Annotated in this window: 114 protein-coding genes, 1 other RNA gene, 1 pseudogene and 2 other annotated features (2 of these 118 only partly in view); of the genes and pseudogenes, 102 read left to right on the forward strand and 14 right to left on the reverse strand. The window is 55.3% G+C overall.

Annotation, left to right across the window (positions count from 1 at the left end):
* The 16 genes from hemC to RGB73_RS10340 form a co-directional block, all read left to right on the forward strand.
* On the forward strand, positions 1–925 hold the 3' portion of the coding sequence (gene hemC / locus RGB73_RS10265; protein ID WP_310771555.1) for a hydroxymethylbilane synthase. It extends 5 nt beyond the left edge of the window; the window shows 925 of its 930 coding nt (coding positions 6–930); its start codon lies beyond the left edge, outside the window; the stop codon is at positions 923–925.
* Positions 922–1,746 (forward strand): uroporphyrinogen-III synthase, encoded by an 825-nt coding sequence (locus RGB73_RS10270; RefSeq protein ID WP_310771557.1) that lies wholly within the window; start codon positions 922–924, stop codon positions 1,744–1,746. The genes hemC and RGB73_RS10270 overlap by 4 nt, the downstream gene beginning before the upstream one ends.
* A complete protein-coding gene (gene hemB, locus RGB73_RS10275) occupies positions 1,730–2,707 on the forward strand; it encodes a porphobilinogen synthase (protein ID WP_310771560.1) in 978 nt (325 codons plus the stop codon). Before RGB73_RS10270 ends, hemB begins: the two co-directional genes overlap by 17 nt.
* Before the next feature lie 3 nt (positions 2,708–2,710).
* Positions 2,711–3,994 (forward strand): glutamate-1-semialdehyde 2,1-aminomutase, encoded by a 1,284-nt coding sequence (gene hemL / locus RGB73_RS10280; protein WP_310771563.1) that lies wholly within the window; start codon positions 2,711–2,713, stop codon positions 3,992–3,994.
* A 152-nt stretch (positions 3,995–4,146) separates the two neighbouring features.
* Entirely contained in the window at positions 4,147–4,623 is a 477-nt protein-coding gene (locus tag RGB73_RS10285; protein ID WP_310771565.1) for a GyrI-like domain-containing protein, read from the forward strand.
* A 172-nt stretch (positions 4,624–4,795) separates the two neighbouring features.
* Positions 4,796–5,590: an alpha/beta fold hydrolase gene (locus tag RGB73_RS10290; protein WP_310771567.1), complete on the forward strand. Its 795-nt coding sequence runs from the start codon at positions 4,796–4,798 to the stop codon at positions 5,588–5,590.
* 87 nt (positions 5,591–5,677) lie between these two features.
* Complete coding sequence (locus RGB73_RS10295; RefSeq protein WP_310771569.1) at positions 5,678–7,552, forward strand: bifunctional metallophosphatase/5'-nucleotidase; 1,875 nt, start codon at positions 5,678–5,680, stop codon at positions 7,550–7,552.
* Between the two features lie 114 nt (positions 7,553–7,666).
* On the forward strand, positions 7,667–7,996 hold the full coding sequence (locus RGB73_RS10300; RefSeq protein ID WP_310771571.1) for a PadR family transcriptional regulator: 330 nt from the start codon (positions 7,667–7,669) through the stop codon (positions 7,994–7,996).
* Positions 7,983–8,534 carry an HAAS signaling domain-containing protein gene (locus RGB73_RS10305; RefSeq protein ID WP_310771573.1) on the forward strand — a complete coding sequence of 184 codons (552 nt, stop codon included), beginning with the start codon at positions 7,983–7,985 and terminating at the stop codon, positions 8,532–8,534. The genes RGB73_RS10300 and RGB73_RS10305 overlap by 14 nt, the downstream gene beginning before the upstream one ends.
* A gap of 1 nt (position 8,535) precedes the next feature.
* On the forward strand, positions 8,536–9,378 hold the full coding sequence (locus RGB73_RS10310; protein WP_310771575.1) for a DUF4097 family beta strand repeat-containing protein: 843 nt from the start codon (positions 8,536–8,538) through the stop codon (positions 9,376–9,378).
* A gap of 141 nt (positions 9,379–9,519) precedes the next feature.
* Positions 9,520–10,557, forward strand: a complete 1,038-nt coding sequence (hemE, locus tag RGB73_RS10315) for a uroporphyrinogen decarboxylase (protein ID WP_310771577.1) — start codon at positions 9,520–9,522, stop codon at positions 10,555–10,557.
* Between the two features lie 20 nt (positions 10,558–10,577).
* A complete protein-coding gene (gene hemH / locus RGB73_RS10320; protein WP_310771579.1) occupies positions 10,578–11,510 on the forward strand; it encodes a ferrochelatase in 933 nt (310 codons plus the stop codon).
* 12 nt (positions 11,511–11,522) lie between these two features.
* Positions 11,523–12,935 (forward strand): protoporphyrinogen oxidase, encoded by a 1,413-nt coding sequence (gene hemY / locus RGB73_RS10325; protein ID WP_310771581.1) that lies wholly within the window; start codon positions 11,523–11,525, stop codon positions 12,933–12,935.
* Positions 12,936–13,049: 114 nt separating this feature from the next.
* Positions 13,050–14,798: a LysM peptidoglycan-binding domain-containing protein gene (locus tag RGB73_RS10330; protein WP_310771583.1), complete on the forward strand. Its 1,749-nt coding sequence runs from the start codon at positions 13,050–13,052 to the stop codon at positions 14,796–14,798.
* A 13-nt stretch (positions 14,799–14,811) separates the two neighbouring features.
* Positions 14,812–15,810: a phosphotransferase gene (locus RGB73_RS10335; RefSeq protein WP_310771585.1), complete on the forward strand. Its 999-nt coding sequence runs from the start codon at positions 14,812–14,814 to the stop codon at positions 15,808–15,810.
* Positions 15,797–16,792 carry a hypothetical protein gene (locus RGB73_RS10340; protein WP_310771587.1) on the forward strand — a complete coding sequence of 332 codons (996 nt, stop codon included), beginning with the start codon at positions 15,797–15,799 and terminating at the stop codon, positions 16,790–16,792. Before RGB73_RS10335 ends, RGB73_RS10340 begins: the two co-directional genes overlap by 14 nt.
* 44 nt (positions 16,793–16,836) lie before the next feature.
* Here the strand turns inward: RGB73_RS10340 and RGB73_RS10345 are convergent, their stop codons facing one another.
* Entirely contained in the window at positions 16,837–17,019 is a 183-nt protein-coding gene (locus tag RGB73_RS10345; protein ID WP_310771589.1) for a hypothetical protein, read from the reverse strand.
* Between the two features lie 179 nt (positions 17,020–17,198).
* On the opposite strand from RGB73_RS10345, the gene RGB73_RS10350 reads away from it, so the two are divergent.
* The 31 genes from RGB73_RS10350 to RGB73_RS10500 all read left to right on the forward strand — a co-directional run bounded on the left by RGB73_RS10350 (position 17,199) and on the right by RGB73_RS10500 (position 48,538).
* Positions 17,199–18,572: a PP2C family protein-serine/threonine phosphatase gene (locus RGB73_RS10350; protein ID WP_310771591.1), complete on the forward strand. Its 1,374-nt coding sequence runs from the start codon at positions 17,199–17,201 to the stop codon at positions 18,570–18,572.
* Positions 18,559–19,809: an ATP-binding protein gene (locus RGB73_RS10355; protein ID WP_310771593.1), complete on the forward strand. Its 1,251-nt coding sequence runs from the start codon at positions 18,559–18,561 to the stop codon at positions 19,807–19,809. The genes RGB73_RS10350 and RGB73_RS10355 overlap by 14 nt, the downstream gene beginning before the upstream one ends.
* Before the next feature lie 95 nt (positions 19,810–19,904).
* Positions 19,905–20,255: an STAS domain-containing protein gene (locus tag RGB73_RS10360; protein WP_310771595.1), complete on the forward strand. Its 351-nt coding sequence runs from the start codon at positions 19,905–19,907 to the stop codon at positions 20,253–20,255.
* A gap of 33 nt (positions 20,256–20,288) precedes the next feature.
* Positions 20,289–20,535, forward strand: a binding site (T-box leader).
* An 83-nt stretch (positions 20,536–20,618) separates the two neighbouring features.
* Positions 20,619–23,291 carry a valine--tRNA ligase gene (locus RGB73_RS10365; protein ID WP_310771597.1) on the forward strand — a complete coding sequence of 891 codons (2,673 nt, stop codon included), beginning with the start codon at positions 20,619–20,621 and terminating at the stop codon, positions 23,289–23,291.
* A 44-nt stretch (positions 23,292–23,335) separates the two neighbouring features.
* Positions 23,336–24,712, forward strand: a complete 1,377-nt coding sequence (locus tag RGB73_RS10370; RefSeq protein ID WP_310771600.1) for a bifunctional folylpolyglutamate synthase/dihydrofolate synthase — start codon at positions 23,336–23,338, stop codon at positions 24,710–24,712.
* A 1-nt stretch (position 24,713) separates the two neighbouring features.
* Positions 24,714–26,096, forward strand: coding sequence for a UDP-N-acetylmuramate--L-alanine ligase (murC, locus tag RGB73_RS10375; protein WP_310771603.1), 1,383 nt, complete (start codon positions 24,714–24,716; stop codon positions 26,094–26,096).
* Between the two features lie 193 nt (positions 26,097–26,289).
* Entirely contained in the window at positions 26,290–27,294 is a 1,005-nt protein-coding gene (locus tag RGB73_RS10380; RefSeq protein WP_310771605.1) for a ketoacyl-ACP synthase III, read from the forward strand.
* A gap of 119 nt (positions 27,295–27,413) precedes the next feature.
* Positions 27,414–27,878 carry a prepilin peptidase gene (locus RGB73_RS10385; protein ID WP_310771607.1) on the forward strand — a complete coding sequence of 155 codons (465 nt, stop codon included), beginning with the start codon at positions 27,414–27,416 and terminating at the stop codon, positions 27,876–27,878.
* 56 nt (positions 27,879–27,934) lie between these two features.
* On the forward strand, positions 27,935–29,191 hold the full coding sequence (locus tag RGB73_RS10390) for a hypothetical protein (RefSeq protein WP_310771609.1): 1,257 nt from the start codon (positions 27,935–27,937) through the stop codon (positions 29,189–29,191).
* 162 nt (positions 29,192–29,353) lie between these two features.
* Complete coding sequence (locus RGB73_RS10395; protein ID WP_310771611.1) at positions 29,354–29,593, forward strand: DUF4321 domain-containing protein; 240 nt, start codon at positions 29,354–29,356, stop codon at positions 29,591–29,593.
* Between the two features lie 11 nt (positions 29,594–29,604).
* Positions 29,605–30,189 carry a Maf family protein gene (locus tag RGB73_RS10400; protein WP_310771613.1) on the forward strand — a complete coding sequence of 195 codons (585 nt, stop codon included), beginning with the start codon at positions 29,605–29,607 and terminating at the stop codon, positions 30,187–30,189.
* Between the two features lie 101 nt (positions 30,190–30,290).
* A complete protein-coding gene (radC, locus tag RGB73_RS10405) occupies positions 30,291–30,989 on the forward strand; it encodes a RadC family protein (protein WP_310771615.1) in 699 nt (232 codons plus the stop codon).
* Between the two features lie 49 nt (positions 30,990–31,038).
* On the forward strand, positions 31,039–32,082 hold the full coding sequence (locus tag RGB73_RS10410) for a rod shape-determining protein (RefSeq protein WP_310771617.1): 1,044 nt from the start codon (positions 31,039–31,041) through the stop codon (positions 32,080–32,082).
* A 14-nt stretch (positions 32,083–32,096) separates the two neighbouring features.
* Positions 32,097–33,086 carry a rod shape-determining protein MreC gene (gene mreC, locus RGB73_RS10415; protein WP_310771619.1) on the forward strand — a complete coding sequence of 330 codons (990 nt, stop codon included), beginning with the start codon at positions 32,097–32,099 and terminating at the stop codon, positions 33,084–33,086.
* Positions 33,086–33,613 carry a rod shape-determining protein MreD gene (gene mreD / locus RGB73_RS10420; protein WP_310771621.1) on the forward strand — a complete coding sequence of 176 codons (528 nt, stop codon included), beginning with the start codon at positions 33,086–33,088 and terminating at the stop codon, positions 33,611–33,613. Before mreC ends, mreD begins: the two co-directional genes overlap by 1 nt.
* 36 nt (positions 33,614–33,649) lie before the next feature.
* Positions 33,650–36,088: a peptidoglycan D,D-transpeptidase FtsI family protein gene (locus RGB73_RS10425; protein WP_310771623.1), complete on the forward strand. Its 2,439-nt coding sequence runs from the start codon at positions 33,650–33,652 to the stop codon at positions 36,086–36,088.
* A 78-nt stretch (positions 36,089–36,166) separates the two neighbouring features.
* A complete protein-coding gene (gene minC / locus RGB73_RS10430; protein ID WP_310774239.1) occupies positions 36,167–36,862 on the forward strand; it encodes a septum site-determining protein MinC in 696 nt (231 codons plus the stop codon).
* A gap of 25 nt (positions 36,863–36,887) precedes the next feature.
* Entirely contained in the window at positions 36,888–37,682 is a 795-nt protein-coding gene (gene minD, locus RGB73_RS10435; protein ID WP_310771625.1) for a septum site-determining protein MinD, read from the forward strand.
* 56 nt (positions 37,683–37,738) lie between these two features.
* Complete coding sequence (locus tag RGB73_RS10440) at positions 37,739–38,869, forward strand: FtsW/RodA/SpoVE family cell cycle protein (protein WP_310771627.1); 1,131 nt, start codon at positions 37,739–37,741, stop codon at positions 38,867–38,869.
* A gap of 234 nt (positions 38,870–39,103) precedes the next feature.
* Positions 39,104–39,304 carry a cold-shock protein gene (locus RGB73_RS10445; protein ID WP_005832370.1) on the forward strand — a complete coding sequence of 67 codons (201 nt, stop codon included), beginning with the start codon at positions 39,104–39,106 and terminating at the stop codon, positions 39,302–39,304.
* A gap of 181 nt (positions 39,305–39,485) precedes the next feature.
* Positions 39,486–40,265: a peptidoglycan DD-metalloendopeptidase family protein gene (locus RGB73_RS10450; protein WP_310771645.1), complete on the forward strand. Its 780-nt coding sequence runs from the start codon at positions 39,486–39,488 to the stop codon at positions 40,263–40,265.
* Complete coding sequence (locus RGB73_RS10455; RefSeq protein WP_310771647.1) at positions 40,258–41,094, forward strand: M50 family metallopeptidase; 837 nt, start codon at positions 40,258–40,260, stop codon at positions 41,092–41,094. The genes RGB73_RS10450 and RGB73_RS10455 overlap by 8 nt, the downstream gene beginning before the upstream one ends.
* Before the next feature lie 231 nt (positions 41,095–41,325).
* Positions 41,326–42,816, forward strand: a complete 1,491-nt coding sequence (locus RGB73_RS10460; protein WP_310771649.1) for an Rne/Rng family ribonuclease — start codon at positions 41,326–41,328, stop codon at positions 42,814–42,816.
* A gap of 49 nt (positions 42,817–42,865) precedes the next feature.
* Positions 42,866–42,942 (forward strand) — a sequence feature (ribosomal protein L21 leader region).
* Positions 42,943–42,952: 10 nt separating this feature from the next.
* The gene (gene rplU / locus RGB73_RS10465) at positions 42,953–43,264 is read left to right on the forward strand and encodes a 50S ribosomal protein L21 (RefSeq protein ID WP_310771651.1); all 312 of its coding nucleotides are present in this window, start codon (positions 42,953–42,955) and stop codon (positions 43,262–43,264) included.
* A 12-nt stretch (positions 43,265–43,276) separates the two neighbouring features.
* Positions 43,277–43,630 carry a ribosomal-processing cysteine protease Prp gene (locus RGB73_RS10470; RefSeq protein WP_310771653.1) on the forward strand — a complete coding sequence of 118 codons (354 nt, stop codon included), beginning with the start codon at positions 43,277–43,279 and terminating at the stop codon, positions 43,628–43,630.
* A gap of 1 nt (position 43,631) precedes the next feature.
* Positions 43,632–43,931, forward strand: coding sequence for a 50S ribosomal protein L27 (rpmA, locus tag RGB73_RS10475; RefSeq protein ID WP_055743112.1), 300 nt, complete (start codon positions 43,632–43,634; stop codon positions 43,929–43,931).
* Positions 43,932–44,042: 111 nt separating this feature from the next.
* Positions 44,043–44,624, forward strand: a complete 582-nt coding sequence (locus RGB73_RS10480; RefSeq protein WP_310771655.1) for a Spo0B C-terminal domain-containing protein — start codon at positions 44,043–44,045, stop codon at positions 44,622–44,624.
* A 16-nt stretch (positions 44,625–44,640) separates the two neighbouring features.
* On the forward strand, positions 44,641–45,918 hold the full coding sequence (gene obgE / locus RGB73_RS10485) for a GTPase ObgE (RefSeq protein ID WP_310771657.1): 1,278 nt from the start codon (positions 44,641–44,643) through the stop codon (positions 45,916–45,918).
* A gap of 8 nt (positions 45,919–45,926) precedes the next feature.
* Positions 45,927–46,592, forward strand: coding sequence for a PilZ domain-containing protein (locus RGB73_RS10490; protein WP_310771659.1), 666 nt, complete (start codon positions 45,927–45,929; stop codon positions 46,590–46,592).
* A gap of 290 nt (positions 46,593–46,882) precedes the next feature.
* On the forward strand, positions 46,883–47,323 hold the full coding sequence (locus RGB73_RS10495) for a DUF1641 domain-containing protein (RefSeq protein WP_310771661.1): 441 nt from the start codon (positions 46,883–46,885) through the stop codon (positions 47,321–47,323).
* 36 nt (positions 47,324–47,359) lie between these two features.
* Positions 47,360–48,538: an NAD(P)/FAD-dependent oxidoreductase gene (locus RGB73_RS10500; RefSeq protein WP_310771663.1), complete on the forward strand. Its 1,179-nt coding sequence runs from the start codon at positions 47,360–47,362 to the stop codon at positions 48,536–48,538.
* Positions 48,539–48,702: 164 nt separating this feature from the next.
* Here the strand turns inward: RGB73_RS10500 and RGB73_RS10505 are convergent, their stop codons facing one another.
* The gene (locus RGB73_RS10505) at positions 48,703–48,855 is read right to left on the reverse strand and encodes a hypothetical protein (RefSeq protein WP_310771665.1); all 153 of its coding nucleotides are present in this window, start codon (positions 48,853–48,855) and stop codon (positions 48,703–48,705) included.
* A 186-nt stretch (positions 48,856–49,041) separates the two neighbouring features.
* Between RGB73_RS10505 and RGB73_RS10510 the strand changes: the two genes are divergently transcribed.
* The 6 genes and pseudogenes from RGB73_RS10510 to RGB73_RS10535 form a co-directional block, all read left to right on the forward strand.
* Complete coding sequence (locus RGB73_RS10510; protein WP_310771667.1) at positions 49,042–49,485, forward strand: ACT domain-containing protein; 444 nt, start codon at positions 49,042–49,044, stop codon at positions 49,483–49,485.
* A gap of 21 nt (positions 49,486–49,506) precedes the next feature.
* The gene (locus RGB73_RS10515; RefSeq protein ID WP_310771669.1) at positions 49,507–50,811 is read left to right on the forward strand and encodes a homoserine dehydrogenase; all 1,305 of its coding nucleotides are present in this window, start codon (positions 49,507–49,509) and stop codon (positions 50,809–50,811) included.
* Entirely contained in the window at positions 50,808–51,890 is a 1,083-nt protein-coding gene (gene thrC / locus RGB73_RS10520) for a threonine synthase (protein ID WP_310771671.1), read from the forward strand. Before RGB73_RS10515 ends, thrC begins: the two co-directional genes overlap by 4 nt.
* Positions 51,887–52,816 (forward strand): homoserine kinase, encoded by a 930-nt coding sequence (gene thrB, locus RGB73_RS10525; protein WP_310771673.1) that lies wholly within the window; start codon positions 51,887–51,889, stop codon positions 52,814–52,816. The genes thrC and thrB overlap by 4 nt, the downstream gene beginning before the upstream one ends.
* Before the next feature lie 24 nt (positions 52,817–52,840).
* Positions 52,841–53,704, forward strand: coding sequence for a prephenate dehydratase (gene pheA / locus RGB73_RS10530; protein ID WP_310771675.1), 864 nt, complete (start codon positions 52,841–52,843; stop codon positions 53,702–53,704).
* Positions 53,705–53,815: 111 nt separating this feature from the next.
* Positions 53,816–53,869 (forward strand): annotated as a pseudogene (locus tag RGB73_RS10535) (LysM peptidoglycan-binding domain-containing protein); the annotation flags it as partial.
* A gap of 29 nt (positions 53,870–53,898) precedes the next feature.
* On the opposite strand, the gene RGB73_RS10540 reads toward RGB73_RS10535, so the two are convergent.
* Positions 53,899–54,324: a hypothetical protein gene (locus tag RGB73_RS10540; RefSeq protein WP_310774618.1), complete on the reverse strand. Its 426-nt coding sequence runs from the start codon at positions 54,322–54,324 to the stop codon at positions 53,899–53,901.
* Between the two features lie 210 nt (positions 54,325–54,534).
* Positions 54,535–55,191, reverse strand: coding sequence for a hypothetical protein (locus RGB73_RS10545; RefSeq protein ID WP_310774619.1), 657 nt, complete (start codon positions 55,189–55,191; stop codon positions 54,535–54,537).
* Positions 55,192–55,407: 216 nt separating this feature from the next.
* Here RGB73_RS10545 and RGB73_RS10550 point away from each other — a divergent pair, with 216 nt between their 5' ends.
* A complete protein-coding gene (locus tag RGB73_RS10550; RefSeq protein ID WP_310771677.1) occupies positions 55,408–56,436 on the forward strand; it encodes a phosphotransferase in 1,029 nt (342 codons plus the stop codon).
* Between the two features lie 138 nt (positions 56,437–56,574).
* Here the strand turns inward: RGB73_RS10550 and RGB73_RS10555 are convergent, their stop codons facing one another.
* Positions 56,575–58,563: a bifunctional 2',3'-cyclic-nucleotide 2'-phosphodiesterase/3'-nucleotidase gene (locus tag RGB73_RS10555; RefSeq protein ID WP_310771679.1), complete on the reverse strand. Its 1,989-nt coding sequence runs from the start codon at positions 58,561–58,563 to the stop codon at positions 56,575–56,577.
* A 186-nt stretch (positions 58,564–58,749) separates the two neighbouring features.
* On the opposite strand from RGB73_RS10555, the gene RGB73_RS10560 reads away from it, so the two are divergent.
* Entirely contained in the window at positions 58,750–59,325 is a 576-nt protein-coding gene (locus RGB73_RS10560; RefSeq protein ID WP_310771681.1) for a BofC C-terminal domain-containing protein, read from the forward strand.
* A gap of 44 nt (positions 59,326–59,369) precedes the next feature.
* Here the strand turns inward: RGB73_RS10560 and RGB73_RS10565 are convergent, their stop codons facing one another.
* Complete coding sequence (locus RGB73_RS10565) at positions 59,370–60,458, reverse strand: hypothetical protein (RefSeq protein ID WP_310771683.1); 1,089 nt, start codon at positions 60,456–60,458, stop codon at positions 59,370–59,372.
* 133 nt (positions 60,459–60,591) lie between these two features.
* Here RGB73_RS10565 and RGB73_RS10570 point away from each other — a divergent pair, with 133 nt between their 5' ends.
* From RGB73_RS10570 to yajC, 9 genes are all read left to right on the forward strand, one after another.
* Positions 60,592–60,783 (forward strand): hypothetical protein, encoded by a 192-nt coding sequence (locus RGB73_RS10570; protein ID WP_310771685.1) that lies wholly within the window; start codon positions 60,592–60,594, stop codon positions 60,781–60,783.
* Between the two features lie 132 nt (positions 60,784–60,915).
* Positions 60,916–61,416: a crossover junction endodeoxyribonuclease RuvC gene (gene ruvC, locus RGB73_RS10575; protein ID WP_310771686.1), complete on the forward strand. Its 501-nt coding sequence runs from the start codon at positions 60,916–60,918 to the stop codon at positions 61,414–61,416.
* Positions 61,413–62,030, forward strand: coding sequence for a Holliday junction branch migration protein RuvA (ruvA, locus tag RGB73_RS10580; RefSeq protein ID WP_310771688.1), 618 nt, complete (start codon positions 61,413–61,415; stop codon positions 62,028–62,030). The genes ruvC and ruvA overlap by 4 nt, the downstream gene beginning before the upstream one ends.
* Before the next feature lie 4 nt (positions 62,031–62,034).
* On the forward strand, positions 62,035–63,033 hold the full coding sequence (gene ruvB, locus RGB73_RS10585) for a Holliday junction branch migration DNA helicase RuvB (protein WP_310771690.1): 999 nt from the start codon (positions 62,035–62,037) through the stop codon (positions 63,031–63,033).
* Positions 63,030–63,248 (forward strand): DUF2905 domain-containing protein, encoded by a 219-nt coding sequence (locus RGB73_RS10590; protein WP_310771692.1) that lies wholly within the window; start codon positions 63,030–63,032, stop codon positions 63,246–63,248. The genes ruvB and RGB73_RS10590 overlap by 4 nt, the downstream gene beginning before the upstream one ends.
* A gap of 177 nt (positions 63,249–63,425) precedes the next feature.
* Positions 63,426–65,507 (forward strand): SpoIID/LytB domain-containing protein, encoded by a 2,082-nt coding sequence (locus RGB73_RS10595; protein WP_310771694.1) that lies wholly within the window; start codon positions 63,426–63,428, stop codon positions 65,505–65,507.
* 42 nt (positions 65,508–65,549) lie between these two features.
* Complete coding sequence (queA, locus tag RGB73_RS10600; RefSeq protein WP_310771696.1) at positions 65,550–66,578, forward strand: tRNA preQ1(34) S-adenosylmethionine ribosyltransferase-isomerase QueA; 1,029 nt, start codon at positions 65,550–65,552, stop codon at positions 66,576–66,578.
* Between the two features lie 117 nt (positions 66,579–66,695).
* Positions 66,696–67,826, forward strand: coding sequence for a tRNA guanosine(34) transglycosylase Tgt (gene tgt, locus RGB73_RS10605; protein ID WP_310771697.1), 1,131 nt, complete (start codon positions 66,696–66,698; stop codon positions 67,824–67,826).
* Positions 67,827–67,841: 15 nt separating this feature from the next.
* The gene (gene yajC / locus RGB73_RS10610; RefSeq protein ID WP_310771699.1) at positions 67,842–68,180 is read left to right on the forward strand and encodes a preprotein translocase subunit YajC; all 339 of its coding nucleotides are present in this window, start codon (positions 67,842–67,844) and stop codon (positions 68,178–68,180) included.
* Positions 68,181–68,262: 82 nt separating this feature from the next.
* Here the strand turns inward: yajC and RGB73_RS10615 are convergent, their stop codons facing one another.
* Positions 68,263–68,664 (reverse strand): TIGR04086 family membrane protein, encoded by a 402-nt coding sequence (locus RGB73_RS10615; protein WP_310771701.1) that lies wholly within the window; start codon positions 68,662–68,664, stop codon positions 68,263–68,265.
* A gap of 132 nt (positions 68,665–68,796) precedes the next feature.
* Between RGB73_RS10615 and corA the strand changes: the two genes are divergently transcribed.
* Positions 68,797–69,774, forward strand: a complete 978-nt coding sequence (gene corA, locus RGB73_RS10620; RefSeq protein WP_310771703.1) for a magnesium/cobalt transporter CorA — start codon at positions 68,797–68,799, stop codon at positions 69,772–69,774.
* 31 nt (positions 69,775–69,805) lie between these two features.
* The gene (locus tag RGB73_RS10625; RefSeq protein WP_396136184.1) at positions 69,806–70,558 is read left to right on the forward strand and encodes a DUF421 domain-containing protein; all 753 of its coding nucleotides are present in this window, start codon (positions 69,806–69,808) and stop codon (positions 70,556–70,558) included.
* Positions 70,559–70,560: 2 nt separating this feature from the next.
* Here RGB73_RS10625 and spoVB read toward each other — a convergent pair whose 3' ends face one another.
* Positions 70,561–72,147: a stage V sporulation protein B gene (gene spoVB, locus RGB73_RS10630; protein ID WP_310771707.1), complete on the reverse strand. Its 1,587-nt coding sequence runs from the start codon at positions 72,145–72,147 to the stop codon at positions 70,561–70,563.
* An 87-nt stretch (positions 72,148–72,234) separates the two neighbouring features.
* On the opposite strand from spoVB, the gene RGB73_RS10635 reads away from it, so the two are divergent.
* From RGB73_RS10635 to RGB73_RS10675, 9 genes are all read left to right on the forward strand, one after another.
* Positions 72,235–72,471, forward strand: a complete 237-nt coding sequence (locus tag RGB73_RS10635; RefSeq protein ID WP_310771708.1) for a post-transcriptional regulator — start codon at positions 72,235–72,237, stop codon at positions 72,469–72,471.
* A gap of 176 nt (positions 72,472–72,647) precedes the next feature.
* Positions 72,648–73,886, forward strand: a complete 1,239-nt coding sequence (gene secD / locus RGB73_RS10640) for a protein translocase subunit SecD (RefSeq protein ID WP_310771710.1) — start codon at positions 72,648–72,650, stop codon at positions 73,884–73,886.
* The gene (secF, locus tag RGB73_RS10645) at positions 73,876–74,787 is read left to right on the forward strand and encodes a protein translocase subunit SecF (RefSeq protein ID WP_310771711.1); all 912 of its coding nucleotides are present in this window, start codon (positions 73,876–73,878) and stop codon (positions 74,785–74,787) included. Before secD ends, secF begins: the two co-directional genes overlap by 11 nt.
* Before the next feature lie 232 nt (positions 74,788–75,019).
* Positions 75,020–75,925: a cation diffusion facilitator family transporter gene (locus RGB73_RS10650; protein ID WP_310771713.1), complete on the forward strand. Its 906-nt coding sequence runs from the start codon at positions 75,020–75,022 to the stop codon at positions 75,923–75,925.
* A gap of 133 nt (positions 75,926–76,058) precedes the next feature.
* Positions 76,059–78,413 carry a single-stranded-DNA-specific exonuclease RecJ gene (recJ, locus tag RGB73_RS10655; RefSeq protein WP_310771715.1) on the forward strand — a complete coding sequence of 785 codons (2,355 nt, stop codon included), beginning with the start codon at positions 76,059–76,061 and terminating at the stop codon, positions 78,411–78,413.
* A 12-nt stretch (positions 78,414–78,425) separates the two neighbouring features.
* On the forward strand, positions 78,426–78,938 hold the full coding sequence (locus RGB73_RS10660; protein WP_310771717.1) for an adenine phosphoribosyltransferase: 513 nt from the start codon (positions 78,426–78,428) through the stop codon (positions 78,936–78,938).
* A gap of 558 nt (positions 78,939–79,496) precedes the next feature.
* Positions 79,497–81,668 carry a RelA/SpoT family protein gene (locus tag RGB73_RS10665; protein WP_310771719.1) on the forward strand — a complete coding sequence of 724 codons (2,172 nt, stop codon included), beginning with the start codon at positions 79,497–79,499 and terminating at the stop codon, positions 81,666–81,668.
* A gap of 63 nt (positions 81,669–81,731) precedes the next feature.
* Positions 81,732–82,169 carry a D-aminoacyl-tRNA deacylase gene (gene dtd, locus RGB73_RS10670; protein WP_310771721.1) on the forward strand — a complete coding sequence of 146 codons (438 nt, stop codon included), beginning with the start codon at positions 81,732–81,734 and terminating at the stop codon, positions 82,167–82,169.
* Between the two features lie 23 nt (positions 82,170–82,192).
* Positions 82,193–82,744 (forward strand): short-chain dehydrogenase, encoded by a 552-nt coding sequence (locus tag RGB73_RS10675; RefSeq protein WP_310771723.1) that lies wholly within the window; start codon positions 82,193–82,195, stop codon positions 82,742–82,744.
* 62 nt (positions 82,745–82,806) lie between these two features.
* Here the strand turns inward: RGB73_RS10675 and RGB73_RS10680 are convergent, their stop codons facing one another.
* Entirely contained in the window at positions 82,807–84,690 is a 1,884-nt protein-coding gene (locus RGB73_RS10680) for an N-acetylmuramoyl-L-alanine amidase family protein (RefSeq protein ID WP_396136207.1), read from the reverse strand.
* 195 nt (positions 84,691–84,885) lie between these two features.
* On the opposite strand from RGB73_RS10680, the gene RGB73_RS10685 reads away from it, so the two are divergent.
* The 7 genes from RGB73_RS10685 to RGB73_RS10715 all read left to right on the forward strand — a co-directional run bounded on the left by RGB73_RS10685 (position 84,886) and on the right by RGB73_RS10715 (position 92,614).
* Entirely contained in the window at positions 84,886–85,056 is a 171-nt protein-coding gene (locus RGB73_RS10685) for a hypothetical protein (protein WP_310771726.1), read from the forward strand.
* 100 nt (positions 85,057–85,156) lie between these two features.
* A complete protein-coding gene (locus tag RGB73_RS10690; RefSeq protein ID WP_310771727.1) occupies positions 85,157–86,671 on the forward strand; it encodes a coproporphyrinogen III oxidase in 1,515 nt (504 codons plus the stop codon).
* Positions 86,672–87,096: 425 nt separating this feature from the next.
* A complete protein-coding gene (gene hisS / locus RGB73_RS10695; protein WP_310771729.1) occupies positions 87,097–88,377 on the forward strand; it encodes a histidine--tRNA ligase in 1,281 nt (426 codons plus the stop codon).
* A gap of 23 nt (positions 88,378–88,400) precedes the next feature.
* Entirely contained in the window at positions 88,401–90,191 is a 1,791-nt protein-coding gene (gene aspS, locus RGB73_RS10700; protein ID WP_310771731.1) for an aspartate--tRNA ligase, read from the forward strand.
* Positions 90,192–90,239: 48 nt separating this feature from the next.
* Positions 90,240–90,422, forward strand: a non-coding RNA gene (gene ssrS, locus RGB73_RS10705) — 6S RNA.
* A 68-nt stretch (positions 90,423–90,490) separates the two neighbouring features.
* Positions 90,491–91,246: a tRNA threonylcarbamoyladenosine dehydratase gene (locus RGB73_RS10710; RefSeq protein ID WP_310771732.1), complete on the forward strand. Its 756-nt coding sequence runs from the start codon at positions 90,491–90,493 to the stop codon at positions 91,244–91,246.
* A 6-nt stretch (positions 91,247–91,252) separates the two neighbouring features.
* Positions 91,253–92,614 carry an AAA family ATPase gene (locus tag RGB73_RS10715; RefSeq protein WP_310771734.1) on the forward strand — a complete coding sequence of 454 codons (1,362 nt, stop codon included), beginning with the start codon at positions 91,253–91,255 and terminating at the stop codon, positions 92,612–92,614.
* 15 nt (positions 92,615–92,629) lie between these two features.
* Here the strand turns inward: RGB73_RS10715 and RGB73_RS10720 are convergent, their stop codons facing one another.
* The gene (locus RGB73_RS10720; protein WP_310771736.1) at positions 92,630–92,803 is read right to left on the reverse strand and encodes a hypothetical protein; all 174 of its coding nucleotides are present in this window, start codon (positions 92,801–92,803) and stop codon (positions 92,630–92,632) included.
* Between the two features lie 97 nt (positions 92,804–92,900).
* Here RGB73_RS10720 and cymR point away from each other — a divergent pair, with 97 nt between their 5' ends.
* The 6 genes from cymR to RGB73_RS10750 all read left to right on the forward strand — a co-directional run bounded on the left by cymR (position 92,901) and on the right by RGB73_RS10750 (position 98,199).
* Positions 92,901–93,320 (forward strand): cysteine metabolism transcriptional regulator CymR, encoded by a 420-nt coding sequence (cymR, locus tag RGB73_RS10725; RefSeq protein ID WP_203356448.1) that lies wholly within the window; start codon positions 92,901–92,903, stop codon positions 93,318–93,320.
* Between the two features lie 104 nt (positions 93,321–93,424).
* Complete coding sequence (locus RGB73_RS10730; protein WP_310771738.1) at positions 93,425–94,567, forward strand: cysteine desulfurase family protein; 1,143 nt, start codon at positions 93,425–93,427, stop codon at positions 94,565–94,567.
* 337 nt (positions 94,568–94,904) lie between these two features.
* Positions 94,905–97,166 (forward strand): SF1B family DNA helicase RecD2, encoded by a 2,262-nt coding sequence (recD2, locus tag RGB73_RS10735; RefSeq protein WP_310771740.1) that lies wholly within the window; start codon positions 94,905–94,907, stop codon positions 97,164–97,166.
* An 80-nt stretch (positions 97,167–97,246) separates the two neighbouring features.
* Positions 97,247–97,726 (forward strand): PRC-barrel domain-containing protein, encoded by a 480-nt coding sequence (locus RGB73_RS10740; RefSeq protein ID WP_310771742.1) that lies wholly within the window; start codon positions 97,247–97,249, stop codon positions 97,724–97,726.
* A gap of 35 nt (positions 97,727–97,761) precedes the next feature.
* Positions 97,762–97,968, forward strand: coding sequence for a hypothetical protein (locus RGB73_RS10745; protein ID WP_310771743.1), 207 nt, complete (start codon positions 97,762–97,764; stop codon positions 97,966–97,968).
* Positions 97,969–98,004: 36 nt separating this feature from the next.
* Entirely contained in the window at positions 98,005–98,199 is a 195-nt protein-coding gene (locus RGB73_RS10750; RefSeq protein WP_396136208.1) for a hypothetical protein, read from the forward strand.
* Between the two features lie 185 nt (positions 98,200–98,384).
* Here RGB73_RS10750 and RGB73_RS10755 read toward each other — a convergent pair whose 3' ends face one another.
* Positions 98,385–99,071 (reverse strand): TerC family protein, encoded by a 687-nt coding sequence (locus tag RGB73_RS10755; protein ID WP_310771746.1) that lies wholly within the window; start codon positions 99,069–99,071, stop codon positions 98,385–98,387.
* A 366-nt stretch (positions 99,072–99,437) separates the two neighbouring features.
* On the opposite strand from RGB73_RS10755, the gene RGB73_RS10760 reads away from it, so the two are divergent.
* The 9 genes from RGB73_RS10760 (at position 99,438) to RGB73_RS10800 (ending at position 109,559) form a co-directional block, all read left to right on the forward strand.
* Positions 99,438–100,502, forward strand: coding sequence for an AI-2E family transporter (locus RGB73_RS10760; RefSeq protein ID WP_310771748.1), 1,065 nt, complete (start codon positions 99,438–99,440; stop codon positions 100,500–100,502).
* A gap of 336 nt (positions 100,503–100,838) precedes the next feature.
* Positions 100,839–103,487 carry an alanine--tRNA ligase gene (alaS, locus tag RGB73_RS10765; RefSeq protein WP_310771750.1) on the forward strand — a complete coding sequence of 883 codons (2,649 nt, stop codon included), beginning with the start codon at positions 100,839–100,841 and terminating at the stop codon, positions 103,485–103,487.
* Between the two features lie 117 nt (positions 103,488–103,604).
* Complete coding sequence (locus RGB73_RS10770; protein WP_007727936.1) at positions 103,605–103,865, forward strand: IreB family regulatory phosphoprotein; 261 nt, start codon at positions 103,605–103,607, stop codon at positions 103,863–103,865.
* Between the two features lie 10 nt (positions 103,866–103,875).
* Positions 103,876–104,292 carry a Holliday junction resolvase RuvX gene (gene ruvX, locus RGB73_RS10775; protein ID WP_310771752.1) on the forward strand — a complete coding sequence of 139 codons (417 nt, stop codon included), beginning with the start codon at positions 103,876–103,878 and terminating at the stop codon, positions 104,290–104,292.
* A 6-nt stretch (positions 104,293–104,298) separates the two neighbouring features.
* Positions 104,299–104,589, forward strand: coding sequence for a DUF1292 domain-containing protein (locus RGB73_RS10780; RefSeq protein ID WP_310771754.1), 291 nt, complete (start codon positions 104,299–104,301; stop codon positions 104,587–104,589).
* Between the two features lie 528 nt (positions 104,590–105,117).
* The gene (mltG, locus tag RGB73_RS10785; protein ID WP_310771756.1) at positions 105,118–106,218 is read left to right on the forward strand and encodes an endolytic transglycosylase MltG; all 1,101 of its coding nucleotides are present in this window, start codon (positions 105,118–105,120) and stop codon (positions 106,216–106,218) included.
* A 70-nt stretch (positions 106,219–106,288) separates the two neighbouring features.
* The gene (locus RGB73_RS10790; protein ID WP_310771757.1) at positions 106,289–106,942 is read left to right on the forward strand and encodes an O-methyltransferase; all 654 of its coding nucleotides are present in this window, start codon (positions 106,289–106,291) and stop codon (positions 106,940–106,942) included.
* Positions 106,943–106,993: 51 nt separating this feature from the next.
* On the forward strand, positions 106,994–107,635 hold the full coding sequence (udk, locus tag RGB73_RS10795; RefSeq protein ID WP_310771758.1) for a uridine kinase: 642 nt from the start codon (positions 106,994–106,996) through the stop codon (positions 107,633–107,635).
* Between the two features lie 97 nt (positions 107,636–107,732).
* Positions 107,733–109,559, forward strand: coding sequence for a peptidoglycan D,D-transpeptidase FtsI family protein (locus RGB73_RS10800; RefSeq protein ID WP_310771759.1), 1,827 nt, complete (start codon positions 107,733–107,735; stop codon positions 109,557–109,559).
* Here RGB73_RS10800 and RGB73_RS10805 read toward each other — a convergent pair.
* The gene (locus tag RGB73_RS10805; RefSeq protein WP_310771761.1) at positions 109,471–109,962 is read right to left on the reverse strand and encodes a Mov34/MPN/PAD-1 family protein; all 492 of its coding nucleotides are present in this window, start codon (positions 109,960–109,962) and stop codon (positions 109,471–109,473) included. The genes RGB73_RS10800 and RGB73_RS10805 overlap by 89 nt on opposite strands.
* A gap of 216 nt (positions 109,963–110,178) precedes the next feature.
* On the opposite strand from RGB73_RS10805, the gene RGB73_RS10810 reads away from it, so the two are divergent.
* Positions 110,179–111,195, forward strand: coding sequence for an HD-GYP domain-containing protein (locus RGB73_RS10810; RefSeq protein ID WP_310771763.1), 1,017 nt, complete (start codon positions 110,179–110,181; stop codon positions 111,193–111,195).
* A 221-nt stretch (positions 111,196–111,416) separates the two neighbouring features.
* Positions 111,417–111,983 (forward strand): GNAT family N-acetyltransferase, encoded by a 567-nt coding sequence (locus tag RGB73_RS10815; RefSeq protein ID WP_310771765.1) that lies wholly within the window; start codon positions 111,417–111,419, stop codon positions 111,981–111,983.
* Positions 111,984–112,053: 70 nt separating this feature from the next.
* Here RGB73_RS10815 and RGB73_RS10820 read toward each other — a convergent pair whose 3' ends face one another.
* Complete coding sequence (locus RGB73_RS10820) at positions 112,054–112,272, reverse strand: hypothetical protein (protein ID WP_310771767.1); 219 nt, start codon at positions 112,270–112,272, stop codon at positions 112,054–112,056.
* Positions 112,273–112,483: 211 nt separating this feature from the next.
* On the opposite strand from RGB73_RS10820, the gene RGB73_RS10825 reads away from it, so the two are divergent.
* The gene (locus RGB73_RS10825) at positions 112,484–112,726 is read left to right on the forward strand and encodes a hypothetical protein (RefSeq protein ID WP_310771769.1); all 243 of its coding nucleotides are present in this window, start codon (positions 112,484–112,486) and stop codon (positions 112,724–112,726) included.
* A 20-nt stretch (positions 112,727–112,746) separates the two neighbouring features.
* Here RGB73_RS10825 and RGB73_RS10830 read toward each other — a convergent pair whose 3' ends face one another.
* Positions 112,747–113,247, reverse strand: a complete 501-nt coding sequence (locus tag RGB73_RS10830; RefSeq protein ID WP_310771771.1) for a hypothetical protein — start codon at positions 113,245–113,247, stop codon at positions 112,747–112,749.
* Between the two features lie 271 nt (positions 113,248–113,518).
* On the opposite strand from RGB73_RS10830, the gene sigK reads away from it, so the two are divergent.
* Both sigK and RGB73_RS10840 read left to right on the forward strand, forming a co-directional pair.
* Entirely contained in the window at positions 113,519–114,229 is a 711-nt protein-coding gene (gene sigK / locus RGB73_RS10835) for an RNA polymerase sporulation sigma factor SigK (RefSeq protein ID WP_310771773.1), read from the forward strand.
* A 361-nt stretch (positions 114,230–114,590) separates the two neighbouring features.
* Positions 114,591–115,343 carry the 5' portion of a COG1470 family protein gene (locus RGB73_RS10840; RefSeq protein WP_310771774.1) on the forward strand. Its footprint extends 378 nt past the window's final position, so 753 of the gene's 1,131 nt are visible here — the first part of the coding sequence; the start codon lies at positions 114,591–114,593; its stop codon lies beyond the right edge, outside the window.

The raw sequence follows: 115,343 nt of genomic DNA on the forward strand, positions 1-115,343 counted from the left end.
AAAATGGAACGTGGGTACGCGCCGCAGCAATCTGGCGCTCACTCAGACAAAATGGGTCGTCGACCGTTTGCAAGAGATCGCTCCCGAAGCGCAGTTCGAGCTGCATGAGATCGTCACGAAGGGGGATCGGATCCTCGATGTGACGCTGTCCAAGGTCGGGGGCAAAGGATTGTTCGTCAAGGAAATCGAGCAGTCGCTGTTCGATCGGGAAACGGATTTCGCCGTGCACAGCCTGAAGGACATGCCGGCGGAATTGCCGGAAGGACTGGTCATCGGGGCGATCCCGAAGCGGGTAGATGCCCGTGATGTCCTGCTTTCCAAAGACGGGAAAACATTGGACGAGTTGCCAGAGGGAGCGTTGGTCGGAACGAGCAGCCTGCGCAGATCCGCACAGCTCCTGGCTTACCGCCCCGACCTGCAGATCGAATCGCTGCGCGGCAATATCGACACGCGGATGCGCAAGATGGAGGAAGGCAATTTTGATGCGATCATTCTGGCTGCAGCCGGATTGGAGCGCGTCCAGTTTGCAGGCAGCATCTCGCAGTACTTGCCGGTGGAAATCAGCCTCCCTGCAGTCGGGCAAGGGGCTTTGGCGATCGAATGCCGTTCGGATGACGAAGAGACCCTGGCCCTGCTTCGCAAGCTGGATCATCAGCCCACGCGGCTGGCGGTGACGGCCGAGCGCAGCTTCCTGCACAAGCTGCAAGGCGGCTGCCAGGTGCCGATCGGCGCTTATGCCACAGTGGGAGAAGGGGATCTGGTGACAGTGACCGGCATGGTCGGTTCCCCGGACGGCAAGCAGCTGTTCAGAGAGACAGCGAGCGGGCATGATCCGGTTGCCCTCGGCATACAAGTAGCGGAGGCGCTGCTCGCGCAAGGTGCTGGCGAGGTGCTGGCTGCGGTGCTTCGGGAGAACGAACAATGACGACGCCGGAAGCCCAGGGACAATCCCTGGGTCCGCTCGCCGGCAAGCGCATCATGGTGACGAGGGCAAAAAGCCAGGTGCGGGAGCTGGTGGAAAAGATCGAAGCCTTCGGAGGGGAGGCGTACGCCTTTCCGCTCCTGAAAATGGTTCCCCCGGATGACAAAAGCCTGTTGGACGAGGCGATCTTCCGGCTTGGGACGTACGACTGGATCATCTTTACCAGCGTGAATGGCGTGGGCTTTTTTTTGGAGCGCATGCGGGAGGTAGGCGTGGGCATCCAGGCCATCACGGGACAGGTAGCGGCCGTCGGGCCCAAGACTGCTGCCGCCTTGGAGAAGGAAGGACTGACTGTTGCGGCGATTCCTTCCGATTACGTGGCGGAGGGGCTGCTCGCCAGCCTTCACGACCTTCTGAAAGCAGGGCAGCGGGTGCTGCTGCCACGCGCTGACATCGCCCGCAAAGCGCTGCCGCACGAGCTTGCCCGTCTGGGACTTGACGTGACGGAAGTGGATGTGTACCACACTGTCATCGACGGCCAGCTCGCTCCGGAAGCTGCCGGGCGCCTGCAGCGCAAAGAAATTGACGGAATCCTGTTCACCAGCTCGTCCACCGTGAGCCATTTCGTTCAGGCGATGGCCCCTTTTGCACAAGAGGGCTGGCTCGATCGGGTGTGCATCGCCTGCATCGGACCGATCACTGCGGAAACGGCGAGACAGAGTGGTCTGCACGTCGATGTGGTGGCAGCCGAGTACACCGTGGATGGGCTTTTGGATGCTTTGATAGAAAACCTGGGAGGGATAGACAATGGCACAAACATTTGACCGCCATCGCCGCCTGCGTAGAAGTGCGGCCATGCGCAATCTGGTTCGGGAAAATCACGTTCGGATGGAAGATCTGATTTATCCGCTGTTCGTCGTGGAAGGCAGCAACGTGAAGAACGAAATCCCGTCGATGCCCGGGGTATACCAATTTTCCTTGGACCAGTTGGCCATCGAGATGGAGGAAATCGTCGCGGCAGGCATCCAGTCTGTCATCATGTTCGGAGTGCCGGAGCACAAGGATGCCTGCGGAACCGGGGCGTACGATGACAATGCCGTCACTCAGCAGGCCATTCGCCAGATCAAGGAAGCCCACCCGGAAATGGTCGTCATCGCAGACACATGCCTGTGCGAGTACACCGACCACGGCCATTGCGGCGTGCTGCACGACGGTGACGTAGACAATGACGAGTCACTCAAACTCTTGGCGCAGACGGCTGTTTCGCAGGCGAAGGCGGGAGCGGACATCATCGCGCCTTCCAACATGATGGACGGCTTCGTGATCGCGATCCGCGAAGCGCTGGACGAGGCAGGCTTCTCCCATATTCCGATCATGTCCTACGCGGTCAAATACGCGTCGGCGTTTTACGGACCGTTCCGCGACGCAGCCAATTCGGCACCGCAATTCGGCGACCGCAAGACCTACCAGATGGATCCGGCCAACTCCCGCGAAGGGCTGCGTGAAGCGGCTTCCGACGTGAAGGAAGGAGCGGACTTCCTGATCGTGAAGCCGGGCATTGCCTTCATGGACATGGTTGTGCGACTGCGGGAAAACTTCGATTTGCCGATCGTGGCATACAACGTCAGCGGCGAGTACTCCATGGTCAAAGCGGCGGCCGCCAACGGCTGGATCGACGAAGAGCGGATTGTAATGGAAACGTTGGTCGGCTTCAAGCGTGCCGGTGCCGATCTGATCATTACGTACCATGCGAAAGACGTTGCAAAATGGCTGCGAGGTGAATAAAGGATGAACAAAGAAAAATCGGCGAAGTACTTTGCAGAAGCGCAGCACTACATTCCCGGCGGTGTAAACAGCCCCGTGCGCGCCTTCAAGAGCGTCGGTGGAAATCCGGTGTACATCGAGAGAGGAGCAGGCTCCCGGATCTACGATGTGGATGGCAACAGCTACATCGATTACATCGGCTCGTGGGGTCCCTTGATTCTCGGCCACGCGCATCCACGCGTCCTGTCGGCGATTACCGAAGTCGCCGCCTTGGGTACGAGCTTTGGCGCTCCGACCGAACGCGAAACACAGATGGCGAAGCTGGTTTGTGAGCTGGTCCCGTCCGTGGAAGTCGTGCGGATGGTCAATTCCGGTACGGAAGCGACGATGAGCGCTCTGCGTCTGGCGCGAGGGTATACGAAGCGGAACAAGATCATGAAGTTCGAGGGCTGTTACCACGGCCATGCAGACAGCCTGCTGATCAAGGCCGGTTCCGGCGTGGCGACGCTCGGCCTGCCTGACAGCCCCGGCGTGCCGGAGGGGACGGCAGCGAATACCATTACTGTGCCTTACAACGACCTGGAGAGCGTGAAGCTCGCCTTCTCCACATATGGAGATGATCTGGCGGCGGTCATCGTCGAACCGGTCGGCGGAAACATGGGCGTCGTGCCGCCTCTTCCGGGCTTCCTGGAAGGCCTGCGGGAAATTACGAAGCAACACGGTACGCTGCTCATTTTCGACGAAGTGATGACCGGGTTCCGTGTCGCTCGCGGCGGTGCCCAGGAGCTGTTCGGGATTACGCCGGACCTGACTACGATGGGCAAGGTCATCGGCGGCGGCTTGCCGGTCGGAGCATACGGCGGCAAGCGCGAAATCATGCAGCAAATTGCTCCGGCTGGACCGATCTACCAGGCGGGGACGCTCTCCGGCAACCCGCTTGCGATGGCAGCCGGACTTACGACTCTGGAAGAGCTGAGCAAGCCTGGCGTGTACGAGCGTCTGGAAAAACTGTCCGCACGTCTGGCGGAGGGTCTGGCGGACAATGCCAGCAAGCTTGGCATCCCGCACACGCTCAATCGCGTCGGCTCGATGGTCTGCCTGTTCTTTACCGATACGCCGGTGATCAACTACGAGACGGCAAAAACGTCCGATCTCGAGCGCTTCTCAGCCTACTTCAGCCACTTGCTGGAGGAGGGCATCATGATTCCGCCTTCGCAATTCGAAGGCATGTTCGTCTCCCTGGCTCACTCGGAGGAGGATATCGAGAAAACCATCGAGGCAAGCTATCAGGCGATGAAAAAACTGTAAAAGGATTTCGGCACCCTCTCTATGGATCAAACCCAGGAGAGGGTGTCTTTTTTTTATACGGGAAACTGCGACTCCGCCAAAAAGCCTGGCTGAGTCACGTTGTCTCCTATGGTAAAATGATAGATAAATCTGGAAAACGCGGAGGATGGAAAATGAGCGGGAGGATCTCAGTAGTACCATCGAAAAATGTGATTGCCGTCAGTTTTTCCGGCACGTTTCCGGCTTTGGTCAAGGAAATGCCGGGCGTCTGGGAGGCGTTTTTGCAGCGTCAGTCCGAAATACCGCATGTCGTCTCTCCGCATGTCCGCTTCGACATCAGCAGCGAGAACCGATCCTACCAACTGTACACCGAGTACATAGGAGTGGAGGTCGAGCGGTTCGAACGAATTCCGGCTGGAATGGTCGGTCTGACCCTGCCGGAGAGGACCTATGCCTGCTTTACCCATTCAGGGCCGATGGATCAGGTCCAAGAGACGTACCGGAACGCGTTCCGGTGGCTGGGCGAAGAAGGCTATCGCGTGGACGAATCGGCCCTTCGCTTCGAAAGGTACGATGAACGCTACACCCCCGGATTTCATAATCGGGAGCGGAAGGAAAATGCGTACGACATCTTCATCCCTCTGCTGTGATCGGAGCGCGTAACCCCATATTTTCTACCCCGCCATGAACGTTTGAACGAGCATTCTCTTTTCCGAGGAAGCCCATATTGTATTCGATCACAGGGGAAACTGACGGGGGCAAGCATTCTTTTCTTTCGCTTGGGGTACCATTTTGAAAAAAAGACCAGAAAGGAAGATTCATATGACAAAACAAGTGCAGCTGGCAAACGGGCTTGACGTTTCGTACCGCGACGAGGGAAGCGGAGGGGAGACGATCATTCTTTTGCATGGTTTTTGCGGAAGCTCGTCTTATTGGGAAAAAATCATTCCGCTTCTGTCACCGGCTTTTCGCGTGCTGGCGATCGACTTGCGGGGGCACGGCGGCAGCTCGGCACCCGACGAGCCTTACACAATGGAGCGATTCGCCGAAGACCTCGCTTCTTTTCTGGACAAGCTTGATCTGTCCGCTGTCCATCTGTTCGGGCATTCGCTGGGAGGCTATGTGACCCTCGCGTTTGCGGAAAAGCATGCGGACCGCCTGAAGAGCTTCGGTTTGATCCATTCCACGGGTTTTCCCGACGACGAAGCGGCCAAGGCCAACCGGGACAAGGGAGCCGAAAATATCCGTGCGAACGGCATGGAGCCGTTTATCAAGGCGCTGGTACCGAAGCTGTTCGCGCCGGCGCATCTCGCGTCGATGCCGGACGAAGTGAAGGCGGCAAAGGAAATCGGACTTGCGACTCAGCCGATCGGAGCGATCCAGACCTTGAAAGGCATGCGAGACCGGCAGGACCGCAGCCGCGTCCTCGAGTCGACAAAGCTGCCTGTGCTGTTGGTCGCAGGTACGGAAGACCAGATCATTCCTTCCGAAAAAACCTTCACGGCGAGCGGGCCGAATGTGGAGCAGGTACTGCTCTCCAAAGCCGGGCACATGGGGATGCTAGAGGCGCCGAAAGAATTGGCGGATGCGATCGTCCGATTCTTGTCGAAAAATTAGAGAATTCCCACCATTGACCTAGTAACTTTTGCTATAATGGACGAGGAAATCCTATCCATACAGATACAGATGAGAGGGGAATTACAAATGAAAAAAGCACGCCGCATTACCATGACGGCATTTGCGTCCGTCGTCTTCGCATCGCTGATGGCGACTTCCGCATTTGCCGCGCCGCTCCACCCTGTTCAGCATGCGGACTGGATGGTCAAAAAATCGATCATTTCCGCCGGCCAAAACGGCGACCTGGCATTGGACCGCAATGTCACCCTGGCTGAAGCGACTGTCGTCTTCGCCAAGCTCAAGGGCTCCAAAATCGCAGCGCCGACAAAAGGCGAGACGTGGGCAACCCCTTATCTGGCCTGGGCAAAAAATCAAGGCGCTTTGACCCAAGACGACTTCAAAAAGCCAGGTCAAGTGCTGACCTCTGCCAAGCTGGTGGACGTGGCGAAAAAGCTGGGCTACACCCTCAAGCTGGAAAATAAAGCGACCGTGACGCGCGGCGAATTCTTCCAGGCGCTGGGTGATGCAGCTACAGTGCATATCACGCTCGCCCATACAAATGACACGCACGGACATATCCAGGAAGACAAAGGACAAAAAGAATACGGCTTCGCCAAAATCGCAACGTTGCTGAAAGAATGGCGCGCTGAAAATCCGAACTTCCTGCTTCTGGATGCAGGCGATACATTCCAAGGCACGATTTTCGTCAACCAGTTCAAAGGCGAGTCCATCCTGCCGATCCTGAATTCCCTGAACTACACCCTCATGACCGCCGGAAACCACGAGTTCGACTTCGGGTACGAGCAGCTGCTGAAACTGCGCGATTCCCTGGATTATCCGGTCATCAACGCGAACGTATTTACGGCAGACGGCAAAAACTTGCTGGTGCCGACCTTCAAAGCCGAAATCGGCGGCAAAAAGTTTGCATTCGTAGGCTTTGTGGCTGAGGACACGCCTGTCCTGACCCACCCGAACAACGTCAAAGGCCTGACCTTCAAGAGCCCGGTAGATGTGGCGAAAACAATCGTGCCTGAGCTGAAGAAAGAGGCGGACCATGTGGTGGTCGTTTCCCATATCGGCGTGGACGTCGACCGCGAAATCGCGAAGAACGTTCCGGGCATCGACCTGATCGTAGGCGGTCACTCCCATACACCGCTGAAAGAACCTGAGCTGGTCAACGGCACCTACATCGTGCAAGACTGGGAGTACGGCAAATCGCTCGGACGGGCAGACCTGTACTATCTGGGCGAAGAGCTGGTTGCCTTCAGCGGCGGCCTGAAAGAGTACGACGAAACCGTGCAGCCTGATCCGGAAGTAGATAAACTGGTGCAAGAGGTCGTCAAGCAAGTCGACAGCGTCATGAACGTCGTCATCGCGAAATCGGAGGTTCCGCTCGACGGCGACCGCACGCTGGTCCGTGCGAAAGAGACCAACGTGGGCAACCTGATCACCGACATCATGCTGGAGCGCACCCAGTCGATCAAGGGCCATGAAGCTGACGTAGCTCTGGCGAACGGCGGGGGGATCCGCACGCAGTTGAATGCCGGCGACATCACCAAGAAAGACCTGTACACCCTGCTTCCGTTTGAGAACAACACCCTGGCCGTCGTCGAAGTGACTGGCGAGGAATTGAAGCAAGCGCTGGAAAACGGCGTGAGCCAAGTAGGCACAGGAGCTGGCCGCTTCCCGCAAATCAGCGGCATGAGCTTCACGTACAACCCAACCAAGCCGGTGGGCGAGCGCGTCCTCGAGGTAAAAGTAAAAGGCCAGCCGCTCGACCTGACCAAGACATACAAAGTAGCGACCATCGACTTCCTGGCTTCGGGCGGTGACGGCTACGAGTCCTTCAAAAAGCCGTTCTTCAACACGGGTCTGTCGATGTACAGCGTAGTGGAGGAGGCGCTGATCAAGCGCGAGGTCGTCAATCCGAAAGTGGAAGGCCGCATTGTAGAAGTGAAATAAGGTGTGTGCTTGTTTACGAGACAGGGAGATCGAGGTCTTCCTGTCTTTTCACATCACAAAGTACCTTGCAATATATAGTAGTCATTTGGTAAGCTTTTACATGGGTGATGGGCATTGAATGTGCAGTTTAAAAAAGGCGTATTGGAGCTTTGTGTGCTGGTGCTGACGGCTGGGCGCGACCGATATGGCTACGAGCTCGTTGCCAGCATCTCGGAGAAGTTTCACATCGCCGAAGGATCCGTCTATCCCTTGCTGCGTCGCTTGACACAGGAAGGCTTTTTTACCACGTACTTGATGGAATCTCAGGAAGGACCGCCGCGAAAATACTATCATTTGACGGAGCAAGGGCGTCAATATATGAACGATCTTGTTTTGGAATGGCGCATATTCAACCGCGGAGTCAACCAGATCATAGGGGAGGGACTCGGTTATGACAAGGCGTGAGTTCATGGATGAACTCGGCTCGCTGCTTGATGAATTGCCGGACAAGGAGCGTCTGGATATTCTGGCAGACTACACGGAGCATTTCTTGATGGGCGTGAAAGAAGGAAAAAGCGAGCACGAAATCGCAGAAGCGCTGGGAAGCCCAAAGGCGCTGGCTAGAGAGCTGCTGGCAGGGTACCGGATCCACGAGGCCGAGTCCAATGCTTCCGTCGGGAATATGACCCGGGCGATCATTGCGACTGTCAGCCTCGGGTTTTTCAATCTCGTTTTTGTGCTGGGGCCGTTCATGGCGCTGATCGGCGTGTTGATTGCCTGCTTTGGCGTCGCAGTGGCGCTCTTGCTTGCGCCGGTCGGGATGTACGCCCAGTACGGATTCTCCGCTGTATCCCAGGAAAGGCTCCTGCTCTTGTTTGGCAGCATGGCTTCCATCGGGCTGGGCGGCATGATGGCCGTCGGATTGGTCGGTCTTACGAGGTGGCTGTACCGGCTATTTTTGCGCTACCTCCAGTTCAACGTGCAAATGATCAGGGGGAAATGAAATGGGAAGTTGGGGAAAAAGACTGTTCGGAATCAGTTTGCTGCTATTTGTCGTAGGCGTGTCCGGACTTGTTTGGCTCTTTTCCAAGCAGGAGATGTTTGCCGTTTCCTTGAAGCCGGTAGATGAGCAGCGGACGATCACAGAGACGGTCAAGTCGCTGGATTTGGCTACGGATACGGTCGACGTGCTGATCGAGCGCAGCAGTCAGCCTTCCGTCAGTGTCCGGCTTGTCGGGGAAGTCGATGAACGGCAGCGGTACCAGTTGACGAGCGACATCAGTCCGGACGGGAAGCTGACCGTTGCGGTTACAGAGCAAATGCACATCAATATGTTCTTTTGGGGAAATGGGCACTTGCAGCTGCACGTCCTGCTTCCGGATGCAGCATACGACCAGATCGCGCTGAAGACAGAGACGGGAGATATCCGGAGCATGGCGCTCCAGTCCCGGCAAGCGCGGATCCGGACGAGCACGGGAGACATCGATCTGGACGGGTTCTCCGGAGAAAGGCTGGAGGTCCAGACGGAGACGGGCGACATGCGGATGCAGGGCATAAAGGCGCAGGTATCTGTCGAAAGCAGCACAGGCGACGTAAACAAGCTGGAGTTGACGGAACTGGTCCACGACGCGGACATTCGCACCGATACGGGAGACGTGCGCATTTCGGTGGAGAAAAAACCGTCTGCGGCTCGGCTGGAGCTTGCGTCTGATACCGGCGATGTACAGGCCGATTGGCCGAATTTGACCTACGAGCGTCGCGAGGAGCAGCATGTGACGGCGACTGTGGGCACAGGCGGACCCGCCCTTTCCGTGAGATCTTCCACCGGAGATATTCGCATTCAATAGGGGAAGAATGGAAAGACTGATGGAAGAGCTTGGGAAAAGCGAGAACCGAAAAGATTTTGACACAAAAGAGCCCTACCATGTCGAATGCCCAATGGTATCATAATGAAGGGGAAGATTATTCGTGCAAAGAGAGGTTTATTCATGACCGCAAAACCATTTAATGATACGTTTTTGAGAGCATGTCGAAAGGAAGCGACGGACCATGTGCCAGTCTGGTACATGCGTCAAGCTGGTCGTTACCAGCCTGAGTACCGCGCGATTCGGGATAAGCATAGCTTCTTTGAAATGAATTACATACCGGAAGTTTGCGCAGAAGTGACGCGCCTGCCTGTGGAACAGCTGGGCGTGGACGCTGCGATTTTGTTTGCCGACATCATGACGCCGCTCAAACCGATCGGGGTCGATGTCAATATCGAATCCGGAATCGGGCCGGTGATCGCCAATCCGATCCAGTCGCTTGCGGATGTCCAGCGCCTGCACGAGTTGGAGCCGGAGACGCACCTGCCGTACATTTTGGAAGCGATTAAAATTTTGCGCCAGCAGCTTTCCGTGCCGCTGATCGGCTTTGCCGGCGCGCCGTTTACCCTCGCCAGCTACTTGATCGAGGGCGGCCCTTCCAAGCATTACCACAAGACGAAAGCGTTCATGTACACCGAACCGGCTGCCTGGCAGGCGCTCATGGAGAAGCTGGGCGACTTGACGATCACGTATTTGAAGGCACAGGTCGCTGCGGGGGCTCAAGCCGTTCAAGTATTCGACTCTTGGGTCGGCGCGCTGAACGACGATGATTACCGCGAATACATCACCCCGGTGATGACGCGGATCTTCCAGGCGTTGAAGGAGACGGGGGTACCTACCATCTATTTCGGAATTGGAGCGGGGCATCTGCTGATGGATTGGGAGGAGCTGCCTGTCGACGTGGTCGGTCTCGACTGGCGCACGTCCATTACGACGGCGCGCAAAATGGGCGTGACCAAGACGCTGCAGGGCAACCTGGATCCGACCTTGCTCCTGGCTCCTTGGGAGAAGCTCGAAGCCAAGGCGAAAGAGATTTTGGACGAAGGAACGAAGCAGCCTGGATACATTTTCAATCTGGGCCACGGCGTTTTCCCTGATGCGAAAGTAGAGACGCTGCAAAAACTGACCCAGTTTATCCACAGCTACAAACGAGACAGGTAATTCGGGAGGTGCACGACACGATGGCAAAAAGAAAGACAGGGCTTCTGCTGATGGCGTACGGTACGCCGCGCAGGCCGGAGGACATCGAACCGTATTACACGCATATTCGCCGCGGACGAAAACCGCCGCAGGAGCTATTGGATGATTTGAAGGCGCGCTATGAAGCGGTCGGAGGATTGAATCGCTTCGCCGAAATCACAGACGAGCAGGTGAGCGCCCTGGTGCAGGAAATGAACGAGCGCCACCCCGATCGGGAGTTCGTCGGATACCTCGGCCTCAAGCACATCGCGCCGTTCATCGAGGACGCCGTCGAACAGATGAAGCAGGACGGAATTGCGGAAGCGATCAGTCTCGTTCTCGCCCCTCACTACTCCAGCTACAGCGTGAAAGAGTACAACGGTCGGGCGCAGAAGCATTCGGAATCGATATCCGGACCGGTCATCCACAGCATCGAGAGCTGGTATATGGAGCCCCGCTTCATCGAGTATTGGGTCCATGCGATCAATGACACATTCGCTTCGATGCCGGCCGAGGATCGGGAAAAAGCGGTGGTGATCTTCTCCGCCCACAGTTTGCCGGAGAAAATCCTGAACGCCGGCGATCCGTACCCCCAGCAGCTGGAGGAGACAGCGAAGATGATCGCCGAACGTGCGGGAATCCCTGATTTTGCGATCGGCTGGCAGAGCGCGGGCAATACGCCTGAGCCGTGGCTTGGACCGGATGTTCAGGATTTGACGCGTGAGCTGCATGCTTCGCACGGATTTTCGGCATACGTCTACTGTCCCATCGGATTCGTCGCCGAGCATCTGGAAGTGCTGTACGACAACGACTTTGAATGCAAAGCAGCGACGGATGAGCTGGGCGCACATTATTACCGCCCTCCGATGCCAAACGCCAGACCTGCCTTTATCTCCTGTCTGGCTGATGCCGTCGAGAAAAAGCTGGCGGACTAGGGGACGAATGGGATGGAGCACAAGACGTTTCACATTGCCATCGTAGGCGGCGGAATCACCGGTCTTAGCGCCGCCTTTTACTTGCAGCGGGAAATCGAGGAGAAAGGGCTGCCGATCCGTTTTCACCTCGTGGAGGAGAAGGGGCGCCTCGGCGGCAAGATCCAGACATGGCGGCATGAAGGCTTCGTGATCGAGCAAGGGCCTGATTCATTTCTGGAGCGAAAAACGAGTGCTGCGCAGCTGGCCGTCGACCTCGGTCTGGAGGAACAGCTGGTGCGCAACAGCACCGGTCAGGCGTACATTTGGCACAAAGACCGCCTCATGCCGATTCCGGAAGGGGCGGTTATGGGCGTGCCGACCAAGCTCATGCCGTTCGTCACGACGGATTTGATCTCGTGGCCGGGAAAAATTCGTGCCGCCGCTGACTTGATCATGCCTGCGTCCAAAGGCGAAGGGGATCTGTCTGTCGGGGACTTTTTCCGCCGACGTCTGGGCGGCGAGGTGATTGAAAACCTGATCCAGCCTCTTCTGTCCGGCGTTTACTCCGGCGATATCGACAACCTCAGCCTTCTGGCCAACTTCCCGCAGTTTGCGCAGCTGGAAAAACAGCACCGCAGCCTGATTTTGGCCATGAAGCATTCACGTCCCAAGAAGGAGGGAGAGGGGAAGCCGAAAGGAATCTTCCTCACGCTGAAAAACGGGCTGGAATCGCTGGTAGAAGGGATCGAAAGCAGACTGCCAAGTGCCAGCATCCGCACGAATAGCGGGGTGAAGGAGCTGCGCAAGAAGGAAGGCGGCGGATATGCGCTCGTTCTGAAAGACGGGGAACGACTTGAGGCGGACGCCGTACTGTTTACGGTGCCGCACGCTGCCGTGGAGCCACTCATGCGCCCGTATGCCTCGGTGCCGTCCCTGCCGCAGGCCAAGCCGCATATGGTCGCAACCATTGCGATGGCTTTCCCGGAGTCGGCGATCGAACTCGGAATGGAAGGGACAGGCTTTATCGTTCCTCGTTCTTCCGGCGCGAACATTACGGCTTGTACGTGGGCCCATCGCAAATGGCCGCACACCACTCCGAAGGGGAAAGCGCTGCTGCGCTGTTTTGTAGGCAGGGCCAAGGAGCAGTCGTTCATGCAGCTCTCGGACGAAGAAATCATTGAGCTCGCCCTCAGCGATTTGCACAAGACCATGACCATCCGCCAGAAGCCGGATTTTTATAAAGTAACGCGGCTGCAAAACGCCATTCCGTACGTTGTGGGTCACCAGGCTTGGGTCCGCGAGGTGACGGGAAAAGTGGAGGCGGGTTTGCCGGGCGTTCTTTTGGCTGGAGCCTCCTACGGCGGGGTAGGCGTGCCGGATTGCATCCAGCAAGGAAAACAAGCCGTACCGAAATTAATCCAAGCCGTTTTGCCGGGGAGATCGTAGTCCCGGCTTTTTGCGTTTCCGGGGACGCTTTTGTTTTGGAAATTCAGGTGCTAAACGGCTCGTCCTGTCCATATAGTATAGGGAAATGTCTTGCACCTGAAAGGAGGAGCACGAATGGCATTACAGGATGGGCTGCTCTCGTTTGCCATCAAGGAGACCATTTTCCTCTCATCCGATAGAGCCGGAATAGGTGAACTGCAAGAGCTGGAACTGGTACCGGATGTAGAGGTGCTGGAAAATGAATCCTACATCTCTATAACAGGCTGCTTGCAGTTGTTCGGGAAGTACGAGCCGATCAGGGATACCGCTGGGCAGGACAGCGGTGGAGCGGAAACTCTGGTTCAGGCCATGACGTTCGCCCCGTTTCGGCCCGAAGGAACGGATGGGCCGTATTACGGCTGGGAGGAGCAAATCGGGCATCGTGTTCCGCTCAATATCACGATCCCGCAGGAGCGGATCGCGGAAATGGGCGACATTTACGCCATCGTTGACAGCTTTGACTACAAGCTGGAGGGACCGCATCAGCTGTTGATCGAAGCCGAGCTCAAGATCGTCGGAATCGCGCTCTCCGATCAGTCGGTTAATGCTTCGTCCGAGTTGCCCGGACAGTATCAGGAACAGGAGCAGATGCACGCGCAATCGCCATACGGTTTCGACCAGCCCGCGACCGCACCTAGGGAAGAGGCGTGGGAGTTTGCTCATGTGGCTGCCGATCAGGAGGAAGGTCCCGTCGAGCTGTCTTCGCTGGAGGAGATCGAACAAAAGCTGGCGCAGCTCGAACAGCAATTGGAGCAGCAAGCCGAGCCTGCCAGCTACGAGTCCGTGGGCTCAGAATCCGGGGGTTCCGGAGGCTACGAACCCGCAGGCTACGAAGATGCGGCTTACGAACCCGAGAGCTACGAATCTGCAGGCTACGAATCTTCAGGCTACGAGTCGGCAGGCTATGAAGGTGCCCAGTCCACTTCATTGTTCGATACGCCTGCGTTGGAAGTCTCGGCGAGGGAGTATGAGCATTACGAATACCAGGCTTTCGGAGAAGTGACAGAGGTCGATTCCGCCGGCGGTCTGCCTGCATCCTATCAGGATGAAGAGAATGTGCAAGATTCTGCGCTTTGGGGAGCGGATACCCCTGCCATCGGATCGGCCGGGTACGATTCGCCCATATACGGCACACAGGTGACGAATGCGGACCAAGCCGAGCAATGGGAGGACATTCCGGTCACGCAAGAGGAGCAGGATGAAGCGACGTTGGCCATTCACGACAACCAGCATCCAGCCATTACCCCAGTCGCAGCCGAAGGGGCGGATGCGAAAGCAAAAGAGGCAGAGGAAGCAGAGGCGGCACCGGAGTCAGCGGAAGCGGTAGAAACGGCGAAGGCAGTGGAAGTCGCTGAAACCGAGGACACAGCTGAAGCACCGGAGGCGCCAGATGCAGTAGAGGTAGCGGCCGAACCCGTTGAAACGCAAACGGCCAGTGAAGAGGTAGAAGTGAGGATCGCCATTTCAGGCAAGCCTTCGCGTGAAGAGTCGGGCAATGTCAACATCACCTCGATTTTCTCCCAGGCCAGCAGGGCGAAGCAAGAAGCCATGGCACAGGAGGCGGAATCGTCTTCCAGCTCCTCGAGAAAGGGCTCGGTGACAGAAGCCACAGGTTTTACCCTGGAAGCGATGCAAAATTTGACCTCCTTCATCCGAAACAAGGAGGAGCGTTCCAGCCAGCTGAAAATGTGCATCATTCAACGGGATGAGACGCTGGAGCAGATTTCTCAGCGCTACTCCTTGCCCGTGTCCAAGATCGTGGAAGTGAATCGACTTTCTTCGGAACAGCTGGTGGCCGGACAAATCCTGTACATTCCACAGTGAGGAGTGGGGGACTGTGGACAAGATCGATCTTTCCGAGGTTTGTCAAAACTATCGTGCCCGCGTGATCCGCGTGACACCACTGGACGATTGCTGGCTCCTGGAGACGAACCGGGGGCCAAAAGAACTGCACGTTTGGCCGCGTGTCGATGTGATGCGCTGGTCGTTTGCCTGGCGCGAACGACTGGCGCGTCAAGGTTTTCGAGAGTTGGAGAGATTCATCCGCACGAGAGATTCCAAACCGTACGTGATGGTCGGAAACCAGGGCGTCACGATGACCGATCATTTCAGGCGAATCGAGTCATGGGAACCGCGGCCGGCGACTGCTCGCCAATGCGGCAGGGTCGTCGCGATGATGCATCTCTCGCAGCAGGAGAGCAATTTGCTTACGGGAGCGGATTACTTGCAGCAGGAGAAGATCAAGGCAGAGTCGGAGTGGGCGCACGCCAAAGCGCTGGCCGAGTCCTACCGTTCGAAATACAGCAAGGAAAAAGGGGAGAAGCGCTGGGTAGGGAGCTTGCTTTCGCCGCTTCTGCAGCGCATGGAGCGGGCAGCGGTGCTGCTTGGGCATGAGAGCATTCCGGCAGGAGAGCTCACTGTCTCTCATCGGGATTTGTCGTCCGACAATTGGGGGATGGTGGGGGGGAAGCTGTACCTGCGCGGTTTTTTTCGCCCGAATTTGTCCGTCAGGCAGCGGGATGTGGCAGGCTTCCTCCGCGATGCGTATCTGGCGCGCCGCGATCTGGAGGAAATCGACGCCTTTCTGGACGGTTACGAGGAAGTAAAGCCGCTGGATTACGGCGAATACACGCTGCTGCTGGCCTTTATGGCTCGGCCACGGGAAGTGTGGAGGAGCGTGGAATCGTACGTGAAACGCGTTTCGGAAAACAAGGAAGCGCCGATAGAAGGAATCGAGCAGGCCTTGAGAAGCCAGCAGTCTGTGGATCACTTGCTGCGGCATATCGCTGACCGGGCCGAGCGACCGAGGGGTGAACAGATCGATGAGCCGCTTTGACGACCTATTCCCGTTGTTTCAGGAGTATGACATGTTTGCCCAGAACATCGATGTCCTGAAGGAGCCAAACGTCTTCAAGGCGATCACTCCATACGGCTCGTACGTCTGCAAGCGAACCAAGGCACCGGGTCAACGACTGCTTCACGTAAGCGATGTGCTGCGCCAGTTGAACCGCAGGGGCTGGGACGGGGCTGTCCCGTTTTTGCACACCAAGTACGACGATCCGTTCGTCCAGTTCCAGGATGCGACCTACTATTTGACCGCCTGGCACCCGGACAGCGAGCAGGGCGAGGACCAGCCGCTTGCATGGGCGACGCCTACTTTGGAACGACTCGCGGAGCTTCACCATCTGACACAGAACTACCGTTTCGACGATCCCCGTCAAGTGGAGCCTCTGATCGATTCGCTGCTGAGCAGATGGCAGTATTGGCACAAGCAAATGGAGCATGCGGCACAAACCGCAAACGAACGTCCTTACCAATCGCCCTTTGACCTGGTGTTTCTCGCCAACCGGGCGTTTATCGCCGAGATGTCCAAGGCGGCGACAGAACAGCTCATGGACTGGCGAGAGCGGCATGAGACGCACGCTCATTTCCGCTTATCGCTGATACACGGTTCTCCGCACCCCGCCCATGTGGTGCTCGATCGCTTCGGGAAAGGGAAGCTGCTCAACTTCGATCGCGCCGCCTTTGATACGCCGATCCGGGATCTGACCTTGTTTTACCGAACGTATTTCCAATTGGCGGGGGACGAGGCAGGAGCTTCCCAATTGTTTCACCGGTACGCCGCCATCTTTCCGCTGCGCCCGGAAGAGATCGAACTGCTCTCGGCATTTCTTTCCTATCCGGAGCGGATCATGCGGGATGTTGACATCTACTACAATGGCCGGAAGGAATGGAGCGAGCTGTACGCTGTGAAACGTCTGGAAAAAGATATGGACCGTCTGATGCGGCTGCATCGTTGGGTCCAACTGGCTTTTTAGAGAGCAGCGTCTCACCGCGTGGGGCGTTGTTTTTCTTTGCACCTTTAGCACCAATCCAGGGTAATCGCTACGTAGGAAAGGGCCAAAATACCCAGGATCACCACGTCAAAGGAGGTCGGCAGGATAATCGTGCGGATGAATTGAAAGACAATCAGCGGAATGAGCACCTGCTTGAAGCCGTATTTGATGCGCAAATAGGTGGGATGGTACTTCCAGCGGAAATTCATCAAACATCACCTCATTCCAGCATATGCGAGCAAGGCTGGGACAGTGCCTGGCAAGCCTAGTCCTGCACTCGAAAAAGTGGAGCTCAGGCAAACATCACTCGCGGGCAAGGTTTAAAAGGCTTGGCAAAAGGGAACGGGAAAGTCAGAACCATAAGGACGCACGCATATAGGTGATAGACATGATATGGGAAGCCTTGTTTTACGCAGGAGCAGCTTGTGCCGGAGCGGTACTGATCATCCGTTCGGGCGGCAGCTGGTCCTCAAGGCGATGGAACAAGCTGTCCAAGATGCTCGGACTGCGCCAAGACTACGAGCATCTCTTGACGGCGAGCAACGAGAACAGTCTGCGGAATGTATCCTTTGAGACGCTGCAGCAAAACATCGAGGAGCTGGTGGAGATCTGGTATTCCAAGCTCGATACCCTCGTCTACCTGCGCATCTCGCTGGAATCGGAGTATCAGATCGTCTATTTTCAAGTGGAAAGGGGAAAAAAGCACGTACTGGAAGAATCGTCCCGAGTGTCGGAGCGAATCATCGTCCACGAACAGCTCGACTCGATTTTGACGCCGCGGTATGTGGTGCTGGAGGCGCATACGGTTTCGGGCGATTCGCGCAATCAAGCGCTGGAACGATCTTTCTTTCAGCTGCTGCTGGTCAATGTGCGCAGTCTCGTTTTGCGGTGTCTGCACGAGCATCAGGCGGGCGAACTTCGGCTCATGGAGACGGAAATGGAGCTCGCGCGGCGGATCCAGTCCACGCTGCTGCCCCGAGAGCAATTGACGCTGCCGGAACTGAGCGTGCGTGTGGTTTACGCTCCGTTCACGTATGTCGGCGGCGATTATATTGATTACATCCGTGTCGATGAACGCTATACTTGTTTTATCGTTGCTGACGTTTCCGGCCACGGCCTGGCAGCCAGTCTGCTGGCTTCGGGCGTCCGCACGGCAGTTCGGGCCATTTTGCAAAAGAGCTGGTCTCCCGATGAAGTCTTGAGCCGACTGAATCAGCTGCTCTACGATGACCTGTCCAAAACGAGATCGTACATAACCATGCTGATCGCCATGCACGACGCAAAGGAGCATACCTTGCTGCTCAGTCGAGCGGGACATCCCCGGCCGCTTTTCTTGTCCAACAGCCGGAAAGAAGTGCTGCCGAGCAGAGGGGGTGTGGGTTTGGGGCTTTCGCCTGATAGCACTTACCAGCTCGAAAAAGTACCATTAAGAGAGTCGGGCATTCTGCTTCTGTACACGGATGGACTCGTGGAAACAGGAAGAAAGGATGCGGCGCGCTGCGTGGAAACGTGGCTGGCCGACCTCTCCCACATCGTGGACGAGCATGGCGAGGGAGAGGGTGACGCGATGGACCGCGTCGAAGCGTACATGTGGCAAATTACTCGCGAAAGAGAACAGACGGATGATATGTCCGTCTTGATTATTCAATTTCATGCATGTTTGATGCAGCCATACCCGGACACGATCGGCTTCCAGGGCACCGGCAACGAAAAGGAAGCGGTGGCAGGAAGCGAAAGGAGGATGACAAGTGGTTCTGTGTGAGGGGTGTCCGGACGATCCTAGTTGCCGCAATTGCTTGGACGAGCTGCGTTCCGGCGGTTCGGCGCAAAAGGTACTGCCACCTCGGCCTGTGCGGATCACCGATCTTTCTACTTCGGAAGAATGCCAGGCTCAATTGATTACGGTCAGTCGCACGGCGATCGGACTGATCAGCCGTGAAAAGGTGCTGGAGGGACGGCTGGAGGTCGAGCTCGCCGGAGATTTTCGAATCATCGGGAGCGCGCTGCGCGGAATTTGCGGTGTCCCGTATTACGTGATCGACATCGAGAAAGTGCTCCGGCGGGAACAAGTGCTGAAGCGCCTGCTGCTGGAAGAGTTCCACAATTGGCATATGAGCGGAGAGCTCGATCCTACCGAGCTGCTGGCCGATGTCAAAGCGCGAGACGACGAAAGAGGCCGCTTGATCAAGCAGGAGCTGCAAAAGCTGTCGATTTTGCGGCAGATCGGGACGATCTTTCTCTATTTGTTTGATGAGGGGAAACTGAGGCCGCTCGGCGATGCACGGGCCGATCGGGAAATCGAGCGGGAGATGTCCCGTCTGGTCAGGAACGCTGCGGACAATGGCGCCTCTCTAAGGGAGCAGCTGGTTTCCCGCGACGGCCGGAAAGTGTTTGAGATGTACGCTTCCGCCTTGCCGGACCAAACGTGCGGAATCGCGTTGATTGATGTGACGGAGGCCGTCGCGGAGGAGAGAAAGCGGCAGAAGCGGGAGTGGGAAATTTACCGGGATATCCTCGGGGTCGTCACCCAGGGCAAGCTGATGCTGCTCAGTGACGAGGAGCTGTTTTTTCTGCTGCGGAACGGACGCAAATCGTTCGCGATGGATTTGCGCGCACCCGAGAACCTCGCAGAGCTGCGCCGTGCCTGCAAGCGGGCGCTGGAGCCGCTGGGCATGTCGGACAAGCGCATCCTGCAGTACTTGGTGGCCGTCAACGAAGCAGCCTCCAACACCTTGAAGCACGGTGACGGGGGAACGATCACGCTGTACGTTTTGCCCGAACAGCGCATGTGCAGAGCCGTGATACACGACCAGGGCCAGGGAATTCTCCTGGAAGACTTGCCGCGCGCGACGCTCTTGCAGGGGTACTCCACCCGAGACTCGCTTGGCGTGGGCTTTCACGTCATGCTGCAATATTGCGACCGCCTGTATTTGGCCAGCTCGCTGGCGGGCACCAAGCTCATTCTGGAATGTATCGCCGCCGATGAGAGTCGTCGGTAGGTTTTCAGAATGTTTGCGTTCGCTGCAAAGAGGGTAACTAGAATACGTATGGAAATACGTAGGGTATCTAGTTCATCTGTGAAAGGAGTTTGAGCATGGACTATAGAGCCATAGAAACGAATGGGCAAGCCACGCTGTTTTTTGCCGGGGAACTGGACATGGCGGTGGGGGACCGGGTAGGTGAATTGCTGCAGCAGTACGGGGGACGCAATCAATCCGTGACCGTCGATTTTCAGGGCGTTTCTTTTGTGGACTCATCCGGGATCGGTAGCCTGTTTTTTACGACGAAGGAACTACTGGCGCGCGGCAAACAAGTGGAAATCGTGAATGTGCGGGAAGAAATCCTGGATATTTTAAGTGTGCTCGGCTTTACGGAGGCATTGGGAATTACCGTGGAAAAGGCCGCCGAATCTGGGTTTGACGGGAAACCTGCTGATTGTATATAATAACGGAGAACTGTCTATCATAATTCCATATCGTGATTGGCGATGATTGGGAAGAGTAGGTCAGGAGCCCTTGTCAGAGAGGAGAATCACAGCTGAGAGATTCTCTAAGGTGACGAATGACTGAAGGTCGCCCAGGAGTTGTTCCGGTGAAGATGTGATCCAGCCGGAAACGGTTCGCAACCGTTATCTTGTTTGAGGGAATGCGCAAAATCCGCTAGGGCGCTAGGGATGGTGCGTATTAACAAAGGTGGTACCGCGAAATAATCCTTTCGTCCTTTGGATGAAGGGTTTTTTTATTTTCCTTTGCGATCAGAACCTGTTCTTCGCGAGGTCTTCAATCCATGTTTTTAGGAGGAGTCACGCATGTCAACCCCAAATGCACAAGACATCGATCAGTTGCTGCCCAAGAACTACGACCCGAAAGCAGCTGAGCAAAAATGGTATCCATACTGGATTCAAAACCAGTTTTTCAAGGCGGAGCGCGATCCGAACAAGCGCCCGTTTACGATCGTGATTCCCCCTCCCAACGTAACGGGGAAACTCCACCTCGGTCATGCGCTCGATACGACGCTGCAGGACATCATCACTCGAACCAAGCGGATGCAAGGGTACAGCACCCTGTTCCTGCCTGGGATGGACCATGCGGGTATCGCTACCCAGGCGCGCGTGGAAGCCACGTTGCGGGAAGAAGGCATTTCCCGTCATGACCTCGGCCGCGAGAAGTTCGTGGAAAAGGTCTGGGAATGGAAGCACATTTACGCCGGGCACATTCGCGAGCAGTGGGAAAAGCTGGGCCTCGCGCTGGATTATTCCCGCGAGCGCTTCACGATGGATGAGGGCCTGTCCCGCGCTGTTCGAGAAGTGTTTGTCCGCCTGTACGAAAAAGGGCTGATTTACCGCGGGAACCGCATCATCAACTGGGACCCGGCGGCTCGCACGGCGCTCTCCGATATCGAGGTCATTTACAAGGAAGTCAAAGGCGCTCTGCATCACATGCGCTATCCGCTCGCAGACGGCACGGGTTACATCGAGGTGGCGACCACCCGTCCGGAGACGATGCTGGGCGATACGGCCGTCGCTGTACATCCCGAAGACGAACGCTACAAGCATCTGGTCGGGAAAACCGTCATCCTGCCAATCGTCGGCCGTGAAATTCCGATCGTGGCCGATGACTACGTCGATCCGGAATTCGGCTCCGGCGCGGTGAAAATCACGCCAGCACACGACCCGAACGACTTTGAGCTGGGGCTCCGCCATCAGCTGCCGCAGATCGTCGTCATGGACGAATCCGGGACGATGAACGAACAGGCCGGTATCTACCAGGGAATGGACCGCTTCGCCTGCCGCAAGCAGATCATCAAGGATTTGAGCGAGCAAGGCGTCATGTTCAAAATCGAGGAGCACATCCATCAAGTGGGACACAGCGAGCGCAGCGACGCAGTCGTCGAGCCGTATTTGTCCACCCAATGGTTCGTGAAAATGCAGCCGCTGGCCGACGCGGCTCTCGCTAGCGCAGCAAGCGAAGACAGCGTCAAATTCGTGCCGGAGCGCTTCAAGAACAACTACCTGCGCTGGATCGAGAACATCCGCGACTGGTGCATCTCCCGTCAGCTTTGGTGGGGACACCGGATTCCGGCTTGGTACTGCCAGGATTGCGGCGAGACGATCGTTTCCCGCGAGGATGTGAGCGAGTGCCCGAGCTGCCACAGCCACAAGCTGGAGCAAGACAACGATGTGCTTGATACCTGGTTCTCTTCCGGCCTGTGGCCGTTCTCCACGCTCGGCTGGCCGGAAGAAAGCGAAGACATGAAGTACTTCTACCCGACCAATGTGCTCGTCACCGGCTACGACATCATCTTCTTCTGGGTGGCCCGCATGATCTTCACCGGGCTGGAGTTTACCGGGCAAAATCCGTTTGAGACGGTGCTGATCCACGGGATTATCCGCGACTCCGAAGGCCGCAAGATGTCCAAGTCGCTGGGCAACGGCGTCGATCCGATGGAAGTCATCGAGAAATACGGGGCCGATGCGCTTCGCTTCACGCTGGCGACAGGCAATTCGCCAGGGAACGATCAGCGCTTCTACTGGGAAAAGGTAGAGGCCAACCGCAACTTCGCCAACAAGATCTGGAACGCGTCGCGCTTTGCGCTGATGAACCTGTCGGGCTTCCGCTACGAGGACATCGATCTCAGCGGGGAGCTTTCCACTCCGGACAAGTGGATCCTGACGCGCCTGCAAAGGGCGATCGCCGATGTGACCCGCCTGACGGACGCCTTCGAGTTTGGCGAAGTGGGCCGCGTGCTCTACAACTTCATTTGGGATGACCTGTGCGACTGGTACATCGAGATGGCAAAGCTGCCGCTGTACGGAACCGACGAAGCGGCGAAAAAGACGACACAGTCCGTGCTCGTTACTGTCCTCGACCAGACGCTGCGTCTCCTGCATCCGTTCATGCCGTTCATCACGGAAGAAATTTGGCAGGCGCTGCCGCACCAAGGAGAGAGCATCACAGTAGCAGAATGGCCGACCGCGAAAGAGGAATGGATCTTTACGGACGCCGAAGCCGAGATGAATCTGCTCACGGAAGTCATCCGCAGCGTTCGCAATATCCGTGCGGAAGTGAACGTGCCGATGTCCAAAAAGATCGAGCTCTTGATCAAGCCAAACGATGCGCTTGCGCTCGAACGCCTCAAGCGAGGGGAAGATTACATCACCCGCTTCTGCAATCCGGAGCGTCTGGAAATCAGCGATCAATTGACGACGCCAGAAAAGGCCATGTCGTCCGTGATCACCGGCGCGGAGCTGTTCTTGCCGCTGGCGGGTCTGATCGATCTGGAGCAAGAGCTGGGACGTCTGGAAAAAGAACTGGCAACCCTGCACAATGAAGTGGAACGGATCGAAAAGAAACTGAACAACGCCGGCTTCATGGCGAAAGCCCCGGAAAAAGTAGTGGCTGAGGAAAAAGCCAAGATGGCCGATTACATGGAAAAGCGCGATAAAGTGATTGCGCGATTGGCTGAACTTCGGAGCGAATGATCCGCGATACCCCCGCATATTTTTGAGAATGGAGCATTGTCGTGATGAATGCAGAAGAAGGATTTGTGGAATACAAGCAAGCGCTTGACTGGCTGCATGGACTTCTCCGCTTCGGCCAAAGGCCGGGGCTGGAGAGGATGCAGTGGGTACTCTCAGAGCTGGGCAATCCGGAGCGCAGTGTGCCCTTTATCCACGTCGCCGGCACAAATGGCAAGGGTTCGACCTGCGCATTTTTGACCCAGATGCTCATGGAGGCAGGATACAGTGTAGGGACGTTTACCTCCCCGTACCTGATCGATTTTCGCGAACGCATCCGCTACAACGGAAGCATGATTGCAGAAGAAGACCTGTTGCGATTGGCAAACGAAGTGAGAGAGCTGGTCGCTCGTTGCGAAGCGGAGACGGAATTCGGCTCTCCGACGGAATTCGAAGTGATCACCCTGATCGCCATCCTCTATTTCTCGAGAGTGGCGCGGCCGGCGGTGGTCGTATGGGAGACGGGACTTGGCGGCCGCCTCGACTCGACGAACGTCGTCATCCCGCTCGTTTCTGTCATTACCAACATCGGACTCGACCATATGAACGTCCTGGGCGACAGCTTAACGGACATCGCGCGGGAAAAAGCGGGCATCATCAAGCCGGGGGTTCCGGTAGTAACCGGTGAGCGCCGTCCCGAGGTGCTCGCTGTTTTTCAGGAAAAGGCGAGCCAGACCAGGAGCACGCTTTATTGCGCCGGCCAGCATTTTTCCGGCGAGCAGACAAACGAGCAGCTGGGAGAGCAGCAGTTTACGTACCGCAGCATGCTGCGCCGCCGCGAAGAAAGCTATCGGCTGACGATGAACGGTATTCATCAGACGGACAATGCGGCGGTCGCTCTGATGACCATCGATGTCCTGCGAAATTACTTCTCCTTTTTGCTGGAAGAAGAAGAAATCTATCGCGGTTTGCAACAAACGCGTTGGCCTGGTCGTCTAGAAGTAGTCTCCCCGAGACCGCTAGTGATCTTGGACGGAGCACACAACCAGGAAGGAATGGAGGCGCTCGCAGGCAGTCTGGACCATTTGTTGCCGGAGGGTGCCCGCTTGCACCTGCTGTTTTCCGGCTTGGCGGATAAGCCGCTGTCCAAGATGGCGGAAACGCTGGGAACGCTGCAGTCGCGGATCAGCACTCTGAATCTGGCGACGTTCGATTTTCCTCGGGCGGCGGATGCCGAAGCCTTGCACGATGCGTTTTGCGCAGGTGGATGGGACCGGGAAAAGCTGGTGAACGTACCGGACTGGCGAGCATTTCTCCTTTCTTGGATGCGGGAGAAGCAATCGGCGAAGGCGGATGACTGGTTAGTCGTCTGTGGATCGCTCTACTTCATCGCCCAAGTGCGCGCATTCTTTCCCACCACAACAGTAGAAGAGGCAGGTGAATAGGGTGGATCAGGCAGAGCACGTCCACTTTGTGGGTATAGGCGGATATGGTATGAGTGCCATTGCCCGCGTCTTGATCGACCTTGGATACAAGGTAACCGGTTCCGATGTCGCCATGAACGAATTGGCGAAGAAGCTGGAAGCAAGAGGGGCAGCCATTCAGATTGGCCATTCTGCCAGCCATGTAGAGGGAGCAGACATCATCGTCTACTCTACCAGCATTCCCAAGGACAATCCGGAAGTCGTCGCAGCAGAGAAACAAGGGATCCCTGTCATGCACCGCTCGCAGATGCTTGCCCGCATCTTGAATGAACGGACCGGTGTAGCGGTAGCGGGAGCGCACGGCAAGACAACGACTACCTCCATGATTTCTCACGTCATGGAAGAGTGCGGAGTCGACCCGACCTTCATCATCGGCGGGGAGCTGATGAATGCGGGCACCAATGCAAAAGCGGGAAGCAGCGATTACGTGATCGCCGAAGCGGACGAAAGCGACGGTTCGTTCCTCGAATATCGTCCGATGTACGAGGTGGTCACGAGTATCGAGCCGGATCATCTGGAGCATTTCGACGGGGATTTCAACAATTTGAAAAAGGCGTACGAAAAATTCCTCAGCCATTTGAAGCCGGGCGGTAAAGCCGTCTTGTGCATCGACGACGAGCATGTGCGAGAGGTGATTCCGTCCGTCGCGGAAACAGTGGTTACGTACGCGATAGAAGCGCCGCACGTCGACTCGGCCGACTATCGGGCTGTGAATATTGAATGCGGCGATCGCCGCAGCCGCTGCCAGGTATACCACAAGGAGCAGCTGCTGGGCGAACTGGCGCTGACCGTTCCAGGCAAGCACAATGTTGCCAATGCGTTGGCTGCGATCATTGTCTGCCTGGATGCCGGTCTTGCGTTTGAACAGATTGCGAACGCCCTGACTTCATTCCGTGGAGCCAAGAGGCGCTTCCAAATCATCGGGGAGTCGAAGGACATTCTCGTCGTGGACGACTACGCCCATCACCCGACGGAAATCATTGCGACCTTGAAGGGCGCGAAAGCATCCGGAAGACGCGTCATCGCCGTGTTTCAGCCGCAGCGCTACACGCGTACGTACTTCCTCATGGATGAGTTTAGCCGGGCGTTCTCCGATGCCGATGAAGTCATCATCACGGACATTTACTCGCCGGCAGGGGAAGCCAAGATCGAAGGAGTCTCGTCCGAGGTCTTGGTGCAAAAAATTCGTGTGAACAGCCATGCTCGCGCGCAGTATATCCCGACCAAGGAGCAGCTGCAGGAGCAGCTCTACAAGGAGCTGAAACCGGGGGATCTGGTGTTGACCATGGGAGCGGGCGACATTTGGAAGTCGGCGTTCTGGCTCGCGGAAGAGCTGGCGAAATAAATGGTTTCCTCGGGATGAGGATTCCCATAAAAAGACTTGGACCACATTCGGTTCAAGTCTTTTTTTATACAGACCCTGGGCCACGATGGGGATGAGCCCGCAAGCGCTTTGCCAAAAGGTCGAGAAAAAAATAGTACTAGGTACTAATAGTTAGTGATATAATCTGGTTATAAAAAATCCGAGGTGATGATAGATGACCATGAATTCACTGGCTAGAATTACCGCAATCGGCACGTACGTCCCGGAGCGGATCCTGACGAATGCAGACCTGGAGAAGATCGTCGATACATCGAATGAATGGATTTTGCAAAGAACGGGCATCCACGAGAGACGGATTGCCGCCGAAGATGAGTTTACCAGCCACCTTTCCATTGCTGCTGTTGAAAATCTCGTTTCCACCTATCGGAAGTCTTTGTCCGATGTCGATATGATTCTCGTGGCCACATCAACCCCGGACTATCCGTTTCCGAGCGTCGCCAGCCAGCTGCAAGCCCATTTCGGAATCGAGCAGGCGGGGGCGCTGGACCTCGGGGCCACCTGTGCAGGTTTTACGTACGCCTTGCATATGGCCAACGCGATGATCAGCTCGGGAATGCATCGGAAAGTGCTCGTTGTTGCCGCGGAAACACTGTCCAAAGTGACCGATTACACGGATCGGACGACCTGCATCCTCTTTGGCGATGGAGCAGGGGCCGTCTTGGTCGAGCGTGACGAGAAGCATCCGAGCTTTCGATCTGCTTACTTGGGGACAAAAGGGGAAGGAGGCATCAACGTATATCGCTCCGGTCTGTCCACCGAAATGGGAGGACGCAAGCTGGCAGGGGACGGCTGCATCGTCCAAAACGGCAGGGAAGTGTACAAGTGGGTGGTATCCACTATGCCGAAAGGGATGCAGGAAGTAGTCAGCCGTGCAAATGCGACGCTGGAGGACGTCGATTGGTTCATCCCGCACAGCGCCAATTTGCGCATGATCGAATCCGTCTGCGAAAAGAGCGGATTCCCTTTGGAAAAGATGCTTTACAGTCTGGAGTACTACGGCAACACATCGGCCGCTACGATTCCCCTGGCGCTGGAAAAAGGAATTCGCGAAGGGGCGGTCAAAGCAGGCGATACCCTCTTGCTGTACGGATTTGGCGGCGGGCTCGTCCACGCGGGTATGCTCGTGACGTGGAATCCTCCTGCTCCAGAAGAGGCATAGGAGAGCTTTTGTTTACTTTGATTGCCGTCCGTCAGGCGACTCGCCCGGACGGCTTTTTTCGTCCCGGAAACCATTGTTAGGATGGAAAAAGAACAACTCGGAAAGGGGGCAGATCAGGAGTGGCAGTGGCGACGGAAGCGATCGCAAGGGGAGGGGGAGACAGCGCCATGGAATGGATGCTCATCGTCCTGTGCGTCTGCGTCTCCTGGATAGATTTGCGGTACAGACGAATTCCCAATCGGGCTATCCTGACGGGGCTGGCTGCCTCCATGCTGATCGGGCTGATCTTATGGCCGGAGGGGCTATGGCCAGGGCGCATCGGGAGCGGCGGGGCGATGCTTCTCGCCTTTGGCACCGTCTCTTGGCTTTTGCCGAGTGCTCTTGGGATGGGGGATGCCAAGCTGCTCGGTTTGCTCGGGTTTGCACTGGGGCTTCGGGCTTCGATTATCATCGTGACCCTGGCCTCTCTGCTCGCCTTGCTGGTTTCACTCTACCTCCTGGTGAAAAATCGGATGGACGGGCGATCCGAGCTTCCGTTCGCGCCTTTTGTGACGGTTGGACTGTTGCTGTACTGCCAGGCGTAGTCATATCCCGCTACCTTGCCACGTAAGCTAGTACAAAGAGCCTGTTGCTGGGGGGCATGGTTGTGAACGGAGAAAAGCGGAACAACGTCAAGGTGAAAATGAACGGAAGGTTTTGGGACAGCTCAAACCAGACCGCCAAAGAGACGATAGAATCGCCAAAGGAGCCGCGGACACGGACGAAGATCCCGTTCCCGGCGCAGCCGATCGTGCAAAAAGGCAACGAAGCGTGGGATCGCATGATGCAGCTGCGAGCGACAACGGAACGAGAAACGGCAAGGGAGCCGGTGGTAATGCTGGACGAGCCGGCAGCCGAAGATACCGTGGAGGAGACGGTTTTTAGCAAAAGGCGGGCGACACGGGTCTTTTCCGCCTGGGCGAGCGGACCGATCATGCGGACGGTGCTGACCACGGGCGGAGCGGTTGCCATCGGGCTTTTATTCGGGTTTCTCGTCTTGACCGTCTTCTCGGAAAAAGATTTGTCGGAGTCGTACCGGAATGTGCTGGGCGAAACCGTACAGACGCTGACGGCCCAAAGTCAGCCGACTGAAGGGGCAGGGCAGCAGCTGCCGGCAGCAGGGCCCGTCTTGCCGGGAGGGAATCGCCAGGCGGCGGACCCGCAACCTGCCGCTGGCGGCACACATACGGATGTAAATGTGCAAGTACAACAGATCAAGATGTTTGTCGCGCAAGCAGGGGTATTTCAGCCGGATACCCAGCCCCAAGCGGCCACAGAACCGCTCGACAAGCAAGGGCTCCCGCATTTGCTCTACAAGGACGCTGCCAAGCAGTACGTGTTTGCTGCTGCGGCTCCGACGCGGGACGCTGTGCTGGGATTCGCGGCGAGCTTGAAAAACAAAGGCATCGACGTATACGTCAAGGAGTTTTCCTTCCCCGCCTATCAAGGAAAGGTCGCGGTGTCTGGGTCTTCGGACGCCAAGGATCATCCCGATCTTAACTCGTTTTTCGCAGGCGGATCGAAGCTGGTTCAGATGCTGTCCGCTCACTCGGGACAAGTCATTGCAAACGCGCAGCCTGTTCTGTCCCAGGAGGAGGCTGCGGCCATGAAGGAACAGCATCGCCAGTTTTTGGAGAGAAGCCGTCTGGTACCGACGCAAGGTCAGGCAGCGGCGTACTTCAGCGGGATGGTGAACGGCATCAATCAGGCGATGGCAGCCCGGGACAAGATGGCGGAGGCCAACGCCGGCAAAAAGCCGCAAAGCGCCGAATCGTACGCCTGGCAAGTACAGGCGGGCATCCTGGCTTACCTGGAGAATTACGCAGCCTGGATCCAAGAGGCGCAAAAAACCGAATAATGCGTAAATAAACGGGCTTCCGACAAGGTTTTCTTGCAGGAAGTCTTTTCTTTCTTTACTGTAATTACCAAGAGCATTCGGGGATTGTTTCCCCCCCGTCCATTTGCTACACTTATTGATGGCAAAAAGAGAATCCCTTGTAAACAGGGAGTGGGAAGGTTCATGGGGAAAGAAACGCTTACACTTTTGCTTCTTTTGGTTTGCGGACTTTTGTGTGGCAGCATAATTGGGGAGATTTTGAGCCCCTGGGTCCCTTTCCTCACAAAGAGTAAAGTGATATCATGGCACCCTGCGGCTGATTTAGAAATTTTGAAGTACGAACTGAACTTTCAGGTAAAGCTAAATCTAGCCAGTGTCGGAGGGCTCGCCCTCGCATTTTGGATACATCGACGAATGAAGTAGGTTGAAAACGGATGAAAACACAAACAGCTCTTACTCTTGCCTCCTCCTCTCCGCGTCGTCGGGAATTGCTGCAAGCTTTGGGCATCGCCTTCAAGGTACAGTCCAGCGACGTGGATGAGACGACTGCGCCAGGCTTGTCTCCGCAAGAAGTGGTAGAAGAACTCGCCCTGCGAAAAGCGCGGGCTGTAGCCTCCACTCTGTCGGAGGGAGTCGTGCTGGGATCGGATACGATCGTCGTGCTGGATGATCGGATTCTCGGCAAACCCGCGGATGAAGCGGATGCCTTTCGGATGCTGTCCATGCTTCAGGGACGCGAGCACACCGTGTACAGCGGCGTGGCCCTGATCGAAGCAGCCTCCGGACGGTCGGAAGTGGCACACAGCAGCACACGGGTAAAAATCCGAGCTCTCTCGGAGGCAGAAATCAAAGCGTACATTGCCACGCGAGAGCCAATGGACAAGGCGGGGTCGTACGCCATCCAGGGCATAGGCGCGACGATTGTGGAAGGCATCGCGGGAGACTATTTCACCGTAGTTGGCCTCCCGCTTTGTCTGACGGCAAATATGCTATCCCGCTTTGGAATCACGGTATTGTAGGGTTACGCGCTTGGTTTCAAGCGGCAACGGCAATCCATCACGTGAGCGTCTCCGAGTCCAGCCGTTACCGATGTAAAGTGATTGGCTGGAGGTCGGTTGATTTGGCAACAAATACCTGTAACAAAACGCATGTGAAAAACGTCCCTTACTATGACCGTCCACGTGAAAGGCTACTTCGCGAAGGAGCGGTCCATCTGTCTGACACGGAGTTGCTTGCCATATTGCTTCGGACAGGCACGGAGAAGGAGTCGGCATACGAGCTGGCCCAGCGACTGCTCTCCAGGTTTGAAGACCTGAGGGGCTTGGCCCAGGCGTCTCATGCTGAGTTAATCGAGGTAAAGGGAATTGGTCAGGTCAAGGCGATCGAGTTGCACGCCGCGTTTGAGCTGGGCAGAAGGCTCACCGGCGTGCCACGGCGCAGCCGTGCGTCCATTCGATTGCCTCGTGATGTGGCTGATTTGATGATACCTGAGCTCTCTCATTTGACTCAGGAGCATTTTGTCTGCCTCTTTCTCAACACCAAGAACCATGTGATAGGCAAGCAAACGATTTTTGTAGGCAGCCTGGACTCTTCGATCGTACACCCGCGAGAGGTCTTCAAGGAAGCGATACGCCGTAGCAGTGCTTCCGTCATTTGCCTACATAACCATCCGAGCGGCGACCCCACACCAAGCAGGGAAGACATCGCGATTACGCGAACGCTTCGGGAAGCGGGAGAACTCGTAGGAATTTCACTGCTGGATCACGTGATTATCGGGGATGGAAAGTACGTCAGCCTGAAAGAGCAGGGGTACCTGTAAAGAAAGAAACACAATGCTTGCGACTGTAAATATCGGAAGGAGTTTTTTTATGTTTGGTGGATTTACACGTGACTTGGGGATTGACCTCGGCACTGCCAATACACTCGTATTTGTAAAAGGGAAAGGGATCGTCGTAAGAGAACCGTCTGTAGTCGCGATCCGTACGAACAACAACTCGATCGAAGCTGTGGGGAACGCAGCGAAAAGCATGATCGGCCGTACGCCGGGCAACATTGTGGCCGTACGCCCGATGAAAGACGGAGTTATCGCGGACTTCGACACGACGGCCACGATGATGCGTTACTTCATTAATCAGGCGCAAAAGAATCAGGGCCTGTTCAGCCGCCGTCCGAATGTAATGGTATGTGTACCGTCCGGGATCACCGCCGTCGAGAAGCGTGCGGTGGAAGACGCCACCAAACAAGCGGGTGCAAAAGAAGCGCATACGATTGAAGAACCGTTTGCCGCGGCGATCGGAGCCGATCTTCCGGTATGGGAGCCGACAGGCAGCATGGTCGTCGATATCGGCGGGGGAACCACAGAGGTCGCCATCATTTCCCTGGGAGGCATCGTGACTTCCCGTTCGATTCGCGTGGCGGGGGACGAGATGGACGAAGCCATCATTCAATACATCAAGCGCAGATACAACCTGATGATCGGGGAGCGCACCGCCGAGACTCTGAAGCTGGAGATCGGCTCCGCGATCGCACCGGAAGAACCGGAAAACGTGGAAATTCGCGGGCGCGACCTGGTGACAGGCCTGCCGAAAACTCTCTCGGTGAGCAGCACGGAAATCGCGGAAGCATTGGCAGAGACCGTATCGGCCATCGTCGAAGCGGTGAAAGTCACATTGGAGAAGAGTCCACCCGAGCTCGCGGCCGACATTATGGATCGCGGCATTGTTCTGACCGGGGGCGGAGCCCTGCTGCGAAATCTGGACAGATTGCTGAGCAAGGAAACGGGTATGCCTGTGCACGTCGCTGAGAATGCGCTGGACTGCGTTGCGATCGGAACGGGACGTGCGCTGGAGAACATTCACCTGTTCAAGTCAAAGCACGGCATCACCTCTTCCCGGCAAAAACGGGGTAAATAAACGGAGGTCAGGGCATGTCGTTTTTCGGGAACAAGCGGCTTATCATCGTACTCGTAGGCCTGGTCCTGCTCATTTCCGTCGTGGGTTTCACTTCCCGGGATCGTGTGAGTCTGACTTGGCCGGAGATGTTTTTCAAAGATACCTTCAGCATGGTGCAGGGCTTCTTTTATCGCCCTGCACAGGCTGTTTCTGGCTTTTTTCAGGAAGTCGACGATGCTTACAACGTCTATGAAGAGAACAAGGCGCTCAAGGCAAACCTCGATCAATACGCCCGCCTGACAGCGGAAGTGCAGGGCTTGCAAGCCGAGAACGCCCGCCTGCGCGAGATTCTCAATGTGAAAGATTCGCTCAAGTCCTACCAGCTTCGCATTGCCGAGGTAGTAGCCCGCAATCCGGATACGTGGAACAACGTCATCACGATCGACAAAGGATTGAAGCAAGGGATCAAAAAGGACATGGCTGTCATCACCTCCAAAGGCTTGATTGGACGGGTGCAGAGCGTAGCCAACTTTTCCTCTACCGTCGAGCTGTTGACCAGCTATGAGCGGCGCGACCACATTTCCGCCGTCATTCAGACGACGCAGGTGGTAAACGGACAGACGACGGTTCATCCGGTCAGCGGCGTCGTGGAAGAGTACGACCCACAGGAGAGACTGCTGGTCATGCGGAAAATTCCTTGGGGACAGAAGATTGAGGCAAAGCAGCAAGTCATTTCGTCGGGACTGGGGGGCGTCGTTCCCAGCAATCTGCCGATCGGTTACATCGTGCGGGTAGAGCCTGACGATTACGGGCTGACGCAGACCGCGTACATCCAGCCGACCGCTGATTTCTCCCAACTGAACGAAGTCATGATCGTAGAACGAAGCTTTTCCATTTCTGCAAATGGTGAGCTGATTCCACAAACGACGGGTCAAACGACAACCCCGCCGGGGAACAGCAATCCGTCCCAGTCGACCAAGGCAAACACGGGTGCCACGCCGGGTACAAACGGGGGTGGCCAGTAATGCAGCGCTTTGTCCTGACGCTTACCATTTTGGTCCTGTTCATTTTAGAAGGGACCGTCTTTCAAGTGATCGCTTCCGCAACATGGGGTCTGTCCTGGACGACAGTACCCCGCTTTGCGCTGGTATGCTGTATTTTTATCTCGATGTTCTTGGGCAGGCGGGAAGGACTCTACTACGGCTTTGTCTTCGGCTTTCTGCAGGATGTGCTGTACGGGCAGATCATCGGACTATACACCATGTCCATGATGGTCGCCAGCTACTTTGCAGGGCTGATCGTTCTCTTGTTCCAGCGCGGTTTCGGGATGGTGTTTGTGACGAGCACGGTCATTTTGTTCGGGCATGAGTGGCTCTTGTACAGCATGTTTCGGCTGTTTGCAAGCGCCCCCGGCGACGTCCAGTGGATGCTGAACCATCAGATTTTGCCGACCGTCATTCTCAACGTCATTTTTGCCTTGCTGACCTACGTCCCGATCATGAAAATGTGCAGCAAGATTCAGGCGAAAAAGCGGGATCTGCACGCGGAATAAGTTTAATTACGGCTACCCGTAAGGAGGGGAGAACTCGTGGAGGAGACGAAAGAGCCGAAATCGAATATTCCGATTCGGTTGAACATCCTGTTTCTGATCGTGTTCCTGTTTTTTGCCGCGATTATTTTGCGTCTCGCCTTCGTGCAGCTGGTAGAAGGGGAGCAGTACCGTCACGAATTGGAAAAATTCAGTATCCGCGAGCTGCCGATTTCCGCCCCGCGTGGACGGATTCTCGACAAAAACGGGACGGTGCTGGTCTCCAACAAGCCTGTGTACACAGTCCAGTATGTGGAAGAGCAAGGACAGGATATCGACGAGGAAAAAGTGGCGGATCGGCTGGCGAAGATTCTCGTTCCGGACGAAGGAAAGATGGGGACCGACAAAGAGCTCCTCAAGAAAACTATCGAGCTGCGGTCCACATTGCCTGTTGCCTTTGACGCCCAAAAAACAGCAGAGCTAAAGGCGCTGATCACACCCAAGCTGCAAAAGGTTCCGCAGCAAGGGCAGGTCGATGCGATGTCCGACTATGATTTGGTAAAAACCGCGTTGTACGTGGGACTTCGGGTTCGGTCGCCCTTTGATGAAAAGGACCGGGAGAACGTCATCAACAAGCTGAAAGCAAATACCAAGACGGCGGGCAACGCGACAGCGCTCGACGGACTGTCCGATCTGGAGCTGCTGAAAACGGCGATCAGCGCCAATCTCCAGCTCACGCTCAAGCTGGACAAGGAAGACCGGGATGACCTGATCAAGGAAGTGAAGGCCCAGATCCGGGCTTTGCCGACGCCGGCCGAGCTCGGCGACAAGTCCGATATGGATTTGCTGCGGTACGCTTCCTTGTTCGAGCTGGACGTCGCCCTGCCGTTGACCGACGCACAGCGCCAGTTCCAATGGCACAAGCTGTCGCTCCTGCAGGAAATGCGCTCTCCCAATCTGGCGAGCTACATTCCGCGGCGGGTGAAAGTGAATATCTCGGAGAAAGAGATGTTCCAAATTGAAGAGCGGCGGACCGAGCTGCCCGGGATCAGCGTCGTGCTGGAGCCGGTGCGGCAAATCATGGAGGATCCGGACGGCTCCGCTTTCGGTACGCACTTCCTCGGATACATCAACGCGATTCGTCCCGAAAGTCTGAAAGAATACGAGGCACAAGGCTACAACGCCATCGACCGCGTAGGGGTGACCGGGCTGGAGGCGTATTACGAACGGTATTTGCGAGGGAAGGACGGCATCATGGACGTCCACGTGAACAAAAACTCGGAAACCGTGGAAAAAACGATGCGGCAGGCGCCGGAGCCGGGCAACGATCTCGTCCTCGCCCTGGACTGGCGTTTCCAGAGCAAGGTCGAGGCGATATTGAAGGAAGAAGTAGAGGCATTCAAAAAGAAGCCTTCTACGCCGAAAGAATTCAAAGATGCGCATGTATTGGCGATGAATCCGAATACGGGGGAAATTCTGGCGATGGCCAGCTACCCCGATTACAATCTGAACTGGTATTACGATCGCAAGGTGTTCAACCAAAATTACTCGTCGGTGATTCTGCCAAACGAGTCCAATCGATTCATTTACACGCCGTATCCGCCGGCCTCTACGTACAAGCCTCTGTCTGTCATGATCGCCCTGCAGGAAGGTCTGACGACGCCGAACGAGACGATCTACGACAGCGGCGGCTTGAAGGTAGGGACATCCTACAAGCGCAACTGGAAAGCGGGCGGCCACGGGCCGGTAAACGCCCGCCGTGCTCTGCAAGTATCCAACAACACGTACATGTACGAAATGGCGATCCGTCTGGCGAAGAAAGGCAAAGAAGGCTGGGAAAAGCAGTTTTCCGTGCTCGACTACTACAATGCCCAGTTCGGTCTTGGCGTGAAGACCGGGGTTGACCTGCCGGGCGAAAAGACCGGATGGGAAAACCCCAACCTCTACTACGGGAACCTGGCTGACGCCATGATCGGACAGTACGACCTGTTCACGCCGATGCAGATCGCTCAGTACGTGTCCACCATCGCCAATGGCGGGTACCGGATTCGTCCTCATCTCGTCGATGAAATCCGCCGCGGGACGACGGACCCGAAAAAACCGGGCCAGACGTTGACTCGCATCGAGCCGGAAGTGCTCAACCGGGTCAACATCGATCCGAAATACATTCAAGTCGTAAAAGAAGGAATGCACATGGTTACCCAGCCAGGCGGTACGGTTTCCCGTGCATTTGCCGGATTGCCTTACAATGTGGCGGCCAAGTCCGGTACGGCGCAGACAGGAAAACGGGCGGAAAACGCATTGGTCGTCGGATTCGCTCCGTACGAAAATCCGCAGATCGTGTTCGTCGTGGTTGCGCCGAACAGTTTGAAGGACGGTACCTCCAGTTCGGATGCGACCGGTCCGATCGCCCGACGCCTGCTCGAGGCGTATGACGAATTGAATCCAGGTGTTCTTCATCCGGCTTCGCCCGCTTCCTCCACGAACGCGAAGCAATAGCCATAAGCGTTGCGGCGTCATTTGACCCGTTTCGGCAAATTTTTCAAGCAGAGCAGGAAAAAACTTTCCGTGTGGCGAATGGTATCGGTCGAGGTGAAACAGGTGACGACTGTGAAAAGCAAGGTCACAATCAAAGGAACAAAAGAAGGTCTCGTCTTTTTCATGGATGACGCCTGTTCCTTCGACGAACTGCTGGCCGATTTGCGTGAAAAAATAGAGCATAGCCATCAACAGATCTTATCAGGGCCGCTGATTCGGGTATCCATTAAATTGGGAAAACGGTACTGCACTCCTGAGCAGCAGGAGCAGTTGACTCAAATTATCCGGCAGAAAGGCAATCTGGTCATTCATACCGTTGAGGCGGATGTGATCACACGGGAAGAAGCCCTTGCCGAGCGTCTTAAGACCCAGTTTTCCGTAAAGGTAAACACGGTTCGCTCCGGACAAGTCCTCGAATATGACGGAGACTTGCTCCTTTTGGGGGATGTCAACCCGGGAGGAATCGTACGCAGCACGGGAAATATTTACGTGCTGGGGCATTTGCGGGGATATGCCCATGCAGGCATTTCCGGGGACAGTCAGGTCATTATCGCCGCTGCTGTCATGAGTCCCACCCAACTTCGGATCGCTGACGTCATCAGCAAGCCGGGGGAGGAATGGACGACCAATTCGGGGGGGACGGAATTTGCCTACCTCGAAAATGACACGATGCTGGTAGCCAAAATGAACTACTTGCCGCGAATACGCCCCGAACTGGGAGAACAAAGGCTGTAGGGTTGAGTGAAGAGGAGGAACGGATGTGGGGATAGGAATTGTCGTAACTTCTGGTAAAGGCGGCGTGGGAAAGACGACCACTTCCGCAAATTTGGGCACAGCTCTCGCATTGCTGGGTCAAAAGGTGTGCATGGTCGATACCGACATCGGGCTGCGCAATCTGGACGTCGTCATGGGCCTCGAGAACCGCATCATCTATGACCTGGTGGACGTTGCGGAGGGCGCATGCCGTCTGCCGCAGGCGCTGATCAAGGACAAGCGCTTCGAGAACCTGGCGCTGTTGCCTGCTGCCCAGACCAAGGACAAGTCAGCGGTATCGCCGGAGCAAATGAATGAAATCGTCACGCAATTGAAGCGGGAATACGACTATGTGATCATCGACTGCCCGGCCGGAATCGAGCAAGGGTTCCGCAATGCCGTGGCGGGCGCGGACCAAGCCATCGTTGTCACGACGCCGGAAAAGGCCGCTGTACGCGATGCCGACCGCATCATCGGCCTTTTGGAGCGCGAAAAGGTCGGAATGCCCAAGCTCGTCATCAACCGCGTGCGCTCGCATATGGTGAAAAATGGTGATATGCTGGATGTCGAGGACATCTTGGATTTATTGGCGATTGACTTGATTGGTGTCGTGCCCGATGATGATCATGTCATCAAATCGGCCAACCAGGGAGAGCCGGCCGTGATGAACCACGAGTCGCGCGCTTCCATCGCCTATCGCAATATTGCCCGCAGACTGTTGGGCGAGGCTGTACCGTTGCAGCCATTAGAAGAAAAAGTTGGCGTGTTTCATCGCATGCGCAAGTTCTTTGGATTGAAATAGGCTAGGCATGGCTCCCGTCTGCAAAGGTGGGAGCCACGTTTTCTAGGAGGACGAGTATGGACCTGGAAAAACGACATCTGAAAACTGTCGACTGGACCATCATCATGATTATGGCGGGACTGGGAGTGTTCAGCTACTTGGGCATTGCCGGTTCGGCCGCAGGCGTCGATAAGGCGCAACAGCAGGTAATCTGGTATATCGTAGGGTTCATCGTGCTCGGCGGTACTCTCCTGTTTGACTATCGGCTGTTTTTCAACCTGTCGTATGGCATGTATGCGATCGGGATTATCCTTCTGATCGGCGTTTTTCAAACCAAGCCGATCAACAACGCGACGAGCTGGTACGACCTCGGCCCGATTTTGCTTCAGCCGTCGGAGCCGATGAAGCTGTTTACCATATTGGCGGTCGCCAGATTCATGGCGAAGCGCGCGGATGATCCGGATCGCTTCTACTACTTTTACAAGCTGATCCCGGTCGCGGCGCTGGTCGGAGTGCCGCTCTTGTTGATCTTGCTTCAGCCCGACCTGGGTACGGCGCTGGTCTACACCGGAATGCTCGCGACGATGATGATCGTCGGCGGTATTCGGCTCAAGCACGTGCTGTATGTAGCCGGTCTGGTGGGCGGCTTTTTCGCTGGCATGACGCTGTTGTATCAGTACAAACAAGATATTTTCTTCAAGATTATCAAGCCGTATCAATGGGACCGGATCGTCTTCTGGATGGACCCGGACCTCGACGCGATGGGAAAAGGGTTTCAGCTCAAACAGGCCCTTATCGCGATCGGTTCCGGACAGCTGTTCGGGAAAGGAATCAATACGCCCACGCAGGCGAGCTTCGGCTGGGTGCCGGTCGGGGAGAGCGACTTTATCTTCACAGTCATCGCCGAGAAGCTGGGATTTGTCGGCGCAGGACTGCTGATGATCCTGTTCTTCTTCCTGATCTACCGGATGATTCGCATCGCGATGGAGGCAAAAGACCCATTCGGCTCCTATGTCGTGTCCGGGGTGGTCGGGATGCTGACATTCCAGATTTTCGAGAACATCGGCATGACCATTCAGCTGATGCCGATCACCGGGATCCCGCTGCCGTTCATCAGTTACGGGGGCAGCTCGCTCGTGACGAACTTCCTGATCATTGGGGTTGTACTGAATATCGGGATGCGCAAGGACAAGCTGCGATTTGACTAAAAGCGTGACAAACGGAAATCAGTGTGATAAAATCATCCTAAGTTAACCATTTTTACAAGTTACAGTGTTTGATGGATTGGTTATGGAGTCGTACCACCTGCGAGTGACGAAGCCATTTGTCAATCTCAGCGTTGTACGGCTTTTTTCCTTGACGCAAAAAGCTTTTCTGTAAAAAACGGTTGACGCTACACTTATACGCCTCGTAGGGCGTAATGTTCAGGGAGGTTTTGTTTCATGCAACAAGGTATCGTAAAATGGTTCAATGCAGAAAAAGGATACGGTTTCATCCAAGTTGAGGGTGGAGACGACGTATTCGTACATTACAGCGCGATCCAGTCAGAAGGTTTCAAATCTCTGGACGAAGGTCAAAAGGTTGAGTTCGAAATCGTACAAGGTAGCCGTGGACCTCAAGCTGCTAGCGTAACCAAACTGTAAACTTCGGCAGATTATAGACAGTCTCTCCATGAGAGACTGTCTTTTTTGTTGGGTTCCGGCGGAAGCAAATCGCTTGATTGACAGGAAAAGGGGCGAGTCCGGATCTGCACGGGCGGGACGTCATAAAGCAGGTAGACAAGTCATAGGATGTTACAAAGGCTTGGCCTGCGGAGGGATGAGGATGTTTCGTGAAGTGGATCGAGTAAAGGAAAGAAGAAGGGAGCGGTTGGAGCGCATCCGCTTGCAGTCGCGGGATAGTTTTTCCCCTTTTGTGGACGATTGGAAGGATCCGATCGAGCCGACACCTGAGCCGTATGCTTTCTCGCTGCGGGACGACGACACCGTGAATTCGCGCCACCCGCACGAGAAGTGGGGGATCCAGATTCTCGCATCCATTCTGCTGGTCGGCGCAGCGTATGTCCTGTTTCAGACTTCCCTGATTCCCGTGACGTGGAAAAATTCAGCGCGCGAGGTCATGACGCGCGATTTTAATTTTTCCGGCGTTGCCGATTGGTACGAGGCCCGCTTCGGCTCCTTGCCGACGCTCTTGCCTTCGCTGAATGGCCCCACCGCCGTTCCCGCTGCGGGGAGCAGCAAAGTAGCAGCCGGCTGGAAGCTGCCGGCGTCGTGGAGAATCGTGAAGAACTTCGAACCGCAAAGCGCCAAAGTCGTGCTGGACACGGGAATCGGTGGACAGGTACTCATCGGAGAGACAGGATGGGTGACTTTTGTCGGAGAAAAGCCGGGGTACGGAACGACCGTGATCGTGCGGTTAACGAAGGGCCGCGAAGTTTGGCTGGGCAATCTGGACAACGTGAAGGTGGCGAAAGATGACGTCTTGCAGGCCGGGCAGGAAATCGGGACGGCACGCGCGGTCAATCAAACGTCGCGGCATCTTTATTTGGGAGTCAAGCAGGAGGAACAGTTTGTCAACCCGCTGGATGTGATCCCGTTTGAGTAAGGACGGCTGGTTCGGCATTCGCATACGCATCCATCTGCTGTTTTGGGCGGTGATTGGCCTGTCAGTGATGACAGGCCATTTTTTGGAGGTACTTTCGCTGTTTGTCATCGTGCTGATTCATGAAATCGGCCACGTAGCGATGGCTCGCGAATTGGGCTGGAGGGTGACAGAGGTCCAGCTCCTGCCGTTTGGCGGCGTGGCGACCATGGAGGAAGCCTATGCGACGGATCCGCTGGATGAGATTGTCATAGCACTGGCGGGTCCTTTTTTAAACGTGGTGATGATGGCGGTTTCTTATGTATGCTGGTACGTCGGGGCATGGACGGAGGAATGGGCGCGTTTTTTTCTGGTAAGCAACGTGACGATCGCGCTGTTCAATCTGCTGCCGATCTGGCCCCTGGACGGGGGCAGAATCGTCCAGGCGGTCATGTGCTGGTTCATGCCGTATCGCAAGGCAGCCCTTCTCTCCATGACAGGCAGCACCTTGCTCGCGGGTCTCATGGTCGGCTTGTCCGGCCTCGAGCTCAAGATCAATGTGCTCGTGATCGGATTGTATCTGCTTGCCGTGAACATCCAGGCCTTTCTCCGTTTTCCGTACCAGTTTTTTCGCTTTTTAATGGAAAAGTATGTGCGTCACGCGGAGGAAAACTCCATTCATGCGGTTAGCGTCCATCCTAGCGAGTCGGTGCTGGAGGTTTCGCACAAGCTGCGGCGGGGATGCTCGCATCTGTTTTACGTTCAAGGCACCGGTCTCCTTGCGGAGGAGCAGCTGCTGCACGCGCTGCTGTTTGAGCAGCGTCACGACGAGGCAGTGGGGCGGCTTGTGTAAGGTGCCCCACTCCAGCAGCCCAGCACTTGCGCATGTACCTACGTGACACGGGTACTGCTACCGAGGCAGCCATTTACACTGCGCAAGCAGCACTTCTCGCAGCAAAGGATGGCGCGCTGTCTTCATGACGGGTCTCCTTTTCTTTTCGACACACCTATGATAGGATTACTTCCTATGAGTCCGAAAAACCCTTTCGGACAAAGATGAACGGGTGTACAAGGAGGGAATGCAGTGAGACAGGTGGCGATCAGCGGACGCGGAGGAAGACTGCAGGCAGTCCTGTTGGAAGGCGGACGGCTCCGGGAGTGGCGCACGGATCATGAAGCTGCAGGCGTATGGGCGGGCGATCTTTACTGCGGACGAGTGACAGACGTCTTGCCGGGGATTCAGTCGGCCTTCGTCGATATCGGCGACGGGCAGAAGGCGTACCTGTACGTCGATGACGCATTGCCCAAAGGCAGCTCCTCTGGGGGTAAGCCGACCATCAGCCAGCGGGTACAAGTCGGGGAAACGGTGATTGTGCAGGTGAGCAAGGAAGGCACCGAGCTCAAGGCGCCGAAAGTAACCGCCCGCATCAGCCTTCAGGGAAGATATCTCGTCTACCTGCCAAAGGAAGAAGGCGTCTCCCTCTCCCGCAAAATCGGCGACGCTGCGGTGCGAATGCACTTGCAGGAGACGCTCTCCGTATCGCTGGAGCAGGGAGAAGGCGTGATTATCAGGACGGAAGCGGCAGGGGCGCAGGCGAGTCGACTGGTGGAGGAGCTCGCTTATTTGAAAAATCGCTGGAGCCAGATCCTTGCCTCTGCGCAGCAGTTGGGGAAGCCGGGACTGGTCGGCCGTGACGCGGCGATGCTGGAGGGAGTCATCCGCGATCTGATCGGAGAAGGCGTGGATGAGGTGCTCGTCGAGGAATCCGCTGCCTATCAGCGGACAAAAGCCGTCATGCAGGTATTTGCTCCCGAACAGCTGGACAGGCTTGTCGGGTACCGCGAAAGACAGCCGCTGTTTGCACGGCTGGGGGTAGATGCCCAGCTGAAGCAGGCGATGCAGCGAACGGTTCCCTTGAAAAGCGGAGGCCATCTGGTGATCGATCGGACCGAGGCAATGACGGTGATTGACGTGAACACCGGAGCGTTTACCGGCAAAGGCGGGCAGCAGCGGGAACAGGCGGTCACCATGGCCAATCTGGAGGCCGCCGCCGAAATCGCGGTCCAGCTCCGGCTGCGCGATATCGGCGGCATCATCGTCATCGATTTTATCGACATGCAGGAGGCGGCCAACAAGGAGCGCGTGCTCACGGCGTTGAAGCGAGAGCTCTCCCGCGATCCCGTTCCGGCCACGGTGCTGGGGATGACTGCGCTCGGGCTGGTCGAGATGACTCGAAAGCGGGTGCGAGCCAGCCTGGCGGAGAGGATGACAGAGCCGTGCGACGCGTGCCGCGGCCAAGGGAGAGTGTGGACGGTCGAGGAAATGCTGCGCAGGCTATCCGACGAGTTGACGGCTCTCGCGCGTGTCCAGGAGGCGGAAGCGGTCGTGCTCGAATTGCCTGAGCGCCTACATCAAGCTTTGGACGGTATGGATGGGGAGGAGCGGCAGCGCTGGCCGGTCGAATGGTTTCTGCTCCCTTCCCCAGAGCTAAAGCCGGATGAATACAGGATCCTGTATGCGGGACGATACGAGGAAGCGGCTCGTTTGGCCAAAAAACAATCGCAGATGACTTGACTGGGCGATCCGTGCTGTGATAACCTAGTGTTTGTCATGCAGCTATGCCTGCATACTGTAACCGCTCGAAGCAGGTACACAAGTCGCCGTTGCGGCGCACCTGTAAAGGCGAGTCTGAGTATAGGAGGTGCACACAGTGTACGCAATTATCGAAACCGGTGGAAAGCAATACAAAGTTGAAGAGGGTGCAGTTCTCTTCATCGAAAAACTGGCTGGCAACGAAGGTGACGCTGTTACTTTTGACAAAGTTCTGCTCGTGAGCAAGGACGGCAAAGTAACTGCAGGAGCTCCTACCGTTGCTGGTGCTACGGTAACTGGTAAAGTAGAAAAACACGGTAAACAAGCAAAAATTATCGTGTACAAATACAAAGCCAAGAAAAACTACCGTCGCAAGCAAGGTCATCGCCAACCGTTCACCAAAGTTGTGATTGAAAAAATCAACGCGTAAGTTGGACGCGCGATGGTAACGGTAAACGTGCAAAGAAACGAGCAAAATGAGATCGAGGTCATTACCATGACGGGACATGCCAACGCAGGCAAGCACGGTTCAGATCTCGTCTGTGCCGCTGTTTCTGCGGTCAGTCTCGGCTTGATCAATGCCGCGGATCTTTTGCTCGGTAAGAGTCCGGATGTTCAGTTCGCAGAGAAGGACGGCGGATTCCTTCAGTGGGATCTTCGCCGTACCGACGACGATGCGCTTCGTGAAAAGCAGATGCTTTTGGCGGAAAGCATGGTTGTATCTCTGTTCATGATCGCTGAAACAAACGGAAAATACGTAGCAGTTCATGATACAAAATGGCAAGGAGGTGTCTGACATGAACTTTCGTTTTCCTGTAGACCTGCAATTTTTTGCATCCAAAAAAGGGGTAGGTTCCACAAAGAACGGTCGCGATTCCATCTCCAAACGTCTGGGCGTGAAACGCGGCGACGGTCAATTCGTTACTGCTGGTAACATTCTCGTTCGTCAACGCGGTACGAAAATTTACCCAGGTGCGAACGTAATGAAAGGCGGAGACGACACTCTGTTTGCAACAGCAGACGGCGTTGTTCGTTTCAAACGTCTGGGCCGCGATCGCAAACAAGTTGTGATCGAACCGGTTGCTTCCGAAGCGTAATGGAGCGGAATGAAGAAAACCCAGCCAAGCTGCTGGGTTTTCTTTTGTTTTCCCGCTTTTTTTTGTGGTACAATAGGACAGAAAGAAATCTTATCGACTTGGGTGAATGTGATGAAAGACGAGCGGAGGCTGTTTACGCAACAGACTGACGAGCTGTTGGCCGTACTGAACAGGCAACGGCATGACTGGTTGAACCACGTTCAGGTCCTGCTCGGCTATTTGCATTTGAACCGTACTGAACAGGGAGAAGCTCACTTGAAACGAATCGCGGAGATGGCCATGCAGGAAAGCATGATCGCCCGATTGAACAGCTCCCTGTTGTCTGTCTTCTTCCTGACATTTAATGCGCTGAACAAGGAAATGCTTTTGGATGTGGAAGTGTGCAATCAAGTGGATCTCACGAAAGTGGCCCTGGATGAGCAGCGCTTGTTTCAGTTGGTGTCGGAGATTTTATGCACAGTGAACGATCACGTAGAAGTGGGAGGCTACGAGCCCCCGAGCATGCAGCTTTCCCTGACGGAGGACGTGCACGGCGTTCATTTTCGCTTTGACCTGGCCGGACAGCTACGTGCAACCGGATTGGAAGAACTGGAAAAACTGATACGCAAAAGCGAGCAGAGTACGGTGGAGGTCACCGAGTGGATACATACGGAAGAGGAATGGATACTAGAATTGCGGATTCCATTCGAGTAAGGAAAGAGGTGACGCCATGTTTGTCGATCAGGTAAAGATTTTCGTAAAAGGCGGGGACGGCGGAAACGGAGCCGTATCCTTCCGCCGGGAAAAGTACGTTCCGTTGGGCGGACCTGCCGGCGGCGACGGTGGACGCGGCGGAGATGTCGTATTCATCGTGGACGAGGGCTTGCGCACGCTGGTAGATTTTCGCTACCAAAAGCATTTCAAGGCTCCGCGCGGGGAGCATGGACGCAACAAAGGCCAGCACGGAGCAGGCGCGGAAGACATGTACGTACGGGTGCCTCCGGGGACGACGGTAATCGACGATGACACCAAGGAAGTCATCGCAGATCTCGTCGAGCATGGCCAGACGGCAGTCATCGCGAAAGGCGGCCGAGGCGGCAGGGGAAACATGCGCTTCGCAAATCCGGCAAACCCGGCCCCGCATATCTCCGAGAACGGCGAGCCGGGCCAGGAGCGCTACATTTTGATGGAGCTCAAACTGATTGCGGATGTAGGACTGGTCGGCTATCCAAGCGTAGGGAAATCGACGCTTCTGTCCAGCGTGACGGCAGCCAAGCCGAAAATCGCGGCGTACCACTTCACGACGCTGACGCCAAACCTCGGGGTAGTCGAGGTGGGTGAGCACAGCTTCGTCATGGCGGATCTCCCCGGTTTGATTGAGGGGGCGCATGAGGGAGTTGGACTGGGGCACCAGTTTTTGCGCCACGTCGAGCGCACGCGTCTGATCGTGCACGTCATCGACATGGCGGCGGTGGATGGACGCGATCCGTACGAAGACTACCTGCAGATCAACCGGGAGCTGGTCCTTTACAATCTCAAGCTGGAGGACCGGCCGCAGATCGTGGTCGCCAACAAGATGGACGTACCGGAGGCGCAGGAAAATTTGGCGCGCTTCAAAGAAAAGCTGCCGGATGTGAAGGTGTATGAAATTTCGGCTGCGACCAGGCAAGGTGTTCAGGAGCTCATGTATGCGGTAAGAGATTTGCTCGCGACCATTCCGGACAAGCCGGCGGTGGAAGAAGTGGCGGAAGTGGAAGAACGCGTCGTATTCAAAGCCGAGAAGGAACCGGAGGCATTTGAAATTCACCGCGACAATGAAGTGTACGTGGTCAGTGGCGAGAAGATAGAGAAGCTGGTGCGAATGACCAATCTGAACAGCTACGATGCGGCTCAGCGCTTTGCCAAGATCATGCGCAGCATGGGCGTGGACGACGCCCTCCGCAAGCACGGAGCCAAGGATGGAGACACGGTTCGCATCGGCAAGCTCGAGTTTGATTTCGTGGAGTGACAATTCCTATGACAGATGTCCCATCTCTCAGCCCCTTTTTGACAGATAAGCGGCTTTCGCGTGGTGCCGTGTTGCAGATGATGATCTCCAGACAGGTGAAGACACCGGTACAGGTGATGGTGGAACATGTGAAGGCGGGGTATCTCATCGTTTCCACTGAGGTAAAGGCCGAGGCCAAGACGGAATTGCTCGGTTCGACCGTACGGGTACGCTGGGAGACGGACGCATCGATCAATACCATCGATTTGGAAGTAGTCCAGGAACAGACCATGTGGCCGGTCAAGCTGCTGGCCCTGGTCCCGATTGCCGTCGGCGTGGAGATCACGGCGAAGGGAAAACAGGGTCTGCTCTCTCCCGAATCGCCCGTGAAAGTCCCGTACAAAGTGATGGGAGCCCGGCCGATCGAAGAAAAGGGAGAGGCCGTGCTGGTGCAGTTTTCTCCTACCCGTTTGGTGCTTCAGACGGACGGCTATGTGGCAAAAGGCGATTTTCTGCATCTTTCCTTTACTCTTCCCATGTGGCCTTCGGAAATCGTGGGCATGGCGAAAGTCGTGGAAAAAAGCTACGAGGACACACACTCGATCCTCGAGCTGATCTTTACGGATCTTCCCGAAAAGCATCATCAAGCCATCAAAGATTACTACAAAAAGCTTTCTGCAGCCGCTTCCTTCTGAGGAAGCGGTTTTTTTCCTTTGCCGTTCCGCCGAAGAAGGTATATAGTATAGGCATAGAGTTCTTTATCGTGCCTGTTCTTTTGAAGAGATTCGGAAGAACAATGATCCTGCTATATCAACTTGTGAAAAAATGCACGTTGATGTTTCCATCCGTTTGCATACTGCACTTTGTGAAAAATATTACAAATAGGTTAGACTATCGGATACAGGGTGAATATCGGCCGTCACTCGGACGAACAGGCAACGAGAAAAGCAGGCCTCTATTCCAACGCAAAGGAGGACGTTTTCCTATGTCTCAAACAACGACGCAACAAGCTGAAGTAGCCAGCACAGCTGCATTGGCGCCAGAGCAGATGGATGTGCTCGATCAGTTGATGAAACCGGAAATTCAGGAGTCTCTCAATGTACTGGTGGCAAACCTGCCGAAACTGGCGGAAATGACCACGATCCTGACCAAAACGTACGATTTGGTGCAAACCGTAGCCAACGACCAGGTCCTGATCAGCGACCTGAAAGGCGGCATGGAAGAATTCGTGAAGCCGATCCAAGACAAGGCAAAAGGCATCGCGCAAGCCGCTATTGAAGCAAACGACCGTTCGCATGCAGAAACAGCGACAATCGGTCTGTTCGGCATGCTCAAAATGCTGAAAGATCCGCAAGTGCAAAAAACATTGCGTTTTGCCCAGGCATTCCTCGAGGTTTTGGCTGAGCGCCAGCAGCAAAAACGCTAACCCATAACGAAAGACAAGAACGGGAGGACTAAAGGCATGTCGAAGCATATCTTGATTCTGGGCGGCGGCTATGGCGGACTTTTGAGCGCGCTTACTGCCCGTAAATACATGACTGCGGAAGAAGCAACCATCACATTGGTAAACCGTTTCCCTTCTCATCAAATCATTACAGAGCTGCACCGCTTGGCTGTAGGAAATCTGTCCGAGCAAAACGTGGCGCTCCCGCTTGAGCGTCTGCTGCGTGGCAAAGACATCCATCTCGTTATCGATACGGTTGAGAAAATCGGACTGGATTCGCAGCGTGTCACTTTGTCCAGCGGCGAATCCATCAAATACGACGCGCTGGTTGTGGCGTTGGGCAGCGAGACAGCATTTTTCGGGATCCCGGGGCTGCAGGAGTACAGCTTCACCCTCAAATCGGTGGAGGAAGCAAACCGGATCCGTGCCCATGTGGAAGAGCGTATCGTGGCTTACAAAGCAAGCAAAGACAAGGCAGACGCGACCTTCGTCGTCGGCGGCGGCGGTCTGACTGGAATCGAGCTGGTCGGTGAATTTGCGGACATGCTGCCTACCCTGTGCCACAAGCACGGCGTAGATTTTGCAGATGTTTCCATTTACTGTGTGGAAGCGGGCCCGTCTATTCTGGCTGGTTTCGCTCCTGACTTGGTCGAGCGTGCAAAAACAAGCCTGGAAAAACGTGGCGTAACCTTCCTGACAGGTGTACCTGTCACCGAGATGAAGGAAACGACCGTTCTCCTGAAAGATGGCAGCAGCATCGAAACGAAAACGATGGTTTGGACCGGCGGCGTTCAAGGCAACCGCGTCGTTGCAGAGTCCGGCCTAGAAGTAAACCGCGGCCGTGCGACTGTCACCGAGTTCCTGCAATCCACTTCCCATCCGGAAGTATTCCTGGCAGGCGACAGCGCAGTGGTTATGGGGCCAGAAGGCCGTCCGTACCCGCCAACTGCACAGCTGGCATGGCAAATGGGTGAAGTCGTTGGCTACAACCTGTTCGCTCACTTCAACGGTTCGAAAATGGAAAGCTTTGTACCTGTATTCTCCGGTACGTTGGGAAGCTTGGGCCGCAAAGACGCGATCGGTACGATCGGTGCGAGCCAAATCAAGCTGAAAGGCCTGCCTGCTTCCCTCATGAAAGAAGCGAGCAACATTCGTTACCTGTCTCATATCAACGGCCTTTCTTCGCTGGCTTACTAATCAACGCAATCAAATAAGGCAAAACCCGGGATCGAGAGTCCCGGGTTTTTTTGTCTATCCAGCATAAGGGCAATCGCGGTCTGCCAAAAGGCATGGCGTAGCTAGGTTTTCCAATTGGCAAAGCGCTTCGCCAAATTCATGCAGCCACAGGGGGGCAAGTACCCTTAGCCGTTTCCGCTCGGGTCTTCTACGACGTGCGGGGATTGCGCCATTTTTTTTCCGCGCATTTCGGCGCCAAACTGGTCAAGATCGCTTGGCTTTCCTGGGGGATGATTGTTGCGGCGCTCCGATTTGTCGCTCTTTCCACGTCCTGCCATCCTTCTGTCACCTCCTGCCTTGTAGATCCTTTCTATTCTTTACGGAGTCGGCATTTGTCATGTAAGCACGCTGCGAGAGAAAGCGGCACCAAGAAAAAAGTTGGCTGCAAGGATTGTCACACTGTGTTGAAAAGGGTATAATGTCCTCTATGAAGAAACAACTGTTTTTCTCAGGAGGACATTCAGGTGAAACGGGATGAAAAGTTTTATTTGATTCGGTCCGACATCCTGCCGGAATCGATCGTCAAGACGATCGAAGCGAAAAAAATGCTGGAGTCAGGCGAAGTCGATACGGTCAACGAAGCGGTCGAGCGGGTAGGGCTAAGCCGGAGTGCTTTTTACAAGTACAAAGACGGCATTTTCCCTTTCAACTCCATGATGAATGAAAAAATCATGACGATCACCTTTTCGTTGGAACACAGGTCAGGCTTCTTGTCCAAAGTGTTGAGCTACATGGCAGAGCAGGGCGGAAACGTACTTACCATCAATCAAACCATTCCGTTGCAAGGGATCGCTACCATCTCCATGTCTGTAGATATGGCGCATATGAAGGTTTCCAGTACGGAATTTTTGGATGGCTTACAACAAATACCCGGCGTACGCAAAGCGATGATCGTAGGCAGAGGGTAAAAGAGGGCAGGAGGAGTTTACGTGGAGAAGAACATCATCAAGCTGGGGCTTATGGGCTTCGGGACCGTGGGGACTGGTGTGGTCCGCATCATCCAAGCGCATCAGGAGGACCTGCAGAAACAGACGGGCCTTGGGATTGAGATCACCAAAATCCTCGTCCAGGATGCGGAGAAAGCACGCAACATTCCGGCAATGGAAGGCAAGCTGACCACGGATCCGGACGAGCTGCTGGATGATCCCGAGATTGAGGTCATCGTCGAAGTAATCGGCGGGATCCAGCCGGCGAAAGATTACATCCTGGGCGCACTGGAGCGCGGCAAGCACGTCGTGACCGCGAACAAGGACTTGATGGCGCTGCACGGGGCAGAGATCTTGAACAAGGCGCAGGAAAAAGGCTGTGACGTGTTCTACGAGGCGAGCGTGGCAGGCGGCATCCCGATCTTGCGGGCGCTCGTCGAAGGCTTCGCATCTGATCGCATCACGAAAATGATGGGGATCGTAAACGGGACGACGAACTACATCTTGAGCAAGATGAGCAAGGAAGGCGCCGAATACTCCGACGTACTGAAAGAAGCGCAAGCGCTCGGCTATGCGGAAGCAAATCCGACCTCCGATGTGGAAGGCTTCGATGCCGCCCGCAAGATGGCGATTCTGGCTACTCTGGGCTTCCGGGTGCCGATGAAGCTGGAGGACGTGGATGTAAAGGGAATCAGCTCCGTCAGCAAGGAAGACATCGCCTACGGCAAACAGCTCGGATATGAAGTGAAGCTGCTGGGATTGGCTCGCCGTGACGGGGAAGCCATCGAGGTCAGCGTGCAGCCGACCCTGATACCGAAGTCGCATCCCCTTGCATCCGTAAATGGCGTGTTCAACGCCGTATACGTACATGGAGAAGCCGTAGGAGAGACGATGTTTTACGGGCCGGGTGCAGGCGAGCTGCCGACGGCAACGGCAGTGGTTTCCGACCTGGTGACCGTGGTCAAAAACCGCAAGCTCGGCGTGAATGGACGCGGCATGGTGGCACCATACAAGGAAAAGATTCTCAAGGCCGACAGCGAAAAGCTCTCCAAGTATTTCCTGCGCATCGTCGTCGCCGACAAACGCGGCGTGCTCGCGCAGATCACCCAGCTCTTGGCCAACCAAAACATCTCATTGGAGCAAGTGATCCAACAGCCGTACAACAACGATGGCGAGGCGGAAATCATCATGATCACGCACTTGTCCTCGAAATTGGATATGGACGGCGTGTTGTCCGATATGGAGCAAATGGACATCGTAACGAAGGTGAAAAGCTGCTACCGTGTGGAAGGGGGAGATCAGTCATGAGCTCAGATCGTCAATTCGGAATTATCGCGCGATACCGGGAATTTCTCCCGGTCACGGACAAAACTCCGCTCGTGAGTCTGCATGAGGGAAACACGCCGTTGATCCACGCTCCGAAGCTGTCCCAGCAATTGGGTGTCGAGCTGTACGTCAAGTATGAAGGACTGAATCCGACCGGGTCATTTAAAGACCGGGGAATGGTGATGGCTGTAGCCAAGGCTGTCGAGGAAGGCAGTACGACGATCATGTGCGCTTCTACCGGCAACACGTCAGCGGCAGCAGCAGCGTACGCCGCTCGTTGCGGACTTCGCTGCATCGTGCTCATTCCGAGCGGAAACATCGCACTGGGCAAGCTTGCCCAAGCAATTGCGTACGGTGCTGAAGTCATCGCAATCGATGGAAACTTTGACGAGGCTTTGAATATTGTTCGGGAAATAACCGCAAACGAACCGATCACCCTGGTAAACTCGGTGAACCCTTACCGAATCGAAGGCCAGAAGTCAGCTGCTTTTGAAGTGTGCGACGCCCTCGGAGACGCGCCCGACATTCTCGCAATCCCAGTGGGGAACGCCGGCAATATTACCGCGTATTGGAAAGGGTTTAAGGAGTACCAGTCAGCAGGGAAATCGAGCAGTCTGCCCCGCATGTTCGGATTCCAGGCAGCAGGGGCCGCGCCGCTAGTTCACGGCCAGCCGGTGCCAAACCCGGAAACCGTGGCGACGGCCATCCGCATCGGCAACCCGGCCAGCAAGGAGGGAGCGCTGAATGCCGTCAGCGAGTCCAACGGCTTGATTGACAGTGTGACGGACGAGGAAATTCTTCAGGCGTACCAATTGCTGGCGAAAAGCGAAGGGGTCTTCTGCGAGCCTGCTTCGGCAGCATCTTTGGCGGGAATCATCAAGCTGCACGCGGCGGGCAAGCTTCCGCAAGGCGCGAAGGTAGCTTGTGTTCTCACGGGTAACGGACTGAAGGACCCGAATATCGCAATCAAGATGGTGGGCGAAGAACCGCGGTCCGTACCGGCTACCCGCGAGGCGGTCATGGCGCTGGTGAGCCAAAGCAGGGGCGGAGTGCTGTCATGAGCGGTCCCATCGTAAGAGTCACCGTACCTGCCAGCACGGCAAATCTCGGCCCGGGGTTCGACGCCCTGGGCTTGGCTTTCCAATTGTACTCGGTCGTGGAGATGAGAAAAAGCGAGCAAACCACAATCGAGCTCGTCGGCAAAGAACTGGAAGGAACTCCAGCGGACAAGAGCAATTTGCTCTATCAGGTAGCGGCCCAGCTGTTTGAAAAAGCGGGACTGGCAAAACCGGAGCTGGCCATTCGCGCCTCCAGCGATGCACCTCTGACGCGTGGGCTTGGAAGCAGTGCAGCCGCGATCGTCGGTGCCCTCGTGGCGGCCAATCAGCTGGCAGGGGAGCCGTTTACCCGCGACCAATTGTTCGAGATGGCGACGAGGCTTGAGGGACACCCCGACAATGTGGGCGCATCCATGTTTGGAGGCTTCGTGGTCGCCACGATGCCGGAGTCGGCAAACGACCCGATTCCGTACATACGCCTCGATGTACCCGCAGGATTGCAGACGCTCGTGATCATTCCCGAATATCCGCTGTCCACGGAAAAAGCCCGGAACGTTTTGCCGCAGGTGTACAGCAAGCAGGATGTTGTATATAATGTTGGTCATAGCAGTTTGCTTGTGGCCGCATTGGCACAAGGCAGGCTGGACCTGTTGGGACAAGCAATGGGAGATCGGCTGCATCAGCCGTACCGAGCCGAGCTTGTACCCGGCCTGAAAGACATCCTGGATGGAGCAACTGCCCACGGGGCATGGGGTGCTGCGCTTAGCGGCGCCGGCCCGACGATTTTGTGCTTTTTCTCTACGGACGAACAGCGGGAGCAATTGCGACAGTTCGTGGACAGGGTGATGAACGGGCACGGCATCTCGTACCGCGTAATGATTCTTCAGCCGGACGAACATGGCGTACAGGTCGAAATCCATCAGACATAGAGAATAGTGGATAGGAGAAGCGCCATGCAGAAGAAACTTGCCTTTCTCGGACCACGTGGTACGTTTTCCGAAGAAGCGGCCCGGTCTTTGCCCGTAGAGAAGCCTTTTGATTACGTGCCTTATCCGAGCATCATCGAAGTACTCAATGCGGTAGCCAGAGAAGAAGTGACATACGGGATTGTCCCGATCGAAAACTCCATTGAGGGGACGGTCAATTCCACCTTGGACTGGTTGATCCATGAGGTCGATCTGCCCATTCTGGCAGAGCTGGCTTTGCCGATTACCCAAAACCTGCTGGTGGCGAAGCGCGAAGAGCGATTGCCCTTGTCCGAAATCACGCGGGTCATGTCCCATCCGCAGGCGATTGCCCAAAGCTTTCATTTTATCCGGGAGCATATGCCGCAGGCGGTCGTGGAAAACGTAAACAGTACGGCACTGGCTGCCCAGATGGTAAGCGAACACCCGGAGGAGCCATGGGCCGCGATCGGGACTCGCCTGAATGCTGACATTTACCCGCTGGTAGTCGCGCAGCCGCATATTCAAGATTTTTCAAACAACTACACACGCTTTGTCCTGGTTGGACAAGAGCCGCTGGCGCTCCCCGCATCCAGCAGGGAGAAGACGACCATTCTGGTCACGCTGCCGGAAGATTTTCCGGGAGCGCTGTATCAAGTGCTGGCAGCCTTTGCGTGGCGGAAAATCAATCTGTCGCGCATCGAATCGCGCCCGACCAAAAAAGCGCTGGGCAGTTATTTTTTCGTGATCGACATCGAACAAAAAATGGATGAAGTGCTGCTTCCCGGCGCGTTTGCCGAAATTGAAGCCATCGGTTGCCAGGTGCGGCAGCTAGGCACTTACCCATTTTACATGCAGGAAGTCAACTCATAGAGTTGGCTTTTTTGTTTAGGAGCAAAACGCCCATGGGTGCATAACATGGTAGGGAGTTTCCGCGAGGGAGGAGAAACAGTGAGAATCCACGTAGTCCAGAAAGGCGACACCATGTGGAAGATCGCCAAAAAATATGGCGTCGATTACAAGGAACTGTTGCGCTTGAACAGCCAGCTTAAGACTCCCGATACCATCTATCCAGGAGCGAGAATCAAGATTCCGGCCAAAGGGGTACCGGTACGGCCGCAGCAAAGGCGGCCGCAACAACCGTCCAGTGAAGCTCCCTTTGTAAAAGAAAGGCCCATAAAAGAGATGCCCATCCCGGAGGAAGAACAAGCTCCAGAGGTGCCGGAGGAGATCGAACGCAGGCCGATCGAGCCGGAAGAGGAAGAAGAACAAGTGGAGATCGAGTCGGAAAGGCGTCCGACGCGGCCGGCACCCACGGAGCCGATCGAGGAGAAGCCCATAGCTCCTCCGACGCCGAGCGTGATGCCGGAAATGATGACCCCGGCCTTGCCGCAACCGCCTCGTCCCATCGGACCGCTCCCGACGAAACCGTATATTCCTCCCATGATGCCGAAGCAGCAGATGCAGCAGCCGCCCCAGGTAAGTCCGTACACCTATCAAGCGCCTGGGCCGTTCATTCCTAACGTCCAGCCGACGCAGGTGAGCCCATACATCTACCGGCAAAATGTGCCGCCCATGCAAATGAGTCCCATGCGTCCCAATATCCAGCCGACACAAGTGAGCCCTTACATGTACCAGCAAGATGTGCCGCCTATGCAAATGAGTCCCATGCGCCCCAATATCCAGCCGACACAGGTGAGCCCTTACATGTACCAGCCAAACGTACCGCCCATGCAGGTAAGTCCGTTGCGGCCGATGCCGCCCATGTATTGCCCGCCGTGCCCGGTGCCGCCGACGAGGTGGCCGCAGGTCAGTCCGGAAACGACGATTTCTCCCAACACACGGGTCAGTCCGGAGACGACGATTTCTCCCAACACACGGGTCAGTCCAGAAACCACGATTTCTCCCAATACACAGGTCAGTCCGGAGACGACGGTTTCTCCCAAGACGCAGGTGAGCCCGGAGTCGACAGTCGCACCCCAAACAAAGGTAAGCCCGGAATCGACAGTCGCACCCAAGTCAAAAGTCAGCCCGGAGACAACGACGAAGCCAAGATCCCAGGTGAGTCCGTACTCAACGGTCAGGCCGCCGGCTCCAATCGGTCCGATGCTGCCGTTCCCGCCACCACGGCCATTCTTCCCGATTCCGCCGTGTCCACCAATCGTTTCGCCTTGGATGAGGCCGATGTTCCCGCCGTTCGGGCCAGTGTCACCCATGCCATTTAGAAGGCCGACGCAGGTATTGCCACAGTTCATGCCGCCATTTAGGCCGCCTCTGATGCCGTTTTGTCCGCCGCCGCCACCGCCGCCACGCCTGCCGTTGCCGCTTCCAAGACCGCGGAAAGTATGTCCTGAGGTCATAGAAGAGTCATCTTCGTGTTCTTCATCATGTGATTGCCCCCCGGATAGCCCACAGCGAACGCCCTTTCGCGGTTATAAGAGAGGCCGCGGACCAGTGAATCCAAACAACATGATGTTCCCACCTTCTCCACGGATGGCTTCTATGCCCGACAAAGGGTTATGGCCGAATTGGGGAGATGGGCACGAAGAATCCTCGTCCTACTGATTGGTCGCGGTATGAATAAAGGGCTGATCGCATCTCTTGAAAAAGCGTTTCGCTGTCAAATTCACGCCGTCAAGCCAAAACGGAACGTGAATTTGCTAAAGACAGACCGGGGACACTGGATCATCAAGGGCTATAAGCAACTGGAAAAGGCAGTATGGGTCACGCAGCTTTCCGAATCCCTGCGACAAAAAGGCTTTCTGCATACGGTGCAGTACGTCCCGGATGAGGGCGGAGCAAAGATCTTTCCCTATGAGGACCGCTATTACACGATCATGAAAATGATTGATGGACGGGAAGCGGACAATTCCTCGCTTTCCGACGTCAAAAAAACGGCGGAAACCCTGGCGCGCTTCCACGTGGCCGCACAAGGGTTTCCCGTCCCGCAGCCGATTGGGTTTGAAGGGAAGTCTGTTCTCCTGGACAAATGGGAAAGCAGGCTGGAACATTTTGAACGAATTACGTGGGCAATTGAACAGAAGGGGCCGCAAAACAAGCTGGAGCAAATCATCGCGCAGATGGCGGAGCCCGTCATCCGCGAAGGTCAGGAGATGCTCCAGTCTGCCTACAAGCTGCCCTTGACACCGGAGCTGTTTTCCGCAATGGAAAGAGGGACGCTGGCGCACCGCGATGTAGCGAGCCACAATTTTCTGGTGACGCCGCGCAGCAGCTGCTATTTGATCGATCTCGATACCGTCGGCCACGATGTGCAGCTGGTGGATTTGGTGCAGTTGATGTCGCGGATGCTGCTCCTGCAGGAGTACCGGATGAGCTCCTTCGTCGAGGCGATGGAAGCTTACAGCAAAATCAAGTATTTGAGCGACACGCAAATATGGACCGTTCATCAGCTGCTCCGTTATCCGGATAACTTTTTGCGCGAAGTGACGGGGTTGTACGGTAACCGGCCCGGTTACCATCTGCGCGGTGTCTTGCAACTCGCTCAGTTGGAGGGCAAGCTGCTGTCTGATCGCCAGGCTTTCTTGCGTGCGGGAGATCAAATTTTTCAACGATCTCCTTGGGGGCAGTACCATTTCGTGGGCTAAGGACCCTTTGTGAGGGGAGTTGTACAAAGCCCGGCGGCTGTGTTGAAACGGGTAGCGAAGGTTCGGCCGTTTTGCAGGCGACAAGAGAGGACATCACAAAAAAGAAGCTGACGGCGGGCGGCCATCAGCTTCTTTTGATTACTTGGAAGCGGGTTGGGACAGATCAATGGTGTACTTGGCAAAGCCGGAATCGAGCATGCCTGCAAACTTGATGTTGGACATTTTTTCAGCATACGGTTTCGCGTCAGGAGATGTGGTGAAGGTCACATTGACTTTTGCGCTTACAGGTGCAAACGACCAGTTTTGGTCCGCAGCCGGATTGATCGTTTTTTCGCTCAGGATGTAGTCGATTACCACTTGGCGGTTTTCATCCGGCGAATCGATTACGATATTTTTGCCGTCCAGACCCGGGAAGTTGCCGCCGCCGCCTGCCCGGTAGTTGTTGGTTACAACGATGAATTTGTCTTCCGGTTTGACTGGCTTGCCGTTGTACGACAGATTTTTGATGCGGTTTGCCTTTTCGTTTTCCAATTTGCCGTCGATCGCATATTTGGATGGCTGTGTCACGTCTACTTGGTAGGTAACGCCGTCGATCACGTCAAAGTTGTAGGTAGGGAACGCTTCGTTTACCAACGGTTGCTCTGTCGTCTTGGTTACATCGATTTGGTTGAACTGGCCAGCAGAGCGCTCCAGCCACTCCTGCAGCTGAGACCCATTGATCAGAACAGCCTTCAGCGTATTCGGATAAATGTACAGGTCGGACACGTTTTTGATCGCGATCGTTCCGGCAGGGATGTTGGTGTAGTAGCTTGCGCCGTTGCGGCCGCCCGCTTTGAACGGTGCACCTGCGGACAGAACTGGAATGCCGTCGTATTCGGTGCCTTTGATGTTTTTCTCAACAAACCACTTTTGGGCATTGGTCACGATCTGGATGGAAGGATCGTCTTGGACCAAGGCAAAGTAGCTGAAGATAGGGGAAGTGGTGGTACCTACAGCGGAACGCACCCATTCCACGGTATGGTCATGGTCTTCCTTCACGGCATTGATAATGGATGGATCAGCATCCGCCAGGGAAGTCTTGTTCGTTTTGTCGTAGATCGGAACCGCTTGGGAAGCGGAATCGGTCACTTTCCATTTGCCGTTTTCTTTCGTCAAAGTCAGGTCGATGACGCCGAGGTTGTTGCCCCAGTACCCTGGCATCACGGCTGGCTTGCCGTTGATGATTCCTTTGGTACCGTCCACTCCTTGGATGTTTTCAAATCCTGGGCCAGGGAACACCAAGTGAGAGTGGCCGAAGAGAATCGCATCGATGCCGTCGATTTTGCTCAATTGATAGCTGGCGTTTTCCAGGTTCGGTGCGGAATCCACCGGGCCGAGACCGGAGTGGGCGACAGCTACGATGATGTCGGCGCCTTTCTTTTTCATTTCGGGTACGTACTTGTTGGCGGTCTCTACGATGTCCTTGGCGATGACTTTACCTTCCAGGTTCGCCTTGTCCCATTGCATGATTTGCGGAGGAACGAAGCCAATCACGCCGACTTTCAGCTTTACGTCCTTGCCGTTTTCATCTTTGAATGTGCGCTCGAGGATTTGATAAGGGGTAAACAAGTTTTTGTCGTTGTTCGGATTTTTGTCTTTATCGTCTACGTAGACGTTGGAGTTTACATAAGGGAATTTGGCGCCTTTGATGCTGCGGTTCAGATGCTCCAGGCCGAAGTTGAATTCGTGGTTGCCGATGTTGCCCAGATCGTAATTCAAAAGGTTCATGGCTTTGTATACAGGGTGGGTTTCGCCGTCTTTCAGAGGGTCGATTTTGGCTACGTAGTCGCCGAGCGGATTGCCTTGGAGCAGGTCACCGTTGTCGATCAGGATGCTGTTTTTCGCTTCTTCGCGGGCTTTCTTGATCAGCGTCGCGGTTTTGGCGAGGCCGAATTCATCCGTTTCCTTGTCTTGATAGTAATCATAGTTCACGATGTTGGTATGGATGTCAGTCGTTTCGAGCAGGCGGAGCTTGAGCGTGGGGTTGGCTTGTGCGCTTACGGGCGTGAGGGAAAAAGTAAGAGCGCTCACAACCAAAGAGGTGCTGAGAAGACAGGCAGCCAGCATTTGTTTGTTTGCTTTTTTCATTTTTTTGATAACCTCCATAAACTGTACAATTATACCAAGCAAAATAAGTTTATCATTAGAATCAAGGGATTGGTAGATATTCCTTGTGAATTTGTCGTAAAGATGCGAATCTTGAGAGATTCATGTATGCGCTCCTTCTTTGCTGGCCAGAATAGGAAGAAAAGGCAAGAGAAGGGGTTCAATCGTATGATGAAGAAAAAAGGGATGGTGTACGCCTCGTGGGCTCTCGCACTGGCGACGGGGCTGGTTGCGGGCATTGCCCTCGCGCAGGGCGACGGCAAAGAGCCAGGCGTATGGACAAGACTGGTAGCGGGGAGTCCGGGCAAAACGCTAATGGCCTCGGCAGGCTCCTACGATTTGGTACTCGCCCGCAGCTATTTGTGCGGGGTGCGAAATGAAGAACATCGGCCGGTAGAGGCTAAGCATCTCGCAGAAACGATGGCCGATTACAAAGGCTGGGAGATCGTGTCGGGAGATTCCGGAAAGCTGATTTTGATGAAGCGGGAACACGATATTTCACCCGAGTGCAAGGAGAACGGCCATTTTGGCCTGTCGGCCGACGGGATGCTTACACTGTTTCACGGAGTACCTTCCGATCAGGAGGTCGTGCAGACCTTTTACCGGATCAACACGGCCAAGATGGAAGCGAGTTTGCCAAAAGAAGAAGTAGAGAGCCTGAAACGGGGAATACGGGTGCACGACCTTGCGGAGTACAACAGCGTCCTTTCCACTTACGGCGAATTTCAATTGAGCGAAGAGTAAACAAGGCTGCCTCAAAATGGGCAGCCTTTGCCTTTTGCCTGTCGTCACCGGATGTTCACCTCTACGATTTGCCATCGCTCCCAGGGCGCATCGCGCAGCAGGAGAAACGTCCACTTTCCGGAACGCCCTTTGCCGCTCCGCTTCGTGTAGTCGACTCGGAGAGCGATCTCCGCGATCAGCGGACCGGACTGTTCGGAAGGAAGGATCTCCTTCGGCTTTCGGACCGATTCGATGTCTCGCAGCGCTTCCGGCAATGGAGCGCCATCCGTCGTCATTCGCAAGGTGTGTTCGTCGTGCTCATTCAAGGACGTGAGAAAGTAGCCGACCAAATCTTCGGGAGCCGCATTCATAATCGTCTGGGGCAGCGTGCCCGATGCTTTGAGAATCATCAGACTGTGGCTGGGGTCCGGTTCCTTGCGGCGGTGAGTCGAGCTGCCGGAAAAGTGGATGCAAAAGTGCCCGGGAAAATCGTTGCCTGCGATGGCGCCAGCCCCATGCGGCATCCCGTGCATGGACGCGGCATAGTACACACCGTCGACTTCGACGAGGATCGCCCGACGCTTCCAGCTCCATTTTCCTTGGTAAATATGCTTCATGATCCGGGTGTCGCTCTTCGTGAGGGGCTGCACATCGGCGTGGCGGCTGCCGGCCCGGCGCTGTACCAAAAAACGTTCGCCCGTCTCCAGATCGACGACCGTGGCGTACTTCATTTTCGCAAATGCATACTTGACTTTCTCCCAAGGGACCGGTTGGCCGTAGTGAGCTTTTTCGACGGTCCGCACGTATTCCTCCAATCGCTGAGCCAGCGACCCCGATAGCAGGTACCTGCGCGACTTGCTCTTGTCGTACAGCCGTCCTTCATAATCGTAGGAGAACGTTCGCCCTTTCACCTTGATCTGGGCACGGATCCAGTGATCCTGCAGGCGTGCAGGGACTGCAGGGGACCGGAGCAATTCGCGAATGAAGGCCCGGTGTTCATGGAAAGCCAGCGTCGAGACAAACGGCGAGTCGGGAGAAACCGATACGGAGATGACGATATCGTTTTCCTGAGCCGCTTCCGCCCTGCCCGGAACCAAGGATAAGATGAGGAAAGTCAACAGAATGGGCAGCCAGAGCTGCTTTGATTGACGCACCTTTTGTCACCTCCACTCCGATAGTGTTTCCACGGCAAAAAAGAAATGACGAGCAAATCTTGCCATCATAGGGCCACAGCTGATACGCCATACTGTTTTCATACGGCGCTCTTTTAAGGAGGAGTCTTTTAGCGTGTCTACAATGCCTAGAGGTAGCTACAAAGACCAGTTCCACCAGCGTTTGTACGTTCAATTGAATCAGGGACACAACAAGCTCGACTATCGGCGAATCAACATGATTCAAAGCCACATGCAGGACGTCGTCGACGACTACGCCCACATGCAGCATGATGTCTCGGATTTGCAAGGATTGAACAAACACTAGAGGAAAGACGCCGTATAGCCCGTTCCCTTCGCAGGGGGCGGGCTTCTTCGTATGCGGATGGAAATGCACGTTCGCTTTTCGGCCGCTTTGTGTTACAGTAGAAGGTAGAAACTTGTACACGGAGAGTGGGTCATGCGCATCTTAGGAATCGACCCCGGCATCGCGATCGTCGGGTTTGGGGTAGTGGATAAACAAGGAAGCCAGCTTCGTCCCGTACAGTATGGAAGCATCCAGACGGAAGCCGGATTGCCTGTGCCGCTCCGGCTCAAGCAAATTTTCGAAGCGATGCAGAGCTTGATTGAGACATATCGCCCCGATGAAATGTCAGTGGAAAAGCTGTTTTTCAACAAAAACGTGACGACCGCTTTTACGGTGGGGCAGGCGCGGGGCGTCATCTTGCTTGCGGCCGAGATGGCGGGGGTCCCCGTCTACGAGTACACCCCGATGCAGGTGAAGCAGGCGGTGACCGGATACGGGGGAGCAGAGAAAAAACAGATTCAGGAAATGACGAAGCTTCTTTTGCGGCTAAAGGAAGTGCCGAAGCCCGACGATGTGGCGGATGCGCTGGGAATTGCCATTACGCACGCACAGTTCCGCGCGTTTATTTCCATTTCGGAAGGAGTTCAGAAATGATTGATTTTGTGGAAGGTACGCTTTGCTACCTCGATTCGGAATACATAGTCGTCGAGACGGGAGGCATCGGCTACCGGCTGTTTTGCCCGAACCCGTACCAGTTTGTCCGCCATGAAGGGCACAGAGCCAAGTACTACACGCATCATCACGTGCGGGAGGATGCGATTCTGCTCTACGGCTTTGCGACCCGCGACGAACGGGACCTTTTCCGCAAGCTCCTCGACGTAAACGGCATCGGACCGAAGGGGGCTCTGGCCATTCTGGCGGCGGCTACGCCCGAGCAGATCGTGATGGCCGTACAACAGGAGAACGTCACCTACTTGACGAAATTCCCTGGCATCGGGAAAAAGACGGCGCAACGGATCATCCTGGACCTGAAGGATAAACTGGTAGGGTATACGCCGTCTGCGATCTTGACCGTGGCGGCGGGAGACCTGACAGCGGGAGAGGCGGCCGTCTCAGCTCTGAATGAAGCCTTGGAAGCGTTGGGTGCCCTCGGCTATTCGGAGGGCGAGCTGCAAAAAATCAGAAATGCGCTGTCCGAGAAATCCAAAGAGGGCGACGGCGTCGAAAAGCTCATCAAGCAAGGGCTCGCGCTGCTCATGAGGGGGTAAGACTGTGGATCAGCGAATCATTACTACCCAGATGGATTGGGAGGAAGATGCAGCGGAGCTGAGCCTCCGTCCTCGCTATTTGAACGAGTACATCGGACAGCAGCAGGTCAAGGAAAACTTGAAAATTTTCATTGAAGCAGCCAAGATGCGCAAAGAGTCCCTGGACCATGTGCTGCTGTACGGACCGCCGGGCTTGGGCAAAACGACGCTGTCGCAAATCATCGCCAATGAGCTCGGAGTGAACATTCGGACTACCTCCGGCCCCGCTATCGAACGGCCGGGAGATCTCGCCGCCATCCTGACCAATTTGCAGGAGGGGGACGTCCTCTTTATCGACGAGATCCACAGGCTGAACCGCAGTGTGGAGGAAGTGCTTTATCCGGCGATGGAGGACTTCGCGCTGGACATCATCATCGGGAAAGGCCCGAGCGCGCGCAGCGTCCGCCTGGATCTGCCGCCGTTCACGCTGGTCGGAGCGACGACGCGGGCCGGCATGCTTTCTGCGCCGCTGCGGGACCGTTTCGGCGTGGTCAACCGCCTGGAGTTTTACACGGTGCCGGAGCTGGCATTCATCGTGTCGCGGGCAGCGGACATTTTGCAGGTGATCATTCGCGAAGGCGGAGCCGAAGAGATCGCCAAGCGCTCGCGAGGCACCCCACGTGTCGCCAACCGTTTGCTCAAGCGGGTCCGTGATTTCGCGCAAGTCAAAGGCGAAGGCGTCATTACGACAGAGATCGCCCAGGAAGCGCTGGAGAGGCTGCAAGTAGACGCCTGCGGGCTTGACCATATCGACCACAAGCTGCTGCTGGCCATCATCGACCGCTTCGATGGCGGACCGGTGGGGCTGGACACGATCGCGGCGACGATCGGCGAAGAGTCGCAGACGATCGAGGATGTGTGCGAGCCATACCTGATGCAGATCGGTTTCATGCAGCGCACCCCGCGCGGGCGCGTGCTGACGCAAAGCGCATACCAACATTTTGGTCGGGAGATGAAAGAGTGAATCCGATAGCCAAGCTGCTCGTCATCGGCGGTGCCGTTTTGATTGTGATCGGACTCTTGTGGCAGGTGGGCGGCCGCTTTTTGCCGCTCGGCAGGCTGCCCGGCGACATCGTGGTGGAGAAAGAAAACGTGAAGTTTTACTTCCCGGTCGTCACCTGCATCGTCATCAGTATCGTACTGTCACTGGCGACTTACCTGTTTCGGCTGTTCAAATGAAAAACCATTGGGATTTCCTTCCCAATGGTTTTTTTGTGCGTTTCCCATAGAGGAAACGCCCAATCGCAAGAATCCCAATTTGCGAAAAAGGCAGGAGAACAGCCTGGTATTGTCGAAAAACATGGGAGAAGATGCTAATTTTCGACATTTCCAAGGAAGGGAAGGACAAAGGACGACATGTGGAAGAAATGGATGGGAAAAGTCCTTTCAGCGGGTCTGATATCGGCTGTTCTGCTCGGGGGGTACACTCCTGCACAAGCTGCGAATAAAAACATCCGGGTGGCGCTGTTTGTCGACACGGGACAGGGCTACCGTGGCGTGGTCCCGGCCGTCACACTCACGACGGAAAAAGGAATGGAAGTGACGCTGTCAGGGCCGGAAGGAAAGGCGAAGCTGCCGGGGCTCGGCGGCGACGACGCGCGCTTTCGGGTGGACGAGTTCCACTTGATCGTAGCGGAGACAAGCGACTGGAACCGTGCCCAGCAAGTGGCGCAGCAACTGAGTCAGCGCAAATACGAAGGCAGCATCCAGGTAGCGAGGCGGGGAGGACAAGTCGTTTACCAGGTGGTGAGCGGAAGCTACGGAACGTACCAGGCTGCGGCAAACCAGGCCAAGACGATCGCCTCGGCAACGGGCCAGCAGCCGGCTGTCAAAGGGCCGCTCCGCTTGGAGGCGGGCCGCTTCAACAGCCTCAAGGAAGCCCAGGATTGGCAAGAGATTTTCGGGGCATCCGGAATTTCGGCCTATCCAGTGCTGGTGGCAGACAACGGCAAAGCCTCCTACGCCGTATGGATCGGGGACGAGGTGAGCCAGGACGGGCTGAACGCCTTGGCGAAAAAGGCAGCTGCCGAAGTCCCGGGCTTTTCGTACCGCCAGCCTGCGAGCAAATCGTACGTAGTGCTGAAGCAAGACGTCTTCGGCTCCAGGGATCCGATTTGGAAGTACGTCTTTTCGCCAACCGTGAAGCTCACCATCGAACCGAATAAAGCCGGTTCCCCCTCCCTGATCGGGGTGGTCGAGCGTGAAAACCGGACGTATCGGGGAGAAATGGAAGTGTCTGATTACAAAGGCCACCTGACACTTGTCAACGAGCTGTCGATGGAGGAATATTTGTATGGGGTCGTCGGTTCGGAAATGGCTCCGGGCTGGCCGATTGAAGCCCTCAAGACACAAGCTGTGCTCGCTCGTACCAGAGCTGTCGGAACGGGCAACAAGTACGGCGTGGCGAACCTGTCTGACACAGTTTACGAGCAAGCGTACTACGGCTATACAAAAGAATCGAAAGACATCCGCAAAGCGGTGGACGATACGGAAGGCGAAGTCATTTACTATCAAGGGAAGATCGCCGAGTCCCTGTTCTATTCCAATGCAGGGGGGATGACTGCGGATGGGACGGAGGTATGGGGAAATCCAGTGCCTTACCTGCGTCCTGTCATGAGCGACGATACGTATCCGCTGGAGCAGGCCAAGGTCTGGTACCTCGTTTCCCTGGCGGACGGCACTCTCGGGTACATCCGGAGCGATCTGGTCAGAGCCACCGGGGATTCCAATGCTGTCGGGCTCCGCTATGCAGTCGTGAGCACAGACAACACGAACCTTCGCTCGGGTCCGAGCACCGCCTACCACCGCGTGCTTTCGACGCTGCCGATCGGAGCGGAAGTGACGATCGTAGCCGAAGAGCCGGAAGAAAATGCGTACTCCTGGACCCGTGGGCCGTACACGCCAGCGGAAGTTGCCGGGATGGTAAATGCGACACAAGCCAAAAACAAGGCTCCTCAAGTCTCCTCCTCGCTGAAAACGTTGCGGGTGACGGAGCGCGGGCCATCCGGACGGGTGCTGGAGATGGAGGCGGACGGCACCAAAGTAGCCGTTTCGTCGCCGGATTCGTACCGGACGGTTTTCCAGCAGGGGGCCAGCTCGCTGCGCAGCACAAAGTTTGACGTGGAGGAAATGGGGACGTTTACGATTCTGGGTGCGAACGGCAAAAGCATGAGCCATCCTGCAGGACGCGATGTGCAAGTGGTCGGTGCGGACAATTACGCTGTGTCGGCGAACGGCTACAACGACCAGTTCCTGATTTACCGGGGGGCGGATGATTGGCGTGTGGCCAGCAAGACCCAACAGTTCCTGTTTCGTGGCAACGGATTTGGCCATGGCCTCGGCGTCTCCCAGTACGGAGCGAAGGCGATGGCGGAGAGCGGGTATGACTACAAGGAGATCTTGCAACACTATTACCAGGATGTAACAATCGAGCCGTAAGCCGATAAGGCATAAGAATTCGGATAAAAGGAGAACGACATCGTGGACGTGCAGCAATTTGATTTTGAACTGCCAGAGCATTTGATTGCCCAGCACCCGTTGGAAGAGCGGACTTCTTCCCGGTTGCTGGTTCTTCGGAAAGAAACGGGAGAGATCATCCATCAGCGCTTTACGGATCTGATCGATCATCTCGTCCCGGGCGATGTGCTCGTCATGAACGACAGCCGTGTGCTCCCGGCGAGGCTGATCGGGGAGAAGGTAGAGACCGGAGCAAAGATCGAAGTGCTGTTGCTCAAATCTCTCGGCGACGATCGGTGGGAAACGTTGGTGAAGCCCGGAAAACGAGTAAAGCCGGGGACGGAGATCGTCTTCGGCAACGGTCTCTTGAGCTGTGTGTGCGAAGACGTGACCGAGACGGGCGGGCGGATCGTCCGATTCCGATATGAAGGGATTTTTTACGAGATTCTTGACCAGTTAGGGTCCATGCCGCTGCCGCCGTACATTCACGCGCAGTTGGAAGACAAGGAGCGCTATCAGACTGTTTACGCCCGCGAGCGAGGGTCTGCCGCCGCTCCGACGGCTGGCCTGCATTTCACGAAGCCGTACCTGGAGCAGATCGCGGCGAAGGGCGTTCAGCTTGCGTACATCACGCTTCACGTGGGCCTTGGAACGTTTCGGCCGGTCTCTTCAGACAATGTGGAAGAGCACGTCATGCACGCAGAATACTATGAGATTCCGGAAGAGACAGTCCGGATCGTCAACAGCGCCAAGGAGCAGGGCAGAAGGGTAATCGCAGTCGGCACCACCTCCTGCAGGACGCTGGAGACTGTCGGAAAGGCGAACGGCGGCAAGCTGACGGCAACTTCGGGCTGGACCGACATCTTCATTTATCCAGGGTACACCTTCTCCATTCTGGACGGACTTTTGACGAACTTCCATTTGCCCAAGTCGACGCTGGTAATGCTCGTGAGCGCCTTGGCGGGAAAAGACAACGTCATGCGCGCATACAAGAGTGCCGTGCAGGAAGAGTACCGCTTCTTCAGTTTTGGCGATGCCATGCTGATTTTGTAAAAAAATCGAACATATTCGTATTCGATTATATATCCCGCGGGTATGTGGGTTTACTTCATTGAGAGATTTTCTTATAATAGGTAAGACTTACATACATAGCTTGAGGAGTGCAAAGAGTTGGCTGTACGCTACGAATTGATCAAAACATGCAAGCAAACCGGTGCACGTCTCGGCAAACTGCATACGCCGCACGGGACGATCGACACCCCTGTCTTTATGCCGGTCGGCACGCAGGCAACGGTAAAAACCATGAGCCCTGAAGAGCTCAAGGCGATGGGCGCAGGGATTATTCTCAGCAATACGTACCATCTGTTTTTGCGTCCTGGACATGAAATTGTTCGGGAAGCGGGCGGGCTGCACGGATTCATGAACTGGGACCGCGCGATTCTGACGGATTCCGGCGGCTTTCAGGTCTTTAGTTTGAGCAATTTGCGCAAAATAACGGAAGAGGGGGTTTCCTTCCGTTCCCATCTGAACGGGGAGAAGCTGTTTATCGGTCCGGAAGAGGCCACCCAGATCCAAAATGCGCTTGGTGCCGATATTTTCATGGCGTTTGATGAGTGCGCTCCTTATCCGGCGGACTACGATTACGTCCAGAAATCGATGGAGCGTACCACCCGTTGGGCAGAGCGCTGCCTGAAAGCGCACACACGCCCGAATGAGCAGGCGCTGTTTGGCATCGTACAGGGCGGGATGTACCACGATCTGCGCGCACAAAGTGCCCGCGATCTCGTTTCCATGGACTTTCCGGGTTACGCGGTCGGCGGACTGAGCGTAGGGGAGCCTTTCTCGTTGATGTACGAGGTCTTGGAGAGCACGGTTCCGCTGCTGCCGGCGAACAAGCCGCGCTACTTGATGGGAGTTGGATCGCCTGACGCTTTGATCGACGGCGCCATACGCGGAATCGACATGTTCGACTGCGTACTGCCTACACGCATCGCCCGAAATGGGACGTGCATGACAAGCCAGGGACGCTTGGTGATTCGCAATGCGAAGTACGCCCGGGATTTTACCCCGCTGGATCCGAATTGCGATTGCTACACCTGCAAGAATTATACTCGTGCTTACATCCGACATCTGGTCAAGTCGGAGGAAACCTTCGGGATTCGTTTGACGACGTATCACAATCTGCACTTCCTCGTGAAGCTGATGGAGAATGTCCGCCAGGCGATTGCCGAAGACCGTTTGCAAGATTTCCGCGACCAGTTTTTCGCTCAATATGGATTGGGTGAAGATAGATCTTTTTAATCGAGGGGGATTTACATGGATGGCTTGACAAATTTTTTACCGATTATCATCATGTTTGTGATCTTTTACTTCCTGCTGATTCGTCCGCAGCAAAAGAAGGCGAAGCAGCGCAACGCCATGCTGGCCGCTGTGAAAAAGGGTGACAAGATCGTCACCATCGGCGGCATGCACGGAACCATTCAAGATCTGACAGACGACACAGTGACCCTGCGCGTAGCCCACAACGTAAACGTGACGTTCGACCGCGGCGCGATCAACAGTGTGGTTTCCGCGAGCAATGCGGCTCCTGCGAAGACAGAGCCTGCGAAAGCGGAACCTGTCAAAGCGGAAGAAGCGAGCGAAGAAGCGAAATAATCATCATAAAGAAAAAGCAGATGGGGCAGCCCATCTGCTTTTTCCATGTGTGAATCCGACCTTTTGCGGGTGTGGCCGTCAGCTATCGTCTCGGCTTGACTCCTCTGGGCTTGTGGCTGGAGTTGATAGAATTGACGCCGAGAATGCCGCCGACACCGGCCAGGGCAAAGGCGGCGATCAGGTAGAGGAGCGTTCCCCACTTCATCGGAGCATCAAAGCCGAGAAAACCGATGAGCAGCACGAGAATGAAATAGGTCAGTCCGGTCAGCCCTCCATAGTACCAGCCTCTCCCTCCGCAGCGCCGCCCTGTCACATACCCGCCAATCAACAGCCCGATAGCGTTAATCACGTACGTAAAATAAGGCAGCGAGCTTTCGCGCAAATTGGTAAAACTAAGAAGAAAGGTGGCAAGCAGCGCTCCGATCAAGACGAGACCGAGCGTATACAAAAGACCTGTCAGCACAGAGGTGGAAGCACTTCGCACGGTATAACCCCCTCACTGGTCAACTGTTTGTACCATCTATATGAAAGGCTTGGTCCACGTATTCATCTTCGCGTTGAACATTGAAAGGAATTTTCGTATGATGGATGGGGAACAAGACGGGGGTGAGGAAAGATGATTAAAACGTACTTTTACAACCACTCTGAACAGAAGATGTTTCACGACGTTGATCTGGCAACCAAGGATCAATGGCTGAAATCACCGGAGGACCTGCTCTGGATCGATCTGTACGACGTGGGCAACAACGAGCTTCCCTATATTGCCAAGATCTTCGACTTTCACCCGCTGGCAATTGAGGACTGCCTGCACGTCAGTCCGCGTGCTAAGGTAGACAAGTACGACGATTACTATTTCTTCGTCTTTCACGCCCTGCGTTACAACGAAGAAAGCGATGACGAAATTACGACAGTAGAGCTGAACGTATTTCTCGGACCGAACTACATCGTCACGATCCACAAATCACCGATGAACACCATCGGCCGGATCGCAGCTATGTGCCACCGCAATATTTCGTTCCTCAATCGCGGACCGGATTATTTGTTGTACGCGATCGTGGACGGGATCACCGATGAGTATTTCCCCATCATCGACCGGATCAGTGTGCGGATTGACGAGCTGGAAGACGAAATTTACGAGCATCAAATGGAAGAGATCACGGAAGAATTCTTGGCGCTGAAGCGAACGATTATTTTGATTCGTCGCGTGATTATGCCGCAGAAGCGCATTTTTGCGAATGTGAATGGCCGTTATTCATTTGATATTTCCGAGGAGAACGTTCCGTTTTACAGTGACTTGACCGACCATCTGGAGCGGATCGCAGACTCGACTGAGACGTTCCGCGATCTGGTGAACGGCGCTTTGGATACGTACTATACGATCATCAGCGCCAAAACGACGGAAACGATGCGAGTGCTCACCATCATTTCCACGATCATTCTGCCGCTTACGTTCATAACGGGCCTGTTCGGGATGAACACCTTCGCTTGGCTGGGTGAAGAGGCAGAGCCGTACATGCTGGTCGTGGCACTGGTCATTATGCTCGCGATGACGTTTGCCATGCTGCACATCTTCCGCAAGCGCAAGTGGCTGTAATTGGCTCTAATAGTTGCCCCCCTCAAAGCAAATGACTAGTAGCAAATGTCCAGAGGGGGGCGTCCTTGTGGAAGACCTGTCAACAGCGTTGCTCCGCACCCTGTTTTCGTACCTGTTTCTGCTGGTGATCTTGCGCCTGATGGGAAAACGGGAACTGGGGAAGATGTCTGTTTTCGATGTTGTCATCTCCATCATGCTTGCAGAGATGGCCGTGCTGGCGATCGAAGACGTCAATAAACCGGCCTTTCTGTATTACATACCGATGCTGCTGATTGCTCTTTTGGAAATCGTCATGGCGTACATTTCCCTGAAGAACAAAAAGATCCGGGACGTGGTGGACGGCTCCGCCGACATCATTATCGAAAACGGGGAAATCAGGGAGCATGCGCTGCGGAGAAACCGTCTGAACATGGACGATCTCATGGTGCACCTGCGGCAGAAAAACGTGAAGAACATTGCCGATGTGGAATTCGCATTGCTGGAGCCGACCGGACAGATGAGCGTCTTTCTGAAGCAGCCGAAAGAGCCGGTCACCCGGGAGGATCTGCAGATCCCGAGAAGCAATCCTGTCGGTACCGTGACCTACAAAGGGCTGCCGATTCCGCTCATCCTCGATGGGAAAGTCCGGAGTGAAGCGCTGCGCAAAATCGGGCAAAATGAGCTGTGGCTCAAGCGGGAAATCCGCAAGTACGGCATCAAAGACATCAGGGAAGTGTCGTTTTGCAGCATCGATGATCGAGGGATCATGTACTTGGACAAAAAAGACAAATCGCCGCTGCAGTGACATCAGCGGCGAGGAAAAAACACGGCCAGTTGTTCGCCGATCCAGGGGATTCGGCGGACATCTTGTTTGCCCAGCACTCTCATCGCCACGAGCAGCACGAGGTAAAGCATGGTGCTCGCAGCCGTGCAGACGAGCAGGAGCCGTCCCACGTGCTCATCGGCAAACCAATGTTTGGCCATATATGAGCCGGCGTAGCCCATCGCAAGCATCGCTGCCCCGATTTTGCCGAATTCGGCGAAATTGATGGTAAAGCCGATTTTTTTGATCAGGCTGGCGAAGTGCAGCAGCGTGACGAGCGTGATGCCGATATTCAAAGCGATGACGGCACCGTGAATGCCAAAGGCGGGCTGAGCGGTAAAGAGAAACATGGCGGCCGTCTTGACGATAGCACCGATCAAGGTGTTGCGGAAGACGACCTGAGCGAAGTCCAGGCCCTGCAAGGCGGCGGCAAGCGGCGCCTGAAAGAAGAGGAAGACCGAAAACGGGGCCATCTCTTTGAGCAGGATGCCGACTTCCTTGAACTGCGTTCCGTAGATCAGTCCGCACAGCGGCTCGGCGAAAATCGTCAGCAATACCGTGCAGGGTGCTCCTATCACGAGTGTGATCCGCATCGATTGATAGATGCGACGATGCACGAGGGGAGCATTATTTTGATAGGCGGCCTCCGCTACGGCAGGAACGAGAGAAACGGACAAGGAATACGTAAGAAAAGTGGGGAACATCAAAAGCGGTACGGCCATGCCCGCGAATTGTCCGTACAGTCCCGTAGCATTCGAGGTAGAATAGCCTGCGAGAACGAGCGCCATGGGTACGATCATCGGCTCCAGCACGTAAGCGATCGAACCGATTATCCGGCTCATGGTAACCGGCAGGGCCACGTGAATTAATTGGCGCAGACTTGCTTTTGTCGCGGAAACCGCCTGGTACAAAGGTACCGTGAGGAGCTTGGCGGCGGTTTTTTTGCTTCCTTTCCGGTACTGCCACAGAATGTACAGAAGTCCCGCTGCCTCTCCACAGATGATGCTGGCGACGGCCCCTGCAGTCGCGTATTCCACGCCTGCAGATAGAAACGAGATGGTCATGACGACGACCAGTGCCATCCTCACGACCTGTTCCACCAGTCCGGATACCGCTGTTGGTACCATGTTTTGCTTGCCCTGGAAGTAACCTCTCAGCACGAGGGAAATGCTGGCGATCGGAATGACGGGAATCGCGGCCAGCATGACGATGTGCGCACGGGGGTCGGCAAACAGGCCACTGGAAATCCAGCGGGAAAACAACAGGAGAATCGAGCAGACCACCAAGCTGATGCCGCCTGCCACCGAGAGCGCCAGGATCAGGAAGCGGCGCGTCAAGCGTGGGTTATTGGCGGCTTCCGTCTCAGCCACTTGCTTGGCGATGGCGACAGGGAGCCCGAATGTCGTCACCGTGATCAGAAAGTACAGGAGGGGCACGACCATCTGATACAGCCCCATGCCTTCCGAGCCGATGATCCGGGAAAGGACGATTCTGTGGGCAAAGCCGAAGATTTTGGTAATGCCGCCTGCGATGATGAGGATGACCGTCCCGTAAAAGAATGACTGTCTCATGGAAGGCTCCTTTGCAAGGAAATTCACTTAGTAAAGAATATGGACGTGCCGGTGTCGGCATGACTACTTTGGGGAGGGAAACAAAAGATGGACAAAGCGGAAAAAGATCGTTGGTATCGGCACGTTTCGGGAATTTGCCAAAGCAAGGCGGAGGAGTTTGCCCTGCTCGGCTATGAAAATGTGACGGCAGAAGACGTATGGGAGTGCGTCAGCCATGCGTACAAGGAAATACCGCCGATGCACCGCCTGGTCAATGACGTCCTGTCCCTGAAGCCAAACAAGTACATGAACTACCTGATGATTCAAATGTATCGCAATTCATGATGAAACTTTCTTGCCCGGTATCCGTATGTAAGAGAATCCGCCAGGATAAGGGGTTGGTTACCATGGTTCGCCTTTCCAGCAATAATTGACACGTTTTTTCATACTTCGCTATAATGGGCATATTGGTTTCCCGTCGGAGGGCGGGACCCTGCTTAAGAAAGAGGGGTATTACTGCGATGATAAAATGGGGAAGATTCCTCCTGTTTCTGGTCGTTGTCGCTTTACTGGGTACACTCATGGCGACGACAACTACGCAGGTGGCAAAGAACATCACACTCGGTCTGGACCTGCAGGGCGGGTTTGAGATTCTTTATGAAGTAGAGCCTTTGGAGGCGAATCACCCGGTCGATATCGAGCTGCTGAAGTCGACCGCACACATGATTGAGAAGCGCATCAACATCGGTGGCGTGGCTGAGCCCGTCGTCACTACCGAACTTCCAAACCGGATCCGCGTTCAGATCGCGTCACAGTCGGCGGATCAGGACAAGCTTCGCGAGCTGATCGGCCGTCCGGCAGTGCTGACCTTCCGTGACGAGTCCGGAAAGACCATCCTGCGCGGAAGCGATTTGGCTCCGAACGGCGCGGCTGTCGGTTACGACGATTTGAAACGTCCGCTGGTTACCGTGAAATTTTCTGATGCGAAAAAGCTGGAAGATGTTACCCGTGCGAATTTGCACAAACGCATGGCGATTTACCTGGATGAAAACTTGCAAACCAATCCGACCATTCAGGCGGTCATCACGGGAGGCAGCGCACAGATCACGGGTAACTACACGCAAGAGTCCGCCCAAGAATTGGCTGACCTGCTGAACTCCGGCGCCATGCCAGCGAAGCTGACCGAGAAGCAAGTAACGTCAGTAGGCGCTACGCTGGGTGCTTTGGCTCTGCAAAAGACGGTCTATGCCGGGTATATCGGCGCGGCGTTGATCTTCCTGTTCATGCTGTTCGTCTATCGGATGCCTGGCATGATCGCGAACATCACGTTGGCAGGGTTTACCTACTTCTGTATGGTCGTGCTTGACTGGATGCACGCGACGCTCACGCTGCCGGGGATTGCCGGCTTCATTCTGGCGGTCGGGATCGCGGTCGACGCGAACATCATTACGTACGAACGGATCCAGGAAGAAATTCGCTCCGGAAAAACGATTCTGTCCGCTTTCCGTGCCGGCGAACGACGTTCCCTGATTACGATTATCGACGCACATGTGACGACGCTGATCGCCACAGGCGTCCTGTTCTACTTCGGTACGAGCTCCGTTCAAGGCTTTGCCGTGGTCCTGGCCATGACGATCATCGTCAGCATCATCACCAACGTGTTTGGGTCTCGCTTCCTCCTTTGGCTGGTAGTCCGTTCCAACATGTTTAAAAAGCCGTTCTGGTTCGGAGTAAAGGAGAGTGAGATCGGTGAGCTTTAATGCAGAAAACACGGTTGTCCGCTTTGACATCGTAAAGAACCGCCGGAAGTTTTTTATCGGTTCTTCCGTGATTATTATTTTGGGATTGCTGTTCATTCTGTTCTCGGGCATGCACCTCGGTGTTGACTTTAAAGCAGGTACGCGTCTCGACCTGTTTATCGGTAAACAATTCAACCCTGAAGACGTAGAGACGGTCATCAAGCAGGAGGTTCCGGACGTCGTCTTTACGAAAGTGACGCCTTACGGGACGAACCAGGCTTTCACCCGCTTTGACCAAACGATTTCGTCGGATACCATGATGAAGCTGGAAACAGCCTTGAAGAAAAAGTTTGGGGATCAGGTCACCAAGCAGGTTTCTTCCGTCGATCCAGCGATTGCCCGTGAAATGGTGAAGAAGGCGGCGATCGCCGTTTCGATTGCTGCGATCGGGATCGTCATCTACATCGCGATCCGCTTTCAATGGTTGTTCGGGATTGCCACCGTCATCGGGCTGATCCATGACGTGTTTATCCCGATTGCGCTCTTCTCGGTATTCAGGCTGGAAGTGGACATTACGTTCATCGCAGCGCTGTTGACGATTCTCGGTTACTCGATCAACGACAAGATCGTTATTTTTGACCGGATTCGGGAAAACCTGAGAACGATGAAGTCCAAAACCATTCCGGATCTGGAGCATCTGGTCAACGTGTCACTCTGGCAAACGATGCGCCGTTCCGTATACACGGTAGCGACCGTATTCTTCACAGCATTGGCTCTGGCCGTGCTGGGAAGCGAGAGCATTCGCAACTTCTCCCTGGCCCTCTTGTTCGGTCTGGTGAGCGGTACGTACTCCTCGATCTTTATCGCGGCGCAAATTTGGGTAAACCTGAAAGAACGAAATATGAAAAAGAAAAATGGATAACTCGTCTGTCTATCGCAGATGACGCACATACACCGCGGGGGCGCTTCCCCCGCGGTTTTTCGCTCTTCTTGGGGGTGATTTCGACCAACGAGCCTGGTTTGCTCTTTACAGTCACAGGCAGGTCCATTTGATACTGGTAATAATTTATGAGATTCTTATCCAGTATAAGGGAAACGAAGGCTCTCACACAGGTCTGGCGAAGTCAGTTTTTCCAAGAGAGGAGGAGGTTGCTATGGCGGATGACCGCTTGGCGAAAGCGCAGTTTGGCGCATGGGTCGGGATCATAGGGAATCTGGCGTTGGCAGGAGTCAAGCTCGTCGTCGGTTTGCTAGCCAAATCGCAGGCGATGATCGCCGATTCCGTCCATTCTGCATCGGATGTCGTCGGATCGGTCGCGGTGCTGATCGGCATTCGGGCAGCAGAACGCCCTCCAGATGAAGACCATCCGTACGGGCACGGGAAGGCTGAGTCGATTTCGGCCATTATCGTTTCGGTGCTGCTAGTCGTAGTCGGTTTTGAAATCGGCATCTCTTCCATCAAATCGTTTTTCTCTCCCGTCGAAGCGCCTGGCTTTCTCGCCGTGTGGGCTGCGATCGGTTCCATGGTGGTCAAGGAAGCGATGTTTCGTTACAAGTACAATCTCGGCAAAAAGCTGAACAGCCAGTCGCTCATCGCCAATGCGTGGGAGCATCGTTCGGACGTGTACTCTTCCTTTGCCGCCCTGGTCGGGATTGGAGGAGCCATTCTGGGAGAATGGCTGGGTGTGCCCTGGATGCTGTACCTCGACCCGGCTGCAGGTGTTTTTGTCTCTGCTCTGGTGTTGAAAATGTCGTACAACATCATGATGGAGTCGATTCACAGTACGCTCGACCACGTTCTGCACGAAGAAGATACGGTGGAGTTCCGTCAAACGATCGAGAGCGTTCCCGGCGTCATGCGCATCGATACGTTGCGTGCCAGGGAAACAGGGCACTATCTCATCATTGACGTCAAAATCGGGGTAAACCCGCACATCAGTGTGGAAGAAGGGCACCGAGTCGGCAAGCACGTCAAACAAGAGCTGCTGGACCACTTTCCGCAAGTGCGCGACGTATTTGTCCATATCAATCCGTACGATCCGTTGCCGACAGCACCGTAGGATCCGTCCGTTTTCACGGGTGCGTACCGTGGAGGGGGGGTTCCCGGAAGGGTCCTTGCGCCAAGGTATGGTTATGCAGTTGTCAGTCTCCTGCTCCATCCTCTATAATGAATGAGGATTGGAGGCGTGCTCATTGTTGAAAGCGAAAACACGCTGGCAACTGGCGGCTTACGACGAGCAGTTGGCGGCGGCGATTGCTGCCGAGTGTCAGTTGACACCGCTCGTATCCAAGCTGCTGGTGATTCGCGGCATTGATTCACCACAGAAGGCTCGAGAGTTTCTCGAAGCCGGTCCGGAGCTTTTTCATGATCCGTTTCTTTTGGATGGCATGGAGAAAAGCGTGCATCGCATCAAACAGGCTATCGAGAACAAAGAGCCGATTTGCATTTATGGAGATTACGACGCTGACGGCGTCAGTTCCACTTCACTCATGGTTCACCTGTTGCGCCAACTGGGTGCAGTCTTCGATTATTACATTCCCAACCGCTTTACGGAAGGATACGGGTTACATAAAGACGCTTTGGCTCAGCTGCATCGGGACGGATACAAGCTGATCATTACGGTCGATACCGGGATCAGTGCGGTAGACCAGGTCGAATTCGCCAAACAACTGGGCCTTGAGGTCATCGTAACCGACCACCACGAACCTCCGGCAGTCATCCCGGAGGCATTTGCTGTGATCAACCCGAAGAAGCCAGGCTGCACGTATCCGTTTGACATGCTGGCGGGTGTCGGAGTGGCCTTCAAGCTGGGGCATGCCCTGCTGGGCGAGGCACCGCTGCACTTGGCGGATTTGGCCGCTCTGGGGACGATTGCCGATCTGGTTCCGCTGGTCGATGAAAATCGGATATTGGCGCGGGCGGGATTGAAACGGCTGAATCAGACTCGCAACATCGGGCTGCAGGCCTTGATTCGCGTATGCGGGCTCTCGGACAGCGAGCTGTCTGCGGGGCACGTCGGGTTTGCCCTCGGGCCGCGCTTGAATGCCAGTGGACGGCTGGAAACGGCGGAATCGGCGGTCAAGCTGTTGACGACGGAAGATCTGGAGGAAGCCGAGCGCTGCGCTCAGGCGTTGGACGATTTAAACCGGGAGCGTCAAGAGCTGGTCCAGTCGATGACGGAAGAAGCGATCCAGATGGTCCGCGAGCAGTTCCCGCCCGATGAGCATCACGTCCTGGTAGTGGCAAAAGAAGGCTGGAACGTGGGAGTCGTCGGAATCGTCGCTTCCCGCCTGGTCGAGACCTTTTACCGGCCGACGATCGTCCTGGGCATCGATCCGGAAAAAGGAACGGCCAAAGGCTCCGCGCGCAGCATCGCCGGCTTTGACATGTACGAAGCATTGACTGCTTGCAAGGAGTGGCTTCCGCACTTCGGCGGGCATACGATGGCTGCGGGAATGACGCTGCCGGTCGAAAACCTCGGCCCTTTGCGACAGCGGCTGAACGAGCTGGCGGGTGAGTGGCTGGCCCCCGACGACTTCACACCGCTGACTAAGGTAGACGTCTCCATGGACATTCAGGAAATCAGTCTGGAGGCTGCTCAGCAGCTGGAGATGCTGGCTCCGTACGGGATGGGGAATCCGACGCCGCTGATCATGCTCGAGGACGTGGAGACATCCGGCATGCGCACGATCGGCCGCGATGACAACCATTTGAAATGCTCCTTGCAAAAAGGGAGCACGACCGTGGATGCCATCGGTTTTAACTGGGCGCACGTCACGAAAAAGGTGACGCCAAAGGCAAAATTCCGCGTGCTGGGCGAGCTGTCGGTCAACGAATGGAACGGCAACCGCAAGCCGCAGCTGACGATCCGCGATTTGGCGGTTTTGCATCAGCAAGTCTTCGATTGGCGGGGAAGCCGGGACAAGTGGGAAAAATGGCTGCAAATTGCGAGCGAGCCCCATTCCCTTACGGTGCTGTTTCGCGAGGAAAGCTACGACTGGTTTGCTTCCAGAGCGTCCGAGGAACAGATCAAAAACGTGCTGTACGCGGGTGCAGACATGGAAGGCAGCTCTTTGCCGGACCTGCAAAACGTCGTTCTGTACGATCTGCCCAAGCGCCGTTCTGACATGCAGGCCGTTCTTTCGCGGGTACAAGGGGCCGAACGAATCTACTGCCTGTTCGGAGATCCCGATTTGGGCATGGAACGGCTGTCTTGCCCTGGACGGGAGCACTTTAAGCAGCTCTACCAGTTTCTCGTGCAAGTGCCGGTCGTCCAGCACATGCACCTGGACGCGCTTGCACGCAAGCTCAAATGGAAGCGCGGCCTTCTTGACGGCATGCTCGGGATTTTTATGGAGCTGGAGCTGCTGACCGAAGAGCCGGGACAGTATCGGCTGCAAAACCCTTCGGGGAAAAGGCCGCTGGAAAGCTCGCGTCTGTACCTGGCCTGGAAGGAAGAGGCGGAGTTGGCAACGGATCTGCTGTTGTCCTCTTCGGATGAATTGATTCGCACGTTTCAACAGTTGGTGGAACCTGCCACCATTTAGGAGGAATTATTCATGGATTTTAAACAGTACATTCGCGTCATCCCTGATTTCCCGCAACCGGGAATCCGCTTCAAGGACATCACCACACTGTTGAAGGATGGCCCAGCCTATCGGGCTGCCATCGAAGAACTGGCCGTATTCGCTCGCGAAGTGCAGGCGGAAGTCATCGCCGGGCCGGAAGCGCGCGGTTTTGTCGTGGGAGCGCCCCTGTCCTACGAGCTGGGCATCGGGTTCGTTCCGATCCGCAAATCGGGCAAGCTGCCATACGAGTCCATCAAGGCGGAATACGACCTTGAGTACGGCAAGGACGCACTGGCGATCCACGTCGATGCGATCAAACCTGGCCAGCGCGTGTTGATTGCCGATGACCTGCTCGCAACAGGCGGAACCATCGAAACGACGATCAATCTGGTTGAGCAGCTGGGCGGTAAAGTCGTCGGCGCCGCATTTTTCATCGAGCTGTCTTACCTGGATGGACGCCAAAAAATTGGCGATTTTCCAGTCAAATCCTTGGTGCAATACTAAAAAACCGACAAAAAAACGGGCGATTTGCCCGTTTTTTGCTTTTTTCCTCGACTGTTCATAGTTTACAGGGGAAATCAGCTTTACAATACGAACGACATACAAGATAATAGTATGAAATAGACATGATTACATTCTCCATCCTTACGCTAGACCGACAGAATGTTACCGGCTTCGCAGGACTTTTTTTTTAGGGAAGGAATTCATGAGAAAAATGAATTTCGAATGAATGCCAAGCGCATAACGGAGTGCATCGGTGTCCGCGACTCTCATTAGCATCAGGATAAGCTTTCAAACCCTAGCGGCCGCTTCTCTCCAAAATTAAGCCTCGAACAGAGGTTTTTTTATACAGGTAGGAAATGGTGAAATCCTACTGGATAGAAGCGCAGAAGCGAAGGCTTCGCCAACGTGCTTGGTGCATCCTAGATAGTACCCTGTCGATTCCTGTCCGGCTTTTTTGCCCAGGATGATAGGAAAAGTCCATACAAGGCGAAAGCAGTCACCCTGCAAAGAACTTCAATCAGAAGCTTTTTTCTTATGAGAGGATAAGGGAAGGGAACTATGATTACCGGCATTGATGAGGTAGTAAAAAAAGCAAGCACCTATTTGTCTGGGTCGGATCTGGACCTGATTACACGTGCCTATCAGTTGGCGGAAAAAGCGCATGAAGGCCAGGTGAGAAAATCGGGAGTTCCGTACATCATGCATCCGATTGCCGTCGCGGGCATTCTTGCCAATTTGCATATGGATGCGGTAACAATCGCTGCGGGCTTTTTGCACGATGTCGTGGAGGACACCGATATCACTCTCGATGATTTGCGCGAGCAGTTCGGTCCGGATGTGGCACTCCTGGTGGATGGCGTGACCAAGCTGGAAAAAATCAAATACAAGTCCAAAGAAGAGCAGCTGGCGGAGAATCACCGCAAGATGCTGATTGCGATGGCTCAGGATATACGGGTCATCATGATCAAGCTGGCAGACCGCCTGCACAACATGCGGACGCTTCGACACATGTCCGAGGAGAAGCAGCGGGAGATATCCGACGAGACGCTGGAGATTTTCGCTCCGCTTGCCCATCGGCTCGGGATTGCTTCCGTCAAATGGGAGCTGGAGGACACGGCGCTGCGTTACCTGAACCCGCAGCAGTATTACCGGATCGTCAACCTGATGCAGAAGAAGCGGGTAGAGAGGGAAGCTTACCTGAATGAAGCTTCCGACACCATCCGCGAAAAGCTGGGCGAGCTGAATATCGAAGCGGAAATTTCCGGCAGGCCGAAGCACATCTACAGTATTTATAAAAAGATGACCAAGCAAAACAAGCAGTTCAATGAGATTTACGATCTGCTGGCGCTGCGGATCATCGTAAATGACATCCGGGACTGCTATGCGGTATTGGGGATCGTCCACACATTGTGGAAGCCGATGCCGGGCAGATTCAAGGATTACATCGCGATGCCGAAGACCAACATGTACCAGTCTTTGCACACAACGGTGATCGGCCCGAAAGGAGAGCCGCTGGAAGTGCAGATTCGGACGTGGGATATGCACCAGACGGCAGAGATCGGGATCGCCGCTCACTGGGCGTACAAGGAAGGCAAGAGCGTGGTCCAAGGCTCTTTCGCGGAAAAGCTGGGGAACCTTCGCGAGCTGATCGAAGGCGGCTCGGAGGAAGCTCCAAATGCGCAGGAGTTCATGGAAAGTCTCAAGCAAGATCTGTTTTCCGATACGGTGTTTGTCTTTACCCCGAAAGGCGACGTGGTTGAGCTGCCGAAAGGCTCCGTACCGCTGGACTTTTCGTATCGGATTCACTCAGCTGTCGGAAACCGAACCATCGGGGCGAAAGTGAACGGCAAGATCGTTCCGCTCGATTACGCCATGAAGACAGGCGATATTGTCGAAATATTGACTTCCAAGCATTCGTACGGGCCGAGCCAAGACTGGCTGAAAATGGCGAAGTCGGCGCACGCTCGCAACAAAATCAAGCAGTGGTTCAAAAAAGAAAAGCGGGAAGAAAACGTTGCCAAAGGGCAGCAAATGGTCGAGGCGGAAATCAAGGCCCGCAGCTTCGATGTGAAGGAAGCGATGACGGAAGCCAATTTGAAGGAAGCCGCAGCCCGCTTCAACTTCCAGGGCGCCGAGGACATGTTTGCGGCAGTAGGCTACGGCGGCATTACGGCTTCGCAGATCGTCACTCGGTTGGTCGACAAGCTGCGCCGGGAGCGGGAAGAGCAAAATCCCGTCATTCCTGAGTACAAGCCGAATCCGGCCCAGCATACGGTCAAAAGCGAGTCTGGCGTCAAGGTGCGCGGGGTAGACAACTTGCTTGTGCGCATCTCGCGGTGCTGTACCCCCGTCCCAGGCGACCAGATCATCGGGTTTATCACCAGAGGCCGCGGTGTATCGGTTCACCGGCTGGATTGCCCGAACGTCCTGGCGGATGAATGCTCGGAGCGGTTGATCGATGTCGAATGGGACACGGACTTCAAGCACAACTTCAACGTGGAAATCGAGATTACCGGCAACGATCGCAGCGGGCTTCTGAATGATGTGCTACAGGTCGTGGCGGAGACGAAGACGAACATTGCCGCCGTCAGCGGCAAGGCGGACAAAAATCGGGTTGCGACCATTCATATGACGATATCCATCAGCAATGTGGATCATTTGCAAAAGGTTGTGGAGCGCATCAAGCGCATCAAAGATATTTATTCGGTCCGCCGGATTTTGAGCACCTGATCCTTAGAAGGATCGGGTGTTTTTGTTTGGGGCATAGACCGGAAACGAAGGGATGAATGAGGGATGAGAGTAGTCGTGCAACGGACACGGGAAGCGAGTGTGACGGTGGCGGGAGAAATCGTGGGACAAATCGACCACGGCCTGATGCTGCTGGTAGGAATCACACACGAGGACGGCGAAAAAGAAGTGGAATTCGTCGCCGACAAGATTGCCAATCTGCGTATATTTGAAGATGAAGAAGGAAAAATGAACCATTCGGTTTTGGAAACCGGCGGACAAATCCTGTCCGTGTCGCAATTTACGCTGTACGGCGACTGCCGCAAAGGTCGGCGCCCCAATTTCATGGCGGCGGCTCGTCCAGAGCACGCGGAGCCGTTGTACGAGCTGTTCAACGCCAAGCTGCGGGAAAAAGGACTGCGTGTGGAAACCGGGCGCTTCGGGGCGATGATGGATGTGCGACTGCTCAACGACGGGCCTGTAACACTGATAGTCGAATCGTAAAAATCAGGCCGGACGGTGACGACATGGGGAAAGAAGCCTTGGTTGTTGGCGGGAGCGGCATGCTGGCAGAGGTATCGCGGTGGCTGGCCCGAACCGGCTACCATGTGACGGTAATCGGCAGAGAGCAAAGCAGACTCGATCGGGTGGCGGAAGAATCGGACACACCGGGATCTTTTACGATGCTCGCTTTGGATTACCGTGATACGGAGGCTCTGAAGCAAGCAGTCAGTGATCTGGTGCGCCATCGGGGACCTGTGGATGTGGTCGTCGCGTGGATTCACGGAACTGCACCCGATGCCCTTGCCGCCATCCAGCGGGAACTAATGGGCCAAAAAAAGGAATGGCTGCTGTTTCATGTGTGCGGCAGCCGAGCTTGGATCCAGCCTCCCGCCGTCGAGGAGATAGCCTATTGCCGATACCGTCGCGTCATCCTCGGGTTCGTGACAGATGCGCAGTCATCGCGCTGGCTGACCCATAGCGAGATCTCCCGCGGAGTGATTCGCGCCATGCAAACGGACGAGCCGCTCTCCATAGTCGGGACGGTCGAGCCGTGGGAACGACGTCCAACTGAATGACGGTTCTATGAAAAGGAAAACGAGGGAGCATCGCTCCCTCGTTTTTTGCGTTGTTACGCTTCTCAACTGCCCTGCGTGTTTTGCGAGGAGAAGTATTGGACAATCCCCTTGAACAGACCGTCGGCGGCGAGATTTTGCTGCGCTTCGGAGCGGACCCGCATCTCCTCGTTGTAGTTGGAAAGGAAGCCGATTTCCGCGAGAATGGCAGGGACCGGGTTTTCCCGCAGAACGAAGTAATCGCCGAAGCGGGACTGCAAATCTTTGTAACTCGTCGCCTTGACCAGTTCAGTCTGGACGAGGGAAGCCAGCTTGCTGGAATTGCCCTCGTTGTAGTAAAACACGATGGAACCGTTCGTGGCCGTGTTCGGATGGGTATTGTGGTGGATGCTCACAAAGATGTCGGCGTGATTCGAGACAGCCATATCTACCCTCTGCTGCAAGGTCAGCTTCCGATCGTCCGGTCTGGTCATGATGACCTTGGCACCGGCGGATTCGAGCTTGTTGCGCAGCATCAGCGCGACCTGGAGGTTGACGGTCTTCTCCAGCGTGGAAAAGCTCTTGCCTGTCGCGCCGTTATCATTGCCGCCGTGCCCTGCGTCTACGACGATGATTTTGTCCTTCAATTCGTTGGACCGAACCACTGCAGGAGCACCCGTGGAAGAAACGAGCCAACCCGCGATGTATCCGGTAGAGCCGTTGCTCAAGGTGACTTGGAACCAGTCTCCCGATCTGCCGGCGATGGCGTATTTTTCACCAGGCTGTACTTTTGCGACAATTCCGTGCTCGTTGCCGGGTCCCGAGCGGACATTCGTGTCCGGATTGACGATCGTCACATACGGACCGCTAGGCGTAGGGAACTCGGGCTTGGACACGGTGACCAGCCATCCCGCGACCCATCCGGTTTTCCCATCCGGAGCCTGGACGCGGTACCATTCGCCTTGCTTTTCAAGTACGGTCAACGTGCTGCCTATTGCCAGTGTGCCGAGAATGGCGCTCGACGTATTGCTTTCGCTGCGCAAATTGAGCCCGTCCGTCTTCACTGTCGCTGTCTGCTTGGCAGGCGTAGTCGTCTGCCCGGATGGGGCAGGGGGATTCTCGTTGCCCGTGGCGGGTGATTCCGGTTCTCCGACAGAGACTGAACCATCCGTCGTACCTGTCTGCGGCAAGCCGGGAAGGGAGCTCTCTTCGGTAGAAAACCAGGCATTGACGCCATCGTAAGGGAACTGGATCCAGCCGTTTTTCTGGGCGATGACCTGAACGGTTTCTCCCGCGTGCAGCTGCCCGATCGCGGGCGTGGTGTTGTCGGGAGTGGCGTATACGTAAGGGGCAAACTCCAGCGTCAGACTGGCTCCCTGAACAGCTCCCGGCTTTGCTTCTGACCCTGTGCCATTGGGTGTGACGGCCGTACTGGAACCGGGAGAGGCAGGAGTCTGGCTTGCCGGAGGAGTGGGGGTAGACGAGCTGCCTGGTGCCATCTCTTTTACCAGCCAGGCTGCGACCCAGCCCTTGGCTTGGGCGGATAGCTGGATCTGAATCCAATCACCGTTTTTTTGCACGATGGTGTAGCGGGTTCCCGGATTGATCATCTGGACCACAGGGTAAGTCTGCCCGGGTCCCGAGCGCACGTTGAGATTGGTCGTGGTGCTCTCGATCTGTGCCGGAGAAGCTGTGGTCTGCTGCTGTTTGACCAGGTAACCGGCGACCCATCCGCTTTGGCCGCTGGGCAGCTTTACTTGCACCCAATCGCTTTTGGAAGCGAGGACGGGCAATACGGTGTTTATCGGCAGAGTCGCAATGACGGAGTCCTGAAGGCTTGGGCCTGAACGGACGTTGAGCTTGTCCACAGTGACCTGAACAGAACCGGCGGCCCAAGCTGTTGTAACGGGGAGGGAAACGGCGCATGCGATAGTCAGGAGCGACTTCAGGAACTTTTGACGAAACACGATTTGACATCCTTTCCAGCTAGTTTGCAAATGTCCATTTCATTTTTCTGCATCTTTTTGGTAAAGGTATTTCATTCGCCTTATATCCGGCTTTTTCCTGCATCTTCCGACAAACTTCCCCAATGTTTTCGCGGGTTGTTTTTCTGCCTTCGCGGCAATAATAGGAAGAGATCATACGGAAATGAGGAGGGATACGGCGTGAGGCAGTCAGAGAAGGAGACATTCGCACAGGAGCTGAATCGCAGGCTGTTTTCCGTCGACTTTCACGACTTTTTGGAAAAAGAGTCGGCGCTCGGCGGTGTGGAGATGTCGCAGGATTGGGGCATCGGCGTCCGGGATGTCCAGCATTTGCGCAGAAAGCGGAAATAATGGGCGAGATTGCATGCTTGCAGGTGCCGCTTGGATGGTTGACCAGTCCGCTTGCGGTCGGATAACATGAAGAGTGGCATACTGAAAAGCAGGTGAACCCATGATTCAGATTACGTGCGTAGGACACGCGTTCGAGCGGGAGCTGTCGCTGATCCTCGCTTTGTTTTACGAAGATCCGCAGCTGTCGTTCACAGCGAAGTGGACAGAGGAAGCGGGCTTGAAGCTCAGGCTGACTCTGGATGAAGGAAAAGAAGGGGTGCTGGCGACGGGCGAGCTGGTTGACGATGTCCGCAACATCCGGCACCAGGTCAAACGCGACTACATCTCCCGCGATGAAAAGGCGATGCGCAAAACAGCAAAGCAGGCGCTTTGCTATGCGTTGCTGTTGCTTTTGGAAGAATATACAGGAATGGAGCAAGGCTGGGGAATTCTGACGGGCATCCGGCCGACCAAGCTGCTGCATCAGATGAATGCGGCAGGAGTCGGGAAAGAGGAAGCGCACCGCAGACTGGAGCGGGATGTCATCCTGCGTCCCTACAAGCTGAAGCTGCTGCAGGACATCGTGGATCGGCAGCTGCAGGTCGTGCCAGACCTGTACAGCATCGATCGCGAGCTGTCCGTCTACATCGGGATCCCGTTTTGCCCGACCAAGTGCGCGTATTGCACGTTTCCCGCCTATGCGATCCGCAGCCATACCGCCTCGGTCAATCCGTTTCTCGAAGGGCTGCATTACGAGCTGGAGCATATCGGCAAGTGGCTTGCGGAAAACGACCAGCGGATCACCTCGATCTACTTCGGCGGCGGTACGCCGACGAGCATCACGGCCGAGGACATGGATCAGTTGTTCTCTACCATGCACAACTTCTTTCCGCATATGGACAGCGTTCGAGAGCTGACGGTCGAAGCAGGGCGTCCGGATACGATCACGAAAGAGAAGCTCGAGGTGATGAAACGCTGGGAAGTGGACCGCATCAGCATCAATCCCCAGTCGTTCACACAGGAGACGTTGCATGCCATCGGCCGGCACCATACGGTCGAAGAGACGATCGAGAAGTACCACCTCGCCATGGAGATGGGGCTGTCCAATATCAACATGGACTTGATCATCGGCCTGCCGAACGAGGGTGTGGCGGAGCTGGAGCACAGCTTGCGCGAGGTCGAAAAGCTGATGCCTGCCTCGCTGACGGTCCATACTCTTTCGTTCAAGCGTGCTTCGGAAATGACGCAGAACAAGGAGCGCTACAAAGTGGCAAGCCGGGAGGAAATCGGCAGAATGATGGACATGGCTTCTGCGTGGACGCGGGAAAATGGCTATGATCCGTACTATCTTTACCGGCAAAAAAACATTCTTGGCAATCTGGAGAACGTCGGCTACTCCAAACCGGGCAAAGAAAGCATCTACAACATCATGATCATGGAAGAGGTCCAAACGATTCTCGGCCTCGGCTGCGGAGCTGTCTCCAAGTTGATGGCTCCCGGGAGCGGCAAGCTGACCCGCTGGCCGAACCCGAAGGATCCCAAGACCTACAACGATACGTACCGCGTGCTCGTGGAGAACAAGCTGCGCGATCTGGACGACATTTACTTCGGAAAGACGGCAGCCGCCCAGCAGTAAATGGTTTGCAAAAAAAGTTTTATAACAGCGCCTGTTGACTCGAGGCTGGCAGGTTTGCTATGATTCACATTAAGCTTTTATGACAGCATAAAAAGATCTGATGACGGGAACGAGTATCCAGGAGACGGATATCCAGAGAGAAGGCACCGTGGCTGAGAGTGCTTTCGTATGACGACTTGGTGAATGACATCCCCGAAGACCGCAGTGAACGGAGAGACCGATCGGCTCCCCCAGTAACTGGCAGGCGTGCGCCGGCGTTAACGGCTAGTGAAGAGGAGTGATGCAATCGCTATGCGAACGTCGCTCAATCAGGGTGGCACCACGGGAGTTCAAAACAGTCTCTCGTCCCTGACATGTGGTATGCGCTACATGTCAGGCGGCGGGGGGCTTTTTTATTTTCTTTATCTCAATGGGGGTTCATTCCAATGACGCGAATTCAAATTCCCCGCGGTACGCAGGACATCATGCCCGGTACCGTGGAGCTGTGGCACTACGTGGAGGCCAAGGCCCGCGATTTGTGCCGCCGCTTTAACTATCAGGAAATCCGGACGCCGCTGTTTGAGAACACCGAGCTGTTCCAACGGGGCGTGGGCGAGACGACCGACATCGTGGAAAAAGAGATGTACAGCGTGGCGAATCCGCGCAGCACGGATGCGCTGACGCTTCGTCCGGAAGGAACAGCCGGCGTCGTCCGTTCTTATGTGGAGAACAAGCTGTACGGCTCGCCGAACCAGCCGACCAAGCTGTACTATCTCGGGCCGATGTTTCGCCACGAGCGGCCGCAGGCAGGGCGCTACCGCCAGTTCGTCCAGTTCGGCGCAGAAGCGATCGGCTCCAGCGATCCGGCGATTGACGCCGAAGTGATCGGGCTGGCCATCCGTCTTTACCAGGAGCTGGGTCTGACCGGGCTCAGCGTCGAGCTGAACAGTGTCGGCACGCTGGAAGACCGCGCCCGTCACCGCGAGCATCTGCTGGCGCACCTGAACGGCGTGCGCTCCGAGCTGTGCGAGGACTGCCAATCGCGGATCGATCGCAATCCGCTGCGCGTGCTTGACTGCAAAAACGAGAAGTGCAAGTCGCTGACCAAAGACGCGCCTTCGATTCTCGACTACTTGAGCGAGGAATCCGCTGCCCACTTCGAAGCAGTGAAAGGCTACCTGACCGCGCTCGACATCCCGTATCACGTGAATCCGCGTCTGGTTCGCGGGCTGGACTACTACACCTTGACCGCGTTTGAAATCAAGATGGCGGAAATCGGGGCAGTAGAAACGCTTTGCGGCGGCGGTCGCTACAACGGGCTGGTAGCGGAGCTGGGCGGAGACGACATGCCGGGCATCGGCTTCGCGCTCAGTATCGAGCGGCTGCTTTTGGCTCTGGAAAAGCAAGGAGTGCAGCTGCCGGTCAGCGGCGGCATCGACTGCTTCGTGGTCGTACAGACGCCGGAAGCGAAGTCGCAGGCGTTCGTCCTCGTGGATCAGCTGCGCAGGGCGGGAATCTCGGCGGAGCTCGATTACCTCGATCGCAAAATGAAGGCGCAGCTGAAACAGGCTGACCGTCTGTCCGCGCGCTTTACGGCGATTATCGGCGAATCCGAGCTGGACGCAGGCACGGTCGTGCTCAAAGAGATGGCGACAGGCGATCAGCAAGAAGTCAAAAGGGATGAGCTCGCACAAACGCTGAACGCAAAACTGCAGCATACAAACTAGAACCTGAGTGGGGGATATCAAAAATGGCATGGCAATATCGCACCGTACATTGCGGAGAAGTAACAAAAGAACACGTCGGACAGGAAATCGTCCTGAACGGTTGGGTACAAAAGCGTCGTGACCTCGGCGGCGTCATTTTCATCGATTTTCGCGACCGCACAGGAATCGTGCAAATCGTGTTCAATCCGGAGCACAACAAGGAAGCGTGGGAGCTCGCGGACAAGGTCCGCAGCGAGTACGTGCTCGTCGTGAAAGGATCCGTCGTCAACCGCGCGCCGGAGGCCGTCAACCCGAAATTGCAAACCGGGGAAGTGGAAGTGCACATCTCCGAAATCCAAATCTTGAACGAAGCAAAAACGCCTCCGTTCCAAATCGAGGACGAAATCGACGTGGATGAGCAGGTTCGCCTGAAATACCGCTACCTGGACCTGCGCCGTCCGGAGATGCAGCGCTCCTTGATGCTGCGCAGCAAAGCGGCGAAAGCATTCCGCGACTATCTCGACGACAACGGCTTTGTGGAAGTGGAAACGCCAATGCTGACCAAGAGCACGCCAGAAGGCGCCCGCGACTATCTGGTGCCGTCCCGCGTGCATCCGGGCGAGTTCTACGCGCTGCCGCAATCCCCGCAGCAGTTCAAGCAGCTGTTGATGGTGTCCGGTCTGGAGCGCTACTATCAGATCGCTCGCTGCTTCCGCGACGAAGATTTGCGTGCGGACCGTCAGCCTGAATTTACTCAGATCGACATCGAGACCTCGTTCCTCTCCATGGAAGAAATTTTGCCGATGATGGAAAACATGGTCGCCCACGTGTTCAAGCAAACGCTTGGCGTCGACGTTCCGACTCCATTCCCGCGCCTGACTTATGCGGAAGCGATGGGACGCTACGGCTCCGACAAGCCGGATGTACGCTTCGGCATGGAGCTGACCGAAGTATCCGACCTGGTAGCGAGCAGCGATTTCAAAGTGTTTGCGAGCGTCGTAGCCGGCGGCGGCCAAGTAAAAGCGATCAACGCGAAAGGCTGCGGACACTACTCCCGCAAGGAAGCGGACGATCTGCAAAAATTCGCGAACCGCTACGGCGCGAAAGGCCTGGCATACATGGCTTTCCAAGGTGGCGAAGTGAAAGGGCCGATCGCGAAGTTCTTTAAAGAGGAAGAAGTCGCTGAACTGAAAAAGCGCCTGTCTGCGGAAGACGGCGACCTGCTCCTGTTCGTGGCGGACAAACCGAAAGTCGTGGCGGATGCATTGGGTGCTCTTCGTTCCAAGCTGGGTGCGGAGCTCGGCCTGATCGACCACAGCAAGTTCGCGTTCCTGTGGGTCGTAGACTTCCCGCTCCTCGAATGGGATGAGAACGAGAAGCGCTACGTAGCCATGCACCACCCGTTCACTCGTCCGAAAGACGAAGACCTGCATTTGCTCGACTCCGATCCTGGTCAAGTGCGTGCGCAAGCGTACGACATGGTCCTCAATGGATACGAGCTCGGCGGCGGTTCCATGCGGATCTTCAAGCGTGAAATCCAGGAGAAAATGTTCAAGCTGCTTGGCTTTACGATGGAGGAGGCCCGCGAGCAATTCGGTCACCTGCTCGACGCGTTTGAATACGGCACACCTCCACACGGCGGTATCGCGCTCGGCCTGGACCGTCTGGTGATGCTGCTGGCTGGCCGCACCAACCTGCGCGAAGTGATCGCCTTCCCGAAAACGGCGAGTGCGACCGACCTGATGGTAAACGCACCGGATGTCGTAGCGCCAAAGCAGCTGACAGATCTGCACATCGCGACAACCGTAACCGAGGAAGAAAAGGTAGAAGCGTAAGCGACTTGCGCAACCGCATGACGATTTGATACAGTGGTAATACTAGATGAAGCCCTGCGATGTACGTGAAATCCGATAGTTTTGAGCCACAAAGTTTGTTTCGGGAGCTCTTCGTCCGCAGCTGTAAAGGCATGCCTCCGTCGAGTGGACGTCTGTCACAGCTGGGCAAGGCACCCACCTGCGATGAGCAGGTTCAAAACTAAGGAGCTTACACGGCATAATGGGGCTCCTTTTTTCGCTGGAATCCTACTTTTCCGATTGACTATACTATCGTGTGCGAAATGAAAGGTGACAAGACGATGCTTCATCAATTTTCCCGTTGTGAATTGGCCTTCGGTCCCGAAGGTTTGGAAAAAATGAAAAACAGCCGAGTAGCCGTTCTGGGCATAGGCGGTGTAGGATCGTTTACGGTGGAGGCGCTGGCCCGAACCGGTGTGGGCAAGCTGGTGATGGTGGACAAGGACGTGGTGGACATCACGAACATCAACCGCCAGATACATGCCAACTTGCATACGATCGGACAAAAAAAAGCCGAGCTGATGAAAGAGAGGATCGCCGCCATCAATCCGGAGTGCGAGGTCGTGACGCTGAACATGTTCTTCACACCTGAGACGTCGGATGAATTTTTCTCCCATGAAGTGGACTACATCGTAGATGCGATGGATACCATGTCGGCCAAGCTGCATCTGATCAAAGAGGCAAAGCGTCGGGGCATTCCCATCATCTCCAGCATGGGTGCCGCGAACAAGATGGATCCAACCCGCTTTGAAGTGGCGGATATTTCCCAAACCAGCTACGATCCGATCGCCAAAGTAATCCGCCGCGAGCTTCGCAAGTCCGGTATCTATAAAGGTGTCAAAGTAGTCTATTCCCGGGAGATTCCGGTGACCGTACGCACAGATGTGCGTGAACAAATCGTGTCCAACCCGAATTCACCCATCAGCAAAGTGCGGCAGCCCCCTGCAAGCAACGCATTTGTCCCCTCTGTGGCCGGATTGATCCTGGCCAGCGTCGTTGTGCGTGACCTTCTGGACTGGCAGCCGGCAAAAGGATAGAGCAAAATGGACGATCTTTTTTCCTTTGCGTATGAGCAACAGCAGGGGGGCAATAAGCAAAAACCGCTGGCTGCCCGAATGCGGCCGCAGTCGATTCAGGAGGTCATCGGGCAGTCGCATATTCTCGCGCCCGGCAAGCTGCTGAGACGCGCTATCGAAGCGGACCAAGTATCGTCGCTGATTTTTTACGGGCCCCCGGGTACGGGCAAAACCACGCTGGCAAAAGTCATCGCGCGGTCGACAAGGTCCCATTTTTCCGAGCTGAATGCGGTAACGGCTGGAGTGGCGGATATCCGGAAAGTGGTGGAGGCAGCCAAAGAACGGCTTGTGATGGATAATCAGCGTACGACGTTGTTTGTCGATGAGATCCACCGGTTCAACAAATCCCAGCAGGACGCCTTGCTGCCGTACGTAGAAGAAGGTACGATCATCTTGATCGGCGCCACGACGGAAAATCCTTTTTTCGAAGTGAATCCGGCTCTGTTGTCCCGCTCGCAAATTTTTTCGCTGCAGCCGCTTTCGCATGAGGAATTGCAGCAGGTGATGGATCGGGCGCTGACGGATGAGGTGAACGGACTCGGAGAGCTGTCCGTTTTCGTGACTCCAGAAGCTTCCGAGCATTTGCTCCATTACGCGGAGGGAGACGCAAGGCGGCTTTTGAACGCGTTGGAACTGGCTGTCACCACGACTCCGCCGGGAGCGGACGGACGTGTGGTCGTTACACTTGAGGTGGCCGTTGAATCGATTCAGCGCAGGGCGGTTCGCTACGATAAAAGCGGGGATAATCATTACGACACGATCTCCGCTTTCATCAAGTCGATTCGCGGCTCGGACCCGGATGCGGCCCTCTACTGGCTGGCGCGCATGATCGACGCGGGGGAAGACCCGCGCTTCATCTCCCGCAGGCTGGTCATTTCCGCTTCGGAAGACATCGGCAATGCAGACCCGCAAGCAATCGCGGTGGCCACTGCCTGCTTTCACGCGGTGGAGCTGGTCGGCATGCCGGAGGGGCGCATCCCGCTCGCCCAGGCCACCACATATTTGGCCACGGCGCCGAAAAGCAATGCGGCTTACAACGGCATCAATGCCGCTTTGGAGCGCATCCGAAGCGAGGGACACAAACCTGTTCCCATCCATCTGCGGGATGCTGCCTACAAAGGCGCCGCCAAGCTGGGACATGGGAAGGGGTACAAGTACCCTCACGACTACCCGTACGGCTACGTGCCGCAGCAATATTTGCCCGATGGCGTGAACTACACCTTTTACGAGCCGAAAGACCACGGCTACGAAAGACACATCCGCCGTTTTCAGGAAGAGCGGAAAAAGTTGGACCACCGCGGGCTTCCGCAAAAAAACTCCCCCGAATAAGGGGGGAGCAGCCTGTCAGGTCCGTACGTTTCCGCCTGGCTTGTTGGGCAAATCGCCGTTTTCGTTCGGCTGCTTGCTCTGCTCGCTGGCGCCGTAGCGGGCTTTGTGTGCGATGGTTCCTGCCGGCTGGTCGTACAAGGTATCAGACGGGTGGTTTTTGCCACGCTCTGAGCGGTTGTTTGTCGCCATCTTACTTCACCCCCTGGATGCTAGTGTGTCCCGCCGCAGCCAAGTCATGTAGGGTGCGGGAAAAGGGGAAACCGAACAGATAGAGGAGAGTTGTTACGTGAAGATTTCAACGAAAGGACGTTACGGCCTGACCATCATGATGGAGCTCGCCAACCGTAACGGAGAAGGACCGACCTCCCTGCGGAGCATCGCCCAGCGGCATGATCTGTCGGAGCATTACCTGGAGCAGCTGATTGCCCCGCTGCGCAACGCAGGTCTGGTAAAAAGCATTCGTGGAGCCTACGGCGGCTATGTTCTCGCCAAGCAGCCAGAGGAGATTTCGGCAGGAGACGTCATTCGCGTATTGGAAGGGCCGATCAGTCCGGTCGAGTTCGCGGAGGAGGAAGATCCGGCCAAGCGCTATTTGTGGCTGCGAATCCGCGACAGCATTTCCGCTGTTCTCGACTCGACTTCCCTGCAGGATTTGATCAGCTTCGAAGACGATGGACGCTCCGACAACTACATGTTTTACATTTGACCCAAGCCAAACGTCTGAAAGTTGGCGGATGGGGTACGGAAAGCCATTGGGCGAGGCCGAAACATCAATTGGTACCACTACCAAATCATTAGAAGGTGACACCCGTGTCTGACAGGATGTACTTTGATCACGCAGCCACTACGCCCGTACACCCGCGAGTGGTGGAGGCGATGACCCCTTACTTGACGCAAGTATTTGGCAACCCGTCCAGCGTTCATGGGTTCGGACGGGATGCTCGCAAGGCCCTGGAGCAGGCAAGGGATCAAATCGCGGCGTTCATGGACGCCGATCCGCAGTCGCTCATCTTTACCGGCAGCGGGACGGAAGCGGACAACCTGGCAATCATCGGAGGTGCCATGGCGCAGCGCGAGCGCGGACGCCATATCATCACGTCCCAGGTGGAGCACCACGCCGTCCTGCATGCGTGTGAGCACTTGGAGCACGCGGGGTTTGAGGTGACGTATTTGCCTGTGGACGAGACCGGTTCTGTTCGATTGTCCGATCTGAAAGAAGCGGTTCGTCCCGATACCGTACTCGTCTCCATCATGTACGGCAACAACGAAGTGGGGACAATCGAGCCCATCGAGGAAATCGGCACGTATTTGCGGGAAAAAGGCATTGTCTTTCACACAGACGCGGTACAAGCGTTTGGAGTACTGCCGATCCGTGTCCGCGAGCTTCCGGTGGACATGCTGTCCGTCTCCGCTCATAAGATCAATGGGCCCAAAGGGGTTGGGGCTCTCTATTTGGCGCGCAACGTCCCCATCGATCCGATCGTTCACGGAGGCCAACAAGAGCGGAAGCGGAGGGCAGGTACGGAGAATCTCGCGGGCATCGTCGGCTTTGCAGAGGCCACAAAGATCACGGCGGAGGAGATGGAAGGGCGCGTCGCCAAGTACAGGCAGATGAAGTCCGCCATGGAGTCCGTCTGGAAAGAAGCAGGGATCGCCTACCACGTAAACGGCCACCCGAAGCACGTCTTGCCGCATATTTTCAACGTCAGCTTCATTGGCGTGCAAACGGAGACGATGCTGATGAATCTCGACCTGGTGAACATTGCCGCAGCGAGCGGTTCTGCCTGCACCTCCGGATCTCTCGAGCTGTCGCACGTCCTGAAGGCCATGAAGCTGGAGGACAGCATCACGCATTCCGCGATTCGCTTCAGCTTTGGCATCACCAACACCGTAGAGGAAGCCGAGCAGGCTGCTCGCTCCGTGGTGAAAATCGTACAGCGCCTTGCGCGATAAGCTTTCATGCGCAGAATTCAAACCGCCTGGGAAATGTAAGCTCCCCGGCGGTTTTTTTGCAGGCTGGCATGTTCCCCCGGATCGCGAAGCTGGCGGAAACGGCAGCGAGAGATACTAAGGAGGCCGCCGCTGCCTATGAAGGAGCAAACGGCGACCTTGGATGAGATGACGGCAGCTGCCGAGACTTTGGCCCGAATGGCGGAACGGTTGTCAGAACAGGGAAAACGATTTACAATCTAACAAGAGTTACCTGGCGAAAATCCACTTCGTTCGAAAGTGGATTTTTCCCTTCTTGGGGGAGTGTACACAAGATGGACAGGTGTAAGGAGGCGGTAGGATGGAGGAGCAACAATCGATCTCCCTGTTTGCCGAGACATTTATTCGCGGCTTTGTGGCGCAAGAAATTTTTTACAATGAAGAAACGTGGTACGGAGTGATCCGTCTAAAAATAGAAGAGACCACCGAGTCCATCAAGGATTCGGAGGTGGTGATCGTCGGCAACTTCCCCCGCCCTCACCCTGATGAGCTGTACACCTTTTACGGAGACTGGAAGACGCATGCCCGCTTCGGCCAGCAGTACGTCGCCCGTCGCTACGAACGGGAGACGCCGAAAACCATCGCAGGTGTCGAACGTTATTTGGCGAGCGGGCTGTTCCAGGGCATCGGCAAAAAAATGGCGAAGCGCATTGTCGAGCATCTAGGCGTGGATGCGTTGACGATCATAGCCGATCATCCGGAACGTCTGGCAGAAGTGCCTGGCATATCCGAATCGCGTGCGAAGATCATTTACGACTCGGTGATTGAGCATCGTTCGTTGGAGAGCGCGATGGTGTTTTTGTACGATTTCGGCATCGGCGTGAATATGGCATTGCGCATCTATCAGACGTACAAGCTGGAGACGATGACCGTCCTGAAGGAAGAACCGTACAGGCTGATCGAGGATATCCAAGGAATCGGGTTTAAGCGGGCAGACGATATTGCTCGTTCTACCGGGATCGCTGCTTCCTCCGAAGAGAGGGTCAAGGCGGCTGCCTTGTTTACCTTGCAGGAGGCATCCTATTCGGAAGGGCACGTGTATTTGCCGGTCGACGAGCTGTGCGAAAAAACGAAACGGCTGCTGGATGAATGCGGCGGCCACGCATTTTCCGGCGAGGAAATCACGCAGGCGGTCGAAGCCTTGTTCATCGCCAGCAAGGTCGCCTGGGAAGACGATCGGGTTTATTTGCCTTCCTTGTTTTTCGCAGAGCTCGGACTGGCGAAAAGGCTGCGGCACTTTGCGAGCAGAGACCAATTCGGTTCCTTTCCCGCTTCCGAATTTTACAGAGCGATCGGCGCGGTCGAGGACGAGCTGGCGATCACGTACGCCCAGACTCAGCGCGATGCAATCGAACAGGCGATCACGTCCGGGCTGATGCTCCTCACCGGGGGGCCCGGAACCGGAAAGACCACAGTCATCAGGGGGATCTGCCGGGTGTTCGCGCAGCTTCACGGCTTATCTCTCGATCTGAGAAAGTACGGAGAAGACAATCCGTTTCCCATTGTGCTGGTCGCTCCGACAGGGCGTGCAGCGAAGCGAATGACGGAGACGACGGGACTGCCTGCCATGACGATCCACCGGCTGCTCGGCTACAAGGGGGAGAGCTTCGAGCATGATGCGGAGCACCCGATCCGTGGACGCCTCCTGATCATCGACGAGATGTCCATGGTTGATATTTGGCTGGCCAATCAGCTCTTTCGGGCCGTTCCGGACGACATGCAGATCATCATGGTCGGAGATCCGGATCAGCTCCCTTCCGTTGGCCCTGGCAATGTACTCCAGGATATGATCCGCTCCGGTCTGATTCCGCTCGTTCAGCTGACGGAAATTTACCGGCAAGCTGAAGAATCCACGATCATTCGCCTGGCGCATGACGTTCGCAAGGGACACGTCCCCGCAGATTTGCTCCATACGACACCGGATCGGCGATTTTTCACAAGTTCGCCACAAGATGTTCCGGAAGCGGTGAAACAAATTTGCTCGGGAGCCGTAAAGAAAGGATATACGGCAAAAGATGTACAAGTTCTGGCCCCTATGTATAAAGGAAATGCCGGTGTGAACCGGCTGAACGAAGAATTGCAGGAGCTGTTCAATCCGAAGACGGCCCAAAAGCGGCAGGTCACGTTCGGGGAGACGGTTTTCCGCACGGGCGACAAAGTCCTGCAATTGGTAAACAATGCCGAAGAACAGGTGTTCAACGGCGACATGGGTGAGATCGTCGCCATCTTTTTCCCGAACGAAAACGCAGAGAACGAAGAGATGCTGGTCGCCTCCTTCGACGGCCGGGAAGTGACGTATAAACGCTCGGCGTACCATCAGCTGACGCTGGCGTACTGTTGCTCCGTCCATAAATCGCAAGGAAGTGAATTTCCAATCGTGGTCATGCCGTTTGTGAAAAGCTATTACCGCATGCTCCGGCGCAAGCTGGTGTACACAGGGATTACCCGAAGCAAGTCTTTCCTCATCATGTGCGGCGAACCGGACGCGTTTCGCGCGGCCGTGGAGACGGATGAAGAGGGTGTGCGGTACAGCTATCTGGAAGAGCGGCTCAGGCAGGAGTGAGTTTGCGTTTGGCACCTTTTGCGTCGAATGGCTCCCTGCCTTTCGCCCGATACTAAAAGGGCGGAAGGGGGATGTCCCACATGCGCAAGGCAATGGATGTAGTCGGGTTGCCCGTCGTCTGTCTGCAAACAGGCGAGACAATCGGCACCGTACGCGACATTCTTTGTGACTCCACTTGGCATGTACGCGGAGTCTTGCTGAGCGAACAGGGCTGGTTCCATCCAGGCACTTACATTCCTGCCGAACGGATTTACGCGGTAGGGGAGTCCTGCCTTACCGTTTCGGGAAATGACGCGATTACGCCCTTACCTCATCTCGCCGGTCTGAAACCTGTCGGCTTCGTGACGGGAAAGACAAAATTAAAAGGAAAAGCGGTCATTACCGCTTCCGGAGAACTCCTGGGCAGACTGGAAGACGTTTACTTTTCAGCGAACTGGGAGAAACTTGTAGGGTACGAACTGTCCAATGGATGGCTAGCGGATGTCACGGAGGGCCGAAAGCGCCTGCCTGCACCGGCTAGCGTCGTCGTCGGGGAAGAAAACCTGATCGTGCCGGACTAGTTCGTAGCCAGGCGTGAAAAGGGAGGAAAAGCGTAATGCGTGTCATTTGCCCGAACTGCAGTTCCAAAGACGTGGGAAAAATTGGAACCAATCAGTACTACTGCTGGAACTGCTTCATAGAGATGAGCGTGACGGGTGAACAGATCGCCTCTGTCTACCAGGTAGAGGAAGACGGATCGTTGCATTCCCTCAATGATCTGTTTATCGAGGAACAGTCGGTTACCGCTCAATTGAACATGTAGCTCATGCACCGGTGAGCGAACCCAAAACCAATGGAGGTGGCACGCTTGTTTACACGAAGCCTTTTGCGCGTCTTGGCCACAAGCGGAATCGTGGCGGTCATCGGATATTTGATGGCCCCGCGTCGTCGAAGCCGGTTTTCGCTGAATTGGAACCGCCTGCCTTTCTCGATGCGAGATGTGCAGCGGATGGTGAAAACAGGCCGCAAGTTGATGCGTGCCGTCGCTCGTTAGTTCGTATGCAACACTCCAGGCTGGCGTCTTGTAAGCAGACGCCAGCTTATTTTTTTGTACAAAAAAGCAAACACCTCTTGCCGCATGATCGACTATGCTGGTAAAAGGTCGATCTGCGCCAAGAGGTGCAACGGTTGTTTTCCATTTGCTTGCGTGCTCGTTCGCGATGTTCTTCTCTTTTCCGCTTAAGACTGCTCCGCCAAACGTTTTTGCTTTTGGCTTTTCATGCGTCCCGTGAGCAGTACCCCTACCACGATTGCGACGATGAACAGCCATTTTACCCAAGGGTATGCCGTGAAGAACGGTGTCAAAAACTTTTCCGAAGTGACCATGCTGGCTGCCGTATAGGCGAGAACGGCGGAACCGATGTAGATGACCACCGGAAAACGTTCCATGATTTTCAGAATGAGGGTGCTTCCCCAGACCATGATCGGCACGCTGATGATCAGGCCGATGACGACCAAAAGGAATTCGCCGTGAGCGGCGCCAGCGACTGCGATGACGTTGTCCAGTCCCATGACCGTATCAGCGACGATGATCGTCCAGATGGCCGCTCCCAGGCTGCCGCTTGCCTTCATGTTTTCGTGATTGTCTTCCTGTACGAGCAGCTTCAGCGAGATCCATACGAGGATCAGTCCACCGACGAGCAGCAGGCCGGGGATTTTCAGTAGCCATACAACGGCCAATGTCGCCAGCGCCCGGATGATGATCGCGCCGACGGTTCCCCAGATGATGGCTTTCTTTTGCTGGTTCGCGGGGAGATTTCGTGCAGCCATCCCGATGACAATCGCGTTGTCTCCTGCGAGCACCAGGTCGATCACGACGATGGCGAGCAGGGCGGACCAAAACTCGGGGGTAAACAACAGTTCCATTTCTCTTCCTCCTCGTCCTTGAAAGGTTTTTCCTCCGGCCGTTTTCTTGATACCTCTATAAAGTGTGTATAGAAGGGGAAAAAGAAAACGACCTTTCCCTGGACAGGCAAAGGTCGCGAAATGTACACAAAAAGACCTTCACCTGTTAGGCAAAGGTCTTGCTTACAACATCAGGATCATGTTGCCAACATAGCCGGGGATGCGATCCCGTAATGACGACTATGTTGCGTAAAAGCTACTCCCCTTTGGAGGTATCCACTTGTAATATCATACTACTTCGGGGACACGGATGTGTCAATAGGGTACATGATTTTTGTGCGGCGGAGACACTCTATGGAATACGGAAAGGAAGGGAGGTCTGTCTGCGTGGATGAACTTCGGCGAAGCCGCCTGTTCGCTGCGGCCATTTGGTTCATCACACTCCTGGTCATTGGCAATTTGCTATGGCTGCTCCGACCTGTCTTGTCTCAATTGTTTCATCTTCTGGAGGAAGTCCTGGTTCCCGTCCTGGTGGGCCTGGTCATCGCATACCTGCTTCATCCGATCGTACAGCTGCTGGAGCGGCGCAGAGTTCCCCGGCTCGCGGCCGTGCTTTTGATCTACGCCTCGTTCGTTCTGATCATTGCCATAGCGGTGGTGAATGCGATCCCGATTTTCACTACGCAGCTGGTGGAGCTCGCGGACGATTTGCCGAGGCTGTCGGAATGGTACTATAAATGGATGCAGGAATGGGAAGCCCATAAATACTTTTTGCCGGACAGCATTTCCCACGGGGTGGATCGCGTGATCATCCAGTCGCAGGAGCGCATGTCGCACTCGGTCACCGAGCTGGTCAACAACGCACGCAACTCGCTCGGGAAGGTGCTCGCGTATGCGGTTGTTCCATTCATCGCCTTTTACTTCTTGAAAGACATGAAGCAGCTGCACGAGACGGGCATGTCTATCGTGCCGCGGGCTTACCGCAAGCAGGTGCTCGTCGTCCTCCGTGACATCAACGAATCGCTGGGAAATTACATACATGGACAGATGATGGTGGCGCTGATTGTCGGGGTGTTCGCCTACATCGGCTACTGGTGGGTGGACATGCCGTATCCGTTTGTCCTCGCGTCGTTCGTCTGCCTGACGAACATCATTCCCTACATTGGTCCGCTGATCGGGGCAGCACCGGCTGTCGTCGTCGCCCTGACCATCTCGACCAAAACGCTGCTGCTTGTGATTGCGATCAATGTCGTCATCCAGATCCTCGAGGGCAACATCCTCTCTCCCAATATCGTCGGCCGTTCCCTGCACCTGCATCCGCTGCTCATCATCATGGCCCTTCTGGTCGGGGAAGCGCTCGGGGGCATCATCGGGTTGATCGTCGCCGTGCCAGTGCTGGCGGTATGCAAAGTCGTCATCAGCAGGGTCGCTCTCATGATTCATGAAAGTTGACAGTGATCAGCAAAAAAATTTATAATACGGACAAAGCCATACTAGCAGGATCAATGAGGGAACGAGTATGTTGCAGCCCTTTTACAGAGAGGACGCTCCACGGTTGAGAGAGCGGCCAAAAGAAGTGCGACAGAAGGCTACTCCTAAGACCGGGCAAAAACCGGCGGCTTGGCACCGTTACCTGCCCGAAAGCGATAGGCTTTGCCGTGAATCGACGCATTGTGAGCCTGTAAGCAGGGTGGTACCGCGAGAAAAAACAGTTCTCGTCCCTGAGGGGATGAGGGCTTTTTTTATTTTTTTTCTTGAATCTTCGAGACGAAAAAGAGGAGAATGCAAATGAAGAAACTGACAGGCAACCAAATCCGCCGGATGTTCCTCGACTTCTTCGTGGAAAAGGGACACCGGATCGAACCAAGCGCTCCGCTGGTTCCCATCGACGATCCTTCCTTGCTCTGGATCAACAGCGGCGTGGCGACCCTCAAAAAGTACTTTGACGGCCGCATCATCCCGGACAACCCGCGCATCACGAATTCGCAAAAATCCATCCGCACCAACGATATCGAAAACGTGGGACGGACAGCCCGCCACCATACGTTCTTCGAGATGCTGGGCAACTTCTCCATCGGCGACTATTTCAAGGAAGAAGCGATCGAATGGGCATGGGAGTTTTTGACCAGTCCCAAATGGATTGGGTTCGATCCTGAACTGCTCTCCGTCACCATCCATCCGGAAGACGATGAAGCGTACGAACTGTGGAACAAAAAAATCGGAGTACCTGCCGAGCGCATCGTGAAGCTGGAAGGCAACTTCTGGGACATCGGCGAAGGCCCGAGCGGCCCGAATACGGAAATTTTCTACGACCGCGGGGAAGCGTTTGGCAACGATCCAAACGATCCCGAGCTCTACCCGGGCGGCGAGAACGAGCGCTATCTGGAAGTGTGGAACCTGGTGTTCTCCCAGTTCAACCACAATCCGGACGGCACGTATACGCCGCTGCCAAAGAAAAACATCGATACCGGGATGGGTCTGGAGCGCATGGCTTCGATCATTCAAGGCGTCGACAACAATTTCGAGACGGATTTGCTGTTCCCGCTGATCGAAGAGACGAGCAAAATCTCCGGCGTGAAGTACAAAACCAGTCCGGAAATGGATGTGGCCCTCAAAGTCATCGCCGACCACGCGCGTACGGTCGTATTTGCCATCGGAGACGGCGCTTTGCCATCCAATGAAGGACGCGGGTACGTCATCCGCCGCCTGCTCCGCCGTGCAGTCCGCATGGGCAAAAAGCTGGGCGTGGAAAAACCGTTCCTGTACAGCTTGACCGGAACCGTAGGCACGATGATGGGCGAATTCTATCCGGAGGTCGTGCAAAAGCGCGAGTTCATCGAGAAAGTCATTCGCGCCGAGGAAGAGCGCTTCCACGAAACCTTGAACGACGGTCTGGCGATCCTGTCCGAAATGGTGAAAACCGCCAAGGCAGAGGGCAAAACGCAGCTCTCCGGGCAGGACGTCTTCAAAATGTACGATACGTATGGATTCCCTGTCGACTTGACGGAAGACTTTGCAGACGAGCAAGGACTGACGGTGGATCGCGACGGCTTCGAGCAGGCGATGGAAGAGCAGCGCGAACGCGCCCGTGCAGCCCGCCAGGATGTGGACAGCATGCAAATTCAAGGCGGTCCATTGTCCGAACTTACGGTTACGAGCCAATTTGTTGGTTATACTGAATTGGTAGCGACCGGAAAAGTGGAAGCGATCATTTTCGAAAACCAGCTGACTGACCAGGCGGAGGAAGGACAAACCGTTCAGGTCGTGCTGAGCCAGACGCCGTTCTACGCAGAAAGCGGCGGTCAGATCAACGACGAAGGCTTCCTGCTTTCCGATTCCGTGAAAGCGCGTGTGACGGATGTGCAAAAAGGCCCGAAAGGCCAAAACGTTCACTCCGTCATTGTCGAAGCCGGGACCTTGCGCAAAGGCGACGAAGTGCGCGCCGAGGTAAACCGCGAAGCACGTCTGGCAATCACGAAAAACCATACCGCGACACACCTTTTGCATCAAGCGTTGAAAGACGTCCTGGGCACGCATGTCAACCAGGCGGGTTCGCTGGTCGCTCCGGAGCGCCTGCGCTTTGACTTTACCCATATCAGCGCGATCACACCGGAAGAGCTGGAGCGCATCGAGGCGATCGTCAATGAAAAGGTGTGGGAGAACCTCGCTGTGGAAATCTCCAACAAGCCGCTGGCCGAAGCGAAGGCAATGGGCGCGATGGCCTTGTTCGGCGAAAAGTACGGGGACATCGTCCGCGTCGTCAAAGTGGGAGAGTACAGCCTGGAGCTGTGCGGCGGCTGCCACGTGAACAACACGGCGGAAATCGGGCTGTTCAAGCTCGTGAGCGAGAGCGGCATCGGCGCTGGTACACGCCGGATCGAGGCTGTGACCGGTCGCGGAGCCTACCAGTTCCTGAACCAGCAGTTCACGACGCTGAAGGAAGTCGCGCATGCCTTGAAAGCTCCAGTGCTTGCAGAAGCGCCGGCACGCGTGGAAAGCCTGCAGCAGCAGCTGAAAGAGACCCAGCGTGAAAACGAATCGCTGCGCGCCAAATTGGGCAACATCGAGGCCGCATCCCTGACCGATCAACTGAAACAGGTAGACGGCAAAAACGTGCTGGCTGCCCGAGTCTCCGCCGTTGATATGGACAACCTCCGCGGCATGGTAGACGAGCTGAAAAACAAGCTCGGATCGGCGGTCATCGTTCTAGGGGCTGTGGACGGCGACAAGGTGAACCTCGTAGCAGGGGTAACCAAGGACCTGATGGACCAGGGCATTCATGCCGGAAAAATCATCAAGGAAGTAGCGACTCGCTGCGGCGGCGGCGGGGGCGGACGCCCTGACATGGCGCAAGCAGGCGGGAAAGACCCGTCCAAGCTGCAAGAGGCGCTGGATGCGGTAGCCGAACTCGTCAAAAGCCAGGCGGTAGCGAAATAACGTACCACGACGATAATTTTGCCAGTTCGACAAGGAGTACCGTCGAGCGAGGTCGAATACAACTAGTAGCAAGCAGCCAGTAAGGTACAAGTCTCAGAGGAAATCGAGGTGTTGATTGTGAGTTCGTTGGATAATACCATGAAGTTCACGGTGCCAAAGGAAGCGAATGCGGCGGATGTGCAAGAAACATTAACAGAGGTGTACAAAGCCCTGCAAGAAAAAGGATACAACCCGATCACCCAGATCGTCGGTTACTTGCTTTCTGGCGACCCGGCGTTTATCCCACGCCACAACAACGCGCGCAGCCTGATTGGCAAATTGGAGCGGGACAAAATCATAGAAGAGTTGGTGACCGTTTACTTGTCGGAGCGCAAGTAAGCCTGCCTATATGACAAGACTTTTGGGTTTGGATGTTGGCGACAAGACGATTGGGGTCGCGGTTAGCGACGAGCTGGGCTGGACGGCCCAAGGCGTAGAGACCATCAAGCGGCAATCCAAGGAAAAGGATCTGGCTCGCATACAAGAATTGATTGCGCAGTATCAGGTCGGTGCCATTGTGGTAGGACTGCCGAAAAACATGAATGGTACGATCGGCCCACGGGCAGAATTATGTCAGGCGTTCGGCAAGCTGCTGGGGGAGCGTACTTCTCTTCCGATCCACATGTGGGACGAACGATTGACGACGATGGCAGCGGAGAAGATGCTGATTTCCGCCGATGTCAGTCGGCAAAAACGCAAGACGGTAATAGACAAAATGGCGGCCACTTTGATCCTGCAAGGATACTTGGACGCGAAATCGAGGTGACCTTTGGTGAGTGAAGAGATGCACGAGGAGTTTGAAGTGGGCGACGTGATCGCCCTGACGGAAGAAGGAACGGATGAGCCGCGCGACTTCCGCATCATGTACATTTTTGACATCGAAGACCGCAGCTACCTGGTACTGGTGCCGGTCGACCAGGAAGAGGAAGAAGAGTACGAGGTTCACTTCCTGCGCTACGATGGCACAGACATGCTCCAGCCAATCGAAGACGACGAAGAGTGGGAGCAGGTAGAAGCCACCTTCGAGACCCTGATCGCCGATTTGGAGAAAGACGGGATTTAAGGAAAGAGAGGGCCCTTATTGGGGCTCTCTTTTTTTGTAGGTGGTGTCCCTTTTTCCGCCCCTGGCGCAAGAGTCCGAACGGCACCAAAAGGCACCGTAGCCAATCCCGCACACGCTGGGAACCGACGCTAAAAAAAAAACCGCCGACCCCCAGAGCTGTTCCAGGAAAAAGGGGAAAAAAGCGAAGGCATTAGGGACACAGCCCAGGCGAAATGGAAAAAGGGGAACACGCCCGAGCGGACAATTCTGAGAGGCATCCTCGAGACTGCGGCTTTTGTCCGCCGTTCCCCTTTTGGAATGGAGCCGGACAGGAAAGACCTCCATGCAAGTGTCCCTACTAGCCTTGAGCGTTTTCCCCTTTTTCCGCCCCCAGCGCAAGTACCCGAACAGGTCATCAAAGCGACTCCGCCCCAATCAGACACAGTTCGCCTTTTTTCCCAATAATCACCTACACGGTGACAAGGCGGACAACCCTCCTGTATAATAAGTAGGATCGAGAGAAGAAACCCTAAAGGGAGGATTTCTAACTTGAAACCCATGTCAGTGAAGCCTGATCGCCAGGCCGATCAACCCGTTGTGATTCGGCGCAGGCGAAGAGGCGGCCTTTTCCGCTGGCTCATCGCCCTGTTTCTGCTGGTCGTCGCAGCTGTTCTTGCAGCTTCGTTGTACGTCTATCAGCAGCTGCAGCCGGTCGAAGGCGAGCAAACAGCGAAAAACGTAACGGTTCCCACGGGTTCTTCCGTGCGGGTAATCGGACGAGTGCTGGAAGAGCAAGGATTGATCCGAAACGCCGATATGTTTAGCTATTATGTGAAGTATAGAGGAGTCGCTCCTGAACTGAAAGCAGGGGAGTATCAGTTCACCACCGGGCAAACCATCGATGCGATGCTGCAGGACATGATCGATGGGAAGACGGTAGTCAGCGCAAAGAGGTTTACCATACCGGAAGGCTGGAACATCGAGCAAATCGCAGACCATTTGGACGCCGAAGGGATTGTGGCGAAGGCCGACTTTTTGAAGGAAGCCGACCAGGGTAACTTTTCCGAGTTTCCGTTCGTGGCGCAGATCCCGGCCAGCAAAGAGCGCAAACACCGCCTGGAAGGGTATTTGTTCCCCGAAACGTACGAGGTAAACAAAGACGCGACAGCTCATGAAGTCATTTCCAAGATGCTGGCGCAATTCCAGAAAGAATGGAAGCCGGAGTGGACAAGCGAGTTGAAGCAGCAAAAGCTGACGATGGATCAGGCGGTCATCCTCGCTTCGATCGTGGAGCGGGAAGTGACGGTCGACAAAGAAAGACCGATCGTGGCAGGCGTCTATTACAACCGTATCCACGACAAGTGGCCGCTGCAGGCTGACGCTACCGTACAATTTGTACTCGGCAAGCAGCGCGACCGTCTGACATTCGACGACCTGAAGGTAAGCAGCCCGTACAACACCTACACGAATCCGGGCCTTCCGCCGGGACCCATCGCGAGTCCGGGAAGGGCGTCACTGGAAGCTGTTGTGAAGCCTGCGAAGCACGACTACTTCTTTTACGTGACGAAAAAGGATGGCACGTCCGAGCACTACTTCTCTCGCACCTTGGAAGAGCACAACGCGAATAACGCAAAAAGCAGGGGAAACTAATCAGGTTTCCTCTGTTTTTGCGTAGGAGGTATGCTATAATAATTCGGTTGCAAGATAGAGGAGTGAAAAGATGATTACCAATCCGGCGATAGAAGAATACGTGTCGGGACTCGTACCCGCCCGTTCCTCGCTGTTGACGCGCATGGAGCGGGAAGCGGCGGACGAGAATATTCCCATCATTCAGCTTCCCTCTGCTGCGGTCATGCGGATGCTGCTTTTGCTGCATCGGCCCGCATCCATTCTCGAGATAGGGACGGCCATTGGCTACTCGACGATTTGGATGGCCGAAGCGGCTCCCGGAGCCCGAATCGTCACGATGGACATTGACGAGGAACGACTGGCTCGGGCCAGGGCCAACGTGGCCGAGGCCGGCTGCGAGAAGCGGATTGAAATTTTATCGAGGGATGCCACGCTTGGACTTCCCGAATCGTATCGGTTTGATTGCTTGTTTATCGATGCAGCTAAGGGCCAGTACCGGACTTTCCTGGATCTGTACCTTCCCCTTCTTCGCGAGGGAGGATTGGTGATCAGCGACAACGTGTTGTTCCGCGGTCTCGTCGCGACACCGGACGAGGCTTCCAAGCGGCAGCGTCCCATGGTAGAAAAGCTGAACGCCTACAACACGCATCTGCTTCAGCATCCCGACCTGGAGACGACCTTCCTACCGGTGGGGGACGGGCTTGCAGTCAGCATAAAGAAGAGAAATTCGGAAGAGGCGCTTTAAAGAGTCAGGGAAGTCTCCCTGCAGGCCGTGAACGGAAAGGAGATAGGTAGCATGCGCAACCCCGTGTTGATTGGGGTAGCTGGAGGCAGTGGCTCTGGAAAGACGACCGTCGCCAGAGAATTGTTTCGCCAGTTTCAAAACGACAGTGTGACCATGATTGAGCAGGATTCCTACTACAAGAACCAGGATCATTTGAGCATGGAAGAGCGGGTCCTGACGAACTACGATCACCCGCTCGCGTTTGACAACGATCTCATGCTGTCGCACCTGCAAGATTTGCTGCAGGGAAAGGCGATCGACAAGCCGATCTACGATTTCAAGCAGCATACGAGGAAAAAGGAAACGGTCCGCATCGATCCCAAAGACGTCATTATCTTGGAAGGCATGTTGATCCTGGAAGATGAGCGGATTCGCGACCTGATGGATATCAAGGTGTTTGTGGATACCGATGCGGATGTGCGGATTGTCCGCCGGATTGTCCGCGATATCGAGGAGCGGGGCCGCTCACTCGACTCCGTGGTCAGCCAGTATCTAAACGTCGTGCGGCCGATGCATCTGCAATTCATCGAGCCGACCAAGCGGTACGCAGATGTGATTATTCCGGAAGGTGGCTACAACCTGGTCGCACTCGATCTGTTGTCCACGAAGATCGGAAATATTTTGTTGGAAAAACAACAATTCGCCAATACGTAACGTTGCACTTATGGACACGCCGATTTTTCGGCGTGTTTTTCGTTTTCCGCAGCCTTATTCGGGCAATACTGGCTAAAAAAGCCGGGGAGGGAAACATATGCAGCCACAACAACGGTTAAAGCGCCGTCACTTCCTGGTGTTGATGGGAATGACGCTGGTCTGGTTCGGATTGATTGCCCGGTTGTGGTGGATCCAGCTGGGAGCGCCTCACCGCTTTTCCAAGCGCGGCATCGATCTGGTCAAAAGCGCGGTCAAACAGCGACAGCAGAGCATTGTTCTCCACAGCGGACGGGGCGATATACGGGATCGAAACGGATACGCCTTCACCGGTGAAGAGCATCGGGCCCTGATCCTCTTTCCCCTTGCCCGAGGAAGTCTGGAGGGAACTGACGGGCTCTCCCGGCTCGCCGCGATCGTCTCAGAGCCTGTGGACCGGCTTGCGGACATCATGGAGAGGGCGAAGGCACCACTCGTTTTGCGAGACAGCGACGGAAGGATGATCGTACTCACCGAGGGCCAGGCCGAGAAAGTAAATGCACTGGGGATTCCCGGAATTGTTGCCCTCGAAGTCACAGAGCGCTATCGTCAGGAAGAGGTCGCCAAACATGTCATTGGCTTCATTAATCAGAATCCGGGAATGGTCGAGCAGCTCTATCCGGATGAATGGGCCAGCGGCAAAATGAATGCAGACAGCACCATTGGCGCGTCCGGGCTCGAGCGCAGCTTTGACCGTTTTTTACAGGGAGTGGAGCCATCGATCCTGTCCTATTACGTAGACGGGCAGGGTAAACCTCTGCGCGGATTGGATATACGCTACTCCCGACAGGACAACGAATATTATCCGCTCTCGCTCACGACTACTCTCGATGTTTCCATCCAGAGAAGCATGGAGCGCATCGCGGATCAGGCTGGATTGGAGAGGGGCAGCATCGTGGTGCTGGACGCACAGACGGGGGACGTGAGAGCACTCGTCAGCCGGCCCAAATACGATCAGACCAAAGTCGATCTTCGCACCGACTCCTGGAAAAACAGGGCAGTTAAACAGCTGCCTCCCGGATCCGTTTTCAAGACGGTGGTGGCAGCCGCCGCCCTGGCTGAGGGTGTCGTCTCCCCGACAGACCGATTCACTTGCACCGGGGAGTATGGCAAGTACCATTTCTCGTGCTGGAAAAAGGATGGGCACGGAAGCGTGACCATGGAGGAGGCGTACGCCCAGTCATGCAATATCGCGTTTGCCGAGATAGCCAAGAGGGTTGGCGGCGACAAGCTGGAGGAATACGCGAAGCGCCTCGGCTTGTCCACCTACGTGGGACACGTCACTCCTCATCTGTTCAAGCTGGACGGGTTTAGACAGGTGGACGGTGAAGATCCGGGAGCGATCTTCGCCCAGGGAGTATCCCGCCGCGATGAAGGCGTCTTGATTCAGACGGCGATCGGCCAGCGGGATGTACGGGTGACCCCCCTGCAAGCCGCGAATATGGTCGTGGCCATCCTGCGAGGAGGTCAACCTTCCCAAGTGCGCCTGGTCGGTGAGATCACCTACCGAAACGGTCAGCCTTTTCACCAATTCCCCAGGCAGGACCTCCCCGTTCCGGGCATCGATTACGTGACAGCGAGCAAGCTGCGCAAGCTGATGCGAAAAGTGGTGACAGATGGAACGGGAAAAGCGCTGGACGGGGCCCTATGGGAAGTGGCGGGCAAGAGCGGGACTGCTCAGACGGGTGGAGATGAAACGCGAAACCATCTTTGGTTTATTGGCTATGCGCCGGCAGATCAGCCGCAATACGCCATCTGCGTCGTCGCGGAGAATCAACCAAGCTGGGGAAACAACAAGGCTACCGAGATGTTTCGCCGGGCGGTCGATGAGCTTGCCGGTCAAACAGCTCAATCTTTCCGACCTGCCGCAGGGAATTCCCCAGAATAAATCCTCTCGCCTGGATCTGGTTTTGTTTGCCTAAACCGACGATGAGCATGAGCGGGGAGGGGGATGTATACATGGATTGCGTCGCTTTTTCCCAAATGGTTCGCTTGTCGCCTTTGCTTGGCGACAGACGCTTGATCGTGTGGCTGTGCCAATCCCCGAGGTATTGCCACTTTCGTGTCTTGCGCAATTTGTTGACGAGCTTTTGCAAGTGGGTGTCGTCAAAATTGACGGAGTACGGCAGCTGAATGGCCTTGGGGCCGGGCTCGCTTGCGTAGGTGACCACCCATTGATTTTCGCCCAACGGATAGCCCATCATCACCCCTCCGGTTTCGACCGAGGGGTCTTTTCTTACGGCTGTCTCGATCTGTTTCCACGCTTTCGGAGTGATGTACAGAATCGTCATATGACGGATGTCCCTCCTAGAAATGCACCTTTTCCGCGTCATTTATCCTATGTAACAATCCCGCAGAACGTCCGTGCAGCCATTATGTTTCGAATTATGTAAAAAAGAGATTGTAACGCTCATCCTTCCTTTCTATAATTTAGAAAAAGAGTGTGAAAGGTTGATCCTATGTCAGTAGCACCCGTGGACCATACACTAGTGGGGAAAAGATTAGCAGTGGACTTGTTTACGGAAAGCGGAATTCTATTGCTGCCTCGAGATACTTTCCTGACAGATACGCATGTGCAGCTTTTGCAAAAACAGAGAATTTGGGAAGTAGAAGTGCAGCAAGTCCTGTCGGAAGGAACCACCGAAAACATTACGAATCAGCTGATGGACCTGGATGCTGACAAGGAGACGGTGGCAGCGTATGTGAAGGCGCTGGACAAAACCCGCTCCTTGTTTGATGGAATTGGCCGGGACGACAAACCGGGGCTGGAGCAATTCTCGGACGTTTTTTACGAAGTGGCCGAGCAGTCCATGAAGCAGCTGGGATTGTTCCGGTCCTTGTACGTATTGGAAGGATCGGATAGCTATACATACCGCCATTCCCTGAACGTAGGGATTTTGTGTTCGCTCATCGCCCGACTGCTCAAATGGGGTGAGGAGCGGATCGCTTTTATGGGACTGGCCGGCTTTTTGCATGACTTGGGCAAGATGCGCATTTCCAAGGAGGTGCTGCTCAAGCCGGGCAGACTGACGGAAGAAGAATTTGATCAGATGAAGCAGCATACCGTATACGGGTATGAAATGATCAAGCAGATGGAAGGCGGATCGGAGCTTTTGGCACTATGTGCCCTGCATCATCATGAACGGCTGGACGGATCCGGTTATCCTCACCAGCTGAAGGGCGACGAAGTTCCCGTGGAGTGCCAGGTGCTTGCGATAGCGGATATGTTCGATGCGATTTGCTCGGACAGGGTGTACAAGGATCGGACCTCGCCTTTTGAGGCAGCCCAGCTCTTGTGGAAAGAGGCGTGCAACGGCAAGCTCAATATCGAGTTCGTTTCCCATTTTGTTCGCTATATCGCTTTGTTGTACGTAGGGGCACGCGCTGTGTTGAACAGCGGCGAAGAGGTGGAAGTCATCCTGATTCACCAGGACGAGCCTATGCGTCCGCTGGTCCGCAGAAGCGGAGAGTTTGTCGATCTGCGGCATGAACGGACATTGAACATCGAAAAAATGATCGGCTGATCAGAGAGGCAAAACAACCGCTTCAATGTGGAAGCGGTTTCTTTGTGCGGCGGCAGAATCGAGTAATGGCTCGACAGCGGAAATGCTGTCCAGCGTGTTGATTTGCGTGGACGATTTGTGAAAGATTCCTTCCGAGCCTCGACCCTTTCGTGCTGATGTGGCACAATAGCGGAGGGCATGCTATATGCACGAGCACGAATACGATGCGAGGAGGACTTCACATGATACGGAAAGCACAGCCTACGGACGCGGACTTTGCCGCACCTCTCATCTATGAAGCGATTGGCGACGTTGCTCACTCGCTTACCGGGACCTCGGATGCAAAGGAGGTCGTACGGGTCATGCGGCATTTTTTTGCCCAGAAGGGGAACCGGCTTAGCTACGAAAATGCCGTGATTGCGACGAATGGAGACGAACGGCTCGGACTGGCCTTGTTTTACCACGGAAGCCGGACACAGGAGCTGGACCGTCCGTTTGTGGAATATGTAGAACGCACAACAGGAAGAACGCCCGATATCGTGAAAGAGGCTCGCGATGATGAGTTTTACCTGGATACCGTCGTCGTAAGCGGAGCGCATCGAGGCAAAGGGATCGGCAAATCGCTGCTGGGAGCATTTGAGCAGGAAGCTGCAAACAGAGGCCACGACAGCGTCGCCTTGCTCGTAGACAAGGACAACGACAAGGCCCGTAAGCTGTACGAGAAGATCGGCTACCGGGAGGACGGCACCATTTGGGTGAGCGGCCACCTGTTCAGCCACATGGTCAAAAAAATAGCCGTTCTGGTGTAAGCAAGAAAGCCGTTTCCAGCGGGGCGTGTTGGTCCGCAGGAAACGGCTTTTGGCTTGCTGGCAGCGGCGGTCAAGCTTTGTCGTCTCGTTCTTTTTCCAGCGTGGCAATTCGTTTTTCGAATGCTTTTACCCGATCCTCCAGCTCGCGGATGGTCTGTCGCCGGAGATGGAATCGGCTGCTCAAAATTTTCAGGAATCCCAGCAGAAGCACGATGGGAAAAAGAATGAACGAAAACAATTGAAAAAGCAACGTGCCCCATTCGATAGACACAGCCCCAAAATCAAGCATGAAGGACCTCCTGCATCACTAATTTTCATTATTCTACCAAAAAAGGTAATATAGTGAAAGTGTGTATCTTCTGTGGCGCCAAAAGAGCAAACGGATCTGCCCGTTACCGGCTAAGTGGTTCCGCAAGATATGAGAAGATGACAGGAGGCTCCGCCATCGGGAAGCCTTTGGTCGGTGAGAATGTAGGAGTGAATGGGGGTGGGTGAAAAAAATGAGTATAATCGTCTTTTTCTGGTGGATGTCAGGGATTCTCTCCATCGGCGTATGCTTTTGGGCAATCGTGGCGCAATCCGGCTGGCTGTCGCTGCTCAGTGCGGTTTTGTTTATGCCAATCGCCTATTATTTTGGCGGAGCGGAGAATGCCTTCCAGCTGATTGGCTGGCTGCCGTTGCTCCCGCTCGTCATGGCTACCGTATTTTTTCGTAAGAAACGGCGAAGCAAAAGCGACATGTAAAAAAGAGCCATCCAGGCAGATCAATCGAGGAGCACTTCCGCCAACGAGCCGTCGTCCCAGTCGCGGCTGATCTTCCACGTATCTCCTTCCTGTACAACATCCATCTGCCCTTTCAATTGCACGACCTTGGTTTCCCTTCCGTCCAAGTAGCTAACGTGAATCGTGGCCGTATAATGAAAGGTGAAAGCGTCCGCTTCATTCTTTTCCGTTACATTGGCGAGAGACACGTTTTGCAGGGACAATTTTGCCTTTTGCTTGTAGAGGGCATCGACGAATACGGTTGGCTCGCGATTCTTACGCATATTGTCGAGGACTTTCTCTGTGTAATACGGCCGCAAGTGGTCGAAAAGCTTCTGGACCTGCTCTGCGGTAATCACTTCGGTAGGGGATGGGTCAGTCACGTTAAATCGTGCTTCCAGGCCTGCTGTCGCCACCTGGATGGCCTTTTCCACCGGTGTTTCTGTCGAACAGCCGAGCAAAACGGACGCGAAGAAAAGAATCATTGCGAAGAAGAAACGCATCTCGGACACCTCCATTTTTACATAATACCATAAAATCCCAACTACAAATGGAGAAATGATGCCCTTTAATCTCGTCAGGGTATCAAGACAGAGAATCGCCCGCGGCTGTGCAGCGCCACAACATACGCCTGGTATAAGGCGCCCAGGACTTATCTGTTGGCAGCATGTCCGTAAATGTTAGAAGCCGGGGTTTTCCGGTGGTACTTGCACATCTGGGTATTCGCCCACATAAGCTTAGGAGTAAGCGAACCCAGACGTGGAGGTGGCAGCCATGTCCAGCATTATTGCGGCACTATCGTTGGTTTTCAAAGAACTGTTGATGTTCGTGGCGTATGTCAAGAACAATGCGTTTCCTCAACCGCTCCCGGACACGGAGGAAGAAAAGTACTTGCGGCTGATGGCGAAAGGCGACCCGTATGCGCGCAACAAGCTAATCGAGCACAACCTGCGACTGGTCGCCCACATCGTCAAGAAATTCGAAAACACCGGGGAAGACAGCGAAGATCTGATCTCCATCGGAACGATCGGCCTGATCAAGGCGATCGAGAGCTACCAGGTGGAAAAGGGCACCAAGCTGGCGACGTATGCAGCGCGTTGTATTGAGAATGAGATCCTCATGCACCTACGCAGCTTGAAAAAAACAAAGAAAGACGTATCGTTGCACGACCCGATCGGGACGGACAAAGAAGGGAACGAAATCACCCTGATCGATGTCCTCGGGACGGAAACGGACGAAGTGGTGGATGCGGTGCAGCTCAAGCTGGAGTCCAACAAGATCTACCAGCACATCCACATCCTCGACGATCGCGAAAAAGAAGTGATCATCGGCCGTTTTGGCCTGGACCAGGACAAAGAAAAGACCCAGAGAGAAATTGCCCGAGAGCTCGGCATTTCCCGCTCGTATGTATCCCGCATTGAGAAGCGTGCGCTGATGAAGCTGTTTAACGAATTTTATCGCACGAAGCAGGCACAGAACAGGTAAGCAAAAAGGCAAGTGATGTACCGAGGTTCTGATGACTGTGCTCCAACAAATTCACTTTCGCGGAGCAACCGCGAATTCAATGGAAACCGTTTGTGCAAGAGGGTCGGATCCTAGGCCGACAAAAGATGACTCCTGATTCTTCGGGAGTCATCTTTTTTGATGGCGTCGTCGCGGCAGGAAATGAGAAACGACCGACCGGGGGAATCGCTCCATGTTCTTTCATTCCGTCGCTTTACTCCCAGCCTAACGAATGTTTCGCACCTAGCCGATAATGGGTAATAAGTAATGGGAAAACATACGTCGATTGGCACAAAGAGCCGGGAACGACGAGATGGACTGAAACGATGTGGGAGGACTTATTTTGGCGAATCAAACGAATACCAAAAGCGAGCTTGGCAAATTCATCGCCGTGATCGGGACAGTTCTTGGAGTAGCCGCTGGCTCGATCTTTTTCTTGAACCAATTTGTGTTTTCGTCCAAACATGCAGCCGCAGTAAAAACGACAGCTCCCTCTGAAGCGGGGAAGAACTTGGGCGTGTCAGAAGTGCCTCTCATCAACGAGGAGCCCCCGGCAAAAAACAGCGCCGCCCAGCAACCACCAGCTGCAGCGAAGGCAACACCCCCTTCTGTAGCTGCCGCTGAACCCTTTTACGCCTCTCTTCAGATGGGCGAGTACGCAGCTGTATTGAATCAGGATGGCACGGAAAAGGTCATTCCGTTCGATATGACGAAAGAAGAAGTGAAAACACTTCTAGGGAAGCCCAAATCTGAGTCCTACGTGGATGGCGAGACTCGGAGCCTATGTTACAGCTACGGCGCTTTTTCCATCTTCTTCGATGATCAGGATCAGCGCATCAGCTACATGACATACGCGGGATCGAAGGAGCTCTTGAACAAACAATGGCTGGCCAGCCTTTCGAAAACTTTGGATTCCGGGAACGTAGACTTCTATGAGTCTCCCACCGGCTATACCATGGTGAAGGTGGACGATTATCCGGATTCCAAGGAAGTGGTCGTATACCTGTTGAAAAACTACCCGGAGGAGAACAACCAGAGAGCAGCGGCGCCGTCAACTGGACAATCTCAGGCTGGACAAACGTCGGAGCCGGTGTCC

The sequence above is a fragment of the Brevibacillus brevis genome (assembly GCF_031583145.1).
GTDB classification, from domain to species: Bacteria; Bacillota; Bacilli; order Brevibacillales; family Brevibacillaceae; genus Brevibacillus; species Brevibacillus brevis_E.

Coding starts and splice junctions, on each gene's coding strand:
- RGB73_RS10560 (WP_310771681.1), top strand. CDS start 58,750: ATGATGAAGAAAAAAGGGATGGTGTACGCCTCGTGGGCTCTCGCACTG.
- RGB73_RS10745 (WP_310771743.1), top strand. CDS start 97,762: ATGCGTGTCATTTGCCCGAACTGCAGTTCCAAAGACGTGGGAAAAATT.
- RGB73_RS10295 (WP_310771569.1), top strand. CDS start 5,678: ATGAAAAAAGCACGCCGCATTACCATGACGGCATTTGCGTCCGTCGTC.
- RGB73_RS10490 (WP_310771659.1), top strand. CDS start 45,927: ATGACAGATGTCCCATCTCTCAGCCCCTTTTTGACAGATAAGCGGCTT.
- RGB73_RS10595 (WP_310771694.1), top strand. CDS start 63,426: ATGTGGAAGAAATGGATGGGAAAAGTCCTTTCAGCGGGTCTGATATCG.
- RGB73_RS10450 (WP_310771645.1), top strand. CDS start 39,486: ATGTTTCGTGAAGTGGATCGAGTAAAGGAAAGAAGAAGGGAGCGGTTG.
- RGB73_RS10740 (WP_310771742.1), top strand. CDS start 97,247: ATGCGCAAGGCAATGGATGTAGTCGGGTTGCCCGTCGTCTGTCTGCAA.
- RGB73_RS10715 (WP_310771734.1), top strand. CDS start 91,253: ATGGACGATCTTTTTTCCTTTGCGTATGAGCAACAGCAGGGGGGCAAT.
- alaS (WP_310771750.1), top strand. CDS start 100,839: ATGAAGAAACTGACAGGCAACCAAATCCGCCGGATGTTCCTCGACTTC.
- sigK (WP_310771773.1), top strand. CDS start 113,519: ATGTCCAGCATTATTGCGGCACTATCGTTGGTTTTCAAAGAACTGTTG.
- RGB73_RS10440 (WP_310771627.1), top strand. CDS start 37,739: ATGGACCTGGAAAAACGACATCTGAAAACTGTCGACTGGACCATCATC.
- hemL (WP_310771563.1), top strand. CDS start 2,711: ATGAACAAAGAAAAATCGGCGAAGTACTTTGCAGAAGCGCAGCACTAC.
- obgE (WP_310771657.1), top strand. CDS start 44,641: ATGTTTGTCGATCAGGTAAAGATTTTCGTAAAAGGCGGGGACGGCGGA.
- RGB73_RS10345 (WP_310771589.1), bottom strand. CDS start 17,019: ATGAATTTCCGCTGGAAGTACCATCCCACCTATTTGCGCATCAAATAC.
- secD (WP_310771710.1), top strand. CDS start 72,648: ATGATAAAATGGGGAAGATTCCTCCTGTTTCTGGTCGTTGTCGCTTTA.
- RGB73_RS10675 (WP_310771723.1), top strand. CDS start 82,193: ATGGGGAAAGAAGCCTTGGTTGTTGGCGGGAGCGGCATGCTGGCAGAG.
- hisS (WP_310771729.1), top strand. CDS start 87,097: ATGACGCGAATTCAAATTCCCCGCGGTACGCAGGACATCATGCCCGGT.
- RGB73_RS10395 (WP_310771611.1), top strand. CDS start 29,354: ATGGGGAAAGAAACGCTTACACTTTTGCTTCTTTTGGTTTGCGGACTT.
- RGB73_RS10555 (WP_310771679.1), bottom strand. CDS start 58,563: ATGAAAAAAGCAAACAAACAAATGCTGGCTGCCTGTCTTCTCAGCACC.
- dtd (WP_310771721.1), top strand. CDS start 81,732: ATGAGAGTAGTCGTGCAACGGACACGGGAAGCGAGTGTGACGGTGGCG.
- RGB73_RS10285 (WP_310771565.1), top strand. CDS start 4,147: ATGAGCGGGAGGATCTCAGTAGTACCATCGAAAAATGTGATTGCCGTC.
- hemY (WP_310771581.1), top strand. CDS start 11,523: ATGGAGCACAAGACGTTTCACATTGCCATCGTAGGCGGCGGAATCACC.
- thrB (WP_310771673.1), top strand. CDS start 51,887: ATGAGCGGTCCCATCGTAAGAGTCACCGTACCTGCCAGCACGGCAAAT.
- RGB73_RS10650 (WP_310771713.1), top strand. CDS start 75,020: ATGGCGGATGACCGCTTGGCGAAAGCGCAGTTTGGCGCATGGGTCGGG.
- RGB73_RS10755 (WP_310771746.1), bottom strand. CDS start 99,071: ATGGAACTGTTGTTTACCCCCGAGTTTTGGTCCGCCCTGCTCGCCATC.
- RGB73_RS10290 (WP_310771567.1), top strand. CDS start 4,796: ATGACAAAACAAGTGCAGCTGGCAAACGGGCTTGACGTTTCGTACCGC.
- RGB73_RS10350 (WP_310771591.1), top strand. CDS start 17,199: ATGATATGGGAAGCCTTGTTTTACGCAGGAGCAGCTTGTGCCGGAGCG.
- RGB73_RS10635 (WP_310771708.1), top strand. CDS start 72,235: ATGGACAAAGCGGAAAAAGATCGTTGGTATCGGCACGTTTCGGGAATT.
- rpmA (WP_055743112.1), top strand. CDS start 43,632: ATGAACTTTCGTTTTCCTGTAGACCTGCAATTTTTTGCATCCAAAAAA.
- RGB73_RS10270 (WP_310771557.1), top strand. CDS start 922: ATGACGACGCCGGAAGCCCAGGGACAATCCCTGGGTCCGCTCGCCGGC.
- RGB73_RS10410 (WP_310771617.1), top strand. CDS start 31,039: ATGTTTGGTGGATTTACACGTGACTTGGGGATTGACCTCGGCACTGCC.
- spoVB (WP_310771707.1), bottom strand. CDS start 72,147: ATGAGACAGTCATTCTTTTACGGGACGGTCATCCTCATCATCGCAGGC.
- RGB73_RS10495 (WP_310771661.1), top strand. CDS start 46,883: ATGTCTCAAACAACGACGCAACAAGCTGAAGTAGCCAGCACAGCTGCA.
- RGB73_RS10380 (WP_310771605.1), top strand. CDS start 26,290: ATGACCATGAATTCACTGGCTAGAATTACCGCAATCGGCACGTACGTC.
- RGB73_RS10690 (WP_310771727.1), top strand. CDS start 85,157: ATGATTCAGATTACGTGCGTAGGACACGCGTTCGAGCGGGAGCTGTCG.
- RGB73_RS10340 (WP_310771587.1), top strand. CDS start 15,797: ATGAGCCGCTTTGACGACCTATTCCCGTTGTTTCAGGAGTATGACATG.
- corA (WP_310771703.1), top strand. CDS start 68,797: ATGATTAAAACGTACTTTTACAACCACTCTGAACAGAAGATGTTTCAC.
- RGB73_RS10390 (WP_310771609.1), top strand. CDS start 27,935: ATGGTTGTGAACGGAGAAAAGCGGAACAACGTCAAGGTGAAAATGAAC.
- RGB73_RS10505 (WP_310771665.1), bottom strand. CDS start 48,855: ATGGCAGGACGTGGAAAGAGCGACAAATCGGAGCGCCGCAACAATCAT.
- RGB73_RS10815 (WP_310771765.1), top strand. CDS start 111,417: ATGATACGGAAAGCACAGCCTACGGACGCGGACTTTGCCGCACCTCTC.
- pheA (WP_310771675.1), top strand. CDS start 52,841: ATGCAGAAGAAACTTGCCTTTCTCGGACCACGTGGTACGTTTTCCGAA.
- RGB73_RS10480 (WP_310771655.1), top strand. CDS start 44,043: ATGAAAGACGAGCGGAGGCTGTTTACGCAACAGACTGACGAGCTGTTG.
- hemH (WP_310771579.1), top strand. CDS start 10,578: ATGGCAAAAAGAAAGACAGGGCTTCTGCTGATGGCGTACGGTACGCCG.
- ruvX (WP_310771752.1), top strand. CDS start 103,876: ATGACAAGACTTTTGGGTTTGGATGTTGGCGACAAGACGATTGGGGTC.
- RGB73_RS10310 (WP_310771575.1), top strand. CDS start 8,536: ATGGGAAGTTGGGGAAAAAGACTGTTCGGAATCAGTTTGCTGCTATTT.
- hemE (WP_310771577.1), top strand. CDS start 9,520: ATGACCGCAAAACCATTTAATGATACGTTTTTGAGAGCATGTCGAAAG.
- RGB73_RS10365 (WP_310771597.1), top strand. CDS start 20,619: ATGTCAACCCCAAATGCACAAGACATCGATCAGTTGCTGCCCAAGAAC.
- RGB73_RS10625 (WP_396136184.1), top strand. CDS start 69,806: ATGACTAGTAGCAAATGTCCAGAGGGGGGCGTCCTTGTGGAAGACCTG.
- RGB73_RS10370 (WP_310771600.1), top strand. CDS start 23,336: ATGAATGCAGAAGAAGGATTTGTGGAATACAAGCAAGCGCTTGACTGG.
- RGB73_RS10330 (WP_310771583.1), top strand. CDS start 13,050: ATGGCATTACAGGATGGGCTGCTCTCGTTTGCCATCAAGGAGACCATT.
- RGB73_RS10545 (WP_310774619.1), bottom strand. CDS start 55,191: ATGACCTCAGGACATACTTTCCGCGGTCTTGGAAGCGGCAACGGCAGG.
- yajC (WP_310771699.1), top strand. CDS start 67,842: ATGGATGGCTTGACAAATTTTTTACCGATTATCATCATGTTTGTGATC.
- minC (WP_310774239.1), top strand. CDS start 36,167: ATGGTATCGGTCGAGGTGAAACAGGTGACGACTGTGAAAAGCAAGGTC.
- RGB73_RS10550 (WP_310771677.1), top strand. CDS start 55,408: ATGAATAAAGGGCTGATCGCATCTCTTGAAAAAGCGTTTCGCTGTCAA.
- recD2 (WP_310771740.1), top strand. CDS start 94,905: ATGGAGGAGCAACAATCGATCTCCCTGTTTGCCGAGACATTTATTCGC.
- RGB73_RS10800 (WP_310771759.1), top strand. CDS start 107,733: ATGCAGCCACAACAACGGTTAAAGCGCCGTCACTTCCTGGTGTTGATG.
- mreD (WP_310771621.1), top strand. CDS start 33,086: ATGCAGCGCTTTGTCCTGACGCTTACCATTTTGGTCCTGTTCATTTTA.
- udk (WP_310771758.1), top strand. CDS start 106,994: ATGCGCAACCCCGTGTTGATTGGGGTAGCTGGAGGCAGTGGCTCTGGA.
- RGB73_RS10665 (WP_310771719.1), top strand. CDS start 79,497: ATGATTACCGGCATTGATGAGGTAGTAAAAAAAGCAAGCACCTATTTG.
- ruvA (WP_310771688.1), top strand. CDS start 61,413: ATGATTGATTTTGTGGAAGGTACGCTTTGCTACCTCGATTCGGAATAC.
- RGB73_RS10820 (WP_310771767.1), bottom strand. CDS start 112,272: ATGCTTGATTTTGGGGCTGTGTCTATCGAATGGGGCACGTTGCTTTTT.
- RGB73_RS10790 (WP_310771757.1), top strand. CDS start 106,289: ATGATTACCAATCCGGCGATAGAAGAATACGTGTCGGGACTCGTACCC.
- aspS (WP_310771731.1), top strand. CDS start 88,401: ATGGCATGGCAATATCGCACCGTACATTGCGGAGAAGTAACAAAAGAA.
- RGB73_RS10660 (WP_310771717.1), top strand. CDS start 78,426: ATGGATTTTAAACAGTACATTCGCGTCATCCCTGATTTCCCGCAACCG.
- RGB73_RS10720 (WP_310771736.1), bottom strand. CDS start 92,803: ATGGCGACAAACAACCGCTCAGAGCGTGGCAAAAACCACCCGTCTGAT.
- RGB73_RS10710 (WP_310771732.1), top strand. CDS start 90,491: ATGCTTCATCAATTTTCCCGTTGTGAATTGGCCTTCGGTCCCGAAGGT.
- RGB73_RS10445 (WP_005832370.1), top strand. CDS start 39,104: ATGCAACAAGGTATCGTAAAATGGTTCAATGCAGAAAAAGGATACGGT.
- hemB (WP_310771560.1), top strand. CDS start 1,730: ATGGCACAAACATTTGACCGCCATCGCCGCCTGCGTAGAAGTGCGGCC.
- ruvC (WP_310771686.1), top strand. CDS start 60,916: ATGCGCATCTTAGGAATCGACCCCGGCATCGCGATCGTCGGGTTTGGG.
- RGB73_RS10305 (WP_310771573.1), top strand. CDS start 7,983: ATGACAAGGCGTGAGTTCATGGATGAACTCGGCTCGCTGCTTGATGAA.
- RGB73_RS10360 (WP_310771595.1), top strand. CDS start 19,905: ATGGACTATAGAGCCATAGAAACGAATGGGCAAGCCACGCTGTTTTTT.
- RGB73_RS10825 (WP_310771769.1), top strand. CDS start 112,484: ATGAGTATAATCGTCTTTTTCTGGTGGATGTCAGGGATTCTCTCCATC.
- RGB73_RS10830 (WP_310771771.1), bottom strand. CDS start 113,247: ATGCGTTTCTTCTTCGCAATGATTCTTTTCTTCGCGTCCGTTTTGCTC.
- RGB73_RS10400 (WP_310771613.1), top strand. CDS start 29,605: ATGAAAACACAAACAGCTCTTACTCTTGCCTCCTCCTCTCCGCGTCGT.
- mreC (WP_310771619.1), top strand. CDS start 32,097: ATGTCGTTTTTCGGGAACAAGCGGCTTATCATCGTACTCGTAGGCCTG.
- thrC (WP_310771671.1), top strand. CDS start 50,808: ATGAGCTCAGATCGTCAATTCGGAATTATCGCGCGATACCGGGAATTT.
- RGB73_RS10500 (WP_310771663.1), top strand. CDS start 47,360: ATGTCGAAGCATATCTTGATTCTGGGCGGCGGCTATGGCGGACTTTTG.
- RGB73_RS10805 (WP_310771761.1), bottom strand. CDS start 109,962: ATGACGATTCTGTACATCACTCCGAAAGCGTGGAAACAGATCGAGACA.
- RGB73_RS10470 (WP_310771653.1), top strand. CDS start 43,277: ATGGTAACGGTAAACGTGCAAAGAAACGAGCAAAATGAGATCGAGGTC.